Raw genomic sequence first — 111690 nt, forward strand, 5'->3', positions numbered from 1 at the left:
GTCAACCTCGGTTCGCACGCGCGGCTGCCGATGGCCCGGTTGCGGGAGATGATCGGCGAGCTGGGTCACCCGCGCACCACGCGCGGGTGAGCCCAAGACCGGTCGTCCAGCGCGAAAACCGCAGAGCGCGTTCCTGACCCGTGTGCAAGCGGCGCAGCCGCGAGCCGTGAAGACCACCTGAGCAGCTCGCACCGCCGCGGGTCAGGTTCCGCGACCGGCACCGGCACGCACAACGAGTTCGGGGAGGATCTCAGCGACCGAAGGAGATCTGCAGGGTGGGCTGCGTCGAGTTGGCGAAGAAGTCGTTGCCCTTGTCGTCGACGACGATGAAGGCGGGGAAGTCTTCGACCTCGATGCGCCATACGGCTTCCATGCCCAGCTCGGGGTATTCCAGGACCTCGACCTTGCGGATGCAGTCCTGGGCCAGCCGCGCGGCCGGTCCACCGATCGAACCGAGGTAGAACCCGCCGTGGTTCTGGCAGGACTCGGCGACCTTCTTGGAACGGTTGCCCTTGGCCAGCATGACCATCGAGCCACCGGCGGCCTGGAACTGCTCGACGTAGGAGTCCATCCGGCCGGCGGTGGTCGGGCCGAAAGAACCCGAGGCGTAGCCGTCGGGGGTCTTGGCCGGACCGGCGTAGTAGACCGGGTGGTCGCGCATGTAGTCGGGCATCGGCTCGCCCGCGTCGAGCCGCTCGGCGATCTTGGAGTGCGCGATGTCGCGCGCCACCACCAGCGGGCCGGTCAGCGACACGCGGGTCTTGACCGGCAGCTTGGACAGCTCGGAGCGGATCTCGGCCATCGGCCGGTTGAGGTCGATCTTGACGACCTCGTCGGAGAGCTGCTCGTCGGAGACCTCCGGCAGGTACTTGGCCGGGTCGCGCTCCAACTGCTCCAGGAACACGCCCTCAGGGGTGATCTTGGCCTTGGCCTGCCGGTCCGCCGAGCAGGACACCGCCACGCCCACCGGCAGCGACGCGCCGTGCCGAGGCAGCCGGATGACGCGCACGTCGTGGCAGAAGTACTTGCCGCCGAACTGCGCGCCGATGCCGAACTGGCGGGTCATCTCCAGGACCTGCTGCTCCATCTCGACGTCGCGCAGCGCGTGCCCGGAGCCGGAGCCCTCGCGCGGCAGCTCGTCGAGGTAGCGCGCGGAGGCGAGCTTGGCGACCTTGAGGTTGTACTCGGCCGACATGCCGCCGACGACGATCGCCAGGTGGTACGGCGGGCACGCGGCGGTGCCCAGCGAGCGCAGCTTCTCCTCCAGGAAGCGGCCCAGGCGCGTCGGGTTCAGCAGAGCCTTGGTCTCCTGGTAGAGGAAGGTCTTGTTCGCGCTGCCGCCGCCCTTGGCCATGAACAGCAGCTCGTAGAACGGGTCGGTGCCCGGCTTGTTGAACAGCTCGATCTGGGCGGGCAGGTTGCTGCCGGTGTTGCGCTCTTCCCAGAAGTTCAGCGGCGCCATCTGCGAGTAGCGCAGGTTGAGGTCCTGGTAGGCGTTGAAGATGCCGCGAGCCAGCGACTCCTCGTCCTGGCCGCCGGTGAGCACCGACTCGGTCCGCTTGCCGATGACGATCGCGGTACCGGTGTCCTGGCACATCGGCAGCACCCCGCCGGCCGACACGCAGGCGTTGCGCAGCAGGTCCGTGGCCACGAAGCGGTCGTTCGCGCTGGCCTCGGGGTCTTCCACGATCGACTTCAGCTGGGCGAGGTGCGACGGACGCAGCAGGTGCTGGATGTCCTTGATCGCCTCGGCGGCCAGCGAGGTCAGCGTGGCGGGTTCGATCTCCAGGAAGCGGCGCCCCGCGGCTTCGACGACCTTGATGCCTTCATCGGTCACCAAGCGGTACTCGGTGTCGTCGGGGCCGAGGGGGAGCACCTCGGTGAAGTCGAAATTCGTGGTGGTCACGTCGCGGCTCCTTTGCGCGCGTTCGGGTTACGCGTGCACTCATGTAACCGCGCAGCGGATCACGCCGTCCACACGGGTGGGCTATGTGTGACGGAGACCCGGTGGTGCGTGCCGGGTGCGCCCTGGTCGAAACCGGCTCGGATTGACATTCTCGTGGTTGGACGGCTCCCTCACATGGAGGCTTCATGGCGACGTCGGATGCGCTCGATGAACTGGTCAACCTCCGCGATCTCGGCGGTCAACCCACCGGTGACGGTGTGCTGACCAGGTCCGGCGTGGTCTACCGCAGCGACGCCCCGCACCCGGGTGATCGGGACCCGGCCGGGGCCTCCGCGTGGCCACCGCGCGTGGTGGTGGACCTGCGCGAAGCGGTCGAGACGCAGGACGAGCACCCGCTGGCCCCCGTCGCCCAGGTCCACCGGGTGCGGGTGCTGGAAGGGCTGGACAAGCCGGAGACCGACGGTTCCGTGCACGAGTTGACCCTGCTCTACCAGGGAATGCTGGAGGGCGCCCCGAAGAAGCTCGTCGAGGTGTTCCGGCAGGTCCTGGAGGCCGACGGCCCGGCGCTGGTGCACTGCGCGGCGGGCAAGGACCGGACCGGGGTGGTCTCGGCGATGCTGCTGGGCGCGGCAGGCGTGCGGCAGGACGCGATCATCGCCGACTACGTGCGCACCGACAAGAACATGTTTCGCGTTCTGCAGCGGCTCAACGAGGCGCCGGAACTACCGCCCGGCGTGGACGAGGAGATGGTCGCCGAGTTCTTGGCGACCCCGACCCAGGCCATCGAGCGCGTGCTGGAGATCTTCGACGACCACCAGGGGGCAGCGGGCTGGCTGAGCGACCACGGGGTCACCGACGACGAGCTGGGTCGCTGGCAGGAGAAGTTCCTGCAGAAGTAGGTGAGGAGGCCGGACCCGCCTGTTCGACGAGCCCGCCCTCCTCCAGCAAGCGGTGGAGGACCCCACCGCTCAAGCAACGGGAAGAAGATCTTCGCGTCTTCTCCGCGCCGGGTCAACGAGCCGATCGGGTGCAAAGTGATGCCGGTTGGCTCTACCCGCGCACGACCTCGCGCCGATCGCCTCAACCGTCGCAGAGGTCACATGAGAAGGCGGAGCGCCCCCCGGGTGGGGAGGGGCGCTCCGCCTGGTTCAGCTGGCGTAGGCGCGGAGCCGGTCGGCGCGGTCGCCCTGCCGGAGCTTGGACATGACCTCGCGCTCGATCTGGCGGACCCGCTCCCGGGACAGCCCGAACGCCTTGCCGATCTGGTCCAGGGTGCGCGGCTGGCCGTCTTCGAGGCCGTAGCGCATCCGGATGACCGCCTGCTCGCGCTCCTCCAGCGTGGACAGCACCCTGCGCAGGTCGTCCTGCAGGAAGCCCGAGATCACCGCGTTCTCGGCGTCGGCGGACTCGGCGTCCTCGATGAAGTCACCGAGCGGCGCGTCCTCCTCGGCACCCACCGGCATGTCCAGGCTCACCGGGTCACGCGAGTGGTCCATCAGGTCGAGGATCTTCTCGACCGGGATGCCGGCCTCTTCCGAGAGCTCGTCGTCGGTGGCCTCGCGGCCCAGCTTCTGGTGCAGGTCGCGCTTGATCCGGGCCAGCTTGTTGACCTGCTCGACCAGGTGGACGGGCAGCCGGATGGTGCGGCTCTGGTCGGCCATGCCACGGGTGATGGCCTGACGGATCCACCAGGTCGCGTAGGTCGAGAACTTGAAGCCCTTGGTGTAGTCGAACTTCTCCACCGCGCGGATCAAGCCGAGGTTGCCCTCCTGGATGAGGTCCAGCAGGGGCATGCCGCGTCCGGTGTAGCGCTTGGCGAGGCTGACGACCAGACGGAGGTTGGCCTCCATCAGGTGGTTCTTCGCGCGCCGACCATCCCGCACGACGGCATTGAGGTCCGAACGCCGCTCGGGGGAGAGGTTCTTGCCGGTCTCCAGCAAGTGCTTGGCGAAAACTCCGGCCTCGATCCGCTTGGCGAGGTCGACCTCTTCCTGTGCGGTGAGCAGCGCGGTGCGCCCGATGCCGTTGAGGTAGACGCGCACCAGGTCGGCCGATGGTCCCTGGGTGTCCAGTTCTTCGGCGACGGCGACGTCTGGCTTGGTGGTCTGCGGGACGGTCATGAGCTCCCTCCCTGACGGGCTGGCTAGCGGGGCGCAATTCACACCGACGCATCGGTGCGCGGTGCGGAAGACGCGTACGCTCGGTATTACCGGGGCTTCCGCGTCGACGTTCTTCTTCGGATGTCGGGTCGGTGCCGGAGCTGTCGGTTCCGCCGGATGTCCGGGCGAGAACTTCCAGGGTTCGGTCACCGCTGTCGGCATGGCCGTCGAAGCTTCGTTACCTGGAAAACGACGGGCGCGACGAATTCGTTCCCGATGTTCTCGATTCGAAGACGTCGCGGCCGTCACATCCGTTGCGCGCCCAAGCCTGAGGATTTCCTGAGAGCTCTCGTTACATTTAGACCTCAACCAAAAGTGTGAATGGCCCGTCGTTCACGCTTTCGACCGCCATCATCGCTCCGAACACCCCGGTGGACACCCGAGCACCCCGCTCGCGGAGCTCGGCGACGACCTCTTCCACCAGCGGCTCCGCCTGCTCCGGGCGGGCCGCTTCGGTCCAGGAGGGGCGGCGTCCCTTCTTGGTCGATCCGTACAGGGTGAACTGGCTGACGACGAGCAGCGGAGCCCCGGTCGTGGCGCACGACTCCTCGTCCCGCAGGGCTCGAATCTCGTGCAGTTTCCGGGCCATTTTTACGACTTCCTCACGGCCGTCGGAATGCGTCACACCCAATAGGACCAACAGTCCGGGTTCATCGATCTTGCCGACCACTTCACCGTCGACCGTTACCGAGGCGCGAGTGACGCGCGTGGCGATTGCCCTCATTGATCAACACCTCGCCATTCGGCCGGAACGACCATTCCGTGCCGCACGAGTTCGCGCACCACGGGAATCGCCGCGGAGGTCAACTCCTCCACATCTTCGCCGTAACCCAACGCGAGCAACTCCAGCAGTTCGTCCAACGGCAGCGCACCGCGGAATCCCGCCAGCAACCGGACTGCGAGTTCGTCGATCTCGTGCTGCCAACCCGGTCCGTCGGTGCGGTGCAGGCGGTGCACGATCGGCTCCCAGCCCTCGTCGCCCGGCTGCGAGACCTGCTCCAGCACCGTGCTGTCGGCGGTGACCAGGCGGGCGGCCAGCAGGTCGTCGTCCGAGTCGTGCTCCCGCAGCCAGTCGACCCGGCGCAGCCAGGCATCGGACTCCGGGCCCAGCGGGTCGTCGAAGGCGTGCCGCAGGTCCTCGCAGATGACCTCACCGGGACCGTCGGTGCGGCGCAGGGTGACGAAACCGAAGCCGATGCCGATCACGTCGTTGTCCTCGAACCAGTCCAGCCACTCGGCGGCCTTGCGCATGCCCTGCTCGGAACGCAGGTCGTATCCGGCGTCGCGCAGCCAGGTGCCGACGTACAGGTCGGGGTCGGCGACGTCGCGCTGCACGAACCAGGCGTCCACCCCCGCTCCCGGCGGAAGCCAGGACGCGACCCGGTCCTCCCAGTCCTCGCCCTCGCGGTGCACCCAGGACGCCAGGAGCTGCCCGGTGCCGCCCTCGTTGAGGAACGACGGCAGCTGGCGCACCACGAGCGCGCTCGCGTCGTCACCGGCCATGCCGGAGTCGCGGTAGGTGAAGTCGGTGCGCGGCGGTCCGACCACGAACGGCGGGTTGCACACGACCAGGTCGAACCGGCGGCCTCGGACCGGGTCGAACCACTCGCCCTCGCCGAGCTCCGCGTCGACGCCGTTGAGCCGGAAGGTCGCCGCAGCCAGGGCCAGCGCCCGCTGCGAGACGTCGGTGACGGTGATGCTGCTCGCGTGCGTGCTCGCGTGCAGCGCCTGCACGCCGCAGCCGGTGCCCAGGTCGAGCACCGAGCCGACCGGCCGCCGGGTGGTGGCGCGCACCAGGCTCAGCGAGGCGTGCCCGACTCCCAGCACGTGGTCGGGGTCGACCGGACGGCCCCCGCGCAGGTCGGAGTCCAGGTCCGACACGACCCACCAGGAGTGCTCGCCCTCGCCGTGAGGGCGGATGTCCAGTCCGGCGCGCAGCAGCTCGCCGTCGGCGGCGAGGATGCCGGCCGCCAGCGCGTCGTCGATGGTCAGCGACCCCAGCGCGGCCTGCACGTCGGCGCGGGTCTCGGGACGGCCAAGCAGGAACAGGCGGACCAGGGTGCCCAGCGGGCCGGCACCCTCGGTGGCGCGCAGCGCGGGCATCGGTTCGCCGCGGCCGAGCGCGGCGTGCGCGGAGTGGCCGAGCAGGTCGAGGACGCCGTCGGCGTCGTAGGAGGCGGCGCGGAACGCCTCGCGAAGTCGGTCGATGCGGTCAGCGGACAGAACTGGATTCACGTGCTGAATCCTCACACGCCCGCGGACCGATGCCTCCGCTCAGTCGGTCGGGCGGTTCGCGGAGACCGGAAACCGTCGGTGGTGCCGCCTAGCATCGAGGCATCGCTGATGGGGGAGTCGCCATGACCGTTCTGGAGAACAGGCCGAACACCGCGCTGCTGGTCATCGACGTGCAGAAGGGCGTGGTCGCCGACGCGCACGATCGGGACCGGGTCGTGGTCAACATCGGCCACCTGGTCGACCGGGCGCGTTCGGCCGGTGTCGACGTGGTGTGGATCCAGCACCACGACGACGGACTGGTCCGCGACAGCGAGGGCTGGGAGCTGGTGCCCGAGCTGGACCGCGACGATGACGAGCCGCTGGTGCACAAGTCCTACGGCGACGCCTTCGAGGACACCGAACTCGAGAAGGTGCTCGCCCACCGCGGCATCGGCAGGCTGATCGTCACCGGGGCGCAGACCGATCAGTGCGTCCGGTGCACGCTGCACGGCGCGTTCGTCCGCGGCTACGACGCGACGCTGGTCGCCGATGCCCACACCACCAGCGACCTCAGCCGCTACGGGGCGCCATCGCCGGACGAGGTCATCGCGCACACCAACCTGTACTGGCAGCACCAGGCCGCACCCGGCCGCACGGCCGGTGCGGTCAGCGCGGCGGAGGTCGACTTCGCTCGCGCATGAGCGAAACGGCGGTAGTCACCTCGCCGACGCCTCGCTAGATTCGGTCGGTGCCTGACGCGATGTTCGCTCATCCTCGGCTCGCGCCGCTCTACGACGCGTTCGAATCCGGTCGCAGCGACCTGCACGCCTACGTCGAGATCGCCGACGAGCTGGGCGCTGCCCGAGTTCTCGACGTCGGATGCGGAACCGGCTCGCTGGCGATCCTGCTCGAGGGGACAGGGCGAACGGTCGTGGGTACCGACCCGGCCGAGGCATCGCTCGCGGTCGCCAGGTCCAAGGACGGCTCCGCGCGGATCGTCTGGGTGCGCTGCGACGCCACGGTCCTGCCGACCATCGCGGCGGATCTCGTGGTGATGACCGGCAACGTCGCGCAGGTCTTCCGCGCCGACGAGGAGTGGACGCGAGTCCTGCTCAGCGTCCGCGCCGCGCTCCGGCCGGGAACGCACTTCGTGTTCGAGACGAGGAAGCCCGAACGCCGCGACTGGGAGCGGTGGCCGGGCACGACCAGCGTCGACGTGCCGGAACTCGGCCGCGTCGAACGGCACGACGAGCTCACCGACGTGAGCCCGCCGCTGATCTCGTTCCGCAGCACCTACCGGTTCCCCGACGGCGAGGAGCTCACCTCCGAGTCCACCCTGCGCTTCCGAACCCGGGACGAGATCGACGCGAGCCTCGCCGAAGCGGGTTTCGAGCTGCGCGCGGTGCGCGAAGCACCGGACCGCCCGGGCCTGGAGGACGTCTACATCGCCCGCAAGGCGGACTGAGCGCGAACGCGTTCCCGGCGTGGTGTCGTGAGATGATGCGGCCATGTCCGACGCACTGCACCTGACCGGCGACGCCGAGGCGGACCGGCTGCTCTCCGAGGACTCGTTCGCCCTGCTCACCGGGATGCTTCTCGATCAGCAGGTGGCGATGGAGCTGGCGTTCGCCGGTCCGAAGAAGATCGCGGACAGGATGGGCGGGTTCGACGTCGCCAAGATCGCCGAGGCCGACCCGGAGGAGTTCGTCGAGCTCTGCGTGCAGAAGCCCGCGATCCACCGCTACGGCGGTTCGATGGCCAAGCGGGTCCAGGCCCTCGCCCAGCACGTCGTCGAGCACTACGACGGCCGGACCGAGGCGCTGTGGACCGACGGCGACCCCGACGGCAAGGAAGTCCTCAAGCGGCTCAAGGCCCTTCCCGGCTACGGCGAGCAGAAGGCCCGGATCTTCCTCGCCCTGCTCGGCAAGCAGCGCGGGGTCGAACCGCAGGGCTGGCGAGAGGCGGCGGGCGCCTACGGCGAGGAGGGCTCGCGGCGCTCCATCGCCGACGTCGTCGACGAGCAGACCCTCCAGGAGGTCCGCTCCTTCAAGAAGGCGCAGAAGGCCGCCGCGAAGGCCGCGAAGTAGCCGCGTGGGCGGTTCTAGCCCGAGCTGACCGGGCACAACGGACGCGGTTCGGACCAAAACCGCCCCTTGGCGATTGCCCGGGCAGCACGGGCGGTCAGGCGGCGGCTGCTGCTCCCGGCTTCTGGTACTTGTCGACGTACTCCTGGTCCGAGAGCTCGGAGATGGCGTACATGATCTCGTCGGTGATCGAGCGCAGGACCGGGAGCGACGCCTCCATGCCCGAGTAGCGGGTGAAGTCCAGCGGGTCGCCGAAGCGGACCGTGACCTTGGCCAGGCGCGGGATCCTGGTGCCGCGGGGCTGGAGCTTGTCGGTGCCGGTCAGCGCCACGGGGACGACCGGGGCACCGGTGTTCAGGGTGAGCCTGGCGACGCCGGTGCGGCCTCGGTAGAGACGTCCGTCGGGGGAGCGAGTGCCCTCCGGGTGGATTCCGAAGGCTCCTCCGTTGCGCAGGACCTCCTCGGCCGCGCCGATGGCCTCCATCGCGGCCCGGCCGCGTCCCCGCTCGACGGGGATCGCGCCCAGCGAGCTGAACAGCCACTTGCTCAGGCCGCCCTTGAATCCCGTGCCCTGGAAGTACTCGGCCTTGGCCAGGAACGCCACCGGACGTGGCAGCACCAGCGGGACGATGAAGCTGTCCAGCACGGCGAGGTGGTTCGGGGCCAGGATCACCGGGCCCGTCGTGGGCACCTTCTCCGCGCCGATGATCTTGGGTCGGTAGACGGACCGGGCTACCGCACCCACGACCCGTTTGCTCACCGCGTACATCATGTGTGGTCACTCCCGCGCCGAAGTTCTTGCTCCCACGTCGAATCTAACTCGGCGAGGTTTCGCGCGTGCGTCGTGGCGGTCAACCAGTGGGGGTGAATCGCCGGGCCCCGGGGGTATCGGCGGGCACCCGTGGGTGGGAGCATGGAAATCGGAGGTAGCGTCGTGAACACTTCACATCGTGACGACACCCCGGTGCTGATCACCGAGGCTCAGCCGTCGATGGACGATGAGCAGGCGACTCGCCGCCGCAGGTACGCGATCATGATGGCAAGCCGGATTCCGTGCCTGGTCGGCGCGGTGGTCGTGTTCCAGGTGTGGCAGCTGTGGTGGTTGGCCCTGATCATCCTGGCCATTTCGATCCCCCTGCCGTGGATGGCGGTACTGATCGCCAACGATCGGCCCGTTCGCAAGTCCGAGCACGTGAACCGGTTCCGCAGGTCGCACCGCAGCATCGAGGCCTCGGAACATCGCGTCATCGAGAGCACCTGACACCCCTCTGCGGTGGTGAGACCAGAGCCGCTGCGGACAGACGCATGCGTCGTGCGGCATCATTGGTGCCATGAGCACGATGACGCTGCCGGAGACCGACACCCGGAACGAGACAGCTGATCAGACCAGCGATGATCGTCCCGAGGTATTCCACTACGTGCAGAAGGACAAGATCGCCGAGAGCGCGGTCATGGGTACCCACGTCGTGGCGCTGTGCGGCGAGGTCTTCCCGGTCACCAAGTCCGCGAAGCCCGGTTCGCCCGTCTGCCCGGACTGCAAGGAGATCTTCGAGTCGCTGCCCCCCGGGGCCGACAAGTAAGTCGGGTGCCTCCCGAACCGCCGCGGGTCAGCCGCCGTGCGGTTCGGGTTGGCCTGCGCGCTTGAAATCCACCGGCTTGCCGTTGGTGTGCGGCGGATCGGTCTCGGGCTTCGGTTGCACCGCCTCGTGCTCCGGTTCGGGCGTGTTGTCCTCGCGCCAGGCGCGGTAGCCGTCCTCGGTGTGCATCCGCTGAGCCAGTCGCCGCATCTCCAGCCGACGCCAGCGCCGCCGCTCGCGGCGCGTCATCTTCGCCGGCCACATCTCCTGGATCGCGTTGTTGAACTCCGCGCCCATGATGATCGCGAAACCGATGAAGAAGGCGAAGAGCAGGAACGCGATCGGGGTCGCCAGCGCGCCGTAGGTGTAGCCGGTGCTGGTGATCCAGGTGATGTAGACCCGCAGCCCGTAGCTGGCCACCAGGAACAGCACCATCGCCAGCAGCGCGCCCGGCACGCCGCGGTGCCAGGGAAGTTTGCGCGGAAGTGCCACGCTGTAGAGCGTGGCCAGCGCGATCGCCAGACCGGCGGCCGTCGCCGGGTAGTAGATGGCGTGGATGAGCCAGGTGACGTCGTCCTGCAGCGCGTGCGGGAACACCGTGGGCAGCCACTCCGGCCCCAGCGCCACCACCGGCATCCCGATGATCGCCAGCACCAGGCCCACCAGGTAGAGCAGCAGCGCCACGATCCGCTGCCAGATGCTGTTGCGAACCAGGTACTGGTCGTAGGCCTGGGTGATCGAGTCCACCAGCGACGCCAGCGCCGAGGAACCCGCCCACAGCGACAGCAGGAAACCCATCGAAGCGATCTCGCTGCGGCCCTTGGTCAGGATGTCGCCGACCGTCGGCCCGATGATCTGGTCCACGACGCCGCTGGTGAACACCGTCCGGCAGAACGCCAGGATCTTGTCGTGCACCGCGTCGACGATCTCGGGGCCGAACCAGTCGCCGAGGTAGCCCAAGCTGCCCAGCAGACCCAGCAGCAGCGGCGGCAGCGACATCGTCTGCCAGAACGCCGCAGCCGCGGATTCCGAGAAGATGTTGTCCCACCACGCCTTGTCCAGGGTGCGTGCGACCAAGCGCAGGGGACCGCGGCGGACCGGGACCTCATCCCGCGCTGCGGTCGCGCTGCGCCCCCGACTGTCTGGCGAACTCGGCGAACCCATGTCGCCTATAAGGATGCTTCATAGCACCGGCGCGCAGGCGTCGAGGTGTTGAAACCGGAGTGTCGGAACCATCTCGATCGGCCGAACCGGTGTCGACTCGAGCGCGAAGGTAAGCTGCACGACGGCCCGCCACGAGTTGATCGTGCTGGTTGATCCAGTTCTCCGGTCAGGCCTGATGTCCAGGGGAGCGTGGCGGTCGCGGGGCTCAACGGATGTGCCCGCACCATCCGGTTTGGGGAAACGAGGAAGGGAGCGGCGAGCCGGCGTGTCCGAAGCGCAACTCGACTATTCCGTCCGATCTGTTCTTAGCGACCCCTCGCAGGCACCGTCCCGGCCACTTCGAGCCTGGCAGCGGCGAGCCCTCACCAAGTACCTGGCCAACCGGCCGACGGACTTCCTGGCCGTGGCGACGCCCGGCGCGGGGAAGACGACGTTCGGTCTGCGGGTGGCCGCGGAACTGCTCGCCGACCGCACGGTCGAGCAGGTCACGGTGGTCGCGCCGACGGAGCACCTCAAGCACCAGTGGGCGTTGGCGGCCGGAGGGGCCGGGATCCCGCTGGACTCCAACTTCCGCAACGCCGACGGCATCACCTCCAGCGACTACCGCGGCGTGGTCGTCACCTACGCGCAGGTCGCGGCCCACCCCAACCTGCACCGGGTGCGCACCGAGCGGCGCAAGACGCTGGTGATCCTCGACGAGGTGCACCACGCGGGCGACGCCAAGTCCTGGGGTGACGCGATCCGGGAGGCGTTCACTCCCGCGGTTCGCCGGTTGTCGCTGACCGGTACGCCGTTCCGCAGCGACGACTCGCCCATCCCCTTCATCGGGTACGAGCCCGACGCCGACGGGTCGATGCGCAGCCGCGCCGACCACTCCTACGGCTACTCCGACGCGCTGGCGGACGGCGTCGTGCGGCCGGTGCTCTTCCTCGCCTACTCGGGCGAGGCGCGCTGGCGCACCAACGCCGGCGACGAGTTCAGCGCGCGCCTCGGTGAGCCGCTGACCGCCGAGCAGACCGCCCGCGCGTGGCGGACCGCGCTGGACCCGTCCGGCGAGTGGATCCCCACGGTGCTCAAGGCCGCCGACACCCGGCTGGAGCAGCTCCGCCAGGGCGGCATCCCGGACGCCGGTGGCCTGGTGATCGCCTCCGACCACCCCACGGCCAAGGCCTACGCCAAGGCGCTGCACCAGATCACCGGCTCGGATCCGGTGGTCGTGCTCTCCGACGATCCGCAGGCGTCCTCGCGGATCGGTGCCTTCGCCGAGTCCGACGACAAGTGGATGGTCGCGGTCAGGATGGTCTCCGAGGGTGTAGACGTGCCCCGCCTGGCCGTCGGCGTCTACGCCACCAGCGCCTCGACGCCGTTGTTCTTCGCCCAGGCCATCGGCCGCTTCGTGCGGTCGCGGCGACCGGGGGAGACGGCCAGCATCTTCCTGCCGAGCGTTCCGGTGCTGCTGGAGCTGGCCAGCCAGCTGGAGGCGCAGCGCGACCACGTGCTGGGCAAGCCGCACCGGGAGAAGGACGGCTGGGACGACGAGCTGGTCGCCGCCGCCAACGCCCAGCGCGACGAGCCCGGCGAGGAGGAGAAGGCGTTCACCTCGCTGGGCGCCGAGGCCGAGCTGGACCAGGTGATCTACGACGGTTCGTCGTTCGGCACCGCCGCGTTCAGCACCACCGAGGAGGAGCAGGACTACCTGGGGCTGCCGGGTCTGCTGGAACCGGATCAGGTCAGAGCGCTGCTGCGGCAGCGCCAGTCGCAGCAGCTGGACGACGTCGGCAAGCGCGAGGCCGATGCGAAGGCGGCCAAGGTCGCCGAGCAGGCCGCCGAGCAGCAGTCGCGTCCGCAGAGCGTCCAGGAGCGGCTGCAGAAGCTGCGCAAGGAGCTCAACACGCTCGTGTCGCTGCACCACCACCGGACCCGCAAGCCGCACGGCAAGATCTACAACGAGCTGCAGAAGGTCTGCGGCGGCCCGCCCACGGCGATGGCCACGGTCGAGCAGCTCGAAGAGCGAATCGCCACCCTCCGCTCTTGGTGAACGCCTGATGCGGGTCCGGCCGTCCCGCTAACCTGTCACCCGCCAGAGCGACGATCTTGGAGCGGGTGCTGTGACGGGCGATGCGTGGAACGTCGGGCTCAACATCATCGCCAGCGTGATCACCGGGTCGGTGGTCTGGATCTCCGGTCGCCTGCTGCGACTTCGGAGGCTGCGGCGCAAGCAGGCGTTCTTCGGGATGAGCACCGGTGGCGACTGCCTGCTGGTGGTTCCCCGGATGGTGTCGGCGGACAACGAGCGCAGCGTCCACCGAAACGACGCTGCGGCGATGCTCGAACTCTCGTCGGTCCTGGGGGACTGCGGGGCGAAGCCCGAGGTGATCTTCCACGACCAGTCCGAGCAGGGGCTGGCGGACAAGCCCGAGTTCTGCATCGGTGGCCCGTCCGCCAACCGGCGCACCGCGGCTCACCTGCGGTCGGCGTTGCCAGGAGTGAGCGTGGGCGGACTGGACTCGAAGACGGCGATCGAGGTGGGCGGGGAGACGTACCCGACGCGGAGCCGTCAGGTCGAGTACGTGGTCCTGGCCAAGATCATCCGCAGCAAGCAGGACAAGCCTGCCTTCCTGATCTGCGGTCAGACCTCGATCGCCAACCGCGCCGCCGCGCGGTACGTCGACGTCCAGCACCCGCGCCTGATGCGGAAGTACGGCCGCAGGCGGCGCTTCTGCCTGCTCCTGCGCGTGGTGGAGTCCGAGAGCTACGGCCCCAGCGTCGTGGAACTGGTCCGGGACGTCACCGCCGACGCCTTCACACCGCGTCCCGCCGTGGTCGACGAGGCCGTCACCGCGTAGCGGCAGCCCGGGTGAGGGCGATGATCTTGGCGGTGCGTTCCGTCTTCTAGGGTCGCGGCATGGGATTCGACGTTGAGAAGGTCCGGGCGCAGTACCCGGCGCTGGCGGACGGCCGGGCGTGGCTGGACGGCGCAGCGGGCACGCAGGTGCCGGAATCGGTGATCGAGGCGATCAGCGACGCCTACCGATCCGGGTTGTCGAACGTGGGCGGGCAGTACGAGTCGAGCCGACGCTCGTCCGGGATCGTCGCCGAGGCTCGCGCGGCCGTGGCGGACCTGGTGGGCGCGCCCGATCCGGCGTGCGTGGCGTTCGGGCCGAGCATGACCTCGCTGACCTACCGGTTCGCCGGAGTTCTGGCGCTCGGCTGGAACCCGGGCGACGAGATCGTGGTGACCTCCCTCGACCACGACGCCAACGTCCGGCCGTGGGTGCAGCTCGCGCAGCGGGCCGGTGCGACCGTGCGCACCGCCGAGATCGACCCGGCCACGGGTGAGCTCCCCGTCGACAACGTCGTCGGGCTGATCGACGATCGCACCAAGCTGGTCGCCGTCACCGCCGCGTCCAACCTGCTGGGGGTCGTGCCCGACCTCAAGCCGATCACCGACCGGGCCCGCGAGGTCGGCGCGCTGTCCTACGTCGACGGCGTGCAGCACTGCCCGCACGCGCACGTGCGGATCGCCGATCTCGGCGCGGACCTGTACGCCACCAGCGCCTACAAGTGGGCCGGACCGCACCTGGCGGCCGTCGTCGCCGCCGATCCGTGGGTCCTGGAGAACCTCCACCCGGACAAGCTGGCGCCGTCGCCCGAGAGCTCCCCGGAGCGCTTCGAGCTGGGCACCAACCCGTTCGCCCCGATGGCCGGTGTAGTCGCGGCGGTGGAGCACCTGGCGGGGCTGGACGGCGACGCGACGGGCAGCCGCGCCGAACGCCTCGCGATCTCGCGGTCAGCCGTCGTGGCGCACGAGGAGCAGCTCGCCGGTCGGCTGTTCGCGGGACTGGCCGAGCTGGGCGGTGTCCAGCGCCACGGCACTCCGCAGGGGCCGACCACGCCCACCGCCTTCTTCACCGTCCGGGGCAAGGCTCCGGCGGAGGTGTCCGCGGCGTTGTCGGAGCGGGGGCTGAACGTCTCCGCCGGCCACTCCTACGCCTGGGAGCTCGTTCACGCCCTCGGCATCGGCCCCGAGGGCGGCGTGCGGGCGAGCCTGTCGCACTACTCGACGGCCGACGAGGTCGACCGCCTGCTGGCGGCCCTGCGCGAGATCAGCGCGTGAAACGCACCGGGCCCCCGCAGCGCTTGGCTGCGGGGGCCGGTGACCTGGCTGATCAGGTTGTCACTGCTCGTCCTGTTGGAGGTCGGCCCGCACGTCGCGCAGTCCGGCTTCGTAGGCGCGGGCGTGGTGCCCGCAGAACAGAAGCTCGCCACCGGACGGTAGTACGGCGCGAGCCTTGGCAGCGGCCCCGCAGCGGTCGCAGCGGTCGGCGGCGGTCAGCTCGGGGCGGGTGAGCGTTCCCGGCATCGATATCTCCCTCCGTCCCGGCGTCGGATTCCACCCGACGCCCTCGATCCTGCTACGACCACCGGTGTCCTACTGGCTGCAGGGTCGGTGCTCGTTGGCTCTACTCTTCCAGACGTTTTGGCCGGAGTCAGTGTTCCCGCGCGGGCTAGCGACGGTCGTCACCATGAAGTACCCGGTTGCAGCAGTGATCCTCGCGGAGGGTGATCAACATTGGGTTCACCCCTCTGACCTGCGACGATGTGGAGATCGACGAATCTAGCTGGACAAACGCTCTGACTGGTCAAGGCCAATTCTGGTGGGTTGGATCACAAATATGACGATCCGTGATCGGTCCTGTTCCTCTGGAAGCGAACAGCAAATCTCAGCACTCGGACGGAAAATCGCCCTCCCGAAGCTCCGAAATCGCCCTTCGAGGCCGAAGTGGACACGCGAAAAAGGCCGCCGACCCGAGTGGGTCGACGGCCGATTTCGGACAATTCGGTCAGTCGAGGTAGTCCCGGAGGACCTGCGACCGCGACGGGTGGCGCAGCTTCGACATCGTCTTGGACTCGATCTGCCGGATCCGCTCCCGGGTCACCCCGTAGACCTGGCCGATCTCGTCCAGCGTGCGCGGTTGGCCGTCGGTGAGGCCGAAGCGCAGCCGGACCACGCCCGCCTCGCGCTCGGACAGCGTCGCCAGGACCGACTGCAGCTGGTCCTGCAGCAGCGTGAACGACACCGCGTCGACCGCGACGACGGCCTCGGAGTCCTCGATGAAGTCACCGAGCTGGCTGTCGCCCTCGTCGCCGATGGTCTGGTCGAGCGAAATGGGCTCCCGGGCGTACTGCTGGATCTCCAGCACCTTCTCCGGGGTGATGTCCATTTCCTTGGCGAGCTCTTCCGGCGTGGGCTCGCGACCGAGGTCCTGCAGCAGCTCGCGCTGGATGCGGCCGAGCTTGTTGATGACCTCGACCATGTGCACCGGGATGCGGATGGTGCGCGCCTGGTCGGCCATCGCGCGCGTGATGGCCTGACGGATCCACCAGGTCGCGTACGTGGAGAACTTGTAGCCCTTGGTGTAGTCGAACTTCTCGACCGCGCGGATCAGACCGAGGTTGCCCTCCTGGATCAGGTCCAGGAACGCCATGCCGCGGCCGGTGTAGCGCTTGGCGAGGCTGACCACCAGGCGGAGGTTGGCCTCCAGCAGGTGGTTCTTGGCGCGCTCGCCGTCGCGCACGATCCAGCGCAGGTCGCGCCGCATCTGCGTGGTCAGCTGCTCGCCGGACTCCTCGATCTGGCGCAACCGCTCGGCACCGTAGAGGCCGGCCTCGATGCGCTTGGCCAGCTCGACCTCTTCCTCGGCGTTGAGCAGCGCGACCTTGCCGATCTGCTTGAGGTAGGCGCGCACCGAGTCCGCGGAAGCGGTCAGCTCGGCGTCCTTGCGCGCCTGCCGGAGCGCCTCGGACTCCTCTTCGTCCCAGACGAAGTCACCGGACTCCTTGGAGTCCTCGTCCGGAACCGGCTCCTCTGGAATCTCCACCTCGACTTCCGCGAGATCGCCGACCTCGGGAGAGGTCAGGTCGGTCTCGATCGGTTCGTCGATCTCCATGCCCTCGCCAGCGCCCTTGGCGGAAGCCGACTTGGTCGTCTTCTTCGCCGGGGCCTTGGCGGCGCCCTTCTTGGCCGCGGGCTTGCGGGTGGTCGACTTCGCACCCGACGAGCTCTTGGCGGTGCTCTTGCGCGCGGCAGGCTTCGTCTGCTCGACGTCAGACGAAGCAGCCGCCTCCGAAGCTGGGGTGGCCTGGGACTGGCCCGACTCGGCTTGAGCGCCGCCAGCGTCTGCGGCGGTGCTGGAGCGTCGGGTTGCGGTTTCTGCGGCTGCCACGTACGCCCTTTCGCGACGGTCGATCAGGGCGGGCCGGAGGGCGCGAAACCTCGGCCGCCAAAGGTCGGGGAACAACCCACCGGACTCGGCGTCCTGGCTGACGAACAATCACCCGTGAAGTACCGGGCTATCGGCTCGCCGCCGCACCGGCTCCCGCCGTCGGTGAAGGTGTTGCACCAGCGGGCGGGTTCACCAGCGTTCACCAGCCAAAAGGACTTCGAACCAAGTGGGTCGTGTTCCATTGTAACCGCGATGCGGGGGTGCGGTTCCGCTGCAAGGCGGAGTCCGCGCGTCCCTCCGTGTGCTAGGCACGGCTCCGGAAGACCGTTGCGAGCCGTGCCGCACACTCCGACGGGTGTCCCTCGGGACGCCCCTTCGCGGCCGGGCTCAGCACGCGGTCGCAGCTGTGCCCGGCAGCGGTCGGATCAGCTCTTCGCGCTGCTCGCGGAGGCCATCGCGGCACCCACGATGCCCGCGTCGTTGCGCAGCGCAGCCGCCACCACGGGGGTGCGGGTCTCCAGCAGCGGGATCCACTTGTGGCCCTTCCGGCTGACACCGCCGCCGGCGATGATCAGGTCGGGCCAGATGAACTTCTCCAAGGACTGGATGTAGCGGGTGACCCGCGGTGCCCACTCCTCGTAGGAGAGCTCCAGATCGTCCTTCACCGACGCGGCGGCCTGCGACTCGGCGTCGTGGCCGTCGACCTCGATGTGGCCGAACTCGGTGCTGGGGACGAGCTTGCCGTCGATGAACATCGCGCTGCCGATGCCGGTGCCGAAGGTCAGCACGACGACCTGGCCCTCGTGCCCGACGCCCGCACCCGCCTTCATCTCGGCCACCCCGGCGGCGTCGGCGTCGTTGAGCACGACGATCTCGTCCCGGCTGCGACCGAGGCGCTCGGCGAACAGGGCCTGGGCATCGGTACCGATCCAGCCCTTGTCGATGTTGGCGGCGGTCAGCGCCGTGCCGTCCTTGATGACGCAGGGCAGCGTGACACCGACCGGTCCGGTCCAGGCGAACTTCTCGACGATCTCGGCCACGGCATCGGCCACCGCGTCCGGCGTCGAGGGTTGCGGCGTCGCGAGGCGCAAGCGCTCCTCGGCCAGCACTCCGGCCTCGATGTCCACCGGCGATCCCTTGACGCCGGACCCACCGATGTCCACGCCGAACCCGCGGGCTGTCGCCATGGCTGATCCTTCCTATTCGATTCAGACCAAGGTGTGCAGACCTTAACGGGACTGTGTTGCGATGTCTGCGTGGGATTGCCAAAAGATGTGGATGCAAACGCCTTGTCCGAGGTCGCGGTGCGAATCGCGCGCGAAGCCGCCGATTTGGCCCGAACCGTGCGTGATCAGGCGGTGACCGACGGTGTTGACACGAAGAGCACCGAGACCGATGTGGTCACCATGGGAGATCGAGCCGTGGAGCGCTTGGTGCGCGAGCGGCTCGCCGAGCTCCGCCCCGGGGAGTCCGTGCTGGGCGAGGAGGAAGGCGGCGACGGTGCGCTGGACGGACTGCGCTGGGTCGTCGACCCGATCGACGGCACTGTGAATTATCTCTACGGGTTCCCCTTCTACGCGGTCTCGCTGGCCGCGCAGGTCGACGGCCGCTCGGTCGCCGGAGCCGTCGTCGAACCCGTCTCAGGACGGGTCTGGAGCGCCGCGGCCGGTCACGGGGCCTTCCTCGACGGGCAACCGCTGCACGTCTCCGGCTCCGACCGGCTGGACCTGGCGCTGGTGGGCACCGGGTTCGCCTACGCGGTCGAGCGCCGCACCGCCCAGGCGCGCGTGGTGAACGACCTGCTCGGCCAGGTGCGCGACATCCGTCGCGCGGGAGCCGCCTCGCTGGACCTGTGCTCGGTCGCGGCCGGCTGGCTCGACGCGATCTACGAGGTCGGGCTCAACCGCTGGGACTGGGCGGCCGGCGCGCTGATCGCGCAGGAGGCCGGAGCGGCGCTGCGGCTCCCGGAGAAGGGGTCGTCGGACGGGCTGGGCGACGAGATGCTGGTCTGCGCCACCCCCGGGGTCGCCGAGGGGCTCACCGACGCCCTGCGCGCGGCCAACGCCGGCGAGGTCTGACCGCCCGTGGCGGGAACCCGCCAATCCCGATCGGGTTTCCGCCACGGCATCGATAGCGGTCCGTTGCGAGTTGTTGCCGGGAATCGTTATCAGCAGTGCACGTCGCGGGCCTTGGTGAGCAGATCCTCGCTGATCTGAGGTGGCGTCACCTCTTGCTGCGCGCCGTCCTGCTGATCGCGCTGCGGCACCCAGTTCTGCAGCTGCTGCAGGATCTGCTTGGCCTCTTGCGTGGTCTTGATGTCGTCGAAGCGCGCGCCCAGCGCCAGGTCCAGCCCGGCGTCCTCGCGCTCGTCGCGCACCAGCTGCGCGCACGGCGCGATCAGGCTCAACGTGCGGGCTGCGCTCATCCCGGCGGCGCCGAAGCGGATCTGACCGTGGCACTGCAGGTCGTAGTTGACGTAGACGGAGTCGTTGTCGGCGCCGGTCTTGATGAAGCCGAGGCTGGCCAGCTCGTCGCCGACCATGCTCGCCTGCCTGCTCTCGCCGTTGCCGTTGAGCACCCGCACGTGCACGTCCTGCGGCGGCACCGGGGTCGTGGAGTTCAGCGCGTCGCGTTCGAGCATGGTGCCCAGCGGCACCTGCGGCGGCATGCCGCTGGCCTCGGGCGGCGCGGTCGGTGCTCCGGGCGGGTTGCACCTGGTGGCCGTGTCGATGTCCTCCACGGACCCGAAGACGCGAGTCCACAGCAGTCCGGACAGCGCCACCAGCGCCACCAGCACGACCAGCGCGGGCAGCGGTCGGCGTCGGCGATATCCGACTCGCCGTCCCGGCCTTGCACCTACGGCTCCCACGTCCGCCCCTCCCTGGATGCCTCGGATCCGCGCGCTCCCGCCCGCACCGGATCAGCCTAGGGGTTGAACCTGTTGTGCGCGGTGCTGGTCGCCGCTGCCGTGTCTTGATCTTCCCGTGATCGTCTCGAAGCCGATGCCGACCGGGAAACCGCGAGCGCATCGCATCACGCGGGGGTCGGCAGGGCAACCGGGACGGGCCGCCCGGAGGACTCGGCCGACCGGTCGAATTTTGATCTACGATGCCCTCCGAATGCGCGCAATGCCACACCTATGGGTGACCTGCTGCGTGTTCGCAGAAGTTATGAGCTACCCTCTCGGCGCCTCACGGAGTGCCGAGTTGAGGCAAGTCGCTCTTTACGGGGGAACTAGACGCGTTGCAGGGCGAGACCGCGATCACTGTCCCATCGGGCACAAATTCGGGTCCTGGAACGTTTACCAGCGGCACACCATTGCAGTCTCCACAAACGCAGGGGTGAATCACGATGGCGACCGACTACGACGCTCCTCGCCGCGAGTCCGAGGACTTGGCGGAGGACTCGTTGGAGGAGCTGAAGGCGCGACGCAACGATGCGCAATCCGGCGTCGTCGACGAAGACGAAGGGGCGATCGCGGAGAATTTCGAACTGCCGGGCGCTGATCTGTCCGGCGAGGAGATGACCGTCAAGGTGCTCCCGAAGCAGGCTGACGAGTTCACCTGCTCGAGCTGCTTCCTCGTCCATCACCGCAGCCGACTGGCCGAGACCAAGAACGGTCAGTTCATCTGTCGTGATTGCGCCGCCTGAGGCGCACGTCGACGACTCACAACGGGAAGTGGCTGGGCACACGCGGGCGGCGTGTGCCCAGTGTTTTTCCCGTCGAAAGGCTCCACAGCTCAATTCGCTCAGCGGTGCGGGTGGCGGAACCTGACACCGGTGCCGGTTGCCGGCACGGGGTGAGGAGAAACCGGCTCCGCCGGTTGCCGTTCACCGCTCGCGGAGCAGGACGGCCTTGAGCCGCTCCGGCTTGCGGGTGCTGATCACCCAGTACGGAGTGGGATCGTCCGGGTCGTCGAGCCAGACGCGCACGGAGGTGCGCACCCAGGAGCGATGCACCAGGAACGCCGCCGGGTCCAGGTCCGGGCCCAGGGAACGCCGCTGCTCGGCGGGGGAGATGATCTCGACCTCGTCGATGAACCGGAGCGGCAGGTGGGCGTCGCCGACCCACAGCTCGTCGTCGACGACCTCGATCTTGAGCCTGCCCAGCCACAGCGGCACGAGGATCGCCAGCGGGACCAGCACGACGTAGGGCAACCACGCCCGCACGCCCGGGTAGCCCATGTGCACCTGAGCGGCCATCAAGACCGCTGCGACCAGCGGCAACGGCCAGGTCCACCACGACGCGTACAGCCGCTCGCGGAACACCGCCTGCCCCTCCGAATTCGCCTGACCGGGGGTGTCCCCGCTCGTGGTGGCTGCTTCTACGCTTTCCGACACGCGTTCAGGGTAGTCTCGCCGCCCGTGTCGAACGTGAAGGTCCTGCTTACCCGAACCGACCCCGGTGTACCGCTTCCCGAATACGCCAAACCCGGGGATGCCGGTGCTGATCTGGTAACCACCAGGGATGTGGTTCTCGAACCGGGCGAACGCGTGCTGGTGGGCACCGGAGTCGCCGTGGCGCTTCCGGAGGGCTACGCGGGCTTCGTCCACCCGCGCTCGGGGCTCGCCGCCAAGACCGGGCTCAGCGTGGTCAACACGCCCGGGACCATCGATTCGGGGTACCGCGGTGAGATCAAGGTCTGCCTGATCAATCATGATCGTGTGCAGCCGGTGTCGCTGCGACGAGGTGACCGCATCGCTCAGCTCGTCGTGCAGAAGGTCGAGCACGCCGTGTTCACCGAGGTCGACGAGCTGCCCGAGTCGTTGCGCGGTGCCGGTGGACATGGCTCCACAGGTGGTCATGAGGTGCTGACGGCGTCGGGAACCACCGAGGCCGGTCACAGGACGGAGGTCTGAGGGGATGTTCAGAAGGGGCCGGGGGAAGTCCAAGCGCGACGAGGCCATCGAGGAACAGGCCGAGCCGGAGCAGGTTCCCTCGCAGGGGCCGTACGACGAGAGCGAAGCACCCGATTCCGGGGTGGAGCGGCTCGACCTCGGTTCGGTGCGGGTGCCGGTGCCCGAGGGAGGTCAGCTGCAGGTCGAGGTCGATCCCTCCGGGCCGGTGCGCGCGGTGCACCTGGTGACCCCGGTCGGCAGGCTGACCGTGAGCGCCTTCGCGGCGCCGCGCAGCGGGGGGCTGTGGGAGGAGGTCGGCAACGAACTGGCCGACCAGCTCCGCAAGGACGGCGCGCGGGTGCACACCGAGCAGGGCGACTGGGGCGTCGAGCTGGTGGCCGACTCGCCGAAGGCGGCGTTGCGGTTCGTCGGCGTCGACGGTCCGCGCTGGCTGCTGCGCGGTGTGGCCGCGGGTCCGGCCGAGTCCGCCAAGGAGTGCGCTCGGCTGCTCTACGGCGTCCTGGACGACACGGTCGTGGTCCGCGGCTCCGAGCCGATGCCGGTGCGCACGCCGCTGCCCATCGAGCTCCCCGAGGCGATCCTCCGCCACATCCAGCAGGCGCAGACGCAGCAGACCGAGACCCCCAACGGGCAGGTCTGAGGCCGACGCGGGGTGGGGATCTCGACGGCCCCACCCCTGCGCCGAACGGGTGAGACGAACGGCGTGCTCCGGAGTGGGTTCTTTATTCCGCCGGGCGTGGGATTCGGCCCGCGCAGGCGGTTAGGCTGGGAAGTGCACGGGCTGCGGAGTCGAGCCCCGAGGCGCACAGGAGCGCTAGATGAGCAAGACCGAAGGCGGCTACTGGAAGCGCCTCGTGCGGAGCCTGACCAGCGATGTCGCCGAACTTGACGCCGACGACCTGTCAGATCGGTCGCAGGCGGGAGGCGCGCAGCGGGCCAGCGATTGCCAGTGCGGGCAGGAAGCCGTGGTGCTCGGACGGGTTCGCAGCGTCGAGCTCTGCCCCAAGACTTCCGCGCCCACCCTGGAGGCCGAGCTCTACGACGGCACCGAAGGGGTGACTCTCGTGTGGCTCGGGCGCAGGCGCATCGTCGGAATCGAACCGGGCCGTATCGTCAAGGCCCGTGGCCGGATCGCAGTCCGTGACGGTCGCAAGGTGCTGTACAACCCCTACTACGAGTTGCAGAACACCGCATGAGCGAACATGACGCATCGGCTGCGGGGCTCAACGCCCGGCAGACCGACGATGACCGGCAGCCCGCGGGCAAGGCCGGCGTTTCCGAGCAGACCCTGCTGGAGCAGATGGGCGGTGTCAGCGGGCTCGCGTACTCCGCTGTTCCGATCGTCGTGTTCGTGGTGGTCAGCTCGTTCACCTCGATGATGCCCGCGATCTGGGCCTCGATCGGTGTCGCGGTGGGCATCGCGATCTTCCGCCTGGTGCGCAAGGAGCCGCTGCAACCGGCGATCTCCGGCGTGCTGGGCGTGGCGGTGTGCTCGTTCATCGCCTACCGCTCCGGCGAGACCAAGGGCTTCTTCCTGCTCGGCATCTGGACCAGCCTGATCTACGGCGGGGTGTTCCTGGTGTCGGTGGCGGCGCGCTGGCCGCTGGTCGGAGTGGTCTGGTCGACCCTGAACGGCCTGGGCATGGGCTGGCGCAAGCAGCGCCGCGCGATGCGCGCCTACGACATCGCCACGCTGTCCTGGGCGGCGGTGTTCGCCGCCAAGTACGTGGTGCAGCAGTGGCTCTACGACAACGACCAGACCGGCTGGCTGGCCTTCGCCCGCATCGCCATGGGATACCCGCTGACCGGCATCGCGCTGGTCGTGACGGTCTGGGCGATCCGCAGGGCCAAGAAGGTCGCCGAAGAGGCGGCGGTCGCCGGCGCTTAGCGCGCTCGACGTGGTGCGGGGCGGTTCCGCCGGGAACCGCCCCGTTCGTCATTCCCCGTGGTCGTGGATGACCGCGCGGATCTCGCTCTCCACGTTGCTGGTGGCCACGAACAGCATCTCGTCGCCCGCCTCGAGCGGGTCGTCGGCCTGGGGCACGATGACCCGGCCACCGCGCAGGATGCTCACCAGTGCCGAGTCGACGGGCAGCTTGAGGTCGCGGACCCGGCGCCCGGCCAGCGGGGTCGACTCCGGCAGCGTCACCTCGACGAGGTTGGCCTGGCCCTGGCGCAGCGTCATCAGGCGCACCAGGTCGCCGACGTTGACGGCCTCCTCGACCATCGCGGCCAGCATCCGCGGCGTGGAGACCGCGACGTCCACGCCCCAGGCGTCGGTGAACAGCCACTCGTTGCGCGGATCGTTGACCCGGGCCACGACGCGGCGCACCGCGAACTCGGTCTTGGACAGCAGCGAGACCACGAGGTTGACCTTGTCGTCGCCGGTGGCCGCGATGACCACGTCGCAGGACTGCAGCCCCGCCTCCTCCAACGACGCCAGCTCGCAGGCGTCGGCGAGCATCCACTCCGCGCCCGGGATGCGCCTGGGGTGGTAGTTGCCGGTGCTGCGCTCGATGAGCAGCACCTCGTGCTCGCCTTCGAGCAGTTCCCGCGCGATGGACTGGCCGACCGCGCCGGCTCCCGCGATCGCGATTCGCATTACTCGCTCTCCTCGGGTGTGCGGCGAGCGGCCGCGGTGACGTCGGTGACGGTTCCGGACAGCGCTGCCACGTAGACGATGTCGTCGGACTGGATCACGGTCTTGCGGTCGGGCAGCACGCCGTTGCCGAACCGCATGATGAACGCGACCCGCGCCCCGGTCGCCGACTCCACCTCGGAGACCTTGCGCCCGATCCAGCTCTCGTGCAGCGGAAGCTGCAGCACCGCGACGGCACCGGACGGCTCCCGCCACGCGGTGGCCACGCCTTCCGGCAGCAGCATCCGCAGGAAGCGGTCCGTCGTCCACGGCACGGTGGCCACGGTCGGGATGCCGAGCCGCTCGTAGACCTCGGCTCGTTTGGGATCGTAGATGCGGGCCACGACGTGGGCGACGCCGAAGGTCTCCCGCGCCACCCTGGCCGAGACGATGTTGGAGTTGTCCCCGTTGGACACCGCGGCGAAGGCGCTGGCCTGCTCGATTCCCGCTTCTTCCAGGATGTCCCGGTCGAAGCCGTTGCCTGTGACCTGCTGACCGCGGAAGTCCCGGCCCAGGCGGTGGAACGCCTGCGGGTCCTTGTCCACCACGGCCACGGTGTGATCGAGCCGTTGCAGCGCGGCGGCCAGGGAGGCCCCGACCCGGCCGCAGCCCATGATCACGACGTGCACGACCTTGTCTCCTCGCTGCGTGTTGAGCGCACTGGAACAACTGCTGCGGACGACGCCGCTCGTCGCCGCTGACCGTACCCGGACGGGGGCGGTTCGGTGACCGCTGCGGCCCTCCGGAAACGGGCTGGTGCACCGTACCGGGTGAGTCCCTCCGATGGGCACCACGCCACCCCGGATGTGACCTGAGAGCAATTCGAAAGCCCGCATTCACCGGTACCCCGGCCCCACCGCTTACGCTCTGCACCGTGTCCAAGCTCGCAACCGCGGCGAAGCGGCTGATCGTCGGTCGGCCGTTCCGCAGCGATCGCCTTTCGCACACGCTGCTGCCCAAGCGAATCGCGCTTCCGGTCTTCGCCTCAGACCCGATGTCCAGCGTCGCCTACGCGCCGGAGGAGATCCTGCTGGTGCTGTCGGTGGCGGGCGTGTCCGCGTTCGCCATCAGCCCGTGGATCGGTGTCCTGGTCGCGCTGGTGATGATCGCGGTGGTGGCGTCCTACCGGCAGAACGTGCACGCCTACCCCTCCGGCGGCGGTGACTACGAGGTCGCCACGGTCAACCACGGCCGGCGCTGGGGCCTGGTGGTGGCCAGCGCGCTGCTCGTCGACTACATCCTCACCGTCGCGGTGTCGATCTCCTCGGCCGCGGCGAACATCGGCTCGGTCATCCCGTTCGTCGCCGAGCACAAGGTGCTGTTCGCCGTCGGGGCGATCGTGCTGCTGACCGCGTTGAACCTGCGCGGGATCCGCGAGTCGGGCACCTTGTTCGCGATCCCCACCTACGCGTTCGTGATCGGCGTGCTCGGCATGATCTGCTGGGGCTTCTTCCAGTCCGTGGTGCTGGGCTCCGACCTGCGCGCCGAGAGCGCCGGGTTCCAGCTGGCGCAGGAGGAGAGCCAGTACGCCGGTGTGGCGTTCGCGTTCCTGATCCTGCGGGCCTTCTCCTCCGGTAGCGCCGCGCTGACCGGTGTCGAGGCGATCAGCAACGGCGTCCCGGCCTTCCGCAAGCCCAAGTCCCGCAACGCCGCGACCACGCTGGCGCTGATGGGCGGACTGGCGATCCTGATGTTCCTGGGCCTGATCATGCTGGCCCGCGTCACCGGCGCCGTCGTCGCCGAGGACCCAGCGCACCAGCTCATCGGCGCTCCCGAGGGCTACGAGCAGAAGACGCTGATCGCGCAGCTGGCCGGCGCGGTGTTCAGCGGATTCCCGCCCGGGATCTGGTACCTGGTGTTCTTCACCGGTCTGATCCTGGTGCTGGCCGCCAACACCGCGTTCAACGGTTTCCCGGTGCTGGGCTCGATCCTGGCGCAGGACCGCTTCCTGCCGCGCCAGCTGCACACCCGCGGCGACCGGCTCGCCTTCTCCAACGGCATCCTGTTCCTGGCCTTCAGCGCGATCATCCTGGTGTTCGCCTTCGAGGCCGAGGTGACGCGGCTGATCCAGCTCTACATCGTCGGCGTGTTCGTCTCGTTCGTGCTCAGCCAGAGCGGCATGATCCGGCACTGGAACCGGCTGCTGCTGCGCGAGACCGACCCGATGGCGCGGCGCCGGATGCGCCGGGCGCAGGCGACCAACGCCTTCGGTCTGTTCATGACCGCCAGCGTGCTGGTCATCGTGCTGATCACCAAGTTCACCCACGGCGCCTGGATCGCGATCGCGGCGATGGCGGCCATCTACGTGCTGATGACGGCGATCCGCAAGCACTACGACCGGGTCGCCGACGAGCTGCAGGAGTCCGAGACCGACGCGGTCCTGCCCTCGCGCAACCACGCGCTGGTGCTGGTCTCGAAGCTGCACCTGCCGACGATGCGCGCCATCGCCTACGCCCGCGCCACCCGGCCGGACGAGCTGGAAGGCGTCACCGTCAACGTCGACGAGGAGGACACCCGGACGTTGACCGCGGAGTGGGAGGAGCTGAACCTGCCGCTGCCCCTGAAGGTCCTCGAATCGCCGTACCGGGAGATCACCCGACCGGTGCTGGAGTACGTCAAGCGGATCCGCAGGGACAGCCCCCGCGACGTGGTCACCGTGTTCATCCCGGAGTACGTCGTCGGACACTGGTGGGAGCAGCTGCTGCACAACCAGAGCGCGCTGCGCCTGAAGAGCAGGCTGTTGTTCCAGCCGGGAGTGATGGTCACCAGCGTGCCGTGGCAGCTGGCGTCGTCGACGAAGGTGCGAGCACAGCGGATCACCTCGATGCCGGGCGCGACGCGCCGGGGTCTGGGGAGCAATGGAAAGGTGAACGGTGACCGAAAAGCCGGATTGGACCGGTAGGCGGCTGGAGGTCGAAGTCGGCCCGGTGGCTCACGGAGGCCACTGCGTGGCCAGGTACGAGGGCCGCGTGGTGTTCGTCCGCCACGCCCTGCCGGGGGAGACCGTGACCGTCGAGGTCACCGAGGACAACGGTGGCGGCTTCTGCCGCGCGGACGCCGTCGAGGTGAGCGAGGCCGCGCCGGGGCGGGTCGTCCCGCCGTGCCCGCTGGCGGACGCGGCGCTGGGCAAGGACCGCTGCGGTGGCTGCGACTTCCAGCACGCCGACGGCGAGACGCAGCGCGAGCTCAAGGCCGCGGTGATCACCGAACAGCTGCAGCGCATCGCGGGCCTGGACTGGCCGGTGCGGGTCCAGGAGCTGCCCGGCGGGCTGCTGCGCTGGCGCACCCGCGCGCGGTTGGCGGTCGACCGCAGGGGCAACGCCGGTTTCCGGCCGAGCCGCAGCCACCGGGTCATCCCGGTGGCCGACTGCCCGATCACCGTCGAAGGCGCCGTGGAGGAGCTCGCCGAGCGCCGCTGGCGGCCGGGTGCGGAGCTGACGGTGGCCGCTGACGGTGAGGGCGAGCTGCACGTCACCGCCCTGGACCGCAAGCCGCAGCGGCGCGGCCGCCAGCAGGCCGTCGCTCGCCAGGTGGCGGGCAGCGGCGTGGCGCACGAGACGGTGCGGGGACGCCGGTTCGACGTCGGCGCGCAGGGCTTCTGGCAGGTGCACAAGGCCGCGCCGGAGACCTTCACCGAGGTCGTGGCCCGCTTCGCCGCCGCTCCCCCCGGTGGTGTGGCCTGGGACCTCTACGGCGGTGTGGGCTTGTTCGCCGCGGACCTCGCCGAGCAGGTCGGCCCGACCGGTTCGGTGCTGCTGGTGGAGTCCTCGCGCGGCGCGGTGGAGGACGCGGTGTCCAACCTCCGCGACCAGCCGCAGGTGGCCTTCCGCGCGGGAACGGTGGAACGCGTCCTCGAGGACGAGGACCTGCGGGCGCCGGACGTGGTCGTCCTCGACCCGCCTCGCAAGGGCGCGGGTCGGCAGGTGGTGGAGGCGATCGCGGCCCGCGAACCGGCTCGCGTCGTGCACGTCGCCTGCGACCCGGCGGCCCTGGCCCGCGACGTCTCGCTGTACGCGGAGAACGGCTACCGCATGGTCGACCTGGAGGCGTTCGACGCGTTCCCGATGACCCACCACGTGGAGTGCGTCGCCGTCCTCCAACCCACCCCGAAGGGCTCCTGACCAGCGAAGCAACCACGGACTACGGCCGCAACCAACTCACGGAACACCCCGGTAATCGGGACACGATTACCGCAGTATTCAGGTACCCGATTACCGGGGTATTCAGGTCACCGAGTCCGGGGGTAATCCGGGTGTTGGTCACCGGCGTGGTGTCCAGGTGAGGTGGAGGACGTGCTCGCCCTGGACGCCGCCGGCCTCCAACTCGCGGTGGGCGTCGGCGATCTCGTCCAGCGGCCGGAGGGCGTCGACGACCGGGCGGATCGAACCGGCCTCGGCGTGACGCGCGAGCTCGGCGCGCTGGGACCAGACCCATCCGGCCTGAGAGCCGTGGGCGGCCGCGTTGGCCGGGATTCGGCAGGGCGCGAGCGGACTGCGGTTAAGGTTGCGGCGGCTGAGGAGGTGGCCGGGTGTTCGGTGAGGTTCCTGGACGGGTCGACCCGCGGGCGGCGGAGGCCGTCGGACGACGGTGGTCGCGGGCGAAGGTGCTGCTGTCGGTGACCTGGTCGTGGTGCGCGGCCGAGCTCGCGGTGTCGCTGCTGGCGCTGGTGTGGACGCTGGTCGCCGGACCGGACCTGCCGCTGCTCGGCAGCCCGAAGCAGGGCGATGTGACCGGGCTGGTCCTCGCCGCGGTGATCGTCGTGCTGCCGATGCCGCTCGCCTCCTGGGTCGCCGGGCGCGGCGCCGACGGGATCGACTGGCGGCTCAAGCCGGACGGCTGGTTGATGTACGGCGCCGTCGTCGGGCTCGCCCAGGCGCTCGGGCTGTGGCTGGCCATCACCTACACCTCCCTGCCCTTCTGGTTCCGCATCGCCGCGGGCGTCATCGGACTCGCGGTTCCGCTGCTGGCGACCTTCCTGGCCCGGCGGGCGATCATGGCCGAGCCGCTGCGGGAGATCGGCGGCAGCGAGTTCGTGCTGGTGAAGGGGCTGCGATCGCCGCAGGGCGGGGGCGAGGACTCCGTCAAGATCACCGGTGATTCGCTGCGGCTCTCGGTCCGCACGGCTGCCGGACGACCGGCCGCCCAGCCGTCCACGAAGGACATCGCGCTCGTCGACATCACCGAGATCGGCGTGCGGCCCAGCACATCCGAAGACGGTTCCTGGGCGCTGCTGGCAGACGGGCGCGGGGCGTCCCTGCCGGGAGGCGACGTCGTCGTGATCCGCACCCGCACCGACACCCAGCTGCTGCCCGCGGATCCGGAACTCGCCGAGCTGCTGCGCGCCCGAGCCGCTCTGCACGGCAGGGAACCGGCGCGCATCGAGGACTGGACGTGACGGCGCGCGAACACCTTCCGGAAGTCCTCCCGGCGCCTCCTGCGACGGGGACCGAGATCACGCCGGTCGTCGGCCGGGCGAGCGCTGCTCCGGAGTTCGTCCCGGGCCGCCGCGCGCAGGCCTTCGCTCTCGGCGCCGCAGCGGTCGTGCTGATCCCGCTCGGCTTCGTGGTCTGGGGCATGCGCGAACTGGAGGTCGGCGTCGGAATCGCCGGTCTGGTCGGCATCGCCGTGGCGACCGCCGCCTGGCTGGCCGACGCGCGCACGCCCAGGCGCTGGGGCGGATGGGCGCTGCTCGCCGCGCTCTCCGCGGCCTACGTCAACCTCGCGCTGGCCCCGATCGGGCTGGTCGCGCTCGTCGCGGTCGCCGTCTGCCCGCTGCTGGCGAGGGTGGCGCAGAAGCGTTTCACGGCACCGGGTTTCGATCTCGCGGAGCTCGACGTCGAGGTCGGTTTCGAGATCTACCGCCACCAGTCCGCGCGCCTGCGGATCGAACGCGATCGAGCCGTGCTGGCGCTCGGGCGAACGGCGGGCGGCGGGAACGTGGACCAGGCGATCGCGCTCGCCGAGGTGTCGCTGGCCCAGCCCGGCGAGATCATCGGCGCCGACTCGTGGCCGCTGCCGGGCACGACGGCGGTCCGGCTGGTCGAGGGCCCTGCCGTGCGACTCGTCGCGGGCAAGCAGCAGTGGATCGTCAACGTCGAGGATCCGCGACTGGTCGCCGCGATCCTGCGCAGGCGGCAGTCCGCCGCGTGGTCGCAGCGGACGGGGCCGCAGGACCTCGGCTCCTGGCACGCGCTGCGCAAGTGGGCCACGGCCCGAACGACGACGTTCCGCAACGCGAAGCGGTCTCAGCCCTACGGGGTGTTCCGCCCGCTGGTCGGCTTCTCCGCAGGTGTTCTCGGCCTGATGCTGCTCACCACGCTGATCGCCGGTGGTGGCACGGCCCCGAGCACGTGGCTCGCCGCCGCGGCGATGCTGCTCATCGGCGCGTTCTTCGTGGTCAGCTGGCTGCGGCGGCGCACCCGGCTCGGCTACGCCGAACTGCAGTCGCTGCCGCCGAACAGCCCGCCGTGGGGCGACCTGCGACCTGAGGTCGCCCCGATCTCCGGCTGGCGTCCCTGGAGCTGACGCGGGTGGTGGAGCGACCCCGGATCAGCGCGGACCTTCGGGCAGGTCCAGCTTCTCCGGAGCCTGCTGCTCCTGGGCGTCGACATCTCCGTAGGAGTTGTTGTTGACGTTGTTCGGCCCGCCGTCGATGTTGGCGTGCTGCCCGACGGTCGAGGAGTTGACGCCGTTGTTGTAGGGACTGTCCACGTTGGCCCCGGACACCGCGCCCTCGTCGGACTCGAAGCGCCAACCCTGCGTGTTGGAGCCGGAAACCCACTCGCCGCCGCCGTCGCCGGTCGGGCCGCGGCCGTTGCCCTCCCAGGTCGCGTTGAGGCCCTCGTGCCTGCTCTGCATCCCGCCGGTCGCGCCGCTGACACCACCGGAGATGGCGCCCGAGGTGATGTCGTTGATCCCCGGAGCCTGGCCGTGCAAGCCCTGGTTGATGGTGTTGCCGAGCACGCCCGAGATCGAACCCCGCGCTGCGCCGTAGGCGGCGGCTTCGGTGAAGTTCTTCGTGGCGTTGCCCGCCAGGTCCTTGCCGACCTGCTGGCCGATGCCCGGAGCGAGCCCGTCGACGAGACCACCGGCCAGACCCGCCGCGACACCCGACACCGCCGCGTTGCCGGTGTTGGACCAGTCCCAGCTCTGCCGGTCGCCCTTGGCGAACTGGAGGCCCTGGATGGCCCCGTCCACACCGACGTTGATCGCCACGTTCAGCAGGATCTGCTGGCCGATCTTGGTCAGCAGCTGCTGGAAGAACGTCCGCACCGTCAACTGCGTCGCGGCCTGGGCGATCGGGATGCCCGCCGTGCTCGCACCGAAGGTCGCCACCGCCGAGGCGATCATCGCGGCGATCTGGGCGGCGAGGATGATCAGCGCGGCGATGATGCTGTACTTGGTGTACTCGATCTCCAGCGCCGCGTTGTCGGCTCCCTCGCCGAGGGCCTCGCAGAGCTTCTTCAACTCCGGCAGGTGGCCGGCGTCGCCGTTGCAGAAGTCCTTCATGAACTTCTCGAAGGCGTCGTGCGTGTCGCCCTTCATCGTGCCCAGGGCCGACCGCACCGCGCCCTCGGTCTCGCTGATGACGCCCTCGATGTCGACGCCGCACTGCGTCCACGCCTCGGCGACCCTGCGCAGCGCCGTCTCGTCGCCCTCGGGCCAGCTCGCGCCGACCACGATCGGGAACAACCAGCTGACCTCGCCTGGAATCTCGATGCCCACGCCGTCCCCCTCAGCCCTGGCTCTTGATGCCGTCGGCGTTCGCCTGGTCGACGTCGTCCCAGGTCCGGGCGGTGGCGTCGAGCTCGCCGCGGACCTGGTGCAGCGCCTGGGCGAGGCCCTTCATGCCGTCCGTGCCCTGCTGGGAGCCGGGCTCGTAGTTCTTGGCGAACTCCTGGCCCGCCTCGTCACCGCCCCAGCACTGGCCTTCGGCCTGCAGGACGCCGTTGAGCTTGTCCAGCGCGGACTGGAGCTTGTCCGACGACGCGTCGAACTTCGGTGAGGCGCCGCGCAGCGCCTCGGGGTTGACCTCGAATCCCATCACCAACGGTCCTTCCGGAAACGGGACCGGGGTTCGAAGTCGTCCCAGTCCTCTTCAGCCGCGGGTTTGGACGCAGCAGGAGGGGTGTTCGGTTCCGGCAAATCCGGAGCCGATGGGATCAGCTGCGCCAACGAGGGCGCGCCCGGGAACAGATCAGGCAGGTCGGGGACGTTCTCCTGCAGAGGCGCGACGGCCGCGTCGGCCTTGGCGCGGGCATCGCGAGCAGCCGCCTGGGCCGCCTGGGTGAAGCTCCTGGCGAGCTTTTCCGGTGTGCTCGAGCGGAGCGCCGACGGCGACAGGGCGGTGTCGGTGACCACGCCGGCGGCGTTGACCTGGACCGTGACCAAACCGTCGGCCGAGGTCGCCTCACCGGTCGCGGCCAACGCGCTGGCCTGAGCGTCCTGCAACTCGGCGGTCTGCCGCTGCAACCCTTCGAGCATCGAGCTCACCTGTTCGCGCATCGCGGCGTTGCGCGCCTCGAGCTCCGCCTTGCGGCCGTCCGGACCAGTCATGTCGCCTCCCTCGGGATCAGACGAAAGGTAGCAACACCGCTATCCAGGTGGTACTCGCGACGTGAACGTCGCGGCCGTGGTGAAGGGGGCTCACCGCAGGTGGCGAGCCATCGCCGCAGGTGTCCGACCGCACCCGGTGGCCGCATGGCTCCTCCGTAGACTGGGGCGCACTATGCAGACGGAGCCAGGTTGCCGGCCAGGCCCCGGCATTGCGATTGTGACCGACCGGCACGACAAGCGAGGTGGAACACGGTGACGCTGCTGGGGTCCGTGCGCAGTCCGGCCGACGTCAAGCGCCTGACGCACGCCGAACTGGTGGAGCTGGCCGAGGAGATCAGGCACTTCTTGATCCAGAAGGTGTCGCGGACCGGTGGACACCTGGGGCCCAACCTGGGTTCGCTGGAGCTGACCCTCGCGCTGCACCGGGTCTTCGACTCGCCGAACGACGCGCTCGTGTTCGACACCGGGCACCAGGCGTACGTGCACAAGATCGTGACCGGTCGGCAGGACGGCTTCGACCAGCTGCGCAAGCGGGACGGCCTGTCCGGCTACCCGTCGCGCGCTGAGAGCGAGCACGACTTCGTCGAGAACAGCCACGCCTCGACCGCGCTGTCCTACGCCGACGGGCTGGCCCGCTCGTTCCAGGTCACCGGCGCCGAGCGGCACGCGGTGGCGGTCGTCGGCGACGGCGCGCTCACCGGTGGCATGTGCTGGGAGGCGCTGAACAACATCGCGGCCGACCAGGACCGCCCGGTCGTCATCGTTGTCAACGACAACGGCCGCTCCTACGCGCCCACCATCGGCGGTCTCGCCGAGCACCTGGCGGCGCTGCGGCTCAACCCGAGCTACGAGAAGGCCCTGGAGTCCGGCAAGCGCACGCTGCGCAAGATGCCGGTCGTGGGCCGCTCCCTCTACACCGGTCTGCACGCCGCCAAGAGCGGCATCAAGGACGCGATCAGCCCGCAGGTCATGTTCTCCGACCTCGGCCTGAAGTACCTGGGCCCGGTGGACGGCCACGACATGCGCGCGATGGAGTACGCGCTGCAGATGGCCAAGTCCTTCGGCGGGCCGGTGATCGTGCACGCCGTGACCCGCAAGGGCAACGGCTTCGCCCCGGCCGAGAACGACGAGGCCGAGCAGATGCACCAGGTCAAGGTCATCGACCCGGAGACCGGCCTGCCGAAGAAGCCCGCGCCGAAGAGCTGGACCGACGTCTACGCCGACGAACTGGTCGGCATCGGCGCCGAGCGCTCCGACGTCGTCGCGATCACCGCCGCGATGCTGGGGCCGACCGGTCTGAAGAAGTTCGCCGAGGCCTACCCCGAGCGCTGCTTCGACGTGGGCATCGCCGAGCAGCACGGCATGACCTCCGCCGCCGGTCTGGCCATGGGCGGCCTGCACCCGGTGTTCGCGGTCTACTCGACGTTCCTGAACCGGGCGTTCGACCAGCTGCTGATGGACGTCGCCCTGCACAAGCAGCCGGTCACCGTGACGCTCGACCGCTCCGGCATCACCGGCGACGACGGCGCCAGCCACAACGGCATGTGGGACCTGTCGATCCTCGGGCTGATCCCCGGCATCCAGGTGGCCGCGCCGCGCGACGCGGTGACGCTGCGCGAGGAGCTGCGCGAGGCCGTCGCCGTCGACGACGGGCCGACCGTGCTGCGCTTCTCCAAGGGTTCGGTGATCGAAGAGGTCCCGTCCGTGGAGCGCGTCGGCGGGATCGACGTGCTCCGCGCCGATGAGCGCAAGGACGTGCTCCTGGTGGCCGTCGGCGCGTTCGGCAAGCTCGCCGTGGCCGCGGCCGAGCGGCTGGCCGCGACGGGCGTCGGCGTGACCGTGGTCGACCCGCGCTGGGTCGTTCCGGTGCCGTCGAAGGTCGTGGAGATGGCCGCCGACCACCGGCTGGTGGTCTCGCTGGAGGACTGCGGACGGCACGGCGGGTTCGGATCGTCGCTGGCCGCGGCGCTGCGCGACGCCGAGCTGGACGTGCCGCTGCGCGACCTGGCGGTGCCGAACGACTTCCTCCAGCACTCCTCCCGCGAGGAGGTGCTGGCCGATCTCGGCCTGACCGAGACCGACATCGCCGCCCGCATCAACGACTGGTTCTCCGGTCGGCGCGGCGCGCAGCTGCACGTCGCCACCGAGGCGGACGCCGCCCACGGCTGACGTCGTCCCCGATCTCAGTGGAAATCCGGTTCCTGATTTCCACTGAGATCGGGGTTCCGGTTTCCACTGAAATCCGGTCACCCGGCCCTGACCTCGGCGGCTGGCGGCGCGTGCTGTGGCAGGGTGGATTCGTGCGAATCCTGGTCGTGGAGGACGAGAAGCCGCTGGCCGATGCGGTGGCGCGAGGGCTGCGGCGCGACGGCATGGCCGTCGACGTCGCCTACGACGGCGAGAGCGGCCAGGAGAAGGCCGCGATCACCCGTTACGACGTCGTCGTGCTCGACCGCGACCTGCCCGGCATGTCCGGTGACGACCTGTGCCGCGACCTGGTCGGTTCCGGCGAGCTGACCAGGGTGATCATGCTGACCGCCTCGGGCACGGTCGCCGACCGCGTCGCGGGGCTGTCGCTGGGCGCCGACGACTACCTCGCCAAGCCCTTCGCGTTCCCCGAGCTCATAGCCCGGGTGCGCGCGCTGGGCCGCCGCGCCACGCCCGCCCAGCCGCCGCTGCTGACGGCCGAGGACCTGGAGCTCGACCCGGCCCGCCGCACCGTCACCCGCTCCGGAGCCGAGGTCGAGCTGACCCGCAAGGAGCTCGGCGTGCTGGAGGTGCTGCTGTCGGCCGGTGGCGCGGTGGTCAGCTCCGAGGAACTGCTGGAGCGGGTCTGGGACGAGAACGCCGATCCGTTCACCACCACGGTGCGGGTCACGATGATGACCTTGCGCAAGAAGCTGGGGGAACCGGGCGTCATCGAGACCGTGGTCGGCTCCGGCTACCGGGTGCCCTCCGCGGCTCGCGCCGAACACGCCAGGGACTGATCGTGGGCGCCCTCACCCGGCGCGGACCGGGACTGCGGCTCCGGCTGACGCTGCTGGCGACGTCGCTGGTCGCGCTGGTCAGCGCGGTGCTGCTCTGGCTGGGTTGGGTGCTGGTCGGCAACGTCGTCGCCGCGGTGCCGCGGCTGCCCGCGGGCACGCCGGTGCGGGTCGGGGGAGTGGACGTGCCCGCTGAGCTGCTCGGTGCCGCGCTGCGCGATTCGGCCCGCGACCAGGTCCTGCTGATCGGCGGCCCGGCGTTCGTCGCGGTGGTGGTCGCCGCCGCGCTGCTGGCCTGGCTGGTCACCGGCCGGATGCTGCGTCCGCTGCAGGAGGTCACCGAGACCGCGCAGCGGCTGTCGGCGGAGTCGCTGGACGAGCGGATCGCGCTCAGCGGTCCCCGCGACGAGGTGGCCAGGCTCGCCGACACCTTCGACGCCATGCTGGACCGCCTGCAGGCCGCCTTCGACGCCCAGCGCCGCTTCGTCGCCAACGCCAGCCACGAGCTGCGCACCCCGCTGTCGGTGGTGCGCACCGAGCTCGACGTGACCCTGTCGGACCCCCACGCCGACGAGGCCGAGCTGCGCCGGATGGCCGACGTCGTCCGCGAGGCCACGGCCCGCGCCGAACGCCTGGTGGAGGCGCTCCTGCTGCTGGCCCGCACCGAGGGGGTGGAGCTCGCGGTCCGCGAACCGGTAGACCTCACCGACGTCGTCGGCCGGGCCCTGCGCGCGGTCGAACCCGAGGCCCGCAGGTGCGGGTTGCGCGTGAAGCGTTGCACCGAACCGGCGTTCGCGGTCGGAGATCCGGCGCTGCTGGAGCGGGTGGCGGGAAACCTGCTGGAGAACGCGGTCCGGCACAACGTCGAGGGCGGCTGGCTGGAGGTCAGCACCGGCGCCGACCCGCGGTGGACGACGCTGCGGGTGGCGTCCTCGGGTCCGGCGATCGCACCGGAGTCGGTGAACGCCCTCTTCGAACCGTTCCGCCGCGCCGGTGTCCAGCGCACCGCCCGCAACGGCACCGGACTGGGCCTGTCGATCGTCCAAGCGGCCACCACGGCCCACCACGGCAAGATCCACGCCACCGCCCTGCCCGCGGGCGGCCTCGCGATCACCATCCAACTCCCCGCCGCGCCGTGAGTCGTGAACGAGAACCGGGGGCCGGAGCACGCGCTCCGGCCCCCGGTTCGGGTTGCTCGGGTCAGGCGGGCAGGGACGCCACGCCCGGGGCGAGGAACCGCTTGCCGTTGACCTTCTCGGACACGCCGGAGCGGTCCAGGAACGGCGTGATCCCGCCCAGCCAGAACGGCCAGCCCGCGCCGAGGAGCATGCACAGGTCGATGTCCTGAGCCTCGGCGACGACGCCCTCGTCCAGCATGATCCGGATCTCCTCGGCCAGCGCGTTGAGCGCGCGGTCGCGGACCTCCTCGCTGGTGGAGGGCTTGTCACCCGACTTCCACAGCTCGGCGACCTCGGGGTCGACGACGGTCTTGCCGGACTCGTCGAACGTCCACACCGCGGTCTTGCCCTCGTCGACGAACCGCTGCAGGTTCTCGCTGATGCCGAACCGGTCCGGGAACGCCGCGTTCATGGTGCCGTTGACGTGCTGGGCGACGGCCGGGCCGACCAGCTGCAGCAGCACCATCGGGCTCATCGGCAGACCGAGCTCTTCGAGGGCGTTGTCGGCCACCTCGAAGGGCGTGCCCTCGTCGACGGCGGCGATGATCTCGCCCATGAAGCGGGTCAGCAGCCGGTTGACCACGAACGCCGGGGCGTCGGAGACCAGCACCGACGACTTCTTCAGCTTCTTGCCGACCGCGAAGGCCGTGGCCAGCGAAGCGTCGTCGGTCTTCTCGCCGCGCACGATCTCCAGCAGGGGCAGCACCGCGACCGGGTTGAAGAAGTGGAAGCCGACGACCCGCTCCGGGTTCTTCAGCTTCGACGCCATCTCGGTGATCGACAGCGACGAGGTGTTGGTCGCCAGGATCGCCTCGGGGGAGACGTGCTCCTCCAGCTCGGCGAAGACCTTCTGCTTGACCGTCATCTCCTCGAAGACGGCCTCGATGACGAAGTCCGCGTCGGCGAATGTCTTCTTGTCCAGCTCACCGGTCACCAGCGCCTTGAGCCGGTTGGTGGCGTCTGGCGACAGGCGGCCCTTGCCCGCGAGCTTGTCGATCTCGCCGTGGATGTAGGCCACGCCCTTGTCGATGCGCTCCTGGTCGATGTCGGTGATGACCACCGGCACCTGCAGGCGGCGCACGAACAGCAGCGCCAGCTGACCGGCCATCAGCCCGGCACCCACCACGCCGACCTTGTTCACCGGTCGGGCCAGACCCTTGTCCGGCGCACCGGCCGGGCGCTTGGCGCGCTTCTGGGCCAGGTCGAACGAGTACAGCCCGGCGCGCAGCTCGTCGGACATCAGCGCGTCGGTCAGCGCCTCGGTCTCGGCGGCGTAGCCGGCGTCGATGTCGTTGTTGCGGGCCAGCTCGATGAGCTCGACCGTCTTGGTCACCGCGGGCGAAGCGCCCTTGGTGCGGGCCTCGACGATGCCCTTGGCGCGCGCCACGGCGTCGTCCCAGCCCTTGCCGCGGTCGATCTCCGGGCGCTCGACGGTCTTGTCACCGTTGACCACGCGGACCAGCCAGCGCAGCGACTCCTCGAGGAAGTCCGCACCTTCCAGAAGCTCGTCGAAGATGCCCAGCTGCAGGCCCTTCTTCGGGTTGAGCATCTTGTTCTGGCTCAGTGCGTTCTCGATGATCACCGTCACGGCCGCGTCCGGGCCGATGAGGTTCGGCAGCAGCTGCGTGCCGCCCCAGCCGGGGAAGAGACCCAGGTAGCACTCCGGGAAGGCGATCGCGCCCGCGTTGGAGGCAACGGTCCGGTAGTGGCAGGACAGCGCCAGCTCCAGGCCACCGCCGAGGGCGGCGCCGTTGACGAAGGCGAACGTCGGGATCTTCGACTCGGTGAGCCGGCGGAACACGTCGTGGCCGGTCTGCGCGAGGGCGTGCGCGTGCTCGCGCTGCGACACCTGGCCGACGCCCGAGAGGTCCGCGCCGACGGCGAACACGAACGGCTTGCCGGTGACCGCGATCGCGGCCGGCTCGGCGGCGAACGCTTCGTCCAGAGCGGCGTTCAGGCTGCTCAGACCGCCCGGGCCGAAGGTCGACGGCTTCGTGTGGTCGTGGCCGTTGTCGATGGTGATGAGCGCGAGCTTGCCGGTCAGACCGGGAACGTCGACGAGGCGGGTGAACGCCTTGGTCACGACCTCGTCGGGGAACAGCGCCGCGAAGTCAGTCACTGCTCGCCTCCTGCGTTGTAGTTCGGGTTCTCCCAGATGACCGTTCCGCCCATGCCGATGCCGATGCACATGGTGGTGATGCCGTAGCGGACCTCGGGGTGCTCTGCGAAGTGGCGGGACAGCTGGGTCATCAGCCGCACGCCGGATGAGGCCAGCGGGTGGCCGCAGGCGATCGCGCCGCCCCACGGGTTGACCCGCGGGTCGTCGTCGGCGATGCCGAAGTGCTCCAGGAAGGCCAGCACCTGCACGGCGAAGGCCTCGTTGATCTCGAACAGACCGATGTCGTCGATGGTCAGCCCGGCGCGCTTGAGCGCCTTCTCGGTGGCCGGGACCGGACCGACGCCCATGACCTCGGGCTCGACACCGGCGAAGGAGTAGCCCACCAGTCGCATGCCGACCGGCAGACCGAGTTCCTCGGCGGTCTCGGCGTCGGCGAGCAGGGCACCGGTGGCGCCGTCGTTGAGGCCGGCGGCGTTGCCCGGGGTGACCCGGCCGTGCGGGCGGAACGGGGTCTTGAGGCCGGCGAGGGTCTCGACCGTGGTGCCCGGGCGCGGCGGCTCGTCGGTGGTCGCCAGGCCCCAGCCCTCGTCGGAGCGGGTGGAGACCGGGACCAGGTCGGGGCCGATCTTGCCCGCCTTCTGAGCCTCTTCGTAGCGCTGCTGGCTCAGGGCGGCGTACGCGTCGGTGCGCTCCTTGGTCAGCGACGGGTAGCGGTCGTGCAGGTTCTCGGCGGTGGAGCCCATGACCAGCGCGGACGGGTCGACGATCTTGTCGGACACGAAGCGCGGGTTGGGGTCGGCGCCTTCACCCATAGGGTGGTTGCCCATGTGCTCGACGCCGCCTGCGATCACGACGTCGTAGGCGCCGAAGGCGATGCCGCTGGACACGGTTGTCACGGCGGTCATGGCACCGGCGCACATGCGGTCGATGGCGAAGCCCGGCACGGACTTGGGCAGCCCGGCCAGCAGCGCCGCCGTGCGGCCGATGGTCAGGCCCTGGTCACCGATCTGGGTGGTCGCGGCGATGGCGACCTCGTCGATGCGCTCCGCCGGGAGTTCGGGGTGGCGGCGCAGCAGTTCCCGGATGACCTTGACGACCATGTCGTCCGCGCGCGTCTGGGCGTACTGGCCCTTCGAACCGGCCTTGCCGAACGGCGTGCGTACGCCGTCGACGAAGACCACGTCCCGAACCGCTGGGCGGCTGCGGCTGTCGGCGGGTGCCGACGCAGGTGCGGCCACGGCGTGCTCCTCACTGGCTTGGTGGATGGTGCTCGGCCGGAGTCCGCGAGGGCGGCGCCTTACCGACCGGTAACCGCACTCTAGCGCTTATTACCCACCGGTAACCACGTGCCCGCCCCTGTCGGTTGTCTCACATGCTGACCAGCCCGGGACCCGGCAGCCGAATCCTTCCCGAGGAATCAGGCCCGTGCTCGGCGGAGCAGATGGTGGTTCCGGTCCGAACCGACCGGGCAAAACGGATCATGGACGGTTCGGGCCAGAACCGCCCACCACCTCAGGAATCCTCGGGCGGAGTCGCGTGCAGCGCCTTGGAGAGGGCTTCCGCGGTGAGGGTGATCTGCCACTCGCGGGCGCCCTTGGCGCGCAGCAGCTCGGTGACCGCCGGGACGTCGCAGTCCTCCGGAGGGGTCCAGCAGGTGCGCCGGACGAGGTCGGGCAGCAGCAGGTTCTCCACGGGGAGCGAGTGCTCCTCGGCGATCTCGTTCAGCGCCGCGCGGGCTGCGGTGAGCCGTGCGGCAGCGGCGGGGTCGCGGTCCGACCAGCGGTTGGTCGGTGGCGGGCCCTCGTTCGGAGTGGACGCGGCGGGCAGCTCCTCGTTGGTGAGCCCGCGCGCGGCGCGCAGCGCCTGCAACCACATCGAGGCGCGCCTGCGCTGCTGGCGGCCGCCGAAGACCGGCATGGCCACCAGATCGCCCTCGGACTTCGGGTTGGACTGCGCGGCCAGCACGATCGAGGAGTCCGGAAGCACCCGGCCCGGCGCGATGTCGCGCTCGCGGGCGAACTCGTCCCTGGCCTGCCACAGCGCTCGGACCGCGGCCAGCTGCCGGGGGCTGCGCACCTTGTGGATTCCCGAGGTCCGGCGCCACGGCTCGGCGCGCGGGGGAGCGGGTTCGGCGTTGCGGACCGCCTCGAACTCCTCGAAGGCCCAGTCCAGCTTGTCCTGGCGCTGGAGTTCGGCGTGCATCTCGTCGCGCAGCGCGACCAGCAGCTCCACGTCCAGTGCGGCGTAGACCAGCCAGTCCTCGGGCAGCGGCCGTCTCGACCAGTCGGCGGCGCTGTGGCCCTTCTCCAGCCGGTAGCCGAGCATGCGCTCCACCAGCGCGCCCAGCGACACCCGGTCGAACCCGGCGAGCCGGCCGGCCAGTTCGGTGTCGAAGAGCCTGGAGGGGTGCAGATCGAGTTCGGCCAGGCACGGGAGGTCCTGGGACGCGGCGTGCAACACCCATTCGGTGTCGGCCAGAGCCGGAACCAAGGGGTCGAGCGCGCCCTTGAGAGCGATCGGGTCCACCAGCACGGTGCCCGATCCCTCGCGACGCAGCTGCACCAGGTAGGCGCGCTGCGAGTAGCGGTAACCCGAGGCGCGCTCGGTGTCCACCGCGACCGGCCCGGTGCCTGCGGCCAGCGCTTCTGCGGCCGCGTCGAGCGCGGCCGGGGTGTCCACCACCGGCGGCACGCCGTCGACGGGTTCGGTCAACAACACCGGCTCCGGGCGGCCGGATCCGACGGTCTCGGGGCTTGCAGCTTCCACGGCTAACAGACCTTACGTGCTTTGGCCCGTCTCGTGTGGCTGGTCCACCCGACGTCGTCGGTCCGGCCCACCCGGCGCTGGTGCTTTCTCAGCGATCCGTCACCGGATCACGCCGGCGCGCATGGCCAGTGCGACCATCTGCGCTCGGTCGCCAGTGCCCAACTTGCGCCCGATCCGCGACAGGTGAGACTTCACCGTGAGCGCGGAAAGGTTCAGGGCCTCGCCGATCTCCTTGTTGGAGCGGCCATCGGCCACCAACTGGAGAACTTCGACCTCACGCCCGGACAGCTCGCGAGGTGTGTTGTCCGTTCCCGGCACGCGGGTTCCGGCGGCGAGCACCGGAGCCACGCTGGGATCGGCGTACACACCGCCGTCGAGCACGCGGCGCACGCCGTCGGTGACCACCATGGGCGAGGCCGACTTCAACAGGTACGCCTGCGCACCTGCCTGGAAGGCGGCCCGGACCGCATAGGGGTCATCGGACGAAGCGAGCACCACGATCCGCGGCCAGCCCTGGCTCCGGAGTTCGGTAACCAGTTCGATGCCGGTCCCGTCTGGGAGACCGAGATCGAGGATTGCGAGGTCGCACGGACCGGTCGCCAGAGCGCGAGCCCTGGCTTCGGCCATGGATGCGGCCTCGTGCACCGTGCCGGCGCCCATCTGCAGCAGCCGAGCGGCGATCGCCTCTCGGAGCAGCGGATGGTCATCCACCACGAGCACCGTGAACAGCTCTTCCCGCGGGTGCGGGACCATGTTGGCCGGCAAAGCGCCGGCAGGCGTGGTTCGAGCGGCCTGACCTAAGCCGACGGCAGCCACGTCACTACCTCCCTGGAGTCGGTCGTGCCCCCCGACCGGCACCGGGACTCTCGACCAATCAGCCGCGCCACTGATCGACCGAAAGTGGTGTCGTCGGGGTGAGCGTAACCGCCCAAGCGGGTCAGCGGGACGATCAATCGGGTATCTATCCCGATCGAGTTGTGACGAGCGCATAGTTTTGTCGCTCTTTTGGGTGACTCAGAGCGACGACCGTAACGTCGGAGCGTGGCCATGCGACATATTTCGAATGCGTATGGTGAAGTGCTTGCCTCGGCAAGCACTTCAACGACGTTGAACGAACTTCGCGAATGAAAATCGGACACCGGCGTGTCGCGCTTCGGCGTGTCGCATTCGAGGGGTCTGCGGGGGTGAAGTCCCGCCTCAAAGCTACGCGCTGGGCCGACCCCACGCAGCCGATGATCGGGGGACCCCGATCAGTCCTGACGCATTGCGCCGTTCGGTCGCCTGCCGAGTAGCGCAACGCCTTCCGGCGGAAGCCCGGCCGCACTTGCCATGAGTTCGAGGAATGCATCCGCATGCGGTGCGAGATCGACTTCCTCGGAGCCGAACACCGAGGGTTTCGGCGTCCACGACCCGCGCAACTCCAGATCGTGACTGCGCGAGGGCCCGGCGATGTCGCCGAACCGCGCCGAGGACGTCAGCGTCACCGTGCCGCCCAGCGCGGTGAACGAACCGCCCGCGTCCTCCAGGGCGTCGGTCAGCCACGACCAGCCGACCGCGGGCAGCAGCGGGTCATCGGCCACTTCGGGATCGAGCTCGGCACGCAGGTAGACCACCAGTCGCAGCACCCCGTCCCAGGCCTCCTGGCCCTCCGGGTCGTAGAGGAGCACGAAACGCGCGGTCGCCAGCTCACCGGCCGGTCCGTTCGCCTCCGCGGCCAGCGCGTGAGCCCAGGGGGCCAAGCGCTTGGGGGGACCGACTTCGCTGAGCTCGATCTCCGCACGCGGCTGAGGCGACGTCAACGCGGCAACCGCCTGCCGGAAAACTTCGGGCGCCGCCGACATCTCCGTCACGCCGACGACTGTAAGGGCCGACCCCGGCGCGTGGGTGGAGGCACGCCGTGGAGGAGCGGGCGCTTGGACCGGGGGCGCGGGCGTCGTGCGAAGATTGCCGGAGCCAGCCCGGCAGTCCGTCGTGGCAGATCCGTTCCTTCTCGCCCGCAGACCGCACCGGGATCCGACGATTCGACGTACGGACACCCTTCGATGACGAACTCCGCTCCGGTCTCCACTCGCCGTGACCTCGCCGACGCACCTCTGCTCGTGGCCGCACGTGGTGGAAAGCCCCAGCACACGCCGGTCTGGTTCATGCGGCAGGCCGGGCGTTCGTTGCCCGAGTACCGCCAGGTGCGCGAAGGCACCCCGATGCTGCAGGCGTGCCTGACTCCGGAGCTGGTCAGCGAGATCACCATGCAGCCGGTCCGGCGGCACGGGGTGGACGCCGCGATCCTGTTCAGCGACATCGTCCTCCCGCTCTACGCCGCGGGCGTCGGGCTGGACATCGTGGCCGGAACCGGCCCGGTGGTGAGCAATCCGATCAGCGGGCCGTCCGACGTCGCGGCGCTGCCGTCGCTGGACGCCGAGCAGGTCGCGCCGGTCGCCGAGGCCGTGGGCCTGCTGGTGAAGCAGCTCGGGAGCACGCCGCTGATCGGTTTCGCCGGTGCGCCGTTCACGCTCGCCTCCTACCTCGTCGAGGGCGGTCCGAGCCGCAACCACGAGCGCACCAAGGCGCTGATGCACTCCGACCCCAAGACCTGGCACGCGCTGCTGGAGAAGCTCGCCGACACCACGCTGGAGTTCCTGCGGGTGCAGCTGAACGCGGGGGTCGACGCCATCCAGCTGTTCGACTCGTGGGCGGGCGCGCTCTCGCTGCGCGACTACCGCGAGTTCGTGCTGCCGCACAGCCGCCGCATCTTCGAGGGCGTCGCCGAGATCTCCGACGTGCCGCGGATCCACTTCGGGGTCGGAACGGGTGAGCTGCTGGGCGCGATGCGCAACGCCGGACCCGACGTGGTCGGCGTGGACTGGCGCGTTCCGCTCGACACCGCCGTCGCCCGCCTGGGCGCCGCTGAGCCGGGTGCGGCCAAGCCGGTCGTGCAGGGCAACCTCGACCCGGCCGTGCTGTTCGCCGGCTGGGACGCCGTCGAGCGCGAGGTGCACCGCATCCTCGAGGAGGGCCGCGAAGCGGGCGGACACATCTTCAACCTCGGCCACGGCGTGCTGCCGACCACCGATCCGGAGATCCTGACCCGGGTCGTCGAGCTGGTGCACACCGCGACCGCGCAGCGCTGATGACCGGCCGCGTCGCGGTCGTCGGGGGTGGCGTCGCGGGACTGGCCGCCGCCCACCGGCTCCGCCGCGAGCTGGGCGCCGGAACCGAGATCGTGCTGGTGGAGCAGACCTCTCGGCTCGGCGGCAAGCTGCGCACCGTCGAACTCGCCGGCTGCCCGTACGACCTGGGTGCGGAGGCGTTCCTGGCCCGCCGGCCCGAGGTGCTGAACCTGGCCGAGGAGCTGGGCGTTCGCACGGAGGTCGTGCACCCGGCTGGTGCGGCCGCGACGGTTCGGGCCGGAGGGCGGACCCAGCGGTTGCCCGGCGGCACCGTGATGGGTGTTCCCGCGGAAGCCGATTCGGTCGCCGGAGTGCTCTCCGACGCCGGTATCGCCGCCGTGCTAGCCGAAGCCGACATGCCGCCGATCGAACTGGGCGGCGCGGACATCTCGGTGGGCGACCTGCTGCGAGCCCGCGTCGGCGACGAGGTCGTCGACCGGCTGGTGGAGCCGCTGCTCGGCGGCGTCTACGCCGGGGACGCCAACCGGCTGGGCCTGCGCGCGACGGTTCCCGCCCTGGCCAAGGCCCTCGACGAGGGCGCGGGCTGGATCACCGCAGCCGCCCGCGCTGCGCTGCCGACGCCGAAACCCGGTGCGCCGCAACCCGTTTTCGGAGCCTTCCGGAACGGCTACCGGGAGCTGCTCGACCGGCTGCTGATCGCCGCCGACGTCGAGGTGCGGCTCGGTCTTCCCGTCCGCGCGCTGGTCCGCACCGGCGACGGCTGGCGGCTGGAGATCGGCTCGGCACCCGCACCGGAGCACCTCCACGTCGACGCCGTGGTGCTCGCGGTCCCCGCGCCCGCCGCTCGGAAGCTCTTGCAGGGCCCCGTTCCCGCTGCCGCCGCGAAGCTCGCCGAGATCGAACTGGCGTCGATGGTCGTGGTCGGTCTGGCGCTGCCGCCCGGCACTCAGTTGCCCGAGCACGACGGCACCCCGGCCTCCGGTGCGCTGATCGCGCGCGGTGAACGGCACTCCGGTGGAACCCCGTTCACCGCCAAGGCGTTCACCTTCTCCAGCAACAAGTGGGCGCACCTGCGCGGTTCCGGGGGAGAGGTGCTGCTGCGCGGTTCGGTCGGCCGCTTCGGCGAGACCGAGGACCTCCGCCTGGACGACGAGGAACTGCTGCGGCGCGTCCGCGCGGACCTGGCCGAGCTGACCGGGATCACCGCCGAACCGGTGGATTCGGCGGTGCTGCGCTGGGGCGGCGGACTGCCGCAGTACGGCGTCGGACACCTGGACCTGGTCGCCGACGTGGAACGCGAGGTGGCCGAGGTTCCGGGTCTGGCGATCGCGGGAGCCGCGCTGCACGGGGTCGGTGTGCCCGCGTGCGTGGCGACCGGTGAGGCGGCAGCGACCAGCATCACGCGGGACCTGGTGCAGCCCGGACGCTGAGCAGTGGGACGATGAAGGCATGGCGCGGCTGAATTACGACGAGCTCAACGACACCATCCGCTACACCATGTGGTCGGTCTTCCGGATCGAGCAGGGAACCCTGCCCGAGGACCGGGCCAAGGCCGCGCAGGTGACCCAGGAGTACCTGGATTCGCTGGCGGAATCCGGTGTCGTGGTGCGCGGTGTCTACGACGTGTCCGGCCTGCGTGCCGACGCGGACTTCATGATCTGGTGGCACGCGGAGGAGATCGAGGCCGTGCAGGCCGCCTACACCGGGTTCCGCCGCGAAACCCCGCTCGGCCAGTCCTCCGAACCGGTGTGGAGCAACGTGGCGCTGCACCGTCCCGCGGAGTTCAACAAGAGCCACATCCCGGCGTTCATGGCCGGTGAGGACCCGAAGAAGTACATCTGCGTGTACCCCTTCGTGCGGTCCTACGAGTGGTACCTGCTTCCTGACGACGAGCGCCGCAAGATGCTCGCCGACCACGGCAAGGAAGCTCGCGATTACCCGGACGTGCGCGCCAACACCGTCGCGTCCTTCGCGCTGGGCGACTACGAGTGGATGCTCGCCTTCGAGGCCGACGAGCTGCACCGCATCGTCGACCTGATGCGCCACCTGCGCGGCACGGAGGCCCGCCTGCACGTCCGCGAGGAGATCCCGTTCTACACCGGGCACCGCGTCGAGGTCACCGACCTGGTCACCAGGCTTCCCTGACGCATCGAGCGCCAAGGCCCAGCACTCCGGGGAGTGCTGGGCCTTCTGCTGTCGCGGGTCAGCTCTCGACCAGGCGGACGGCGATCGAGTTGATGCAGTAGCGCTGGTCGGTCGGCGTCGCGTAGCCCTCGCCGGTGAAGACGTGGCCGAGGTGACCGTGGCAGGAGGCGCAGAGGACCTCCGTGCGGACCATGCCCATGCTGCGGTCCTCGCGGATGATCACTGCGTCGGAGTCGCTCGGGTCGTAGAACGACGGCCAGCCGCAGTGCGACTCGAACTTGGTCTCGCTGCGGAACAGCTCCGCTCCGCAGCCCCGGCACTCGTAGACGCCGGTGGTCTTGGTGTCGACGTACTCGCCCACCCACGCGGGCTCGGTGGCGGACTGGCGCAGCACCGCGAACTCGTTCGGGGTGAGCTGCTCCCGCCACTCCTGCTCGCTCTTGGTGACCTTGGGAGTGCCTGCAACCGGATCCATGCTTCCACGCTAATGCGATCGAAGATCGATTGCTAAGTCGCCCTGGCTGATCGAGGTCCAGGCCACGATCAGCCGAAGAACGCCCCGAGCATGTAGGCCACCGCGTTCCAGACCGTGAACAGCACGCCGAACAGGATCAGCACGACGACGGCCACCGCCACCAGCCTGCGGTGGCCCCCGGTGCGGTTGGCGCTCTGGGCGAACTCGTCCACCCCGCGCAGCATGCCTTCGACCGTGGCCTCGGAGTTCGGCCGGTCCATCCGCGCGCGGTGCTCGGCGAACGCGCGGACCTCGGGATCGTCCTGATCGAGGTCGTCCAGGTCGCCGAAGCGGGCCGGCTCCTCGGATTCACGGCGCTGCATCGGCACACCGTATCCCCTCATCAGCGGGGAGCGGAATCGCCGAGTTCACCGGATGGAGTGGCGGACCGACCAGGGCAATCGCGCTCGTCGCCGCCGTGGAACACCTAGGCTGTGAGGAATTCATTCCGGATCACGGGAGGGTGGCGTTGAGCGAGTCAGCCGCAGTCGAAGAGGGTCGATTCCTGCCGGAGCTGCTGATCACTCCACCTGAGCGGCACCGCCGCTGGACCGTGCTGCTGCGGATGTTGCTTCTCATCCCGCACTTCATCGTGCTGTGGGCGCTGAGCGTCGCCGCGGCGGTGGTGGTGTTCATCGGCTGGTTCGCCGCGCTGGTCCTGGGCAGGCTCCCCGACTGGATCTCCGGGTTCCTCACCCTCTACATCTCCTACTCCACGCGGGTCGGAGCCTCCGCGTGGCTGCTGGTCGACCGCTACCCGCCGTTCGTCGTGGGCGATCCGCAGTTCCCGGTCGACGTCGAGATCCGGCCGGGAACGCTCAACCGCTGGGCGGTGCTGTTCCGGTTCGTCCTGCTGATCCCGGCGGCGATCGTGGCCGCGGTGACCTCGTGGGGTTTCGGGGTCCTGGCGTTCTTCCTGTGGCTGATCATCCTGGTCATGGGCCGCAACCCGCGCCCGGTCTTCGACGCCTCCGTGGCCGCCCTGCGCTACTCGATGCGCACCAACGCCTACGTCCACCTGCTCACCGGCGCCTACCCGAAGCGGCTGTTCGGCGACGCCCGCGAGGAGGGAGAGGCGGCCAAGGTCCCGGCCGGCACGCGGCCGCTGGTGATGTCGCGCGGCGGGCGGATCCTGCTGATCGTGTTCATCGTGCTCGGCGTGCTCGCGATGGTGGGCAACGGCGCGGTGTCGTCCACCCAGCCGTCACCGCACGAGTACCAGTACGCCTACCTCGGATGATCGACCCGACACCCCGGTTCGGTCACTGATCGCAGCCGCAGGTTCCACTCCTCGGGCGACGTCGGTTCGCTCGTGCAGCGGTGTCCCGGCGGTTGGCTAGGCGAGGAACATCGGACGGTGCTGGTATCCAACACCGATCGGAGGTCGGAGATGGTCGGCACCGACGCACCGCACCAGGGCGGTTGCAGCTGTTGCAGCAGTTGCAGCGGTCCTTCCTGTGGCTGCTGCTCCAGCTGCGGCTGAAGCGGCGGTGGCTTGCCCGGGGTGTTGCGGGATCACTCCGGGCAGGCCATGCCCTCGGTGGGCACGACCCCCTGCACCAGGAATCGGCTGATCGCGTCGGTGACGCACGTCGAGCGGGTGATCGCTCCGTGCCCGGCGCCCTGCCAGCGCATCGGCACACCGGTCGGCAGCTCGTCGGCCAGGTGATCGGTGCCCAGCGCCAGCGTCCGCGGATCGTGGGCCGTGGTGATCACCGGGATCGGCGGTAGATCCGCGCGGCGAGGAGTCGGCAGCGGCTGCTGCGGAACCGGCCACGAACCGCACCACACCACGCGCTGCGCCGCGACCCCGCCGAACAGCGGGAAGCGGTTCACCCAGTCCTGCGCGATCTCGCTGCTGCGCTGCGGCGGAACGCGCAACGTCGTGTCGTTGCAGCTGGTGATCAGGTCGCCGTCGAACCACGGCGGGTTCACCCCCTGCGCGGCGACCAGCGGGGCGGTGAGCTCGGCGAGGCGCGCACCGTCACCGCGGTTGCCCGCCGCCAGCGCCTCGGCCAGCGCGGGCCAGCCGTTGCGGTCGGAGAGCCCCTGCAGCACCGCCTGCGTGACCCGGCCCGCCGGCACCGACGTGCCCGGCGCGGGCAGCGGGGTGTTCCGGGTGCGCTCGACCAGGTCGCTGACGGTCTGCCGGGGATTCGGCCCGAGCGGGCAGTTGCGGCTGACGCAGTCGGCGGCGAAGACGTCGAAGGTCTGCTCGGCGGTCTGCGCCTGGTACTCGGCCTGCCCCATCGAGTCGCGCGTCGGGTCCGGGGCGCCGTCGATCACGAAACGCCCGACCCCGCCCGGGTACCGCTCGGCGTAGGTCGTCAGCAGCCGCCCGGCCTCGCCGCGGCCGATCGCGTGCAACCTCGGCACACCCAGCTCCAGGCGGAGTTCTTCCAGGTCGGAGGCAGTGCGCCAGGTGTCGTAGGCCTGCAGTCGCTCGTCGAGCTTGAGCAGGCACTCCTGGCTGGCCGTCAGCACCGACTCCAGCAGCCGGTCCAGGTCCGGGCGCTGGGTCGCGCGCGGGTCGAAGCCCAGGACCTCCTCGCGCTGCTGCGGCTGAACGCAGTCGGCGGGTTCCGACTCGCCGGTGCCTCGCCGGTCCATGCCGATGATGTCGAAGGTGTTGCGGATCTCCGGCGGCAGCTGCGTGGCCATCCGCGCGGCGAAGGTCGTGCCCGGCTCGCCGCCGACATCGCCCACGACCACCAGCGGCACGCGACCGGAACCCGTGCGGATCAGGGCGTTGCGCGCGGTGCCCCGCTCCGGTGCCTCCGGCGCGTCGAGCGTGGAGAGCAGGCGGGAGCAGGAGAAGGTCAGACCGGGCGGCAAGCCCCCCAGCTCGGCGCGGGTCTGGTCGGTGCAGTCCTGCCAGTTCAGCGCGTCGTTCGGAGCGGCGCCCAGCGGCGGCACCGGCCGCGGCTTCGGCGGCTGCGGCGCGGGCGCCACCTGCTGCTCGCTGTCGTGGTAGGCGACCGCGGGGCGCTGGGACGGCCCGACCGAACAACCGGCGGCCACCAGCAGCAGCAACGGCAGCAGCGCGGCTCCGGCCCGGTTGATGGTGCGCGGCACGAGAACTCCTAGTCGACCGGCGAACTTGCTACGCAGCATCCCATGATCGACGTGTGACCTCGGTTAGGGGAGGTCCGCCGCGACTCCTCGTGGCTCAGCGGGGCCGGAAGCCGAACCCGGCTCCGGATGCGAGAGTCCAGTGCACGGCGTCCTCCCGGCGGTGACGGGGTGCGGAGAAGCACCTTCGGCGCTCGTTCTTCTCGGGTGTTCGCTGGGATAGCGTGCTGGTCGTTGTCGTTCAGCCGTGAAGGAGCGTTGTGCAGGTCGCCTGGGGGCCGGGAGACGAACGTCGGTGGAGTGCGAGCCGGGTGTCGGCCGCTGCGCTGGGAGCTGTGCCGCCGCCGATGATGGTGCTGGTCGGCGTGATCAGCGTGCAGGTGGGTGCCGCGTTCGCCAAGCAGCTGTTCAGCGTCGCCGGGGCCTCGGGCGTGGTGCTGATGCGCCTGGTGTTCGCCGCGCTGATCCTGCTGGCGGTGTTCCGCCCGTCGCTGCGGCTGGACTGGCCGACGCTGCGCGTGGTCGCCGGGTACGGGCTGGTGCTCGCCGGCATGAACATGTGCATCTACCAGGCCTTCGAGCGGATTCCGCTGGGCGCGGCGGTGACCATCGAGTTCCTCGGGCCGCTGACGGTGGCGCTGTTCGGATCGCACCGCAAGCTCGACGTGGTGTGGGCGCTGCTGGCCGGGACCGGTGTGTTCCTGCTCGCCCGCGTCGAAGGCGGCCTCGACTGGGTCGGCGTCGCGTTCGCGCTGGCCGCGGGCGCCTGCTGGGCCGGGTACATCCTGCTCGGAGCCAAGGTCGGCAGCCGCACCACCGGAACCTCCGGGCTGGCGCTGGCGATGGCCTTCGGCGCCTTGGTCGCGCTTCCCATCGGCGCCTTCGACTCCGGGCCCGCGCTGCTGAGCCCGACGGTGCTGATCATCGGACTGGTGGTCGCGCTGATGTCCTCGGTGGTGCCCTACACGCTCGAACTCGAAGCGCTGCGCCGGATGCCGGCTCGCGTCTTCGGGATCCTGATGAGCACCGAACCCGCCGTCGCCGCCCTCGCCGGTCTGGTGGTCCTCGGCGAACTCCTGACCGGCTGGCAGTGGCTGGCCATCTGCTGCGTCGTCATCGCCTCCGTCGGCTCGGTCGCCACCACCCGCAAGACCCCCGAGTCGAGCGACCCACCGGCGAACTGACCCGATCGGGCCACGAAATTCGAATTTCGCGCGAAATTCGACTCCGGAAGTTCGGGTTCAAATTTCGCGCGAAATTCGAACTCCCGAACCCGGGCAGGGCCTTGAGCTGCGATGACATGCCCGGTTGGAGGGATGTGAGTTTTGCGGGGATCTTGGGGTTAGGGGTGCGGCTTGATCGCGCGGAGGAGGGTCAGGAGCGTGCGGTTGAGGGGGACCGGGATGCCGTGCCGGTCGGCCGCCCGGACGAGGGTTCCGGTGATGTGCTCGTGCTCCAGCGGGAGACCGGCGATGCGGTCGTAGAGCATCGAGGTGCCGTTGGTGGGAGGCATCCGGGCCGTGTAGTCGGCGAGCACCTTGTCCGCGTCCTGCTGCGTGAGCGATGCCCCCTCGGCCCGGGCGACCGCGATCGCCTCGGTGAGGATGCCCGCGCAGAGCTCCTGGACCTCGGCGTCGGCGAGCACGTCCAGGCGGCGCAGGGTCAGCGCGGTGATCGGGTTCGGCGCCACGTTGGTGAGCATCTTGCGCCAGGCCGCGGTGTGGAAGTCGTGGGTCTCGCGCAGCTTCAGCGCCGAGCCCGCCAGCATCGACACGAACCGGGAACCGAGATCCCCCGCGGGGACCTGCAGGGTGGCCGGGGACCGGCGCACCACGCGGCCGGGACTGGTCCGCTCGGCACCGACGTAGATCAGCGCCGGCAGCACGGGCGCCTGCAGCCGCAGCTCGGCGACCGACTCGCGGTGCGCGACACCGTTCTGCACGACCACCAGGGGCGTGCGCCCGTCGTCGAGCTCGTGCAGCCAGGCAGCCGTGCTCGGCACGTCGTGGACCTTGGTCGTGAGCACGATCCAGTCGAACCCGCCGACGGCACCGGGATCGGTGGCCACCGACACCGGGACCTCCACGGGTCCCTCGGGCGCGTCCACCACCAGCCGCTCGAACGGGGTGCGCACGCACATCGTCACCTCGTGGCCCGCGGCGTGCGCCGCTTCGGCGATCACCCCGCCGATGCCACCCGAACCGATCACCGCAATTCGCTCTGCCACGGGAGCGGACGTTACCCGCTCGAACGATCCGTCCGGTGCACTGCGCCGAACAGAACCGAGTCGAGGTCGTAGCGCATCGGCTCGTCCAGCTGGGCGTAGTCGCAGGACTCCGGATCCCGGTCGGGACGCCAGCGCACGAACTGCGTGGTGTGCCGGAACCGGGCCGGATGCCCGCCTTCGGTGTGGTCGTAGGAGACCTCCACGACCCGCTCCGGGCGCAGCGGCACCCACGGCTGCTCGTTGCTGTTCCAGCGGTTCACCGACCCGGGCAGCCGCCGCCCGGTCGCGTTCTCGCCGACCCACGGGTGCTCGCCCTCGGTGATCAGCTCGGCGAGCTCCCCGGCCAGCTCGCGCCTGCGCGCGGCGGAGAACGAACCGACGACGCCGACGTGGTGCAGCACCCCGTGCTCGTCGTGCAACCCCAGCTGCAACGACCCGACCGCGGTGCCGGGTTCGGTGTTGGCGTGCCAGCGGAGCCCGGCGACCACGCAGTCCACGGTGCGCGAGTGCTTGATCTTGAACATCGTCCGCTTGCCCGGCACGTACGGGCCGTCGAGGGGCTTGGCGATGATGCCGTCCAACCCGGCGCCCTCGAACAGCCGGAACCACTCCTCGGCCAGCTCCGGGTCCTCGGTCGCCGGGGTGGTGCGCAGACCCGGGCGGTCCAGTCCCAGGTCGGCGAGCAGCGAGCGGCGTTCGGACTGCGCCGATCCGGTGAGGTCCTGGTCGTCCAGCGCCAGCAGGTCGAACGCGATGAAGGTGGCCGGGGTGCGCTCGGCGAGCGCCTTGACCCGGCTGGCGGCGGGGTGGATCCGCTCGCTGAGCAGGTTCCAGTCGAGCTTGTCCCCGACGGAGTCGTGGTCGATCACCACCAGCTCCCCGTCGAGCACCGCCGGGCGCTCCAGCTGCTGGGAGAGCGTCGCCTGCACCTCGGGGAAGTAGCGCTCCAGCCCTCGCCCGGTGCGCGACTGCAGCAGCACGGGACTGCCGGGATCGATGAACGCCAGGCAGCGGAAGCCGTCCCACTTCGGTTCGAACAGCAGGCCCTCGCGGTGCGGCACGCCGTCGATCGGACTGGCGAGCATCGGTTTCACCGGAGGGTGCAGCGGCAGCACGACGGCCTCCTACTGAACGCGTTGCTTGGGGGCGCGGTCCAGTCGCAGCCGGATGGCCGTGGGCAGCGTTTCCAGTCCCAGCGCCTGGCGGGCGCGGGCGAGGACCTTCTCGTCCAGCTCCTCCCACACGTGCCGGACGTTGGTGCCCTCCTGCAGCGACAGCGTCAGGCGCAGCGACGGCGAGCGCTCGGTGCCGGCCATCCGCACCCGGGCCCGCTTGACGCCGTGAACCCGCTCGGCATCGGCGCGCACGGCGTCGGAGAGGGCACCGGCCGTCACGCTGAGGTCGCCCGAGTCGGAGTGCTCCAGGCGGAAGTCCGGCCGCTGTTCGGGTCGCAGCGCGCGCACCAGCCACCACAGGCCCAGCACGAGCAGCACGAGTCCGGCCACGATGCCGATCAACGCCGCCAGCCGGGAGTTGTCCCGCACCCACTGCACCACCAGCGGATCGGCAACCGGCCGCTGCGCGCGGAACACGCCCAGCGCTCCGGAACCCACGACGATCGCGGCTGCGCCCACCAGCAGCGACAGCAGGCCCAGCAGGACCACGGCGCCGCGTTCGAACCCGGCCCCGCGACCGATCGGGGTGCTGCTCGGCTTGGTCTCGCTCATCGGCGCTCCTTGGGCGTGGCCAGCGACACCAGCACCTTCGGCGTGCTGGGCAGCGGGAGGTCCCCGACGGCGTGCTCGGCGGTCTCCGTCAGCCGGCCCCGCAGGTCACCGGTTTCCCGGAAGCGCGAGGTGGCTTTGACGCGGATCCGCTTCGCACCGGCGGTGACGGTCGCCCCCGCGACACCGTCCTGGTCGCGGACCTGATGCCCGACCAGCCGCGCGAGCGAACGGCGGTCGGTCGTGACGGTGACCTCCGGTGCCGGGTCGTGCAGCCGGATCTCCCGGTGCCCCGCGCTCATCGCGGCGATCAGCAGCACCAGGCCGAGCACGATCAACCCGCAGGCCACGAGCCGCACCGGCAGGTCGTTCCACGAGAACCCGGCCAGCGCGTCGCGCACCGCGGCCGGGCCGAGGATCAGACCGCGGCCGCCCGGCCGGATCAGCGACCACACCGACTCGATGGTCACGAGCACTCCGGCGGCGGCGAGGACGACGCCGGCCACGGCGGTGATGAGTCGTACGAACAGGCGCATCGCTCACTCCACCCGAGGTGCCGCGGCCGGTGGAACCAGCCCGGACACGGTCACGTCGACGCTGCGCACCTCGCAGCCCGCGATGCGGGAGAGCTCGGCGCCGACCCGCTCGCGCATCGAGGCGACGATGTCGCGCACCGGGTTCGGGTAGCGCAGCGCCACGGTCAGCCGGACCCGCAACGCGTCGTCCGGTCCGCTGATCTCGGCACCGGCGGCGTGCTTGCGGCCGCTGCGCGCGCTGCCCGGGTCGACGTCGGCGGCGTGCTCGGCGATCTTGCGCAGCACCGTGCGGTTGATGTGCAGGTCGCCGCGCTCCTCCAGCGCTTCGTCGGAGGTGGTCCCCTCCGGCTTGGTCGCGGCTGCGGTCATCGACGGTCCTTGGAGCGGCCGAGCAGATCGCCGATCTCCAGCTCGCCGTCGAGGACCCGGCCGATGACCAGCCCCACCACGCCGATCACCAGGGCGATCAAGAACCCGGTGAACCCGCCGACCGCCGCGGCGGTGCCGAGGATCAGTCCGGAGATCAGTCCGGTCTGCGTCGCATTCATCTCCGATGCCTCCTGTGAAGAAACGGGCTGCTGCACGAACGGGTCATCGAACGCGGGGAGGTGCGTGGCGGCGCCGCCACCGGCATCGGACGCGGTGCAGCAGGCCCCGTACTCCGCTCGGCCTGGTCTCCACCACGATCGGCGCGTCGAACCGGGGATCGGCGGTCCTGCCGCGCAGCCGCGCGAGCCCGTCGGCGAACGCCTCCGGGTCCCCTCCCACGTCCGGGTGATTCGCCCGGACGAACGCGCGGATCTCGGCGCGCGTCGCCGGATCGTGCTCCACGTCCACCATTCTGCGCCTCCAGGCGGGACCGGCCAGTCATGCCGATTCCGGCGTATCCTCGGCGGTTTCCACGTCGGACACGTAGACGTCCACCCGGGTTTCGCCCAGCAGCCCGGCCAGTGATTCGCGCAGCTCGGCGACGGTCTTGTCGACCGGCTGGTCGAGGCGCACCACCACGCCGATCTCCACGCTCCCGTCCTCGGGCATCCGCACGCCGGTGATGCGGTGACCCGGGAAGTAGGACGTGATCTCCCCGAAGGCGCCGCCGGCCAGCCGCGCCACCGACGGGTGCGCCAGCACCTTCTCGGCGAGCTCACTGACGGATGGCTGCTCCGGCAACTGGGCCTCCTAGGCGGTTTCGGACGGACGACGTCACTCGACGCGCGACTGCGCGGGTTGCGGCGCCTCCTCCTCGTCGTCGCTGGGGAGGTGGATGTCGTTGACGACGATGTTGACCTCGATGACCTCGAGGCCGGTCATCCGCTCCACGGCGGTGATCACGTTGCGCCGCACCGCGCGCGAGAGTTCCACAATGGACTCGCCGTACTCCACGACCAGGTCGAGGTCCACCGCGGTCTGCTTCTCGCCGACCTCCACCTGCACGCCCGAGGTGGAGGAAGTGCCGCTGCCGCCGGGGATCCGGTCGCGCAGCGCGCCGAAGGCGCGGGAGACGCCGCCGCCCATGGCGTGGATGCCGGAGATCTCGCGAGCAGCCATGCCCGCGATCTTCTGCACGACCGATGCGGCGATGGTCGTCTTGCCCTGCGAGCTCTCGTCGGTGCGCGCGGGCGAACCGCCGCTGCGCGTCTCCGGGATGCGCCGCTCGCCGCTCTGAGCACCCGTCTGCTGGGTGGATTGGCCGGACGATGTGTCGCTGTTCTGGGCCATGGAAATCCAGCTCCTTCCCGGTACGCCGAAGATCGTCGGCGAGGTGTGGCGCGAGTGATGCCCGCCCCTGGTCCGAAGGGTGTCCCAGATGCGGTCGCGGCACCATTCGGGTGCCTCGGGTGACAGCGTCGGCGTTTCGCCACATCCGTCACTCGCGCATTCTTCCGTAACGCAGGAACAGCAGCGAATCCGAGTGCAGCACCGACTCCAGCCGCATCCGGTGCGGCGGCTCCGCGCCGCGGCCTGCCGCGATCCGACCGGCGTCTCCACTGGTCAGCATGGGCGAGAGGGTCAGGCAGAGCTCGTCGACGAGGTCGGCGTCGACGAGACCGCCGAACAGCTGCGGCCCGCCTTCGCAGCCGATCCGGCGAAGCCCCCGCTGATCCAGAGCGTCGAGCGCGACGGCGAGGTCCACCCGGTCGGTACCCGTGATCACCACGTCGGCGCCGGCCTCGGCCAGCGCGGCCCGCTGTTGCGCGGGGGCCGACTCGCAGGTGAGCACGATCGGAGGCACCAGCGTGTCGGTCAGCAGCGGGGAGTCCGAGGGCAGCGCGGCGCGCGCGGTGACCACGGCGATCGGTGGTACCTCGGACAGCCCCAGGCGGGTGCGGCGCTCGGCGCGGACCGCGTTGCGCTTCACGCCCCGGTACCCCTCGGCGACGGCGGTGCCCGCGCCGACCAGGATCACGTCGGAGAGATCGCGGATCAGGCTCAGCACCTTGCGGTCCACCGGATCCGACAGCGGCCGGGAGCTGCCCCCGGAGGTGACCGCGCCGTCCAGGCTCGACACGAAGTTCACCCGCACCCACGGGCGGTGCGGGTTCTCGGGGTAGGCGTAGTGCGCCTCCAGGCGCTCGTCCGCTTCTCGCGCGCCGTCCACCGGCCAGAGCTCATCGACCACGGATCCATCCCACCACGGGTGACGAGTGGCACGTGGCGCCAGGACCTGGCTCGGCGGTGTCCGGTTATAGAGTCGGTCGCATGAATTTCGCCCGTCTGGTCGACCGCCGTCCAGAGATCACCCCGGACGAGCTGGTCCAGGCGATGACGCCGCCGCCCCGCTTCGAGGCGGCGCGCTTCGAGACCTACATCCCCAACCCGGACGAGCCCAGCCAGGCGCAGGCCGTGCGGGACTGCGCGGCGTTCGCCGAGCGGATCAACGCCTCCGCCGGTGGTGGCGGCGGTTGGTTGCGCGGGATGTTCGGGGGCAAGAAGAAGACCGACGGCGACAAGCGCGGGCTCTACCTCGACGGCGGTTTCGGCGTCGGCAAGACCCACCTGCTGGCCTCGTTGTGGCACGCCACCGAGGGCACCAAGTCCTACGGCACCTTCGTCGAGATCACCAACCTCGTCGGCGCTCTCGGGTTCGCCGCGACCGTCGAGCGGCTCTCGCAGCACCGGCTGCTGGCCATCGACGAGTTCGAGCTGGACGACCCGGGCGACACGATGCTGGTCACGCAGCTGATCGCGAAGCTCACCGACGCCGGTGTGCACGTGGCGGCCACGTCCAACACGCTTCCGGACAAGCTGGGAGAGGGCCGGTTCGCCGCGGCGGACTTCCTGCGCGAGATCCACGCGATGTCGGCCCGGTTCGGAGTGGTGCGGGTCGACGGGCCGGACTACCGGCACCGCGGTCTGCCGGACGCGCCGCCGCCGATGGCCGATGACGAGCTGTCCCGGCTCGCCGAGGCCACCGACGGTTCGACGCTGGACGACTTCGACGAGCTCTGCGGTTTCCTCGCCGGTCTGCACGCCTCGAAGTACGGCACGCTCGTCGACGGCATCACCGCCGTGCACCTCTCGGGCGTGCACGCGGCCCCGGACCAGGACGTGGCGCTGCGGCTGGTGGCCCTGGCGGACCGCCTCTACGACCGGGCCATCCCGGTCCGCGTCTCGGGTGCACCGCTGTCGGGCCTGTTCACCGAGGAGATGCTGCAGGGCGGCTACCGCAAGAAGTACCTGCGGGCGATCAGCCGCCTCACCGCTCTGTCCCGGGATCTCACCAAGTCCTGAACCGCGCGCCGGCGACGGCAGCGGGCGGTTCTGGTCCGAACCGTCCGGGCATGGCGGACACCGATCGTGGAGGGTTCGGACCAAAACCGCCGAGGGCTACTTCGCGAGGACCTCGGCGATGGCGTCGATGCCGGTGTCCAGCTCGTCGCGCGTGATCGTCAGCGGCGGAGCGATGCGCAGCGTCGTGTCCTGCGTTTCCTTGCACAGCACGCCCTTGGCCATCAGCGCCTCGCTGGCCTCACGACCAGCGGGGCCGCCGGGCGCGATCTCCACGCCCGCCCACAGGCCCCGGCCGCGCACCTGCGCCACCCCGTTGCCGATCATGTCGCCGAGGCGCGCGTGCAGATGAGCGCCCAGGTCGCGGGAGCGCTCCTGGAACTCGCCGGTGCTCAGCAGGCGGATCACCGCGCGGCCCACGGCCGCCGCCAGCGGGTTCCCGCCGAAGGTCGAGCCGTGCTGACCGGGCTGCAGCACGCCGATGACGTCGTCGCGACCGACCACCGCCGAGACCGGCAGGATGCCGCCGCCGAGCGCCTTGCCCAGCGTGTAGAGATCGGCGCGGACGCCGTCGTGGGCGCTGGCCAGCAGCTCACCGGTGCGGGCGAGGCCGGACTGGATCTCGTCGCAGATGAGGAGGGCGCCGTGCTCGTCGCACAGCCGCCGCAGCCGGGGCAGGTAGTCGGCGGGCGGCACGACCACGCCTGCCTCGCCCTGGATGGGCTCGACCAGCACCGCCGCGGTCCGCTCGCTGATCGCGGCCTCGACGGAGGCGGCGTCGCCGTAGTCGGTGACCGCGAATCCCGGGGTGTAGGGGCCGAACTCGGCGCGCGCGTCCGGGTCGGTGGAGAAGGAGACGATGGTCGTGGTGCGGCCGTGGAAGTTGGAGCCGGCCACGATGATCTCGGCCTGGTTCTCCGGCACGCCCTTGACCTGGTAGGCCCACTTGCGGGCGATCTTGATCGCCGACTCGACCGCTTCGGCGCCGGAGTTCATCGGCAGCACCCGGTCGGTGCCGGTGAGCTCGGCGAGCTCGCGGCAGAACGGTCCCAGCTGGTCGTGGTGGAACGCGCGGCTGGTCAGCGTCAGCTTGCCGAGCTGCTCGGTGGCGGCGGCGACCAGCTCGGGGTGCCGGTGCCCGAAGTTCAGGGCCGAGTAGCCGGCGAGGAAGTCCAGGTAGCGCCGTCCGTCCACATCGGTCATCCAGGCGCCGTCGGCCTCGGCGATCACGACCGGGAGCGGGTGGTAGTTGTGCGCGCTGTAGCGCTCGTCGAGCGCCAGGAACTCTCCGGCGCGGGACTCGGTGTCGAGGTGGTGGGCGGTAGCCATGAGCACAAGGCTATGTCGACGGTCCAGTGGATTTCAGTCGTCAAGCCTTGCTTGTTGCGTCGCTTCGTTGCGCATATTCGAGTGAATGCGAACCTTCGTTGTGCTATCGCACGCTCAGAGCATGCGTGAGTCGTAGCGCCCGCGCGCGTACTGCTCCAGGGCGCCGCGCAGCCGCCGGGCCTCCTGCCGCCGGGAGAGGAAGCCGCCGGTCGCGCCGACCGGGTAGATCCTCGCGCCGCCGTGGTAGCGCCGCACCCGGTGCCACATCGAGGAGCGCGGGGCGGACCCGTCGGTCAGCCAGACCGCCAGGGACGTCGTCTTGCCCCTGCCGACCACGCCCACCCGGGAGACCTGCTGCCACGGGATCTCACGGGTGAGGCCCATCCGGTGGACCACGACTCCGTCGGAGTTGACCTTCAACCGCAGGCTCGGCGCCAGCATCCGGCAGCACGACCAGATCGCGCCGACCAGCAGCAGCAGGGACCCGAGCCGGAAGATCGCCAGCCGGTCCGGGTTGATGGACACGGTCCCGTTGTAGAACGGGATGTCCATGCGGTCGGAGAGGTAGAACACCGCGACCAGCAGCAGGGCGAAGATCGCGGTCCACATCGCCGCGGCCACCCGGCCCCGGGTGCGGAACTCCGGCCCCGGCCCGTCCCGTCGCACGCGGGGTGCGCGCTGCTGCTGCGACTGCGTCGGGCGCTTCTGCGGCGGGGAGGGCACGATCTTGTCCCGCATCCGCGGTGCGGGCGCGGCGGCCGGTTGCTCGGGCGCGGCGACCGGAGGCGCCTGGGTGTAGGCCTGGGTGACCGGCTTGGGCGCTGCGTGCGGTGCCGCGGGAACCGGCTGCGGCGGGGGAGCGTCCGGGGCGTGCACCGTGCGCTGCAGCTCGGTCGAGTGCTGGGCGATCACCGCGGTGATCGTCGGCGGCAGCCAGCTGCTGCCCTGCGGGCTGGTCTCACCGATCCGGTCCAGCATCTGCGCCGGGGTCGGGCGGGCGGCGGGGTCCTTGTTCAGGCATTCGGCCAGCAGCGGCCGCAGTCCTTCCGGCACCTTCTCCAGTTCGGGTTCGGCGTGCGCGACCTTGTACAGCAGGGAGGCGGTGCTCTCCTCGCCGAACGGTCCGCAGCCGGCGGCGGCGAACACCAGCACCGCGCCGAGGGAGAACACGTCGCTGGGTGGACCCACTTCGCTGCCGAGCGTCTGCTCGGGCGAGAAGAACCCGGGGGTGCCCAGGAAGATGCCGGTCGCGGTCAGCGAGTGGCCGGTCATCGCCCGGGAGATCCCGAAGTCGATGACGCGCGGGCCGTCGGGGCCCAGCAGGACGTTGGCCGGTTTGAGGTCGCGGTGCACCAGCTCGACCTTGTGGATGGCCACCAGCGCCTCGGCCAGTCCGGCGCCCAGGCTGCGCACGGTGGGCTCGGGCAGCGGGCCGTGGTCGGCGACGGCCTGGTGCAGCGTCGGGCCGGGCACGTACTCGGTGGCCAGCCAGGGCTGTTCGGCGTCCGGGTCGGCGTTGACGACGGCGGCGGTCCAGAACCCGCCGACCGCGTGGGCCGCGTCGGCCTCGCGCCGGAAACGCTCCCTGAACTCCGGGTCCTCGGCGAGGTCGGCGCGGATGACCTTGACGGCGACCACGCGGCCACCGCGCGAGCGGCCGAGGTAGACCCCGCCCATCGCGCCTCGGCCCAGACGTGCCAGCAGCCGGTAGTCGCCGACCCTGGTCGGATCGCTGGCCAGCAACGGCTGCACGGCGTCCTCGCCCCCTAGATCATCGGTGGTCGCGTGTGCGCTGTCCCGACTGAGAGCTTACGTAACCTCCGCTTCCACGTCCGGTCGTCGCTCCAATTCGCGTCGGCGAGTCCGATCGGTAATCGGTTACTTGGCTTCGTTCCAGACCTTTCAACAAGACCAGCGCTGTGGGTATGATCCGGCGCACCGTGACCTGGAGCACGCTCGCAGCGGATCGAGGGAGGCACGCCGTGACAGTCAGCGGACTACGCCCGGCGGTGGCGCTGCGCGGCGTCGGCAAGCGGTTCCCCGGGGTGGTGGCCGTCGACGGGGTCACCCTGGAGGTCGCACCGGGCGAAGTGCACGTCTTCGCAGGTGAGAACGGTGCGGGCAAGTCGACGCTGATGAAGATGATCGCTGAGATCGAGCAGCCCAGCAGCGGTCACATCGAACTGGACGGAGCGCGGGTCACTTACCAGGGGCCCGGTTCGGCGCGGCGGCTCGGCGTCTCCATGGTGCACCAGGAGTTCGCCCTCGCCCCGGACCTGTCGGTCGCCGAGAACCTCTTCATCGGGCACGAACCCGGCCGGGGCGGCTGGATCTCCCGCAACGCCGAGCGCCGGGCCGCGCGCGAACTGCTCGCCCGCGTCGGCCTGGACGTCGACCCCGGTCGTCGGGTGTCGCTGCTGTCCACAGCGGAGCAGCAGCGCGTCGAGCTCGCCAAAGCCCTGGCGGTGCAGGCGAAAGTGCTCATCCTCGACGAGCCGACCGCGAGCCTGACCGAGCGCGAGGCCGAGGAGCTGTTCGGCATCGTCCGCGAACTCACCGCCCAGGGCATCGCGGTGCTCTACATCTCGCACCGGCTGGACGAGATCTTCGAGATCGGCGACCGGGTCACCGTGATGCGCGACGGTGCCGTCGTGGACACCAGCCCGGTCGACGGCTTGGACGAGGCGCGGCTGGTGCAGCTGATGGTGGGCCGCGACGTCTCCAACCTCTACCCGCGCACCCACCAGCCGCCCGGCGAGGTGCGGTTGAAGGTCGACGGGCTCACCCGGGGCGAGCAGGTCCGCGACGTGTCGTTCGAGGTCCGGGCGGGGGAGATCGTCGGGCTGGCCGGTCTGGTCGGCGCCGGGCGAACGGAACTCGCCCGCGCGGTCTTCGGCGCCGAACCGCCCGAGCGCGGAACGATCACAATGGACGGTCGCAGGCTGCGCATCCGCGGCCCGGCCGACGCCATCGCCGCCGGGATCGGCTACCTCACCGAGAGCCGCAAGACCGACGGCCTGGCGATGCAGCTGGGCGTGGACAAGAACATCACGATGGCCAAGCTCCCGATGCTGCGCTACGGGCTCATCGACCTGCAGGGTGAACGGCGCATCGCCGAGCGCCAGCGCGATTCGCTGCGCATCCGCGTCCCGCGCGTGGGGCGGCAGGCGCAAACCCTCTCCGGCGGCAACCAGCAGAAGGTGGTGCTGGCGCGCTGGCTGGAGACCGGGGCCGACGTGCTGTTCTTCGACGAGCCGGGCCGGGGCATGGACGTCGGGGCCAAGTCGGAGATGTTCCAACAGCTGGATTCCCTTGCGGGGCAGGGGAAAGCGGTCGTGCTGATCTCCAGTTACCTGCCGGAGCTGCTGAACATGTGCGACCGGATCCTGGTGATGCGCGGTGGCCGGATCACCGGCGAGGTCCAGCGGGCCGAGTTCTCCGAAGAACGCGTCGTCGCACTCGCGACCGGAGCGAAGGGCAACCATGACTGAGCGGACCAAGGCACCGTCCAATGGGGACCGCGGCCTGCTGGGCGGGCTGAGCGAGCGGCTTTCCGGCGCGGTCTCCCAGGTCGCGGCGGCCGGTGCGCTGATCGTCGTGTTCATCCTGCTGTCGATCGTCGCGCCGTCGTTCCTCACCGCCGACAACCTGTTCAACCTCGGGTCGCAGACCTCGGTGAACGCGGTGATGGCGGTGGGCGTGACGCTGGTGATCATCACCGGCGGGATCGACCTGTCGGTGGGCTCGGTGGCCGCGCTCTCCGGTGTGATCGGCGTGCTGCTGATGGCCGACTACGGGTTCAACCCGCTGCTGGGCGTCGTCGGCGGGCTCGTCGTCGGTGCGCTGGCGGGTCTGGTCAACGGCCTGCTGGTGTCGGTGGTGGGACTGCCGCCGTTCATCGCCACGCTGGGCATGCTCAGCGTGGGGCGGGGTTTGGTGCTGATCGCCACCGGTGCGGTCGCGGTGTTCGGCGCGCCGGACTCGTTCCGGCTGCTCGGGCAGGGCGTCATCGGGATCCTGCCGATCCCGGTGCTGCTGATCATCGTGGTGGCCTTGCTCGGGTACGTGGTGCTCACCCGCACCCGGCTCGGCCGCTACGCGTACGTGATGGGTTCCAACATGGAGGCCGCGCGGCTGTCCGGTGTCCCGGTCAAGCGCTACATCACCTCGGTGTACGTGCTCTCCGGTGCGTTGGCGGGGCTCGGCGGCATGATCGCGGCGTCGCGGATCAACTCCGGCCAGCCGAACTTCGGCGAGGGCCTGGAGCTGGACGTGATCGCGGCGGTCGTCATCGGCGGCGCCAGCCTCTTCGGCGGGCGCGGCACCGTGCTCGGTTCGCTGATCGGGGCCTTCCTGGTCGCGGTCATCCGCAACGGCGCGGTGCAGCTCAACATCGGCACCTTCTACCAGAACGTGCTGATCGGCGTGATCATCTGGCTGGCCGTCTGGTGGGACTACTACCAGCGCCGCAAGCTCGGCGGCGACGTCGGATAGCCACTTCCGCTAGGAGCAAGGGAGCTCTTCGATGAAGAAGGTTCTGACGGCAACGTGCGTGATGCTGACGCTGGCGGCCACCGGTTGCAGCGTCGGCGTGCGCGAGCAGACCGGCGGCGGCCAGCAGGCCGGTGGCCCGATCAAGATCGCGGTGGTGCCCAAGGCGATCGGCTTCGACTTCTGGGAGAAGGTCCGCGTCGGCGCCGAGTGCGCCGGGTCCAAGCAGCAGGACGTCGAGCTGCAGTGGGACGGCGTGAGCGCCGAGAGCGACGTCAGCGGCCAGCAGAGCCTGCTGCAGGACATGCTCGCCCAGGGCAACGTCAAGGGCCTGGTCTACGCGGCCACCGATGCCAAGGCGCTGTCGGACGTCACCAAGACCGCGCAGGGCCAGGGCACCACGGTGGTCAACATGGACTCCGGCACCACCCCGCAGCCGCCGGACGTGCCGGTGTTCGCCACCAACAACGTCGCCGCGGCCGAGCAGGGCACCGACGAGCTGGCGCGCCAGCTGGGCGGGAAGGGCAAGGTCGCCTTCATCGAGTTCCAGGCCGGCACCAGCACCAACGAGACCCGCGGGCAGGGCTTCAAGAACGGACTGGCCAAGAACCCCGGGTTGCAGCTGGTGGCGCAGCAGTCCAGCGACAGCGACTACAACAAGGCGTTGCAGGTCACCCAGGACATCCTGACGGCCAACCCGGACCTCAACGGCATCTACGCGGCCAACGAGCCGAGCGTGCTGGGCGCGGCCGAGGCGGTTCGGCAGTCCGGCAAGACCGGGCAGGTCAAGATCATCGGCTGGGACACCTCGGAGGGGCAGATCCAGTCGCTGCGGGACGGGGTGATCACCGGTCTGATCGCCCAGAACCCGTTCAAGATGGGCTACGCGGCGGTCAACACCGCGGTCGCCAAGATCCGGGGCACGGGCGAGCAGGCCCCGAGCACCGACACCGGCGCCACCCTCATCACCAAGGAGAACCTGGACTCGCCCGAGATCCAGAAGATCCTCAACCCCTCCTGCGAGAACCCGCCCCAGTGACGTGATCGAAGCGGTGGACCGCTCCTGAGAACCCCGGTGCTCGCGGTGCGATCGCCGGTGTTCTCGCAGTTCAGGTCGCAGTTGCCGAGGTGCTACGAGCAGCAGGTGACGTCTGCGGCCGGGGAGTCGGACTTGACGGTGCAGACCTCCCAGGGCTCCCGGCCCGGTCCGTGGACCCAGACCTCGTCCTGCACGGCGTAGCAGCAGTCGGTGTCGTTCTCGACCTCGGTGAACAGGCCGAGCTCCGCCAGGCGGGCGGTGGCCTGCTCGACGGTGGCGGTGTCGTCGACCTCGACGCCGAGGTGGTCCGATGCGGTCGAGGCGTCCGACGTGGTCATCACGATGGGATGCGGTGACGCCTGCCCGGTGTTCTCGGGCAAGCGCTACCTGGATTGGGAACTCGCGGATCCGGCCGGCCGGGGAGTGGACGCGGTGCGCGAGATTCGCGACGACATCGACCGCCGTGTGGGTGTGCTGCTCACCGAACTGATTGCGAGCGAGTGACGTCCGGTAGCCGGTGCGGTACCCATCGGGCGGTTTAGCGCCGCACCGGCACCCGGAAGTGGGACGAAAGGCTTCCACCTGCGGATTCGCCCCTCCTGTGCTGTCGTGGCCGGACGGTGTTGTGTGAATCGGGTTCACAACGCCGGGCGTCACGACCGGGGGGTTGCGTGTTCGGCAGGAAACCGGCTTCTCACCCATCGCGCCCGGGCGCGATGGGGGTGGCCGCTGCCGCGCTGTCTGTCCTGCTCCTCGCGTGCGGGCCTTCGGCCGTGGCCACGCTGCAAGACCAGCAACGCGTCTTAGAGATCCGCGCGAAGCCCACCGGAGCTCCTGCCGCCGCCACCGCTTCGGTCGACCAGCAGGCGGCCGCGCAGCGGAACCCCTTGGGCGTCGCGATCCTGGACCGCGCGACCGGCGAAGTCGCCTACGGCAGCGCGGCGAAGCAACCGATGTACTCCGCGTCGCTGTCGAAGGTCATCGTGGCCGTCGAACTGCTCGAACGCCACCGGGTCACCCCGCAGGACCGGTTAGTCATGCGACGGGCCCTCGGTCCCAGCGACGACCAGGCCATGAACGCCCTGTGGGACCGCTACGGCGGGTCCTCGCTGATCACCGCCGCCGCGAACCGGTTGATGCTCCAGCAGACCCGCCCACCGGACGACCCCGGCCGCTGGGGCGACACCGTCACGTCGGCCCGCGACATCGCCGCCGTCTACCACCACCTGCTCGCCCACATGCCGGCCGCGGACCGCGACTTCGTCCTCGACGCGCTGCACGCGGCCCCGAGTCGCGCGGCGGACGGCGTCAACCAGAAGTTCGGGCTGATGGCGATGGACGCGCAGGCGGTGAAGTCCGGCTGGATGTGCTGCCAGGAGGGCAAGGTCTGGGTGCACAGCGCGGGCGTCGTCGACCCCGACCGCCGCTACGTCGTCGCTCTGCTCAGCGCCCAGCCCAGCTCGGTCGGCTACGGCAAGGCCGTCAACGACATCACCGAAGCCTCCCGAACTGCGGTCACCCGGCTTCCCTGACCGGTGCCCGATGCGTGATCAGCCCGACGGCCAGCAGCAGCGCCATCAGCACGCCGAGCAGCAGCACCGTCGAGGAGACGCCGAGGGTGTGCGCCAGCAGCGCGGTGCCCAGCAGCAGCACCGAACCGATCACCGAGATCAGCGTCGAATGCCCGCCCGCGTCGGTGAACCTGGTGTGCAGCAGCCCGGTCAGCAGCAGGTACACCGCCAGCGGCACGGCCACGGTCAGCGCGGCGGAGACCTCGCCGATGTGCGCCTTGTGCGCGTCGGCGTCGATGGCCACCTCCAGGCCGGCGCCGACCGCCGCGACCGCGGCGAACACGAAGATGTGGCTGTACCCCCAGGTCAGGGAGCTGCGGAGGTTCTCGCGGAGGTGCTGGACGGGGGAGTGCTTGAAGTAGAACCACCACATCACGAAGATCATCAGCAGGCCGCCGACACCGATCTCCAGCAATCCGGCCGACCACCCGCCGTCGGCGACGTCCTCCTGCATCGCGGCGGTCACCGCCAGCACGACCTCGCCGAGCACGATGATCGTGAACAGGCCGTAGCGCTCGGCGATGTGGTGGGGGTGCCACGTGGTCGGCGCGTGGCGCTCGGCGAAGGCGGGCACCGCCAGCTCCGCCGCGACCAGCAGCAGGAAACCGATCTCGCTGTAGGGGTGCGGCAGCAGCAGGCGCAGCAGCCAACCGACCTGAACCACCGCGATGCCACCGGCGTAGCGCAGCGAGCAGGACCGCCCCTCGGGGTGCTCGGCGGCGGCGCGCAACCACTGCGCGATCATCGCCACCCGCATCACCACGTAGCCGAGGGTGACGATCAGGAAGTCGTAGTCGTGGAACGCTGCGGGCACCCCGGCGGCCAGCACCAGCACACCGCCCATCTGCAGCAGCGTCAGCAGCCGGTAGGGCGCGTCGTCGGTGTCGTAGGCCGAGGCGAACCAGGTGAAGTTCATCCACGCCCACCAGATGGCGAAGAAGACCATCATGTAGCCGGTCGACACGGGTGCGAAGTGCCCTTCGCTGAGCCCGTGGTGCAGCTGAACGGCGGCCTGGCCGACGGCGGCCACGAAGCACAGGTCGAACAGCAGCTCGAGCGGTGTCGCCGCGCGGTGCTCCTCTTCCGGATCGCGCGAGACCATCCGACGTCGCAGCGGCGGCATCTGCTTGCTCATGGTGGCGGATTATTGCAGTCGGCCGCGCAGGCCCCCGTTAGCGCTGCTCGTGGCGTTGCACGACCGAAATGATCGTCCACTGTGCATGACCGGAGCGCATGCGCCCGGACACGCTCAGTGGGGTAGCCTCGACGTCGCACAGGGGGTCAGGGTCGGACAGTCGGGGGACGACCGGGAGCCGGGTTCGCACGCGGACCCGGCTCTCTGCGCGCTCAGGTGTGCCCTCGCGCACTGTTGATCGGTGCCGTTCGGCGGTTTTTGGCATGATCCGAGCCGGATAGCGTCGCGTAGCGGCAGTGCGGCCGGGAGCGGAAGGGAACTGTGTGGTGACCAAGATCGAACGCCTGGGAGTCGTCGGTGGCGGGCAGATGGGCGGGGGCATCGCCGAGGTCGGCGCCCGCGCGGGTCTGGACGTGATCGTTCGCGAGATCGACGACGACGCGGCTCGGGCGGCTCGCTCTCGGCTGTGGAAGTCGCTCAACCGCGCGGTCCAGAAGGGCAAGCTGACCGAGGCCGAGCGCGACGCGACCCAGGAGCGCCTGCACTTCACCACCACCCTCACCGACCTCGACGACCGCGACATGGTGATCGAGGCGATCGCCGAGGACGAGGGCCTCAAGCTCAAGCTGTTCGAGGAGCTCGACGAGCTGCTCACCGACCCGGAGGCGATCCTGGCCTCCAACACCTCGTCCATCCCGATCGCCAAGCTCGCCGGCGCCACCAAGCGTCCCGACAAGGTCATCGGCGTGCACTTCTTCAACCCGGTTCCGGTGCTCAACCTGGTCGAGCTGGTTCCGTCGCTGCTCACCAGCGAGGACACCGTCGAGCGCGCCCGCGGTTTCGCCACCGAGCAGCTGGGCAAGGAGACCATCCGCGCCGAGGACCGCTCCGGGTTCATCGTCAACGCGCTGCTGGTGCCCTACCTGCTCTCGGCGATCCGCATGTTCGAGGCCGGGCACGCCAGCGCCGAGGACATCGACAACGGCATGGTCCAGGGCTGCGCCCACCCGATGGGTCCGCTGCTGCTGGCGGACATGGTCGGCCTGGACACCGTCAAGGCCATCGCCGACTCGATGTACCAGGAGTACGCCGAGCCCACCTACGCCGCTCCACCGCTGCTCAAGCGGATGGTCGACGCGGGCATCAAGGGCAAGAAGACCGGCAAGGGCTTCTACACGTACGAATGACCGCTGTGGTCACGGCGGTGCAGGTTGACTTCCACACTCGGAACAGCGGCTACCGCCGGAACTTCTCCTCGCCGATGGTGCCGCGCAGGGCGTCGACCGCGTGGTCGCGGTGCTCGGCGAGCAGGTGGACGAGGTCATCGGCGCGGCGGTTCTCCGCCGCGCCGATGATGGCCTCGTGCTCGCGACGGACGCGGGCCCGGTTGGTTCCGGAGTTGTAGTAGACGGCGCGGTAGGCGTCGGTGGCGTCCCAGAGCGTGCGCACCACGCGCAGCAGCCGCGGCATCCCGGAAGGTTCCAGCAGCGCGAAGTGGAAGCGGCGGTTGGCCGCGATCATCGCCACCAGATCGCCGTCCTCGGCCGCCTTCTCCACGTCCCGGCCCGCGTCGGTGATGCGCGTCAGATCGGCGTCGGTGAGCCGTTCGGTTGCCACCCTCGCCGCCTCGGATTCCAGCAGCTCCCGCATCCGGTAGACCTCCAGCAGGTCCGCCAGCGACAGCTCGGCCACCGAGTAGCCCCGGTGCGGCTGGTAGACGACCTGCCCTTCGGCCTCGAGCGTTTTCAACGCCTCGCGCAGCGGCACGCGGCTGACGCCCAGGCCTGCCGCGATCGTGTCCTGGCGGATCGGCTGGCCTGGCGAGAGCTCTCCCGACACGATGGATCTGCGCAGCTCATCGAGGACGAATGCCTGAGTGGTCGGCGGTCTGCGCATCGGAGTCTCCTGCGTCGGGTGCGGACACGCGGGCGCTCGGAACGGCTTGACCGCGCATCGATCAACTGTATATTGGATCCAAATTTCCGGACGCGCAAGAACGTCGTTGCGCGCGCCGTCGGAAGGGTGGGGTCATGGAAGCGCTGCCGTTGGACGGCGTCGTCGTCGCGGACTTCAGCCGGGTGCTGGCCGGCCCGTACGCCACGATGCTGCTGGCCGACCTCGGAGCCACCGTGATCAAGGTGGAGCGCCCCGGCACGGGGGACGACACGCGGTCCTGGGGGCCGCCCTGGACCGAGAACAGCTCCTCCTACTTCGAATCCGTCAACCGCGGCAAGCGCAGCGTGCGCCTCGACCTCTCCCAGGACGAGGGCCGGGCCGCCGCGCGCGAGCTGGTCCGGCGGGCCGACGTGCTGGTCGAGAACTTCAAGGTGGGTTCGCTGGCGCAGTACGGCTTGGACTTCGAGTCCGCGCACGAGCTCAACCCAGGGCTGATCTACACCTCGATCTCCGGCTTCGGCTCCCAGGAGGGCGCCGAGCTGCCCGGCTACGACTTCGTGGTGCAGGCGCTGGGCGGCCTGATGAGCATCACCGGTGAGTCCGACCGGCCCCCGGTGAAGGTCGGCGTCGCCGTGGTCGACGTGCTCACCGGCAAGGACGCCGCGCTGGGCATCATGGCCGCGCTGCGCCACCGGGAGATGACCGGCCGGGGCCAGCACGTCGAGGTCAACCTGATGTCCAGCCTGCTGGGTTCGCTGGCCAACCAGATGTCGAGCCTGCTGACCACCGGCATCGCGCCGCAGCGGATGGGCAACCAGCACCCGAGCATCGCCCCCTACGAGACGCTGCGCTGCGAGGACGCCTTCCTCGCCGTGGCGGTCGGCAACGACGCGCAGTTCCGCAAGCTCAGCGAGGCGCTGGGCATGGTGTCCTTGGCCGACGACCCGAAGTTCGCCACCAACGCCCAGCGGGTCGCCCATCGCGAGGAGATGGTGAGCAGGCTGGAGAACGTGCTGGGCGCGCGCCCGGCCGCCGACTGGCAGCAGCGGCTGCAGGGCGTGGGCATCGCGTGCGGGCAGGTCAACGACCTGTCCGGGGCGGTGCACTACGCCGAGTCGCTGGGATTGCGGCCGATGGTCGATCCAGGCGGGGGCGCCGCGATGCAGGTGCGGATGCCCATCGACTTCTCCGGGCACGGCAGCGCCGAGGCGACCGCGCCACCGCTGCTCGGTGAGCACGACAAGGAGGTCCTCGCGTGGTTGGAGGGCCCCGAACAACAGCTTCCCCCGATCTCGTCCAGGAGGGACCCGCAATGAGCGCCGGTGGAAACCGCCCGAAGTTCGACCCGCACGACCCGTTGGGCATCGACGCTGAATTCACCCCGGAACAGCTGGCGATCCGCGACAGCGTGCGCGCCCTGTGCCGCGACCACGTGCAGCCGCACGTCGCCGAGTGGTACGAGAACGGCGAGTTCCCGCAGGCCCGTGAACTGGCCAGGGAGCTGGGCAAGCTCGGCGTGCTGGGCATGCACCTGGAGGGCTACGGCTGCGCCGGTCTGTCCGCTGTGGACTACGGGATCGCCTGCGAGGAGCTGGAGGCCTGCGACTCCGGACTGCGCTCGCTGGTGTCGGTGCAGGGATCGCTGGCGATGTACGCGATCTGGCGCTGGGGCTCGGAGGAGCACAAGCAGCGATGGCTTCCGCTGATGGCGGCCGGCGAGGCGATCGGGTGCTTCGGCCTGACCGAGCCCGACCACGGCTCGGACCCGTCGTCGATGCGCACCGCCGCTCGCCGCGACGGGTCCGACTGGGTGCTCAACGGCCGCAAGATGTGGATCACCAACGGCAGCATCGCTTCGGTGGCGGTCGTGTGGGCGCAGACCGACGAGGGCGTGCGCGGCTTCGTGGTGCCCACCGACACGCCGGGATTCTCGGCTCCGGAGATCAAGCGCAAGCTCTCGCTGCGCGCGTCGGTGACCGCCGAGCTGGTGCTCGACGACGTCCGGCTGCCGGCCGATGCCGTGCTGCCCGAGGTCACCGGCCTGCGCGGACCGCTGTCCTGCCTCAACGAGGCCCGCTTCGGCATCGTGTGGGGTTCGGTGGGAGCCGGGCGCAGCTGCCTGGAAGCGGCGCTGGACTACGCCACGAGCAGGGAGCAGTTCGGACGCCCGATCGGCGGTTTCCAGCTCACCCAGTCCAAGCTGGCGGACATGGCCGTGCGGGTGCAGAACGGCAGGCTGCTGGCGCTGCACCTGGGCAAGCGCAAGGATGCCGGGCAGTTGAGCCCGCAGCAGGTCAGCTTCGGCAAGCTGGACAACGTCCGGGGCGCGCTGGAGGTCGCCCGCACCGCGCGGACGATCCTGGGTGCCAACGGGATCTCGCTGGAGTACCCGGTGATCCGGCACATGACGAATCTGGAGTCGGTGCTGACCTACGAGGGCACCAGCGAGATGCACGCGCTGACCATCGGCCAGGCGCTGACCGGGATCCCGGCCTTCCGGGGATGACGGGTTCGTCACCTTAGCCTTGCTAAGGATCGTTCGGCGTCGGAGGCTGGCAGGACCTGGGACGAAAGGGTCTTGATGTCAGCCGTGGCGGTCGAACAGCGCAGCGTCGGAATACCGCGAGTGCTCTCGTCGGTGGCCGCGGTGGTGACCGTCGGGGTGTTCCCGGTGTTCCTGGTCGGCGGGCTGGGCGTGCAGTTGCAGCAGGACCTGCGCTTCGGCGCGGCGCTGCTGGGCGTGGGCGCGGCCGGGTTCTTCGGCGTGGCGTCGGTGTCCTCGCGCGGCATGGGCTGGGTGGTCGAGCGCATCGGCGCCCGGCTCGGCATGCGCATCGGCGTCCTCGGCAGCTCGCTGTGCCTGTTCGGCCTGTCGGCCGCACCGAACGCGGTCTGGCTGATGGGACTGCTGTGGCTGGCCGGGCTGCCCAACTCGCTGGCGCAACCGGCCTCGAACCTGCTGATCGCACAAGGCATTCCGGCGAACCACCGGGGCATGGGATTCGGCGTGAAGCAGTCGTCGATCCCGGCCGCCACGCTCCTGGCGGGCGTGGCGGTGCCCGCCATCGCGCTCACGGTCGGCTGGCGCTGGGTGTTCCTGATCGGCGGCGTGATCGGACTGGTCGCGGCCGTGTCGGTGCCGAAGCTGCCGCAGGCCGAGCGGTCCCAGGTCACCCGCCCGGGTTCGGCCGGCACCGACGGGAAGTTCACGGCGCTGCTGCTGATCGCGATCGCCGGCGGCTTGGCTTCGGCGGCGGCCAACGCGCTGGGAGCCTTCGTCACCACCACCGCCGTCGAGGTGGGCTTCAGCCCGTGGGCCGCCGGGCTGGTGCTGTCGCTGGGCTCGGCCGTGGGGCTGACGATCCGGCTGGCCGCCGGTGTGACCGCCGACCGGAAGAACCCCAACCTGATCCGCGTCATCACGGTGATGCTGCTGATCGGTTCGCTGGGTTTCGGCCTGATGGCGGTGGATTCGCCACCGGTGTTCCTCATCGGCGTGGCCATCGGTTTCGGCGCGGGCTGGGCGTGGCCGGGTCTGCTGAACTTCGCCGTCGCCAAGATCGCCCCGGACCGGGTGGCCAGTGCGACCTCCTTCACCCAGACCGGCATCTACTTCGGCGGCAGCCTCGGCCCGCTCCTGTTCGGACTCATCGCCGAGCACGCAGGCCTCACCGGCGCTTGGATCGCCGCGGGGGCCTGCGCCATCACCGCCGCGATCCTGCTGATGTTCGTCCGGCGCTGACCGGCCCGTCACTTGCGCGCGAGGCCGCCGAACATCAGGCGGTACGGGGTCGGGGTCCGCGTGCCCGGGTCCGGACGCCAGTCGCTCAGGTAGCTCGCGCCGGGAGGGACCGGCGTGAAGTCACCGAAGAAGGACTCGATGCGGTCGGCGTCGCGCGGGAAGAGCGGGTCCGAGGTCTCCGCGTAGTGCTCGGTGAGCGTGCGGGCCGCAGTCGGGTCATGGCTGCCGGTGACGTGCGAGACCAGCAGGTGGCTTCCGGGGGCGAGCCGGGCCCGGTACTCGGCCACCAGGTCGTCCGGGTCATCGGAGTCCGGGAGGAAGTGCAGCACCGAGGACATCAGCAGGCCGACCGGCTCGTCCACGTTCAGCAGCGCTCGGACCTCGGCGGACTCCAGCACCGACCGAGGATCGCGCATGTCGGCGTGGGTGATGGCGGCGTTGATCTCGGCCGCGAGCAGCGGCTTGCTGTGCGCGACCGTCAGCGGCTCGTTGTCCACGTAGACGACCCGGAAGTGGCGGGTGCGCCGACGCGCCACCTCGTGCACGTGACCGATGGTGGGGATGCCCGAGCCCAGGTCGAGGAACTGCCGGACACCGTGCGCGAGCAGGTACTCCACCGCTCGGCGCAGGAACGCGCGGGTCTCCTGGTAGGTGCCGGTGATGCCGGGCAGGGCAGTGCCGATGCGCTCCACCATGGCGCGTTCGACTCCGAAGTTGTGGCAGCCTCCGAGGAACGCGTCGTACATCCTGGCGGCGGCGGGACGCCCGATGTCCATCTCCCGGACAGCCGCTTTGCGCGTGTCGACCATGCTCGTCCTCTCCCTCTCCACCGAAATCGTACAGTAGTCGTCACGTAACCCTTCGTGTTCAACATCGATCGGGCATGCGGATCGGCGTGCCCTTGTGATGGTCGGTCGTGCATATGACGATGTGGCTGCTGCGCCATTCACAGCGAATCCCGACAACGCGGTCCCAGGAGGTAGTCGTGTCCGACGTGCAGGCGGTGGTCTCGGCCGGCAAGGGCAGGCCGGTCGAGGTGGTGACGATCAAGGTGCCGGACCCGGGGCCTGGCGAGGCGGTTGTTCGCGTCCAGGCGTGCGGGGTCTGTCACACCGACCTGCACTACCGCGAGGGCGGCATCAGCGACGACTACCCGTTCCTGCTCGGCCACGAAGCCGCCGGTGTCGTGGAGCAGGTCGGCGAGGGCGTCACCGACGTCGAGCCCGGTGACTTCGTGGTGCTCAACTGGCGCGCGGTGTGCGGGGTCTGCCGGGCCTGCAAGCGCGGTCGTCCGCAGTACTGCTTCGACACCCACAACGCCTCCCAGCCGATGACGCTGACCGACGGCACGCCGCTGTCCCCGGCGCTGGGGATCGGCGCTTTCGCGGAGAAGACGCTGGTGCACGCCGGTCAGTGCACGAAGGTCGATCCCGCGGCGCGGGCCGCGGTGGCCGGACTGCTGGGATGCGGTGTGATGGCGGGCATCGGCGCGGCGGTCAACACCGGCCAGGCCGGACCGGGCGACAGCGTGGCCGTCATCGGTTGCGGCGGTGTCGGCGACGGTGCCGTGGCCGGAGCCGCGATGGCCGGTGCGCGGCGCATCATCGCAGTGGACACCGACCCCGAGAAGCTGAGCTGGGCCGAGGGCTTCGGCGCCACGCACACGATCAACGCCGCCGAGCAGGACAGCGTCGAGGCGATCCGGGAGCTCACCGGCGGTTTCGGCGCCGACGTGGTGATCGACGCGGTCGGCAGGGTCGAGACCTTCAAGCAGGCCTTCTACGCGCGCGACCTGGCCGGAACCGTGGTCCTGGTGGGCGTTCCGACGCCTGACATGACGCTGGACCTGCCGCTGCTGGACGTCTTCGGCCGGGGCGGCGCGATCAAGTCCTCCTGGTACGGCGACTGCCTGCCGGAACGCGACTTCCCGATGCTCATCGAGCTGTACCAGCAGGGCAGGTTGCCGTTGGAGAAGTTCGTGACCGAGGAGATCGCCCTCGGCGACGTCGAGCAGGCATTCGACAAGATGCACCGCGGAGAAGTCCTCCGCTCCGTGGTGACCTTCTAAGAGCCCGTTGCTGGACTCGTTTCGCGTGCCGGTGCGGGTGTGCCTCGCGGTCACGCCGCTCGCACCCGGTCCAGAAACACCTTCTGAAACCCCGAATCCTGGTGGTGAAAATGACCTTGCGAATGGACCACGCGGTCACGTCCGGAACCTTCTCGCTGGACGGCCAGACGTTCGAAGTGGACAACAACGCCTGGGTCGTCGGCGACGACTCCGAGTGCGTGGTGCTGGACGCGCCGCACGACGTGGGCGCGATCCAGAAGCTGATCGGTGATCGGAAGGTGCGCGCCGTGCTGTGCACGCACGCTCACGACGACCACGTGCGCCGGGCGCCGGAACTGGCCGACGCGGTCGGCGCCCCGATCCACTTGCACCCGGACGACCTGGTGCTGTGGAACATGACCCACCCCGACCGCGAGCCCGACCGGCAGCTGGCCGACGGCGAGGTGATCGAGGTCGGCGGCGGTGAGCTGCACGTGCTGCACACGCCGGGCCACGCGCCAGGAGCGGTGTGCTTCTACGCGCCGGCCGAAGGCGCGGTGTTCACCGGGGACACGTTGTTCGCCGGTGGGCCGGGTGCGACCGGGCGCTCCTACTCGGACTTCGGCGTGATCACCGCTTCGATCCGGGACCGGTTGCTGCCGCTGCCGCCGGAGACCCAGGTCCATCCTGGACACGGAGAGTCGACGACCATCGGCGATGTTCGTCCGCAATTCGACGAATGGGTGGCGCGCGGCCACTGATCAGTCCTCGGTTCGACACGGAGCGTTCTACACTCCCACTTTCGACGGATGAGGTGGGGTCGAACGGCGGGCAAGATCTTGGGCCCGTCGTTCGGCGTGCCGGTGCGACGGGAGCGGCGTGCCGCGGATGCCGGAACCCCCGACTCCGGTGTTCGCGGCGCGTGGTGCCGCCGGGGCCGGACTCGGCTCCGTGAGCCCCGTTGCAGACAGGCAGGTGCGATGGATCAGGTCGTCGGCAGGCTGGTGTTGTCCCGTTCGAAGTCGGGGTTCTGGCAGTGGGCGCTGACCCATCGCGTGACGCTCGGCGACGTCGCGTTCGTGCTCGCCGCGTCGGTGCTCTACGCCTTCGACGCCGCGCTGGCCGACCACCCGCCGTGGATGCCGTGGTGGGTGCCGATGGCCATCGGCGGCCCGGCCGGTCTGCTGCTGCCGCTGCGCCGCCGGGCTCCGTGGGCGGTGCTGTTCGTGCTGGTCGCGACGGCGTCCGGGCTGAGCGCCTTCCAGCTGAGCATCGGTGCGCTGAACCTGGTCATCCAGGTCGCGCTGTACTCGGTCTGCGTGCGCAGCACGCCGTCGATGATGGTGGCCGCCGCAGGGCTGGCGATGTTCTACCCGGTCGTCGATGCGATCGCCTACGAGATGAGCCCGCTGATGGGCGCGTTGCGGGTCATCGGGGCCGTGGTGAACCTGGTGATCGTCGTCGGCCTGGCCTACGCGGTGCAGATCGGTCGCAGGCGCGCTGATCAGCTCGAACGCACGCTGGCGCTGCTGGACGAGGCTCGTGATCAGCTGGCCGCCGACGCCGCCTCGATCGAACGCGCGCGAATAGCGCGGGAGTTCCACGACATCGTCTCGCACAACCTGTCGGTGGTGGCGCTGCGCGCGGGTGTCGCGCGGGCGGTGATCGACCGCGATCCCGACCACGCCAGGCAGACGCTCCAGGAGTTGGAGAGCAGTTCGCGGGGTGCGCTGGGGGAGATGCGGGACATGCTCAGCGCGCTCCGCGAGCGCGACGTGACCGGCAAGGAAACCGTCGACTGGCAGCCCACGCCCACCTTGGACGGCCTCGACGCCCTGGTGGACTCGGTCCGCGGCGGGCAGGTGACCTGGAAGCTCGACCGGCGCGGTCCGGTCCGCGAGCTCGGGCAGGCCGTGGAGATGACGGCGTACCGCATCGCCCAGGAGGCGATGACCAACGTGCTCAAGCACGCCGGAGCCGGCCGAGCGCGGGTTCTGGTGGAGTACGCCCCCACCACGGTGCGCATCGAAGTCACCAACGAGCTCAGCGCGCTGGACGACCAGAAGCAGCGGGCTGCGCACCAACAGTCGGGTCACGGATTGATCGGCCTGCGGGAACGCGTTGCGCTGCTGGGTGGAACTTTGACAGCACATCCCGTCATGAACGGTTTTCGTCTTGAGGCCGTGTTACCGTGCCCGGAAAATTCGGACCTGGCCTGAGCCGAAATGTCAGGCCGCCAGGACCTAGGAGGCTCGGTGGGAACTGCGGAGACGACCGTCCTGGTTGCCGATGACCAAGCGATGATCCGCGCGGGGCTGGTCGCGCTGCTGTCCAACGAGCCGGGACTGCGCGTTCTGGCCGAGGCTTCCGACGGTGACTCGGCGGTGGCCGCGGTGCGCCGGAGACGTCCGGACGTGGTGCTGCTGGACGTGCGGATGCCCGGCAAGGACGGCATCGCCGCAGCTCAGGAGATCCTCGCGGAGACCGATGGCGCGACATCGGTGATCATGCTGACCGTGCACGACCTCGACGAGTACGTCTACGGCGCGCTGCGCGCCGGGGCCAGCGGATTCCTGCTCAAGGACGCCAGTCCGGAGGAGCTCGTCAAGGCCGTGCACACGGTCGCGGCGGGAGAGGCGCTGCTGGCGCCCCGGGTGACCAAGCGGCTGCTCCAGCGCTTCGCCGCGCTGGGCGTGCGCGACGCCCGCAGCGAGCTGTCCGTGCTCACCGAGCGCGAGGTGGACGTGCTGCTGGAGGTCGCGCGCGGCGGCTCCAACGCCGAGATCGCCCGCAACCTCGGCCTGGCCGAGCTGACCGTGAAATCGCACCTGTACCACGTGATGCAGAAGCTGCAGATCTCCTCGCGGACGCAGCTGGTGATCCTCGCCTACGAGACGGGCCTGGTCTGCCCGGGGCAGGACAACGCCCGCCCGCCGCGCCAGGTCACGGCCTGACGCCCTGCCGAACCCGTGCGGCGAGACGTGTCTAATGGGGTCATGCACGGCTCGGAACAGCACGAACTCAAGGTCGGACTCGTCGGCTACGGCTCAGGTGGAGCGATCTTCCACGCGCCGTTGATCGCCGCCAACCCGCGGCTGCGGCTCGACGCGGTCGTCACCTCCAACTCGGATCGGCAGGCGCAGGTGCGCGCCGACCACCCGGGCACCGAGCCGGTGGCCGGCATGGACGCGCTGTTCGCCCGCGAGCCCGACCTGGTGGTCATCACGACGCCGAACCGCACGCACGTCGAGCTCGCCAAGGCCGCGCTGGACGCCGGAGTCCCGGTGGTGGTGGACAAGCCCTTCACGCCGACCGCGCAGGAGGGACGCGAGCTCATCGAGCACGCCCGCGACCGGGGATTGCTGCTGACGGTGTTCCAGAACCGCCGCTGGGACAGCGACATCCTCACCGTGCGCAAGGTGCTGGCCGGCGGCGAGCTGGGGCGGGTGCACCGCTTCGAGTCCCGCTTCGACCGCTGGGCGCCGCAGCCGAAGCCCACCTGGCGCGACTCCGGCGGCGCCGAGGACGTCGCGGGTCTGCTCTACGACCTGGGCAGTCATCTCATCGACCAGTCGTTGCAGCTGTTCGGCCCGGTCACCTCGGTCTACGCCGAGATCGACCGCCGCAGGCCGGGCGTGCGCGCCGACGACGATTCGTTCGTCTCGTTGACCCACGCCAACGGCGTCCGCTCGCACCTGTGGATGAGCAAGCTCGCGGCGGTCTCCGGCCCGCGCCTGCGCGTGCTCGGCGACCAGGGCACGTTCACCAAGCACGGCACCGACCCGCAGGAAGCCGACCTCCGCGCGGGCAAGCGGCCCGTGGACGAGACCTGGGGCCGCGAGCCCGAGGACATCTGGGGCGAGCTCGGCAACGGCGAGACCGCGCGGAAGGTCCCGAGCGAGCCCGGCGCCTACCAGGCGTTCTACGACGAGGTCGTCGAAGCCCTCACGGTCCACGGCCCGGCCCCGGTGGACCCCGCCGACGCGGTCACGGCCCTGGACATCATCGCCGCGGCCCAGCGCTCCGCGGAGAACCAGACGGTCGAACGCCTCCTCTGACGTGCACCACCCCGGCGTTGCGCGGCCTCCGCGTGACGCCGGCGGCCGTGCCCCAGGACGGTTTTGGTCCGAACCGACCCGTGATCGAGTCCGTTTTGCCCGGTCGGTTCGGACCACAACCGCCAGTGCCCAACGTTCCCCGCCGCTCCCCTGCGCAGGTCTGACGACCTGGCGCCGTTACGCCGAGTTGCGCCTGCGCTGTGGGGCACCAGGCTGGGTGAGTGGTCGACGTTCGGGGGTCGGGGATGAGCAGTGATGCGCAGGTGTCCGAGGCGGGGTGGACGATGACCCCAGCGGTGAGCGAGCACCTGGAGCCGCAGGAGCTGGACGGGCTGCAGCTGTGGTGGCGCGCGGCCAACTTCCTGTCGGCGGGCCAGATCTACCTGATGGACAACCCGCTGCTGCGCGAACCGCTGCGCCCCGAGCACATCAAGCCGCGGCTGCTCGGGCACTGGGGGACCACGCCCGGTCTGAACTTCATCTACGCGCACCTCAACCGGGTCATCCGGATGCGCGACCTCGCCATGATGTACGTGATCGGGCCAGGTCACGGCGGTCCGGGCCTGGTGTCGGCGGCCTGGCTGGAAGGCACCTACAGCGAGATCTACCCGGACGTCGCCCAGGACAACGACGGCCTGAAGCGGCTGGTCACCCAGTTCTCGTTCCCCGGTGGGATCCCCAGCCACGTGGCGCCCGAGACGCCGGGGTCGATCCACGAGGGCGGCGAGCTCGGCTACGCGCTCTCGCACGCGTTCGGAGCGGTGTTCGACAACCCCGACCTGATCGTTCCCTGCGTCATCGGCGACGGTGAGGCCGAGACGGGTCCGCTGGCGACCAGCTGGCACTCCAACAAGTTCCTCAACCCGGCCACCGACGGCGCGGTGCTGCCGATCCTGCACCTCAACGGCTACAAGATCGCCAGCCCGGCGGTCCTGGCCCGCATCCCCGACGACGAACTGCTCGGCATGCTGCGCGGTTTCGGCTACGAGCCCTACCTCGTCGCCGGGGACGAACCGGCACCGATGCACCACCTGTTCGCCGCGACGCTGGACCGCTGCCTCGACGAGATCTCCGCGATCCAGCGCCGATCGCGGCGGGAAGGCGTCCAGCAGAGACCTCGGTGGCCGATGATCGTGCTGCGCACCCCGAAGGGCTGGACCGGGCCCGACACCGTCGACGGCAAGTACGTGGCAGGTACCTGGCGCGCGCACCAGGTGCCGATCTCCGATCCGCGGCGCAACCCCGAGCACCTGTGGCAGCTGGAGTCCTGGTTGCGCAGCTACGAGCCCGGGGAGCTGTTCGAGTCCTCGGGAGCTCCGGTGCGCAAGATCCGCGAGCACAACCCGACCGGCGATCGCCGGATGAGCGCCAGCCCGCACGCCAACGGCGGGCACCTGCTGCGCGCTCTGCGGCTGCCGGAGTTCCGCGACTACGGGGTCGAGGTGGAGCAGCCGGGCGCGAGCTCCGGTGAGGCGACCCGCGTCCTGGGCCGGTTCCTCCGGGACGTGATGCGGCTGAATGAGAACGAGCGGAACTTCCGGGTCTTCTCGCCGGACGAGAACAACTCCAACCGGCTGGCCGCGATCCTGGCGGCGACCGCGCGCACCTGGGTCGCCGAGACCCTGTCCGGCGACGACTCGCTGGCGCGCGACGGCAGGTTGATGGAGGTGCTCTCCGAGCACACCTGCCAGGGCTGGCTGGAGGGCTACCTGCTCACCGGCAGGCACGGGTTCTTCTCCTGCTACGAGGCTTTCGCGCACATCGTGGACTCGATGGTCAACCAGCACGCCAAGTGGCTGAAGGTCACCGGGCGGCTGGCCTGGCGGCAGCCGATCGCCTCGCTGAACTACCTGCTGACCTCCCACGTGTGGCGGCAGGACCACAACGGCTTCTCCCACCAGGACCCGGGGTTCATCGACCACGTGGTGAACAAGAAGGCCGAGGTGGTGCGGGTCTACCTGCCGCCGGACACCAACACGTTGTTGTCGGTGGTCGACCACTGCCTGCGCAGCCGCGACTACATCAACGTCGTGGTGGCCGGGAAGCAGCCCGCGCCGCAGTACCTGGACATGGAGGCGGCGGTGGTGCACTGCACCAAGGGGATCGGCATCTGGGACTGGGCCTCCAGCGACGTCGACGGCGATCCCGACGTGGTGATGGGCTGCGCGGGCGACGTGCCCACGATGGAGACTCTGGCCGCGGTGGACCTGTTGCTGCGCGAGTTCCCGGACCTGCGGATCCGGGTGGTCAACGTGGTGGACCTGATGCGGCTGCAGGGCGAGCGGGAGCACCCGCACGGGCTGTCCGACGCCGAGTTCGACAGCCTGTTCACCCGGGACCGCCCGGTGATCTTCAACTTCCACGGCTACCCGTGGCTGATCCACCGGCTGACCTACCGCCGGAGCAACCACGAGAACCTGCACGTGCGCGGGTACAAGGAGGAGGGCACCACGACCACGCCGTTCGACATGTGCGTGCTCAACCAGATCGACCGGTTCAACCTGGCCATCGACGTCATCGACCGGGTTCCCCGGCTCGGGCCGCGCGCCGCCTACGCGCGGGAGGCGTTGAAGACCAAGCTGATCGAGCACCGGCACTACGTGTCCACGCACGGCGAGGACATGCCGGAGATCCGGGAGTGGTCTTGGCCGGGCCGGTGAGGGTGCTGACGGTCAACGCCGGCTCCAGCAGCCTCAAGCTCGCCCTGCTCGACGGCGACGAGCTGGTCGACGACCGGCACGTGGAGCGTTGGGGCGGTGAACCGGAGCCGATCGAGGAATTCCTCGACGAGCACGGCGCCGAGGTCATCGGACACCGGGTGGTGCACGGCGGCGATCGCATCACCGAAGCCACGCTCGTCGACGACGAGGTGCAGACCTACCTGGAATCGCTCACCGACCTCGCACCGCTGCACCAGCCGCGCGCGATCGACGGGGTCCGGGTGGCGCGGCGGATCGCGCCGCGGGTGCCCTCGGTGGTGTGCGTGGACACCGCCTTCCACGCGAGACTCCCCGCCGCCGCCGCGACCTACGCGCTGCCGCGCGAGTGGAACGAGCGGTATTCCCTGCGCCGCTACGGTTTTCACGGGCTGTCGCACGCCTACGCGGTGCGGCGCGGGGCGGAGCTGACCGGTCTGGATCCCGGGCGCGGGAAGGTGCTGAGCTGCCACCTCGGGGCCGGGGCGTCGATGGCTGCGGTGCTCAACGGCCGTTGCGTGGACACCACGATGGGCTTCACCCCGGAGGAGGGGCTGGTGATGAACACCAGGAGCGGCAGCGTCGATCCCGGTCTCATCGGCTGGCTCATCGAATCCCGGGGTCTCGCGCCGAAAGAGGTCTTCGAGACCCTGGCGCGGAGGTCCGGAGTCGCGGGGCTGGCGGGCGGGAGCGGCGACCTCCGCGACGTGCTGGACGCCCGGGAGAACGGGGACCACGACGCCGCAACGGCTTTCGACGTCTACCGGCACAGCCTGGTGCGGCACGCCGGAGCGATGCTGGCGGTGCTCGGCGGGCTGGACCTCCTGGTGTTCACCGGCGGGATCGGCGAGCACCAGCCGCCGGTGCGCGCGGCGGTGGGCTCGGCGCTGGTCTTCGCCGGGGCGGCCATCGATCCGGCGCACAACATCCACGCGACGGAGGGCGAGATCAGCGCGGCCGGTGCCGCGGCCCGCAGCGTCGTGGTGCGCGCGCGGGAGGACTTGGAGATCGCGCGGCAATCGCGCGTCGCCGTGGCGGTGCACGAGTGAAAACGATCTTCACCCGTCCGTGTCTAATTAATCCGAAAGAACATCCTCCGGTTATCGGCACGCTGTGCTGGGTCCGGTGTTTGCGCTGGAAATGCTTCTCGATTCGGCACTCTCGCGTGATTGGTGGAAACAGGCCGTTACACGTCACGGTGTGTTTTCGCGTTGACAGGGCCAAAGGGGCGACTTACGGTCTGCCCAACCGCATCACTCGAATGGGCGATGTATCAGGGAGGTCTGGGGCCGATGAGCAGGACCGAAATTTCTCGACGGCACATGCTCCGCGCCGGTGGAGCGGCGGCACTCGCGGTGCCGATCGCCGGTTTCCTCGGCGGGTGCAGCTTCACCCAGCCAGGCACAGGGCAACCGACCGGATCCACCTTGGACCGACTCAAGCAGCAGGGGTATGCGCGAATCGCGATCGCCAACGAGCCGCCCTACACCCAGATCAACCCCGACGGCAGCGTCACCGGAGCCGAGCCCGACGTGGTCGCCGCGGTCCTCAAGAGAATGGGCGTGCCTCGGATCGAAGGCATCGTCACCCCCTACGAATCGATGATCCCGGGGCTCAACGCGAGCCGGTGGGACATCATCGCCGCCGGACTGTTCATGAAGCAGTCGCGGTGCGGCCAGATCCGCTACTCCGAACCGGAAATCGTGTCCACCGAATCGTTCGCGGTGCCCGCGGGAAATCCGAAGAAGCTCACCGGAATCGCGGCCGTGAAAGCCGATCCCGCGCTGAAGATCGCGGTCCTGCCGGGCGGCTTCGAAGACGGTGCGCTCAAGACCGCCGGGGTCCCGGCCTCGCAGGTCGTCAACATTCCCGACGGCCGCAGCGGAATCGAAGCCGTGCAGGCGGGCCGAGCCGACGCGTTCTTCCTGCCGACCCTGTCGCTCAACGCGCTCAAGACCGAGGGCATCGAGATCACCGGTGCCATCACCGACGTGCAGCAGACCGGCTCGGGCGCCGGTTTCCGCCAGGCCGACGCCGACCTGGTCGCCGCCTACGACGAGCAGCTCAAGGCGCTCAAGGCCACGCCCGAGTTCGACCAGATCCTCGGCAAATGGGGCTTCTCCGGGGAGGCCGCGAGATCCGTGACCCGCGAACAGCTCTGCGCCGTCCCGGGCTGAGCCGCGAATGTCGCAGATCCTGCCCTACTTCCCGCTGCTCGGCGAAGGTCTGCTGATCACCATCGCGCTCACCATCGCCGGCATGGTGCTCGCGGTGGTGGTCGCCTTCGCCGCCGGGATCGCCCGGATGTCGCCCCGCCGCTGGCTGAGCTGGCCGGCGTCGGTGTTCATCGAGGTCTTCCGCGGGACGTCGATGCTGGTGCAGCTGTTCTGGCTGTTCTTCGCACTGCCGTTCTTCGGGATCCAGCTGCTCCCGTTCGCCGCGGCGATCCTCGCGCTCGGCCTCAACGAAGGCGCCTACGGCGCGGAGATCGTGCGCGGCGCGATCACCGCCCTGCCGCGCGGTCAGCGGGAAGGCGCCGTCGCGCTGAGCCTGAGCCCCTACCAGCGGATGCGGTTCGTCATCCTGCCGCAGGCGGTTCCGGCGATGATCCCGCCCTTCGGCAACGTGATGGTCGACCTGCTCAAGAACACCTCCCTGGTGTCGCTGGTGACCGTGGCCGACCTGACCTTCACCGCCCAGATGGTCCGCAACACCACCGGCGCCACGGCGGCGGTCTTCGGAACGATCCTGGTGCTCTACTTCGTCGTCGCCTACGTCCTCTCGCTCGGCTCCTCGTGGCTGGAGCGGCGCGTCGACCCGACCCGGCCGGCGCAGGCGCAGAGCTTCTGGCAGCGCGTCCTGCCTGATCGGCGGGTGACGTCGTGATCTGGGACTGGTCGTTCGCCGCGCAGATCGTGCCCTTCCTGCTGCAAGGGCTGTGGGTCACCGTGCAGATCACGCTCGTCGGCATGGCGATCGCGCTGATCGTCGGGCTGTTCGTGGCCGTGGTGCGCTACTCCGAGGTGCCGGTGATCAGCAAGCTGTTCACCTTCTACGTGCTGTTCGTCCGGGGCACGCCGCTGCTGGTGCAGGCGTACTTCGCGTTCTTCGTGCTTCCCGGCATCGGGGTGCAGTTCTCGCCGATGATCACCGGCATCGTCGTCATCGGCCTCAACTACAGCGCCTACACCGCTGAGGTGTACCGCGCGGGGATCCAGAGCGTCGCCGTCGGGCAGTGGGAGGCGTGCACCGCGCTGAGCCTGTCGAACTGGCAGCGCTGGCGGTTCGTGGTGCTGCCGCAGGCGATCCGCGACGTCATCCCGGCGCTGGGCAACTACCTGGTGCAGATGTTCAAGGATTCCGCGATCCTGCACGCCATCACGGTGTTCGAACTGCTCGGCCACGCGACGGCCATCGGCTCCAGCAGCTACCGCTACCTGGAACCGATGACCATCGCCGCCCTGCTGTTCCTGGCGGTCAGCCTGCCCGCGGCGAGGCTGATCAAACGATTGGAGCTGCGTCTTGCCCACCCCAGATGAGGCGATGATCTCCTTCTCCGGCGTGGGGAAGTCCTTCGGGGACAACCACGTGCTGCGCGAACTCGACCTGACGGTGGCGCCGGGTGAGAAGGTGTCCATCATCGGACCGAGCGGCTCCGGCAAGACCACCATCCTGCGGCTGCTGATGACCTTGGAGAACCCCGACACCGGGTTGATCGAGGTCGACGGGCAGCCGCTGTGGGACTGCCGCGAGGGCGCCCGGCTCGACGCGAAGAAGCAGGCCGAGGTGCGGCGCACGATCGGTATGGTGTTCCAGCACTTCAACCTGTTCCCGCACATGACCGTGCTGGACAACGTGACGCTCTCGCCGGTTCAGGTGCTGGGCATGAGCCGCGACGAGGCCGGGCAGCGCGCCGTCGAACTGCTGCAGCTGGTGGGGCTCGAGAAGCACATGTCGCACAAGCCGGGGCAGCTCTCCGGCGGTCAGCAGCAGCGCGTCGCGATCGCCCGAGCCCTGGCGATGCGTCCCAAGGTGATGCTGTTCGACGAGGTCACCTCGGCGCTGGACCCGGAGCTCATCGGCGAGGTGCTGGCCGTCATCCGCGACCTCGCGCACACCACGGCCATGACGATGCTGCTGGTCACCCACGAGATGCGCTTCGCGGAGGAGATCTCCGACCGCGTCCTGATGTTCGACTCGGGCGCGGTGGTCGAATCCGGGCCCCCGTCCCAGATCCTCCAGAACCCCCAGCACGAACGAACCCAGCGCTTCCTCAAGGCCGTCCTCGAACGCAAATAACCCCTCCACACCCCGCCCCAAGACAACCGGCTTTCAGTGGAACTCGGGACCCGATTTCAGTGGAACTCGGGACCCCGGTTTCAGTGGAACTCGGGACCTCGGTTTCAGTGGAAGTGCGGACCTCGGTTTCAGTGGAACTTGGGACCTCGGTTTCAGTGGAAGTCCGGACCTCGGTTTCAGTGGAACTTGGGACCTCGATTTCAGTGGAAATCGGGGACCTGACTTCCACTGAAATCCGGAAGATCACTCGCACGGAGTAGTTCGTCGGTGGGGCTGCGGAGGCGAACCTAGCCTGGGGCGATGGCCTCGTTTCGGCAGGTGGCGAAGCGCCTCGTGCTCGGACCTCCGGTGCGCAGCGACCGGATGGGCCAGACCCTGCTGCCCAAGCGGCTCGCCCTGCCGGTCTTCGCGAGCGACCCGCTGTCCTCGGTCACCTACGCCACCCAGGAGATCCTGCTGATCCTGTCCCTGGGCGGGTTGGCGGTGCTGCACCTGGCGCCGTGGGTGGGGCTGGGCGTCGTGCTGCTGCTGGCGGTCGTGGTCGCCTCCTACCGGCAGGTGGTGCACGCCTATCCCAGCGGCGGCGGGTCCTACGAGGTCGCGGCCCGCAACCTCAGCCGGAACTCGAGCCTCGTGGTGGCCGCCGCGCTCATGGTGGACTACGTGATGACGGTGGCCGTCTCGGTCGCCGCGGGCGTGGACAACCTGGTGTCGGCGGTCCCCGCGCTCTACCCGTCGCGGGTGTGGGTGGCGGTGGGCGGCGTCGTGCTGCTGGTCGCGGTGAACCTGCGCGGCGCGCGCGAGTCGGGACGCGCGTTCTCCGTCCCCACCTACCTGTTCGTCGTGTCGATGGGGCTGACGGTGGTGGTCGGGCTCGTGCAGGCGGCGGTCGGACATCCGCCGGTGGCCGAGAGCGCGGGTTGGGGCATCCGGCCCGAGCAGACCGACCTGACCGGGATCGCGCTGGTGTTCCTGCTGCTGCGCGCGTTCGCCTCGGGGTGCACCGCGCTGGCCGGCGTCGAGGCGATCTCCAACGGTGTGCCCGCATTCCGCCGACCCAAGGAGCGCAACGCCGGGCGCACCATGCTGATCATGGGCGGGCTGGCGATCGGGCTGTTCAGCGGTGTCACCGCGCTCGCCGCGGTGGCGGGGGTGAGGGTGGCGGAGAACCCGTGCGACCTGATCGGGTTCCCCGGTGACTGCCGCAGCAGCGGTCAGCGAACCGTGATCGCGCAGCTGGCCGCCGCGGTGTTCGGCGACGGCAGCGTGATGTTCTACGTGGTGCAGGCCGGGGCCGCGCTGATCCTGGTGCTGGCGGCCAACACCGCGTTCAACGGCTTCCCGATGCTCGGCTCGCTGCTCGCGCAGCGCCGCTACCTGCCGCGACAGCTGCACACTCGCGGCGATCGGCTGGCGCACTCCAACGGCGTCATCGTGCTGGGCGTCGTCTCGGCGGTGTTGATCGCCGCCTTCGGCGGTTCGGTGACGGCGCTGATCCAGCTCTACATCGTCGGTGTGTTCGCCTCCTTCACGCTGTGCCAGCTGGGCATGGTGCGGCACTGGAACCACGAGCTGCGGCGAGGGGAGGGGGACCGGGGGAGGATTCACCGGGCGCGGCTGATCAACGCGGTCGGCGCGGTGCTCACGGCCACCGTGCTGTGCGTCGTGCTGGCCACCAAGTTCACCCACGGCGCCTACCTCGTGGTGCTGGCGATCCCGCTGCTGTTCCTGCTGATGCGCGGAATCCACCGGCACTACCGGCAGGTTCGTCGCGAGCTGGAACCGGAGTCCGGTGAGCTGCCCTCGCCGAGCCGGGTGCACGCCGTCGTCCTGGTGTCGGCGGTTCACAAACCGACGTTGCGGGCGCTGGCCTTCGCCCGCGCCACCCGGCCGGACACGCTCACCGCGCTGACCGTCGAGGTCGACGAGGCCGACACGCACCTGCTGCGCAGCGAGTGGGAACGCCTCGGCGTCGACTTCCCGCTGGAGGTCGTGGAGTCGCCGTACCGGGAGATCACCCGACCGATCGTGCACCGCATCAAGGAGCTCCGCCGTTCCGGACCGCGCGACCTGGTGTGCGTCTACATCCCCGATTACGTCGTCGGCCACTGGTGGGAGGGCCTGCTGCACAACCAGAGCGCACTGCGGCTGACCTGGCGGCTGCGCTTCGAGCCCGGCGTGGCCGTCGTCAGCGTCCCCTGGCAACTCGACTCCAGCCACCTCCGCGACGTCGACCGCGAACACCACCCCCCGGGCCACGTCCGACGAGGCCTCAGCTGATGCGGTGCTCGATGGTCCGGCAGCGGTTGACCAGTCTGCCGACGCGCTCGACGTCGACCTCGACCACGTCGCCGTCGCGCAGCAGCAGCGGTGGCTGACGGAAGATGCCCACACCGCTGGGGGTTCCGGTGGCGATGACGTCGCCGGGATGCAGCGTCATCGCTCGCGAGCAGTAGGCGATGACCTCGGCGACGGAGTGGTGCATCACGGCGGTGTTGGCCTGCTGGACGACCTGCCCGTTGAGCAGGCAGCGGATCTCCAGCCGCTGCGGATCGCCCACTTCATCGGGCGTGACCAGCGCGGGCCCCATCGGGCAGAAGGTGTCCAGCGACTTGCCGCGAGACCACTGGAGGTCGGCGAACTGCAGGTCGCGGGCGCTGATGTCGTTGAGGCACGTGTACCCCAGCACGTGGTCCAGCGCGCGGTCGGCGCTGACGTGGCGAGCCGTGCTGCCGATGACCACGGCCAGCTCGGCCTCGTAGTCCACCTGGGTCGTGTAGGTCGGGTCCCAGACGATGTCGTCGTGGTGCCCGACGATCGAGGTGGTGGTCTTCAGGAACAGCGCGGGAGCCTCCGGCGCGGACTGGCCCTCCTCCTCGGCGTGCTCCCGGTAGTTGCGACCGACGCACAGCACGTTGGTGGGGCGGGGGAGCGGTGCCAGCAGGTCGATCTCGTCGATCGGCTTGCCACCGGCCGGTTCCGCCGCCCGCAGGACGGCGAGGCCGCGTTCCGGAGCGTCGAGCAGCTCACGCATGGTCGCCGGTGCCTGGGCATCGCAGTCGCGGGCCGCGACCACGTGCCCGTCGACGAGCAGGCCCAGCGCTTCGGTTCCGCTGTCCAGGTAGCTGACCAGGTGCACGGTGAACTTCCTTCTCTCGTGGTCGTGAAGCGGGTTTTCAGACCGCGGTCATGCCGCCGTCCATGACGAACGCGCTGCCGTTGGCGAAGCGAGCACCGGCGAGGAAGGCGATCCCGTTCGCGATCTCCTCAGGCGTGCCCATCCGCCCGTCGAGCTGGCGCTCCTCCATCTGCCGACGCGCGGCCTCCGAGTCGGGGGCGTCGGAGAGGATCTTGTCGATCCACTCGCTGGCAACCGTGCCGGGACATATGGCGTTGGCGCGGATGCCCAGGTGCGCGTAGTCCGCCGCGATCGACCGGGTCAGCCCGATCACGCCCGCTTTGGATGCGCAGTAGGCGGCGCGGTTGCGGACGCCGACCAGCCCGGAGACCGATGCCACGTTGACGATCACGCCCGCTCCGGCCTCGACCATCGACGGCAGCACCGCCCGGCAGGTGTGGAACAGAGCCGTCAGGTTGACGCCGAGCACGCGGTCCCAGTCGTCCGGATCCGTTTCGGTGACCGAGGCGGCCACGCCGATGCCCGCCACGTTCGCGAGCAGCGCCGGCGGAGCGGACCAGCGCTGCCGCGATTCCTCCAGCGCTGCTGCGAACGTCTCCGCGTCACGCACGTCGCAGGCCGCGGCGATCGACTCGCCACCCCGATCGCGCACCGCCCGCGCCGCTCGCTGCGCGCCTTCCGCGTCGATGTCGATGGCCAGCACGCGGAACCCGTCCGCGGCCAGGGCCCGCGCCGTTGCGTACCCGATGCCGGAACCGGCTCCGGTGACGACGGCGATCTCAGACGACATGGTCTTCCCCTCCTGTGTGTCGGTCATGCGGTGGTGGGCTGCGGGCGGCGGACCACCGCCAGTGCGAGCGCACCCACCAGGGCCAGGCCGCCGGCGAGGCCGAAGGCCGCGGGCCAGGAGTCGAGCCGGTCGACGAGGAATCCGGTGGCGGCCGGGGCGACGATCGCCGCGAGGTTCGCGCAGAAGTGCACGAATCCGGTTACCGCGCCGAGACGGGCCGGGTGGACGCAGTCCTCGACCAGGGCGAAGAACTGGGCGTTGCTCAGGTAGAGCAGCAGCAGGGCCGCGGCCAGCAGCGCAACGGCCGAGAAGGTGCCGCCTACCGCGGCGACCGGCAGGCACAGCAGGGCACCGGCGCCGAGGCACACCACCGCCGACCACCGCCGCACCGCGAACGGCGCCTGCGTGCGGCGCGCGATGCGGTCGGACATGATGCCGCCGAGCGCGGTCCCGATCGCACCCGCGATCCAGGGCAGCGCACCGGCCCACGCCAGGTTCTCCAGGTCGATGCCGTGCTCCTCGGTGAGGAAGACCGGGTACCAGGACAGGAACATGAACAGCACCCAGCTGAACCCGAAGAAGGCGAAGGCGTTGGCGAGCACGGCGGGTTGGCGCAGGTAGTGGCGCACCGGCGGCGCCTCGTCGGTCTCCGGGGGACGGGCGAGCACACCGGAAGTGATGTGCCGGATCTCGGTGTCGGTGATCAGCGGGTGCTGTTCCGGCCGGTCGCGCAGCACCGCGTACCAGGCGGCCGCGACGAGCACGCCGACGCCGCCGAGCACCAGGAAGGGCATCTGCCAGGTGTGGCCCGACCACACCAGCAGCGCCGTCACGACCGGAGTCCCGATGGCCGCGCCGAGCGGGTTGGCGGCGAAGGACAGGCCCACCGCCGTCGCGTATTCCCGCTTGGGGAACCAGTTGGCCATGGTTCGCGCGGTCACCGCACCTTGGGGACCTTCGCCGAGGCCGAACATGAGGCGCTGCACGACGAACGTGAGGACGTTGAAGCAGACGGCGGTCGCAGCCGTCCACAGCGACCACCAGATGACCGCGCCCGCCATCACCCGCCGCGGCCCGTACCGATCGGACAGCGCACCTCCCAGGAAGCACGCCGGCGCGTAGGTGAGCGCGAAGGCACTCATGATCAGGCCCATCGTGGTCTGGCTGAACCCGAATTCGACCATGATCAGCGGCGCGGCCACGCCTAGGGCGGCGCGGTCGCCGTAGTTGAGCACCAGCACGCCGATGTTCGTGCTGAGCACGGCCCAGCGCATTCCCGGCAGGCCGCGCCGCGCGGTCGTCTCCGCGCGCTCGGTCGGTCTTGGTCTGGTCATGGCGGTCTCCTGGGCGTCAGGCGCGGAGGGATTCGAGGCGGTCGAAGTCGAGCGCGACGCCGTGGCCTGGTAGTTCGGGGGCCACGGCGTGGCCGTCCTCGACGAGCAGCGGTCGGGCCAGGTAGGCGTCCAGGCCGAAGCCGTGGGCTTCCATGTAGGTGCGGTTGGCGGCGGCGGCGAGCGCGTGCACCGTGAGGTCGTGCACGCCGTGCGAGGTGACCGGCAGGTGGTGGGCCTCGGCAAGGGCGCAGATCTTGCGGAACACCGTGTAGCCGCCGCAGTTGCTGACGTCGGGTTCCGGGAACGAGACCGCGGACTCCGACATCGCCCGGTGGAACTCGTCCAGGGTGTGCAGGTTCTCGCCGGTGGCGACCGGAACCCCGCCCTCGTGGAGCACTCTCGCGTGTCCGGCGAAGTCTTCCGGAACCGTGGGTTCCTCGAGCCAGAACAGGTCCGAGCCGGACAGCGCGCGGGCGGCGCGCACGGCCTGGTCGGCGGTCCACTTCATGTTGGCGTCGGCCATGAGCGGGAACGTCGAGCCCAGGTGGTCGCGCATCGCGGCGACCCGCTCCACGTCCTCGGCCAGGTCCGCTCGTCCGACCTTCATCTTGATGGCGCGAAAGCCGTTGTCCTGGAACCGGTCCGCCTGCGCGAGCAGGTCCGGCAGCGGCAACTCCAGGTCGATTCCGCCCGCGTAGACCGGAACTCGCGGGTCGTAACCGCCGAACAGCCGCCACAGCGGAAGTCCGGACCGCCGTCCCTTGAGGTCCCACAGCGCGATGTCCACCGCGGAGATCGCCGAGGTGACGTGACCACCGCGGCCGCCGTAGTGCAGCAGCCACCACATGTCCTGCCAGCGGCGTTCGATCTCGTCGGCCTCGCGCCCGACGAGCAGGTCGGCGAAGTAGTGCTGCACCATCGCGTGCACAGCTGCGCCGCCCGCGTGCACCGTGTAGGTGTAGCCGAGCCCTTCCGCGCCGTCGGCGTCGCGCACCCGCACCGTGATGAGCTCGAAGTCCACCATCTCGCCGTGGGTGCTGTCGGTGAGCGCCGAGGCGAGCGGAACCCGGTACAGGTCCGCTCGCACGGAATCGATCGTGGCCATTGCGACCCCTTCCCGCCAGATCGCGGAAACACCTTGAGAAAACCGGTTTTCTCGATTTCGAGACAGGTAACAGCGTTCAGCCGGGCGGCGTCAACCGCCGCGGAGCGCTGCATCGCTTCAGAAAACCGGTTTTCTTCGTGCGACAATGGCGTCCCGAGGTGAGCGGAGGTGTGGGTGGACCAGCGAACTCCCGAGGCCGCGCGCGGGCGCGTGCGCCTCAGCGACGTCGCGGAACTGGCCGGGGTGACCAAGTCGGTGGCCTCGCGCGTGCTCAACGACGATCCGACCTTGTCGGCGCGGGCCGAGACCCGCCGCCGGGTGGTGGCGGCCGCCGAGCGGCTGGGCTACCGCCCGCACGCGGGAGCCGTGGCTCTCTCGCAGGCGAGGGCGAAGGCGGTCGCGCTGCTGATCCCCGACCTCACGAACCCGGTGTACTCCCGGGTCATCCGCGGCGCCTACCGGCGAGCCCGGCAGCTCGGCTACGTGGTGCTGCTGGCCGAGGACACGCCGGAGACCGAGGCCGACGAGGCCTTCACCGACCTCGTCGGATCGGGCCGGGTGGACGGGCTGCTCATCGCCTCGGCGCGTCCGGGGCATCGGCTGCTGGGAACCGCCGAACTCGCGCGCGTGCCGCACGTGTTCGTCAACCGCGCGGTCGACGGCTCCGGGCGCAACGTCACCGTCGACGTCGGCTCGGCGAGCACGGCCGCCGCGCGCCACCTCGCAGGGCTGGGGCATCGCCGGATCGGCCACGTGGCGGGGCCCGTCGAGACCTCGTCGGGTCGTGACCGCGAGACGGCGTTCCTCGCCGCGGCGCGCGAGCTCGGCGTACCAGAGCCGGCGGTGGCGCGCGCCGAGTTCAGCGAGGCGGGCGGTGCCGAGGCGACGCGTCTGCTGCTGCGCGAACCGGGGCCGCTCACCGCGCTCTACGCCAGCACGTTGCCCCAGGCCGTGGGCGTGCTGCACGCGATCCGCGAGCAGGGGCGTCGGGTTCCCGACGACGTATCCGTGATCACCTATGACGACCTGCCTTTCGCCGAGTACCAGGACCCGCCGCTGACCACGATCGCCATGCCGCTGCAGGAGCTCGGCGCCGGCGCGGTGGACGCGCTGCTGGCGCAGCTCGCGGGCGAGGCGCCGCACGACGTGGTGGTGCCGGGCGAGCCGGAGGTCGTGGAGCGGGGGTCGACCGGCCCGCCGCGCTAGGCGTTGTTGAAGAACGCGGCCACCGGCACCGCCAAGCAGCCCGATTCCCCAACGACTCCTAGGTGCTCTCCCGCACGACCAGGCGGTGGGTGGTCGAGAACAGCTGGGGCGAGTCGTCCAGATCGCCGCGGAGCCTGCCCATCAGGCGGGTGACGGCGAGTTCGGCGATCTGCTCCTTGTCCGGGGCGATCGTGGTCAGCCGCGGGGTGCTGAACCGTCCCTCCTCGACGTCGTCGAACCCCACCACCGCCACGTCATCGGGCACGGCGAGCCCGTGGTCGTGCAGGCAGCGGATCGCGCCCAGCGCCAGCGTGTCGTTGAAGGCGAAGATCGCGTCGAACGGCGTGCCCGAGTCCAGCAGTCGTTGGGTGGCTCGCATGCCGTCGATGCGCTGGAACAGGCCGGCGGGCAGGACGAGGTCGTCGTCGACTTCCAGGCCTGCTTCGGCCAGGGCCTCGACGTAGCCGCGCTGCCGAAGTCCGGCCGGGCCCGCGTAGAACTCGTCCTCGCCGATCATGGCGATCCGCTCGCGTCCCCGGGACAGCAGGTGGCGGACGGCATCGCGACCGGCGGCGATGTTGTCCACCGCGATGTGGTCGACCTGCACGTCGTAGAAGCGCTCACCGAGCAGCACCGTCGGGCGCCTCGCGGCGCAGTCGAGCAGCTCCTCCGGTTGCAGCGACAGCGGGCTCAGGATCAGGCCGTCGATCAGGTGCGCCCGGAACCCCGTGGCCACCAACCTCTCCTTGTCCTCGTCGCCGCCGGTCTGGTCGAGCAGGACGGTGTAGTCGAACCTCTCGGCGACCCGGTGCACCGCGGCCGCGAGCTCGGCGAAGTAGGGCAGTTCGATGTCGGGTATCGCCAGTGCGATGACACCGGTACGTCCCTGTTTGAGCAGGCGTGCGGCCGGGTTCGGCCGGTAGCCGAGCTCGGCGATGGCCTCCTCGACCCGTCGGCGGGTGCGGGCGGAGATGTGCGGACGGTCGTTGAGCACGTTGGAGACGGTCTTGGTCGACACGCCGGCCAGGCCCGCGACGTCCTTGAGGCTCAGGCCCGCCGTGCGCCGGGGGCCGGCGGCGTCGGGTGGCGGCGTGGCGGGGTCGGGCACGGGTGGGGCTCCTGTCTGCGCGTGGGTTTCGGTGCCAGCGTACGACGCATTTCGGTAATCGATGGAAAATTCTTGGCCCGCGAGTCTTGCGCGAGCCCCTTTTTCCATCGTTTACTGCCATGCCAACGGGACCCGTCACGGGCCCGGCGCAACCACCCGGTCGCTCGGAGCGACCGCACGGCACGACCTTTCAGGCGGCACGCCCGCCGGGTCACGCACGTCTCCTACGTCTGTTCGACTCCGCTCGCGGTCATCGAAGGAGAAATCCATGCAGCTGCAGGACAAGGTCGTCATCATCACGGGAGCCGCATCCGGGATGGGCCGGGCCATGGCGCTCGGCTACGGCGCGGAAGGTGCCCACGTCATCGTCGCCGACCTCAACGCGGAGGGAGCGGCGGCCGTCGTCGAGGAGATCGAGTCGGCCGGCGGCTCGGCGCAGAGCACGCACCTCGACGTCGCCGACCCCGCATCGAGCAAGGCGGTCGTGGACCAGGCGGTCGCCCAGCACGGCCGACTGGACGTCCTGGTCAACAACGCGGGTGTTGGCCTGATCAAACCGGTGTGGGACACCACCCCGCAGGAGTGGGACCGGATCTTCTCGGTCAACGTCAACGGCCTGTTCTTCGCCAGCCAAGCCGCGCTCGAACCGATGCGCGAGCAGCGCAGCGGCAAGATCGTCAACCTGGCCAGCATCGCCGGGCGCCGCGGTGAAGCCCTCGTCGCCGCCTACTGCGCCTCCAAGGCGGCGGTCATCTCGATCACGCAGTCGGTGGCGCTGGCCGCGGCTCCCCACGGCGTCAACGTCAACGCGATGTCGCCCGGCGTGGTGGACACGCCGTACTGGAAGGAGGTGGACCGCCAGTTCGGCGCGCTGCTGGGCAAGGAACCCGGCCGCCACTTCCAGGACGTCGCGGAGACGATCCCGCTGGGACGTGCGGAGACGCCGGAGGACGTCGTACCGCTCGCGGTCTTCCTCGCAGGCCCGGGATCGGACTACATCACCGGCCAGACCTTCAACGTCGACGGCGGCATCGTCACGTCCTGAACCCGAGCAGCGAGAGGTGCGCCATGAACTTCCCACTCCTGCCCGGAAAGCCCGCGATCTTCGTCGCAGGGCAGTGGATTTCCGCTTCCGGGACCCGACCCGTGCTCAACCCCGCGACCGCCGAAGTCGTCACCGAGGTCGCCGAAGCCGGCCCGGAGGAGGGCGAGGACGCCCTGCTGGCCGCGCACCGCGCCCAGCGGAGCTGGGCACGCCGCAGCAGCGTCGAGCGCGGTGAGGTGCTGCGCGCGGTGGCCGACGCGATCCGCGAGAACCAGGAGGAGCTCGCGCGCATCGTGGTCACCGAGCAGGGCAAGACCATCGGTGAAGCGCGCGGCGAGATCGGTGGCGCCGCAACCTGGTTCGACTACTACGCCAGCTACGACCGCCGATCTTCCGGCACCGTGCTGCCCTCCGAACGGCCGAACGAACAGCTGCTGATCCGCGATGAGCCCTGCGGTGTGGTCACCGCGATCATCCCGTGGAACTTCCCCGCCGCGCTGTTCGCGCGCAAGGTCGCTCCAGCGATCATGGCCGGGAACGCGGTGGTCCTCAAACCGCACGAGGACACCCCGCTCTCGGCGCTGGCGTTGGCCGGGATCTGCGCCGGAGCGGGTGTTCCGGACGGCGTGGTCAACGTGATCACCGGTTCCGGACCCACGCTCGGCGACGCGCTGGTGCGCAGCCCGCGCAGCGATCTCGTCACCGTGACCGGCTCGACGCGGGCCGGCAAGGAGATCCTCGCCGCCGCAGCGGCGACCGTCACTCCCGTCTCGCTCGAACTGGGCGGCAAAGCGCCGTTCATCGTCCTCGACGACGCCGACCTCGACCGAGCGGTGGCCGATGCGGCGGCCGCCCGGCTGTGGAACTGCGGTCAGGTCTGCACCTGCAACGAGCGCACCTACGTGCACCGCGAGATCTACGACGAGTTCGTCTCCCGGCTCGTCGAGGAGATGAGCAGCGTGGTTCCGGCCGATCCGATGGCCGAAACCAGCCGCCTGGGGCCGAAGGTCAGCGAAGCCGAGTGGCACAAGGTGCGCGACTACCTGGACCGAGCGGTGGCCGCGGGAGGCGAGGTCGCCTGCGGCGGAGGACGTCCCGGCGGCGCGGAGTTCGAGCCGGGCTACTGGTTCGAACCCACCGTGGTGACCGGGCTCGGCAACGACTCCGAGATCGTGCGCGACGAGGTCTTCGGCCCGGTGCTGCCGGTGATCCCCGTCGACGACTACGAGCAGGCCGTCGACCTGGCCAACGACACCGACTACGGGTTGACCGCCTACGTCTACACCGGCGCCCTGAGCACCGCGATGCGCGCCGTCGACGACCTCTCCTTCGGCGAGGTCTACGTCAACAGGGTCGGTCCCGAGCAGCTCCACGCCTTCCACGGCGGCTGGAACCTCTCCGGCATGGGAGGCGACGACGGCGAGCACGGGTACCGGCGCTACCTCCGGCACAAGACCGTCTACCTCGGCCACGACTGAGAACCGCCGCCGCTCGACGGCACCAGCCCCGCGCCGCAGGCGCGCTGGCTCCAACGCCGCAGCCAGAAGGGACTTCACCTCGTCATGCCACCGACCGAGTCAAGACCCGTCCCCACCTGGAACCCGATCATCTACGTCATCGCCGCCATCTCCGCTCTGGGCGGCCTGCTGTTCGGCTACGACACCGGCATCATCTCCAGCGCGCTGCTGCTGATCAGCGATGAGTTCGCGCTCAGCGCCCAGATGAAGGAACTCGTCACCAGCATGATCCTCGTCGGCGCCATCGTCGGCGCGCTGCTGACCGGTGGCCTGGCCGACCGGATCGGCCGCCGGCGGGTGCTGTTCGCCGTGGCGGCCGTGTTCGCCCTCGGCGCGGTCGCGGCCGCCTTCGCACCGGACGTCCCGTCGCTGATCCTGGCGCGCTTCGTGCTCGGCCTGTCGGTCGGCGGCGCGTCAGGGATGGTGCCCGTCTACATCGCCGAGCTGGCACCGGCCCGGATCCGCGGCGGGCTCATGGTCTTCTTCCAGCTGATGGTCGCCGTCGGCCAGCTCATCTCCTACGTGGTCGGCTACGGGCTGGCCGACCACGGCGGCTGGCGCTGGATGTTCGCCCTGGCCGCCCTGCCGGCCGTCGTGCTCTACCTCGGGATGCTCTTCCTGCCGGAAAGCCCGCGCTGGTTGATCAAGCGCGGTCGGCTCGACGACGCGCGCGCGGTGCTCCGGCGCGTGCGCGGCGAGCAGGCGGACATCGAGGCTGAGCTCGCCGAGATCCAGGAGGTCGAAGGCCGGGAGGGCGGTGGAGGCTGGCGGGAACTGCGGCGCCCGTGGGTGCGCCCGGCGCTGCTCGTGGGTCTGGGCATCGCGATGTTCTCGCAGCTCACCGGGATCAACGCGATGGTGTACTACGCGCCGACGATGCTGTCCGAAGCCGGCTTCGGCGATTCCTCGGCCATGCTGACCGGCATCGGTGTGGGCATCGCCCTGGTCGTCTCGGCCGGGCTGGGAACCCTGCTGGTCGACCGGATCGGCCGCCGGAAGATCTTGCTGTGGCTGCTGCCCGGCTCGGCGGCGAGCATGGCGTTGCTGGCCCTCGCGTTCGTGCCGGCGCAGCTGTCCCCCTCGGCGCAGTGGTTGGTCGTGGTGGGACTCATCGCCTACATCGCCTTCAACGGCGGCAGCATCCAGGTCGTCGTGTGGCTCATCGGTCCCGAGGTGTTCCCGCTGAGCGTGCGCGGGCTGGCGATGAGCCTGGCCTCGGTCGCGGTGTGGGCGTTCGACCTGCTCATCGCGCTGACCGCGCTGAGCATGATCGAGGCGATCGGCCGAACCGGCCTGTTCGCCACCTACGCGGTGATGAACGTCCTGTGCTGGGTGTTCGTCTACCGCCTGGTGCCGGAGACCAAGGGCCGCGGTTTGGAGGAGATCGAACGAGCCCTGCAGAGCCCGGGACGCTTCCGCGACAACCTGGAATCCCTCGGAACGCCGTCGGTCACCCGGTGAGCGACGCGAGGAGGCGGTAGGAGTCGAGGCGGTCGTCGGGGGAGTGGGCGGTGGTGGTCACCAGCAGCTCGTCGGCGGCCGTCTCGGCGACGAGCTCCTTCACGGCGACCGCGACCTCGTCCGGCGTGCCGTAGGTGTGGCCCTGCATGGCCCGGGTGAAGTGGGTGCGTTCCCGGTCGGTCATGTCGCGGGCGAGGACGCGGTCCGGGTCGTCCAGCGGCGGGAACTCGCCCCTGGTGCGCGACCAGGCGTTGGCCCAGGCTTCGGGGACGAGCAGGCGGCGGGCGGCCTCGGTGGTGTCGGCGACCGCGATGGAGCGGGCGACGACCACGTAGGGCTCGGCGGCGCGGCGGAGGGGCGGAAGTTCTGCCGGTACTCGTCGATCGTGCGCAGCATCCTCTGCTCGCCCAGCGGGGAGGCGATGACCAGCGGCAGGCCCAGCTCGGCGGCGCTGGTGGCGTTGCGGGTGGCCAGCACGAACACCGGCAGGTCGAGCCCTTGGGCGGGCACCGCGTGCACACCGGCCACTTCGCCGTCGAGGTAGGCCAGCAGCTCGGTGAGCTGCTCGGTGAAGCGGTTCGCGTCCTCGGCGCCGAGCGCCTTGCGGATACCGCCGGTGAACCCCAGCGACCGCCCCAGCCCGACGTCGATGCGGTCGCCGAACAGCGATCCCAGCACGCCGAACTGCTCGGCGACCACCAGCGGCTGGTGGTTGGGCAGCATGACGCCGCCGGTTCCGACCCTGATGCGGCTGGTGGCGGCGGCGACCGCCGAGGCCAGCACGGTCGGGGCGGCTCCGGCGACGCCGGGCACGCCGTGGTGCTCGGCGACCCAGAACCGGTGGTAGCCGAGCCGCTCGACCTCCTGCGCGAAGCGCACCGTCTCCCGCAGGGCCTCCTGGGCGCTGCCGTCGACCGGGATGTGCGAGCGGTCCAGCACTGACAGACGAGGACTCACCCCGGGTACAACGCCTTCCGGGCGCAGAGATTCCGGAAGGCGCGTGTGACCCTCAGCGGGCCTTCGGCAGCAGGATCCACAGCACGATGTAGAGGATGAACTGCGGGCCTGGCAGAACGCAGGAGATCACGAAGGCCAGCCGCACCAGGAACACGGGCAGGCCGAACCGGTGGGCGAGGCCCGCGCACACGCCGGCGATCATCTTTCCGTTGCGAGGACGCTCCAATGCCGTCATGGCTCCAGCCTGCCCGCGCGCGGACGATCTCGCCAACGCGAATCTCGCGCGCGAACTCCACCGGTGGCACGTTGAGGTTGTGGACCTGCGACGAGTGGCTCGCGAACTGCGCACCGGCGACCCGGTGGAATTCATCACCGCCCGAGACGCCGCGGCCGCGCGCGCCCGCGAGTCCGGCGACGCCGAGCTGGCCGACCGGATCAAGAAGCTGCGCAAACCCACCACGGCGGCCTGGGCGGTGAACCTGCTGGCCGACCGCGAACCGGGCGAGCTGCGCGCACTGCACGACCTCGGCGAGCGGCTGCGCAACGCCCAGCGCGAGCTGCGCGGCGACGAGCTCCGCGAACTGGCGGCCGAACGCACCCGGCTGCTCGACCGCCTCACCGGCCGAGCGGTCGAGCTGGCCGCGGAACGCGGGCACGAGCTCGCCCAAGCCGGACGCGAGCAGATCTCACAAACGCTCACGGCCGCGCTCTCCGACCCCGAGGCCGCCGCCGAGGTCCAGGAGGCGACGCTGACCAAGCCCCTGGAGTACAGCGGGTTCGGCCTCGACGACCTCGCCGCAGCAGCCATCCGCCGGCAGTCCACCGGCCAGAAACCCCGCGCGAAGCGATCCGCGAAGGACAGCGAGGACCCCGGCGAGGCGCAGCCGCTGGAACTGCGGCACCGGTTGCGGGACACCGAGGAGCACCTCGACGCCGCGAACGAAACCCTCCAGCGCGCCGAAGCCGCGTGCCAGGAGGCGCAGGAGCGCTGCGAACGCCTCCGCGAGGAGCTGGCCGACGCCGATACCGAGCTGCGCGATCGGCGCCGCGAACTCAAAGCCGCGCGCCAGGAGCACGAGCGAGCGGTGAAGGCGAAGGATTCCGCCTCCAAGGCCCTCGGCGATCGGTGACCGGATCGAAACGTCCGCCCCCGTTCGATCAGCGCGGGAAACCCCGACCACCTCCTGAAAAGCACTCTCCGGAGCGGTGTTCGGGCCGGGTGACGGGTGGTTCCGGCACGGTCCGTGATCGGTCGGAAACCGTCCCTGCGAGGGCCGCAGGCGACAGAAGTATTACTTTTCGGCGTGGCTGTTGTTCGGGCGCTTACCTTGGCTCTTCCTCAGGACAAGCACAACCACGAGCAAGGGTGCCGACGATGGCAGATCGCAACGAGGCGAGCCCGGTAAGCCCGGCGAAGGCGTTCCCCGACAAGTACATACCCCAGCCGCAGGTGCGCGACCTGCCGGCGCCGCCGCGCAACCAGTGGCGGCTGATCGGCCCGGGCATCGTCGCGGCGGGTGTCGGCCTGGCCACCGGTGAGTTCATCCTCTTCCCCTACATCACCTCCCAGGTCGGGTTGACCTTCGTGTGGGCAGCGCTGCTGGGCCTGGTCACGCAGTACTTCCTGAACATGGAGATCGAGCGATACACCCTGGCCACCGGTGAGACCGCGGTGACCGGCTTCAGCCGGCTGTGGAAGCACTGGGGCCTGGTCTTCGCGATCATGGCCCTCTTCGCCAACCTGTGGCCCGCGTGGGCGACGAGTTCGGCGACGCTGATCACCTACGCGATCGGCGGGGACAAATCCCTGGTGGCGGTGGGAATCCTGCTGCTGGTGGCGCTGATCCTCACCCTGGCCCCCGCGGTCTACACCGCGCTGGAGCGCGCGGAGATGCTCAAGGTCGCGGCGATCGTGCTGCTCATCGCGATCGGCGCGCTGTTCGTGATCGGCGCCGAGACCTGGCAGGCACTGCCCACCGTGGTCACGCAGCCCGGATTCCCCGCCGCCGAGCTGGGTTTCGCAGTGCTGATGGGCGCCCTGGCGTTCGCCGGTGCCGGTGGTGGCCAGAACCTCGTGCAGAGCAACTGGATCCGGGACAAGGGCTTCGGAATGGGCCACTACGTGCCGAAGATCGTCTCCCCGCTGACCGGAGAGACCGAGGCTCGCGGGCAGGCCGGGTTCATCTTCCCGGCCACGGACGAGAACATGGACCGCTGGAAGTCGTGGTGGCGCTTCGCCAACAAGGAACAGCTGATGACCTTCGTGCTCATCACGTTCCTGTCCATCATGTTCATGTCGCTGCTGGCCTACGGCACCGTGTTCGGCCACCCCGGGCTGGAGAACGACGTGTCGTTCCTGCGCATCCAGGGCGAGAAGATGTCGGCCATGGCCGGCGGCTGGTTCGGCTACTTCTTCTGGATCGTGGGCGCGTTCTCGCTGTTCGCGGCGGCCTTGGGCATCGTCGACTACACCTGTCGGCTCGCCGCGGACGTGCTCAAGACGAGTTACTTCCCGGACGTCTCCGAGAGCAAGGTCTACGCGATCCTGGTCTGGTCGCTGTGCGCCACCGGCATGGTCGTCATCGCCGTCGGCATGGGGCAGCCGCTGCTGCTGGCCATCATCTCGGCCTGCACCAACGGCGTCATGATGTTCATCTACTCCGGCCTGCTGATCGCCATCAACCGCAAGATGCTGCCCGCCCCGATCCGCGTCACCGGTGTCCGCCTCGGTGCGCTCGTCTGGTCGATCATCCTCTTCGGCGTGATGGCGGTCCTGACCGTCCACCAGCAGATCGACAAGCTGCTCGGCGGCTGAGCCCTCCGGCGGGAAGCCTCCGGTCACTCGGACCGGAGGCTCCGCCGCGCGGGGCCCGAATGCTCCACGTGCCAGCGCGGAGCGCCCGCCGGCACCTCCAGGATAACGCGCTCACCTGCGGGTTCGTCTATCTGCGAGCCGGGGTGAGTTGTCCTCGGCGGTCGAGCTTCTGCCACGGCAGACGGGCGCCCGCCAGCGCCGTGATCACCGACTGCACCACCACCAGGTACATCAGCTGCCGGTAGACGACCTGCTGCAGCGGCAGCGCCCACAGCGGGCGCAGCCGTTCGCCGTCCATCCGGAACGCGATGATCCCCGGCAGCAGCTGCATCGCGAGGAACCCCAGCCAGGTCAGGCCGAAGGTCCACGCCTCGGCGGTGAACAGCGCGAAGAACGCGGCCACGTCCACCACCGGGGCGATGACCTGCAGCACCACCTGGAACACCAGCAGGTAGGGCAGGCCGAGGCGGCCGAGCCTGCCGCCCGGACCGCGCTCCAGCACCGCGTGGCGGTGCTTCCAGGCGGCCTGCAGCGTCCCGTAGCACCAGCGGTAGCGCTGCTTCCAGAGCTGACCGGTGGTGGCGGGAGCCTCGGTCCACGAGATCGCGTGCTCCTCGTAGGCCATGTGCCAGCCGTCCCGCTCCAGTGCCATGGTCAGGTCGGTGTCCTCGGCCAGCGTGTCGTCGCTGACGCCGCCGACGGCCAGCACCGCGGAGCGCCGGAACGCCCCGAGCGCGCCCGGGATGGTGGGCGTGCAGCCCAGCATCTCGTAGACCCGGCGGTCCAGGTTGAAGCCGATCACGTACTCGATGTGCTGCCAGCGTCCCATCATGCTGCGGCGGTTGCCGACCTTGACGTTGCCGGAGACCGCACCCACCGACGGGTTGGTGAAGTGCGCGATCATCCGGGACACGGCGTCGGGTTCGAGGATGGTGTCGCCGTCGACGACCACCACCAGCTCGGAGCGGGCGGCGGCCAGTCCGGCGTTGAGCGCGGCGGCCTTGCCGGCGTTGCGCTGCCGGATCAACCTGACGTGCGGGTGCCGCCCGCGCAGCCGGTCGACGATCTCGGCGGTGCGGTCGGTGGAACCGTCGTCGACGACGATGACCTCCACCGGGTGGTCGGAGGCCAGGATCGTGCGCACGGTGGCGGCGATACCGGCCTGCTCGTTGTAGGCGGGAACGATGACGCCGACCCGCTGGCTGATCTGCCACGGAGGTGTCCAACGGCGCGAACGCCACCGTTGAACCGGGGCGAGGACCAGCACGAACACCGTGCGCAGGATGCCCAGCGCCGCCGCTGCCCACAGCAACGCGCGCAGCGCGTCGGCCAGCCAGGCCGACAGCACCACCACGCCGACGAACAGCGAACCCGCGACCCGGTCGAGCAGACCGGCCGGGACCGCGGTGCGGGGCAGGCCGAAGGTCGCGCCGACCGTGCCCACCTGCCGTCCGGTGTTGTTCAGCTCGGGCAGCAGCCGGTCGAGCGCTGCGACCATGTCGGCTCCTGCGGTGTCGTGCATCAGCAGCACCGTGCCGCGGTCGTCGCGCGGTGTGGCGGCGGCCAGCACCGCCTCGGTGCCCTGGCCGCGCCAGTCCTGCGAGTCCCGGTCGGGGACCACCACCTGGTGACCGTGGTTTCCGATGCGCAGCAACGAGTTCCACGCCGCCTCGTCGAGCGAACCGGAGGTCAGGTAGGGCGGTTGGGCGAGCGTCGTGGTGATCCCGGCGGCGCCGGCGAGGGCCAAGTCGGTGGACTTCAGCTCCAGCTGGATCCGCTGGGAACCGGCCTGCCGCAGGTCGGTTCGGGTGAGGGTGTGGTTGCCGACCTCGTGTCCGGCCTCGACGATCTCCCGGACCAGTCCGGGGTTGCGCGCCGCCTGCGCGCCGGTGACGAAGAACGTGGCGTGGACCTGGTGCCGAGCGAGGACGTCCAGGACCTGCGGCGTCCACTGCGGATCGGGTCCTTCGGCGAAGGTGAGCGCCACCGCGCGCGGCGGCACCGACCGCACGGTGGGTTCGCGCGGGTCGATCACCGACCCGTTGTCGGAGGCCGTTGGGGGGACGAACTGCCTGCTGCCGCTCGGCGTGCTCGTGGTTCCGGCGCGGCTGAGGAGCACGTCGAGGCCGAGCAGGCCGCAGATCGCGAGCAGCACCAGGCCGAGCAGCAGCCAGTGGGATCGAGGGGTTCGGGGTTTCGGGGTTCGGGGCAAGGGGTTTCCGAATCAGCGGATGGCTTCGGGGGCGGCGGGCAGTGGGGGAGCGGGGGTGGGCGAGTCGAGCATCGCGGCGGCCAGCAGCAGGGCGAGGCCGGCCAGCACGAGGCTGGTCAGCACGACGAAGCGCCGCACCGCGCGGCGCCGTCGGCCGCTGCGGTCGACGAACACCGGGTCCGCCGGGTGGTAGTGCCGTTGGAGCTGTCGGTCGGGGGACAGGCCGACGGTCTCCGCGCCTCGGTAGCTCGCGGGATCGGCGCGCTCGGTGCGCACCAGGACCGAGCCCGGGCGGCGCCGGTGCCGGTGCCGGGTTTGCGAGCCTTGCCGGGACGTCCGGGGGCCTCGGTAGGGCATCGGTACTCCGAATGTCGGGGTTGTCGTTCACTCGTTCTGGTGATCCAAGCTCGGTACGATAACGTTAAGGTCACTTTGATCCAAGGCGCGCTGGTTGTCGGGGTGGTGCGCGAGGTCACCCGACAACAGGAGTGAACACACGCGGTGAGGAAGTTCTTGCGGCGGGCGATCAGGTCGCTCGCGCTCGTCCTGGTCGTGCTCGCGACGATCGCGCTGGGCGTGACGAGCTACGTCGACCACGTGCTGACCCGGGTACCGGCGACCACCGACTACGCCGGACGCGTCGCGCCAGCAGGCGGCACCAACTGGCTGCTCGTCGGTTCAGACAGCCGCGCGGGCCTGTCGCAGGAACAGGAGCAGGACCTGGTCACCGGTGGTACCGCCGACGCCGCCGGTGCGCGCACCGACACGGTGATGCTGCTGCACATCCCGGCCGGCTCAGGGGCCCCGACGCTGGTCAGCCTGCCGCGAGACTCGGAGGTCGACATCCACGGCCACGGGCCCGACAAGCTCAACGCGGCCTACTCCAGCGGCGGTCCCGCGCTGCTCTCGCGGACCGTGGAGGAACGCACCGGGTTGCGCATCGACCACTACCTGGAGATCGGGCTCGGAGGTTTCGCCGGGGTCGTCGACGCGATCGGCGGCGTGCGGATCTGCCTGCCGCAGCCGATCGAGGACCCCAAGATCTCGCTGAGGCTGCCCGCCGGTTGCCGCGAGCTGACCGGGCCGCAGGCGCTGGGATTCGTGCGCACCCGAAACCTCGCAGGTGGCGACCTGCAACGCGCCGAGCACCAGCGTCAGTTCCTCACCGCACTGGTGGACAAGGCGACCAGCCGGGATGTTCTGCTCAACCCGCTGAAGTCGGTGCCGATGACCTGGCGGCTGGCCGACACGGTGACCATCGGCGATCCCGACCACCTCGACGACCTCGGGCAACTCGGTTACCAGGCGAGCCTGGTGGGCACCGGGCTGACCACCGCCTCGGTGCCGATCGGCGGCTCTGCCGAGGTGCCCGGCGTCGGGTCGGTGCTGCGATGGGACGAACCGCGAGCCGCCGCGCTGTTCGACGCCCTCCGCCACGACCGGCCGCTGCCGCCGTGACGCGCGGGCGGTCACATCTTCGCGGCGCCCTCCTTGATGGCCTCGCGGATGCGGAAGTACGTGCCGCAGCGGCAGATGTTGCGGATCGAGTCGAGGTCCGCCTCGGTGATCTGGCGTCCCCCGGCGGCAGCGCGCCGCACCAGGGCCACCGCCGCCATGATCTGGCCCGGCTGGCAGTAGCCGCACTGCGCGACGTCCTGATCCAGCCACGCCTGCTGCATCGGGTGCAGCTCGGCGTCGGCGGTGTCGGGCAGGCCCTCGATCGTGGTGATCTCGTCCTCGGCGGAGATGTCGCCGACCGAGACCGAGCACGGGTTGAACGCCTTGCCGTTGATGTGGCTGGTGCACGCCTTGCAGACGTTGATGCCGCAGCCGTACTTCGGCCCGGTCACGCCCAGCAGGTCGCGCAGCACCCACAGCACCCGCACGTCGTCGGCGACGTCGACGGTGACCTGTTCACCGTTGAGTCGAAAGGTGTGCTCAGGCACGAGAATTCCTCCAGGTCCTCACTGCGCGTAGCGCAGGCCGTCGGTGGGCGACTCCGGGATCGGCGGCACGTTCGGCTTCGGCTCGAACGCCAACGTGCCGTGGTTGATCGGGAAGCTCGTCGGGACCGAACCGGTCGCGCGGGCGTAGGCGCAGGCCACGGCCGCCATGGCCGAGGCGACCCCGAGCTCACCGGCGCCACCGGGCTTGCCGGTCGTCGGCGGCATGACGATGATCTCCAGCTCCGGCGGCGAGTTCCACTGCCGGGTGTAGAAGTAGTTGTCCCAGCTGGCTTCCAGGAAGTACCCGTCGGTCAGGTGCAGGCTGGAGGTCAGCGCGTTGGCGATGCCGTCGTTGATGCCACCCATGATCTGGGCCTCCAGGCCGCGCGGGTTGACCGCGAGCCCGACGTCCACCGCGCAGACCGCCTTGGTGACGCGCGGGCCGGCGACGGCGTCGCGGATCGGCCGGTTCACCGTCTCGGGGGTGCAGTCGATCTCCACCAGAGTCGCGATCGTCGCCCGGTACTCGGTGTGCACCGCGATGCCCTGCGCCGTGTTCTCCGGCATCGACCGGCCCCACCGGCCCGCCTCGGCGACCTGGTCCAGCACGGCCTTGAGCCGCTCCTCCTGCAGGTACCGCTGCCGGAACCGGTAGGGGTCCTCGCCCATCTTCGCGGCCAGCTGGTCGACGATCAGCTCCCGCGCGGTGGTGACGTCGGGGGAGTAGATGTTGCGCATGCTGCCGGTGTTGAAACCGCGATCGGTCTCGTTGAGCAGCTGCGTGGTCGCCCCGAAGCCGTAGGGCATGGTCTGGGTGTAGGTGAAGATGGTCTGCGAGAACGACGCGTCCGCGACCGGCAGCTTCGCCGCGCTGGCGGTGATGATCTCGCCGAAGCCGTGGCTGAAGTCGGTGAAGACGCTGGTGTGCCGCTGCTCGTAGCTGAGCACGCCGTCCCCGGCGACGCCCACCCGCACCCGCGAGGTCGCCATCGGGTGGGTGCGGCCCTGGCGGGAGTCGTCGGCGCGGTGCCACATCAGCTTGACCGGCTTGCCGATCTTGCGGGAGATCTCGGCGGCCTCCATGGCACCGTCGTTGAACAGCTTCCGCCCGAACGATCCGCCGCCTTCGGTGACGTGCACCTTGACCGCGTCGAGCGGAATCCCGTGCTGCGCGGCGATGGTCTCCTTGGTGACGATCGGGTTCTTCTGGGCCGACCAGATCTCGGCCCGGTCCCGCCGCACGTCGGCGATCGCGCAGTTGGTCTCCAACGCGCTGTTGCTGCGGAAGAAGAAGGTGAAGTCGCCCTCGACGCTGGACTCGCCCTTCGGCGCCGCCAGCGGGATCTCGGCCGCCCGCAACTCGTCGAGCACCGATGCGTCCGATTTGCCCTCGGCCGTACCGGGTTCCCAGTCGACCTCCAGCGCGCGCACGGCGTCGATGCACTGCCCGAAGGTCTCCGCCCGAACGGCGACGCCGGTCGAGATCGCGACGACGTCGGTGACGCCCGGCATGGTGGCCACCGCGTCGGTGTTGCGCACCGAACCCACCTCGCCGTTGAGCGTCGGCGGCCTGCACACCATCGTCGGCAGCGCGCCCGGGATCTTGAGGTCCATCGCGAACTTCTTCCGGCCCGTCACCGCGGCGAGCGCGTCCACGCGGTTGTGCGGGATCCCGATGACCGAGAAGTCCTCGTTCGCCTTGAGCCGCACCGGAACTTCCTCGGTGCGCACGCTCGCGGCCTTCGTGGCGAGCTCACCGATGCCGATGCTGTTGCCCAGCAGGTCGGTGATGATGCCCTGCTTGAGGCGCAGCGTCGCCACCGCCTGCTCCAGCTCGACGGCGGCGGCCTGCAGCAGGCGCCCGCGCGCCACGGCTGCGGCGACGCGGATCGGCGTGTAGGTCGACAGCGTGGTGCCGGAACCGCCGGTGATTTGGTTGAACACCAGCTCCGGCCGGGCGTCGGCGAGGGTGACGTGGACGTTCTCGACCGGCACGTCCATCTCCTCGGCGATCATCATCGCGGTGGAGGTGGTGATGCCCTGGCCGACCTCGGCGCGCGGCAGCTCGAAGGACACGGTGCCGTCGGTGTTCACCGTGACGGTGATGAGGTTCGCGGTGGGCGCGGCCGAGTACTCCAGCATGTCGCTGAGGTCGGCGATCTCGGCGATGGCGGGGGAGGGAACCGGTGGCAGCCCTTGGGCTTCCGCCGCCGGGGCGCGCAGGTTGAGATCGGCGGCGGCGACCAGCGTCGGCGCGGCCAGCACGTATCCGAGGAAACCGCGCCGTCCGACGGCGTGGGATTCGGCGGGCCGCGAAGGGGGCGGTGAGGATCGGTCTGCGGTCGTCATCTCGCTCCCCTTCCACCGGACGCATCCGCGGGTCCGGTAGCCGGAATGGTGGGCGTGACCTGGGAAAATCGATGTCCCAAGCCGTTCGAACAGCGGAACTGTAACGTTGAACGTTGAACAGGTCAACGGCTCGACCCTGGATCAAGATCACGATCACGTCAAGCGAGCAAAGTGCCTAATTCGCCGTCCGTTTCACGGCTCTCCGGGGGAGTCGAAACGCCGCCGAACGTCCTCGGCCACCTGAGGGTGCCCGGCCGCCTCGATGTACTTGGCGAAGCGGTGCGCGGTCAGCCTCCGCACGTTGTTTCGCTCACCGTGCAACCCGAGTTGATCGAGCAGCATACCCACGTGGTCCGACGGCGTAGGCAACCCACCGGCCAACTTCTTGAACACGCCGAAACCCACCGCCGCCAACAGCGGAACCACCACCCACCCAGGCCATTCCAGCAGTCAACCGAAGAACATCGGGATCGCCGCCGCGATCGCGAGTCCGATGTAGAGGGTCCGGTTCTCCTTGGTCATCGCACGAACTCCTCGGGTCGTGGGTAGGCGAAGTCCTGGTTCTGCAACCCCTGCGCCAGATCGATCAACTGCGACGGCGGGACAGCAGATCCCTCCTGATGACCTGGTCGCCACTGGCGGTAGGTGTGGCGCAGGGTCGGGTAGTTGTTCCAGGAGTGCTCCCGCAGCACCCGGTCGAAGTCCCGCTTGCCGAGGTCGACCCCCGTCGACTACTGCCGACTACTGCAGGGGGCGTTCGGCGACGAGTTCCACGAGGCGGTCGGCGGCCTCGGCGTCGGTGATGAGGGTGTTGACGATGCCGGAGCGCAGCACCGCGTCTATGGCGCGGGCCTTCGGGGTGGTGTAGCCGACGGCGATCACCTCCGGCACGGCCC

108 protein-coding genes and 3 pseudogenes (1 of these 111 only partly in view) are annotated in these 111690 nt (G+C 70.1%); 56 read left to right on the forward strand and 55 right to left on the reverse strand.

Annotated features, from left to right (window positions below):
• Nucleotides 1-250: 250 nt before the first annotated feature.
• Nucleotides 251-1906: a fumarate hydratase gene (locus AB0J91_RS13405; RefSeq protein ID WP_363867789.1), complete on the reverse strand. Its 1656-nt coding sequence runs from the start codon at nt 1904-1906 to the stop codon at nt 251-253.
• A gap of 185 nt (nt 1907-2091) precedes the next feature.
• On the opposite strand from AB0J91_RS13405, the gene AB0J91_RS13410 reads away from it, so the two are divergent.
• Nucleotides 2092-2805 (forward strand): tyrosine-protein phosphatase, encoded by a 714-nt coding sequence (locus AB0J91_RS13410; protein WP_363790733.1) that lies wholly within the window; start codon nt 2092-2094, stop codon nt 2803-2805.
• Nucleotides 2806-3054: 249 nt separating this feature from the next.
• Here the strand turns inward: AB0J91_RS13410 and AB0J91_RS13415 are convergent, their stop codons facing one another.
• The 3 genes from AB0J91_RS13415 to AB0J91_RS13425 form a co-directional block, all read right to left on the reverse strand.
• Complete coding sequence (locus tag AB0J91_RS13415; protein WP_132672615.1) at nt 3055-4026, reverse strand: sigma-70 family RNA polymerase sigma factor; 972 nt, start codon at nt 4024-4026, stop codon at nt 3055-3057.
• Between the two features lie 337 nt (nt 4027-4363).
• Nucleotides 4364-4789, reverse strand: a complete 426-nt coding sequence (gene dtd, locus AB0J91_RS13420; RefSeq protein ID WP_132681456.1) for a D-aminoacyl-tRNA deacylase — start codon at nt 4787-4789, stop codon at nt 4364-4366.
• Nucleotides 4786-6300: a class I SAM-dependent methyltransferase gene (locus AB0J91_RS13425; RefSeq protein WP_363867793.1), complete on the reverse strand. Its 1515-nt coding sequence runs from the start codon at nt 6298-6300 to the stop codon at nt 4786-4788. The genes dtd and AB0J91_RS13425 overlap by 4 nt, the downstream gene beginning before the upstream one ends.
• A 122-nt stretch (nt 6301-6422) precedes the next feature.
• Here AB0J91_RS13425 and AB0J91_RS13430 point away from each other — a divergent pair, with 122 nt between their 5' ends.
• The 3 genes from AB0J91_RS13430 to AB0J91_RS13440 are packed head-to-tail and all read left to right on the forward strand — an operon-like array spanning nt 6423 to nt 8366.
• Nucleotides 6423-6980, forward strand: a complete 558-nt coding sequence (locus AB0J91_RS13430; RefSeq protein ID WP_363867796.1) for an isochorismatase family protein — start codon at nt 6423-6425, stop codon at nt 6978-6980.
• Between the two features lie 47 nt (nt 6981-7027).
• The gene (locus tag AB0J91_RS13435; protein ID WP_363867799.1) at nt 7028-7744 is read left to right on the forward strand and encodes a class I SAM-dependent methyltransferase; all 717 of its coding nucleotides are present in this window, start codon (nt 7028-7030) and stop codon (nt 7742-7744) included.
• 43 nt (nt 7745-7787) lie between these two features.
• Nucleotides 7788-8366, forward strand: a complete 579-nt coding sequence (locus tag AB0J91_RS13440; RefSeq protein WP_363867802.1) for an HhH-GPD-type base excision DNA repair protein — start codon at nt 7788-7790, stop codon at nt 8364-8366.
• A gap of 94 nt (nt 8367-8460) precedes the next feature.
• Here the strand turns inward: AB0J91_RS13440 and AB0J91_RS13445 are convergent, their stop codons facing one another.
• Nucleotides 8461-9135 (reverse strand): lysophospholipid acyltransferase family protein, encoded by a 675-nt coding sequence (locus AB0J91_RS13445; protein WP_363790745.1) that lies wholly within the window; start codon nt 9133-9135, stop codon nt 8461-8463.
• 141 nt (nt 9136-9276) lie between these two features.
• Between AB0J91_RS13445 and AB0J91_RS13450 the strand changes: the two genes are divergently transcribed.
• Complete coding sequence (locus AB0J91_RS13450; RefSeq protein ID WP_363867805.1) at nt 9277-9624, forward strand: DUF3099 domain-containing protein; 348 nt, start codon at nt 9277-9279, stop codon at nt 9622-9624.
• A gap of 70 nt (nt 9625-9694) precedes the next feature.
• On the forward strand, nt 9695-9943 hold the full coding sequence (locus AB0J91_RS13455; protein ID WP_132672622.1) for a DUF3039 domain-containing protein: 249 nt from the start codon (nt 9695-9697) through the stop codon (nt 9941-9943).
• 27 nt (nt 9944-9970) lie between these two features.
• On the opposite strand, the gene AB0J91_RS13460 is transcribed toward AB0J91_RS13455, so the two are convergent.
• Nucleotides 9971-11104 carry a YihY/virulence factor BrkB family protein gene (locus AB0J91_RS13460; RefSeq protein ID WP_363867808.1) on the reverse strand — a complete coding sequence of 378 codons (1134 nt, stop codon included), beginning with the start codon at nt 11102-11104 and terminating at the stop codon, nt 9971-9973.
• Between the two features lie 265 nt (nt 11105-11369).
• On the opposite strand from AB0J91_RS13460, the gene AB0J91_RS13465 reads away from it, so the two are divergent.
• The 3 genes from AB0J91_RS13465 to AB0J91_RS13475 all read left to right on the forward strand — a co-directional run bounded on the left by AB0J91_RS13465 (nt 11370) and on the right by AB0J91_RS13475 (nt 15221).
• Nucleotides 11370-13142: a DEAD/DEAH box helicase gene (locus AB0J91_RS13465; protein WP_363867811.1), complete on the forward strand. Its 1773-nt coding sequence runs from the start codon at nt 11370-11372 to the stop codon at nt 13140-13142.
• A gap of 70 nt (nt 13143-13212) precedes the next feature.
• Nucleotides 13213-13950, forward strand: a complete 738-nt coding sequence (locus AB0J91_RS13470) for a hypothetical protein (protein ID WP_363867814.1) — start codon at nt 13213-13215, stop codon at nt 13948-13950.
• A 59-nt stretch (nt 13951-14009) separates the two neighbouring features.
• On the forward strand, nt 14010-15221 hold the full coding sequence (locus AB0J91_RS13475; protein WP_363867817.1) for a cysteine desulfurase-like protein: 1212 nt from the start codon (nt 14010-14012) through the stop codon (nt 15219-15221).
• A 60-nt stretch (nt 15222-15281) separates the two neighbouring features.
• Here AB0J91_RS13475 and AB0J91_RS13480 read toward each other — a convergent pair whose 3' ends face one another.
• The 3 genes from AB0J91_RS13480 to ppgK all read right to left on the reverse strand — a co-directional run bounded on the left by AB0J91_RS13480 (nt 15282) and on the right by ppgK (nt 18518).
• Entirely contained in the window at nt 15282-15467 is a 186-nt protein-coding gene (locus tag AB0J91_RS13480; protein ID WP_210968756.1) for a hypothetical protein, read from the reverse strand.
• A 481-nt stretch (nt 15468-15948) separates the two neighbouring features.
• The gene (locus AB0J91_RS13485) at nt 15949-17358 is read right to left on the reverse strand and encodes an RNA polymerase sigma factor (RefSeq protein WP_363791113.1); all 1410 of its coding nucleotides are present in this window, start codon (nt 17356-17358) and stop codon (nt 15949-15951) included.
• Between the two features lie 398 nt (nt 17359-17756).
• A complete protein-coding gene (gene ppgK, locus AB0J91_RS13490) occupies nt 17757-18518 on the reverse strand; it encodes a polyphosphate--glucose phosphotransferase (RefSeq protein WP_363790757.1) in 762 nt (253 codons plus the stop codon).
• Nucleotides 18519-18620: 102 nt separating this feature from the next.
• On the opposite strand from ppgK, the gene AB0J91_RS13495 reads away from it, so the two are divergent.
• Complete coding sequence (locus AB0J91_RS13495) at nt 18621-19409, forward strand: inositol monophosphatase family protein (RefSeq protein WP_363867820.1); 789 nt, start codon at nt 18621-18623, stop codon at nt 19407-19409.
• Nucleotides 19410-19498: 89 nt separating this feature from the next.
• Here AB0J91_RS13495 and cei read toward each other — a convergent pair whose 3' ends face one another.
• Complete coding sequence (cei, locus tag AB0J91_RS13500) at nt 19499-20200, reverse strand: envelope integrity protein Cei (RefSeq protein ID WP_363790760.1); 702 nt, start codon at nt 20198-20200, stop codon at nt 19499-19501.
• 482 nt (nt 20201-20682) lie between these two features.
• Here cei and AB0J91_RS13505 point away from each other — a divergent pair, with 482 nt between their 5' ends.
• Entirely contained in the window at nt 20683-20982 is a 300-nt protein-coding gene (locus tag AB0J91_RS13505) for a DUF4193 domain-containing protein (RefSeq protein WP_093416518.1), read from the forward strand.
• 180 nt (nt 20983-21162) lie between these two features.
• Here AB0J91_RS13505 and AB0J91_RS13510 read toward each other — a convergent pair whose 3' ends face one another.
• Complete coding sequence (locus AB0J91_RS13510) at nt 21163-21672, reverse strand: DUF3093 domain-containing protein (protein WP_363867823.1); 510 nt, start codon at nt 21670-21672, stop codon at nt 21163-21165.
• Between the two features lie 24 nt (nt 21673-21696).
• Between AB0J91_RS13510 and dut the strand changes: the two genes are divergently transcribed.
• From dut to AB0J91_RS13530, 4 genes are all read left to right on the forward strand, one after another.
• A complete protein-coding gene (gene dut, locus AB0J91_RS13515; RefSeq protein WP_363790765.1) occupies nt 21697-22191 on the forward strand; it encodes a dUTP diphosphatase in 495 nt (164 codons plus the stop codon).
• A 4-nt stretch (nt 22192-22195) separates the two neighbouring features.
• On the forward strand, nt 22196-22831 hold the full coding sequence (locus tag AB0J91_RS13520) for a DUF3710 domain-containing protein (protein ID WP_363790767.1): 636 nt from the start codon (nt 22196-22198) through the stop codon (nt 22829-22831).
• A 178-nt stretch (nt 22832-23009) separates the two neighbouring features.
• A complete protein-coding gene (locus tag AB0J91_RS13525; RefSeq protein ID WP_132672633.1) occupies nt 23010-23387 on the forward strand; it encodes an OB-fold nucleic acid binding domain-containing protein in 378 nt (125 codons plus the stop codon).
• Nucleotides 23384-24079 (forward strand): DUF3159 domain-containing protein, encoded by a 696-nt coding sequence (locus AB0J91_RS13530; RefSeq protein WP_363867826.1) that lies wholly within the window; start codon nt 23384-23386, stop codon nt 24077-24079. Before AB0J91_RS13525 ends, AB0J91_RS13530 begins: the two co-directional genes overlap by 4 nt.
• A gap of 48 nt (nt 24080-24127) precedes the next feature.
• Here the strand turns inward: AB0J91_RS13530 and AB0J91_RS13535 are convergent, their stop codons facing one another.
• Nucleotides 24128-24793, reverse strand: a complete 666-nt coding sequence (locus tag AB0J91_RS13535; protein WP_363867829.1) for a TrkA family potassium uptake protein — start codon at nt 24791-24793, stop codon at nt 24128-24130.
• Nucleotides 24793-25458: a TrkA family potassium uptake protein gene (locus AB0J91_RS13540; protein WP_363790773.1), complete on the reverse strand. Its 666-nt coding sequence runs from the start codon at nt 25456-25458 to the stop codon at nt 24793-24795. Before AB0J91_RS13540 ends, AB0J91_RS13535 begins: the two co-directional genes overlap by 1 nt.
• A gap of 245 nt (nt 25459-25703) precedes the next feature.
• Here AB0J91_RS13540 and AB0J91_RS13545 point away from each other — a divergent pair, with 245 nt between their 5' ends.
• On the forward strand, nt 25704-27731 hold the full coding sequence (locus AB0J91_RS13545) for an APC family permease (RefSeq protein WP_363867832.1): 2028 nt from the start codon (nt 25704-25706) through the stop codon (nt 27729-27731).
• Nucleotides 27703-28950 (forward strand): TRAM domain-containing protein, encoded by a 1248-nt coding sequence (locus AB0J91_RS13550; RefSeq protein ID WP_363867835.1) that lies wholly within the window; start codon nt 27703-27705, stop codon nt 28948-28950. Before AB0J91_RS13545 ends, AB0J91_RS13550 begins: the two co-directional genes overlap by 29 nt.
• 138 nt (nt 28951-29088) lie before the next feature.
• On the opposite strand, the gene AB0J91_RS13555 is transcribed toward AB0J91_RS13550, so the two are convergent.
• On the reverse strand, nt 29089-29301 hold the full coding sequence (locus tag AB0J91_RS13555) for a zinc-binding dehydrogenase (protein WP_363868124.1): 213 nt from the start codon (nt 29299-29301) through the stop codon (nt 29089-29091).
• A 56-nt stretch (nt 29302-29357) separates the two neighbouring features.
• Between AB0J91_RS13555 and AB0J91_RS13560 the strand changes: the two genes are divergently transcribed.
• Nucleotides 29358-30224, forward strand: a complete 867-nt coding sequence (locus tag AB0J91_RS13560) for a hypothetical protein (RefSeq protein ID WP_363867838.1) — start codon at nt 29358-29360, stop codon at nt 30222-30224.
• Nucleotides 30221-31354, forward strand: coding sequence for a hypothetical protein (locus tag AB0J91_RS13565; protein ID WP_363867841.1), 1134 nt, complete (start codon nt 30221-30223; stop codon nt 31352-31354). Before AB0J91_RS13560 ends, AB0J91_RS13565 begins: the two co-directional genes overlap by 4 nt.
• 24 nt (nt 31355-31378) lie before the next feature.
• Here the strand turns inward: AB0J91_RS13565 and AB0J91_RS13570 are convergent, their stop codons facing one another.
• From AB0J91_RS13570 to AB0J91_RS13580, 3 genes are read right to left on the reverse strand one after another with little or no spacing between them, the layout of a single operon-like run.
• A complete protein-coding gene (locus tag AB0J91_RS13570) occupies nt 31379-32554 on the reverse strand; it encodes a hypothetical protein (RefSeq protein ID WP_363867844.1) in 1176 nt (391 codons plus the stop codon).
• Nucleotides 32555-32564: 10 nt separating this feature from the next.
• Entirely contained in the window at nt 32565-32873 is a 309-nt protein-coding gene (locus tag AB0J91_RS13575) for a WXG100 family type VII secretion target (RefSeq protein WP_363790785.1), read from the reverse strand.
• Nucleotides 32873-33385, reverse strand: coding sequence for a YbaB/EbfC family nucleoid-associated protein (locus AB0J91_RS13580; protein WP_363867847.1), 513 nt, complete (start codon nt 33383-33385; stop codon nt 32873-32875). The genes AB0J91_RS13575 and AB0J91_RS13580 overlap by 1 nt, the downstream gene beginning before the upstream one ends.
• A 252-nt stretch (nt 33386-33637) precedes the next feature.
• On the opposite strand from AB0J91_RS13580, the gene dxs reads away from it, so the two are divergent.
• The 3 genes from dxs to AB0J91_RS13595 all read left to right on the forward strand — a co-directional run bounded on the left by dxs (nt 33638) and on the right by AB0J91_RS13595 (nt 37508).
• Nucleotides 33638-35554: a 1-deoxy-D-xylulose-5-phosphate synthase gene (gene dxs / locus AB0J91_RS13585; RefSeq protein ID WP_363790789.1), complete on the forward strand. Its 1917-nt coding sequence runs from the start codon at nt 33638-33640 to the stop codon at nt 35552-35554.
• 131 nt (nt 35555-35685) lie between these two features.
• Nucleotides 35686-36372, forward strand: coding sequence for a response regulator transcription factor (locus AB0J91_RS13590; RefSeq protein ID WP_363867850.1), 687 nt, complete (start codon nt 35686-35688; stop codon nt 36370-36372).
• A 2-nt stretch (nt 36373-36374) separates the two neighbouring features.
• Nucleotides 36375-37508, forward strand: coding sequence for a HAMP domain-containing sensor histidine kinase (locus AB0J91_RS13595; protein WP_363867853.1), 1134 nt, complete (start codon nt 36375-36377; stop codon nt 37506-37508).
• Between the two features lie 61 nt (nt 37509-37569).
• Here AB0J91_RS13595 and AB0J91_RS13600 read toward each other — a convergent pair whose 3' ends face one another.
• The 5 genes from AB0J91_RS13600 to AB0J91_RS13620 form a co-directional block, all read right to left on the reverse strand.
• Nucleotides 37570-39666 carry a 3-hydroxyacyl-CoA dehydrogenase NAD-binding domain-containing protein gene (locus tag AB0J91_RS13600; protein WP_363867856.1) on the reverse strand — a complete coding sequence of 699 codons (2097 nt, stop codon included), beginning with the start codon at nt 39664-39666 and terminating at the stop codon, nt 37570-37572.
• On the reverse strand, nt 39663-40904 hold the full coding sequence (locus tag AB0J91_RS13605; RefSeq protein ID WP_363867859.1) for a thiolase family protein: 1242 nt from the start codon (nt 40902-40904) through the stop codon (nt 39663-39665). The genes AB0J91_RS13600 and AB0J91_RS13605 overlap by 4 nt, the downstream gene beginning before the upstream one ends.
• A gap of 274 nt (nt 40905-41178) precedes the next feature.
• A complete protein-coding gene (locus AB0J91_RS13610; RefSeq protein ID WP_363867862.1) occupies nt 41179-42432 on the reverse strand; it encodes a ribonuclease D in 1254 nt (417 codons plus the stop codon).
• A gap of 99 nt (nt 42433-42531) precedes the next feature.
• Complete coding sequence (locus AB0J91_RS13615) at nt 42532-43248, reverse strand: response regulator transcription factor (RefSeq protein ID WP_093264979.1); 717 nt, start codon at nt 43246-43248, stop codon at nt 42532-42534.
• 434 nt (nt 43249-43682) lie between these two features.
• Nucleotides 43683-44282, reverse strand: a complete 600-nt coding sequence (locus tag AB0J91_RS13620; protein ID WP_363790802.1) for a DUF3000 domain-containing protein — start codon at nt 44280-44282, stop codon at nt 43683-43685.
• Nucleotides 44283-44474: 192 nt separating this feature from the next.
• On the opposite strand from AB0J91_RS13620, the gene hemE reads away from it, so the two are divergent.
• From hemE to hemQ, 3 genes are read left to right on the forward strand one after another with little or no spacing between them, the layout of a single operon-like run.
• Nucleotides 44475-45560 (forward strand): uroporphyrinogen decarboxylase, encoded by a 1086-nt coding sequence (hemE, locus tag AB0J91_RS13625; protein ID WP_363867865.1) that lies wholly within the window; start codon nt 44475-44477, stop codon nt 45558-45560.
• The gene (hemG, locus tag AB0J91_RS13630; protein WP_363867868.1) at nt 45560-46990 is read left to right on the forward strand and encodes a protoporphyrinogen oxidase; all 1431 of its coding nucleotides are present in this window, start codon (nt 45560-45562) and stop codon (nt 46988-46990) included. The genes hemE and hemG overlap by 1 nt, the downstream gene beginning before the upstream one ends.
• Nucleotides 46991-47009: 19 nt before the next feature.
• On the forward strand, nt 47010-47705 hold the full coding sequence (gene hemQ, locus AB0J91_RS13635; RefSeq protein ID WP_132620211.1) for a hydrogen peroxide-dependent heme synthase: 696 nt from the start codon (nt 47010-47012) through the stop codon (nt 47703-47705).
• 58 nt (nt 47706-47763) lie between these two features.
• Here hemQ and msrB read toward each other — a convergent pair whose 3' ends face one another.
• Both msrB and AB0J91_RS13645 read right to left on the reverse strand, forming a co-directional pair.
• On the reverse strand, nt 47764-48180 hold the full coding sequence (gene msrB / locus AB0J91_RS13640) for a peptide-methionine (R)-S-oxide reductase MsrB (RefSeq protein WP_363790808.1): 417 nt from the start codon (nt 48178-48180) through the stop codon (nt 47764-47766).
• A 68-nt stretch (nt 48181-48248) separates the two neighbouring features.
• Complete coding sequence (locus AB0J91_RS13645) at nt 48249-48542, reverse strand: hypothetical protein (protein ID WP_363867871.1); 294 nt, start codon at nt 48540-48542, stop codon at nt 48249-48251.
• Nucleotides 48543-48688: 146 nt separating this feature from the next.
• Between AB0J91_RS13645 and AB0J91_RS13650 the strand changes: the two genes are divergently transcribed.
• The gene (locus AB0J91_RS13650) at nt 48689-49459 is read left to right on the forward strand and encodes a DUF4389 domain-containing protein (RefSeq protein WP_363867874.1); all 771 of its coding nucleotides are present in this window, start codon (nt 48689-48691) and stop codon (nt 49457-49459) included.
• Nucleotides 49460-49734: 275 nt separating this feature from the next.
• Here the strand turns inward: AB0J91_RS13650 and AB0J91_RS13655 are convergent, their stop codons facing one another.
• Entirely contained in the window at nt 49735-51294 is a 1560-nt protein-coding gene (locus AB0J91_RS13655) for an alpha/beta fold hydrolase (protein WP_363867876.1), read from the reverse strand.
• Nucleotides 51295-51638: 344 nt separating this feature from the next.
• Here AB0J91_RS13655 and AB0J91_RS13660 point away from each other — a divergent pair, with 344 nt between their 5' ends.
• Complete coding sequence (locus tag AB0J91_RS13660) at nt 51639-52475, forward strand: DMT family transporter (RefSeq protein WP_363868127.1); 837 nt, start codon at nt 51639-51641, stop codon at nt 52473-52475.
• 158 nt (nt 52476-52633) lie between these two features.
• Here AB0J91_RS13660 and AB0J91_RS13665 read toward each other — a convergent pair whose 3' ends face one another.
• From AB0J91_RS13665 to AB0J91_RS13710, 10 genes are all read right to left on the reverse strand, one after another.
• On the reverse strand, nt 52634-53518 hold the full coding sequence (locus tag AB0J91_RS13665) for a 2-dehydropantoate 2-reductase (protein ID WP_363867879.1): 885 nt from the start codon (nt 53516-53518) through the stop codon (nt 52634-52636).
• Nucleotides 53519-53529: 11 nt separating this feature from the next.
• The gene (locus tag AB0J91_RS13670; RefSeq protein WP_363867882.1) at nt 53530-54633 is read right to left on the reverse strand and encodes an ATP-dependent DNA ligase; all 1104 of its coding nucleotides are present in this window, start codon (nt 54631-54633) and stop codon (nt 53530-53532) included.
• Nucleotides 54634-54642: 9 nt separating this feature from the next.
• Nucleotides 54643-55245 (reverse strand): alkaline shock response membrane anchor protein AmaP, encoded by a 603-nt coding sequence (amaP, locus tag AB0J91_RS13675; RefSeq protein ID WP_363867885.1) that lies wholly within the window; start codon nt 55243-55245, stop codon nt 54643-54645.
• The gene (locus AB0J91_RS13680) at nt 55242-55778 is read right to left on the reverse strand and encodes a DUF6286 domain-containing protein (protein WP_363867888.1); all 537 of its coding nucleotides are present in this window, start codon (nt 55776-55778) and stop codon (nt 55242-55244) included. The genes amaP and AB0J91_RS13680 overlap by 4 nt, the downstream gene beginning before the upstream one ends.
• A 3-nt stretch (nt 55779-55781) precedes the next feature.
• Nucleotides 55782-56147: an Asp23/Gls24 family envelope stress response protein gene (locus AB0J91_RS13685; protein ID WP_363790826.1), complete on the reverse strand. Its 366-nt coding sequence runs from the start codon at nt 56145-56147 to the stop codon at nt 55782-55784.
• Nucleotides 56144-56326, reverse strand: a complete 183-nt coding sequence (locus AB0J91_RS13690) for a hypothetical protein (protein WP_363867890.1) — start codon at nt 56324-56326, stop codon at nt 56144-56146. Before AB0J91_RS13690 ends, AB0J91_RS13685 begins: the two co-directional genes overlap by 4 nt.
• A gap of 43 nt (nt 56327-56369) precedes the next feature.
• On the reverse strand, nt 56370-56618 hold the full coding sequence (locus AB0J91_RS13695; protein WP_363867893.1) for a hypothetical protein: 249 nt from the start codon (nt 56616-56618) through the stop codon (nt 56370-56372).
• A gap of 27 nt (nt 56619-56645) precedes the next feature.
• Nucleotides 56646-56948: a hypothetical protein gene (locus AB0J91_RS13700; RefSeq protein ID WP_363867896.1), complete on the reverse strand. Its 303-nt coding sequence runs from the start codon at nt 56946-56948 to the stop codon at nt 56646-56648.
• Nucleotides 56949-56981: 33 nt separating this feature from the next.
• Nucleotides 56982-57497, reverse strand: coding sequence for an Asp23/Gls24 family envelope stress response protein (locus tag AB0J91_RS13705; protein WP_363867899.1), 516 nt, complete (start codon nt 57495-57497; stop codon nt 56982-56984).
• 148 nt (nt 57498-57645) lie between these two features.
• Nucleotides 57646-58398 (reverse strand): pyrimidine reductase family protein, encoded by a 753-nt coding sequence (locus AB0J91_RS13710; protein WP_363867902.1) that lies wholly within the window; start codon nt 58396-58398, stop codon nt 57646-57648.
• Nucleotides 58399-58478: 80 nt separating this feature from the next.
• Between AB0J91_RS13710 and zapE the strand changes: the two genes are divergently transcribed.
• On the forward strand, nt 58479-59510 hold the full coding sequence (gene zapE, locus AB0J91_RS13715; RefSeq protein ID WP_363790837.1) for a cell division protein ZapE: 1032 nt from the start codon (nt 58479-58481) through the stop codon (nt 59508-59510).
• Between the two features lie 96 nt (nt 59511-59606).
• Here zapE and rocD read toward each other — a convergent pair whose 3' ends face one another.
• Both rocD and AB0J91_RS13725 read right to left on the reverse strand, forming a co-directional pair.
• Nucleotides 59607-60836, reverse strand: a complete 1230-nt coding sequence (rocD, locus tag AB0J91_RS13720) for an ornithine--oxo-acid transaminase (protein WP_363867905.1) — start codon at nt 60834-60836, stop codon at nt 59607-59609.
• Between the two features lie 114 nt (nt 60837-60950).
• On the reverse strand, nt 60951-62588 hold the full coding sequence (locus AB0J91_RS13725) for a serine/threonine-protein kinase (RefSeq protein WP_363867907.1): 1638 nt from the start codon (nt 62586-62588) through the stop codon (nt 60951-60953).
• A gap of 230 nt (nt 62589-62818) precedes the next feature.
• Between AB0J91_RS13725 and AB0J91_RS13730 the strand changes: the two genes are divergently transcribed.
• From AB0J91_RS13730 to AB0J91_RS13740, 3 genes are read left to right on the forward strand one after another with little or no spacing between them, the layout of a single operon-like run.
• On the forward strand, nt 62819-64327 hold the full coding sequence (locus tag AB0J91_RS13730; RefSeq protein WP_363867910.1) for a sugar ABC transporter ATP-binding protein: 1509 nt from the start codon (nt 62819-62821) through the stop codon (nt 64325-64327).
• Nucleotides 64320-65330, forward strand: coding sequence for an ABC transporter permease (locus AB0J91_RS13735; protein WP_363867914.1), 1011 nt, complete (start codon nt 64320-64322; stop codon nt 65328-65330). The genes AB0J91_RS13730 and AB0J91_RS13735 overlap by 8 nt, the downstream gene beginning before the upstream one ends.
• A 31-nt stretch (nt 65331-65361) precedes the next feature.
• Nucleotides 65362-66366 carry a substrate-binding domain-containing protein gene (locus AB0J91_RS13740; protein WP_363790847.1) on the forward strand — a complete coding sequence of 335 codons (1005 nt, stop codon included), beginning with the start codon at nt 65362-65364 and terminating at the stop codon, nt 66364-66366.
• A gap of 92 nt (nt 66367-66458) precedes the next feature.
• Here the strand turns inward: AB0J91_RS13740 and AB0J91_RS13745 are convergent.
• Nucleotides 66459-66683, reverse strand: a pseudogene (locus tag AB0J91_RS13745) (glyoxalase/bleomycin resistance/dioxygenase family protein); the annotation flags it as partial.
• On the opposite strand from AB0J91_RS13745, the pseudogene AB0J91_RS13750 reads away from it, so the two are divergent.
• A pseudogene (locus tag AB0J91_RS13750) lies at nt 66673-66870 on the forward strand (arsenate reductase ArsC); the annotation flags it as partial. The pseudogenes AB0J91_RS13745 and AB0J91_RS13750 overlap by 11 nt on opposite strands.
• Nucleotides 66871-67139: 269 nt before the next feature.
• Nucleotides 67140-67898, forward strand: a complete 759-nt coding sequence (locus AB0J91_RS13755) for a serine hydrolase (RefSeq protein WP_363867917.1) — start codon at nt 67140-67142, stop codon at nt 67896-67898.
• On the opposite strand, the gene AB0J91_RS13760 is transcribed toward AB0J91_RS13755, so the two are convergent.
• Nucleotides 67882-69072 carry a low temperature requirement protein A gene (locus tag AB0J91_RS13760; protein ID WP_363790857.1) on the reverse strand — a complete coding sequence of 397 codons (1191 nt, stop codon included), beginning with the start codon at nt 69070-69072 and terminating at the stop codon, nt 67882-67884. The two genes, AB0J91_RS13755 and AB0J91_RS13760, sit on opposite strands and share 17 nt — an antisense overlap.
• Nucleotides 69073-69398: 326 nt before the next feature.
• Here AB0J91_RS13760 and AB0J91_RS13765 point away from each other — a divergent pair, with 326 nt between their 5' ends.
• The gene (locus tag AB0J91_RS13765; RefSeq protein WP_363790859.1) at nt 69399-70259 is read left to right on the forward strand and encodes a 3-hydroxybutyryl-CoA dehydrogenase; all 861 of its coding nucleotides are present in this window, start codon (nt 69399-69401) and stop codon (nt 70257-70259) included.
• Between the two features lie 49 nt (nt 70260-70308).
• Here the strand turns inward: AB0J91_RS13765 and AB0J91_RS13770 are convergent, their stop codons facing one another.
• Nucleotides 70309-70968 (reverse strand): GntR family transcriptional regulator, encoded by a 660-nt coding sequence (locus AB0J91_RS13770; RefSeq protein WP_363867920.1) that lies wholly within the window; start codon nt 70966-70968, stop codon nt 70309-70311.
• Between the two features lie 134 nt (nt 70969-71102).
• Here AB0J91_RS13770 and AB0J91_RS13775 point away from each other — a divergent pair, with 134 nt between their 5' ends.
• The 3 genes from AB0J91_RS13775 to AB0J91_RS13785 all read left to right on the forward strand — a co-directional run bounded on the left by AB0J91_RS13775 (nt 71103) and on the right by AB0J91_RS13785 (nt 74710).
• On the forward strand, nt 71103-72284 hold the full coding sequence (locus AB0J91_RS13775) for a CoA transferase (RefSeq protein ID WP_363867923.1): 1182 nt from the start codon (nt 71103-71105) through the stop codon (nt 72282-72284).
• Nucleotides 72281-73474: an acyl-CoA dehydrogenase family protein gene (locus AB0J91_RS13780; RefSeq protein WP_132685475.1), complete on the forward strand. Its 1194-nt coding sequence runs from the start codon at nt 72281-72283 to the stop codon at nt 73472-73474. Before AB0J91_RS13775 ends, AB0J91_RS13780 begins: the two co-directional genes overlap by 4 nt.
• 75 nt (nt 73475-73549) lie before the next feature.
• Nucleotides 73550-74710, forward strand: a complete 1161-nt coding sequence (locus tag AB0J91_RS13785; protein ID WP_363867926.1) for an MFS transporter — start codon at nt 73550-73552, stop codon at nt 74708-74710.
• 8 nt (nt 74711-74718) lie between these two features.
• Here AB0J91_RS13785 and AB0J91_RS13790 read toward each other — a convergent pair whose 3' ends face one another.
• Nucleotides 74719-75519, reverse strand: a complete 801-nt coding sequence (locus tag AB0J91_RS13790) for an SAM-dependent methyltransferase (RefSeq protein WP_363867929.1) — start codon at nt 75517-75519, stop codon at nt 74719-74721.
• A 119-nt stretch (nt 75520-75638) separates the two neighbouring features.
• Here AB0J91_RS13790 and AB0J91_RS13795 point away from each other — a divergent pair, with 119 nt between their 5' ends.
• The 12 genes from AB0J91_RS13795 to AB0J91_RS13850 all read left to right on the forward strand — a co-directional run bounded on the left by AB0J91_RS13795 (nt 75639) and on the right by AB0J91_RS13850 (nt 90090).
• On the forward strand, nt 75639-76778 hold the full coding sequence (locus AB0J91_RS13795; RefSeq protein ID WP_363868130.1) for an S-(hydroxymethyl)mycothiol dehydrogenase: 1140 nt from the start codon (nt 75639-75641) through the stop codon (nt 76776-76778).
• Nucleotides 76779-76888: 110 nt separating this feature from the next.
• Nucleotides 76889-77518, forward strand: a complete 630-nt coding sequence (locus AB0J91_RS13800) for an MBL fold metallo-hydrolase (protein ID WP_363867932.1) — start codon at nt 76889-76891, stop codon at nt 77516-77518.
• Between the two features lie 219 nt (nt 77519-77737).
• Complete coding sequence (locus AB0J91_RS13805; protein WP_363867934.1) at nt 77738-78976, forward strand: histidine kinase; 1239 nt, start codon at nt 77738-77740, stop codon at nt 78974-78976.
• Between the two features lie 36 nt (nt 78977-79012).
• Nucleotides 79013-79711 carry a response regulator transcription factor gene (locus AB0J91_RS13810; protein ID WP_363867937.1) on the forward strand — a complete coding sequence of 233 codons (699 nt, stop codon included), beginning with the start codon at nt 79013-79015 and terminating at the stop codon, nt 79709-79711.
• A 42-nt stretch (nt 79712-79753) separates the two neighbouring features.
• The gene (locus AB0J91_RS13815; RefSeq protein ID WP_363867940.1) at nt 79754-80815 is read left to right on the forward strand and encodes a Gfo/Idh/MocA family oxidoreductase; all 1062 of its coding nucleotides are present in this window, start codon (nt 79754-79756) and stop codon (nt 80813-80815) included.
• A 284-nt stretch (nt 80816-81099) separates the two neighbouring features.
• Nucleotides 81100-83475: a phosphoketolase family protein gene (locus AB0J91_RS13820; protein ID WP_363868132.1), complete on the forward strand. Its 2376-nt coding sequence runs from the start codon at nt 81100-81102 to the stop codon at nt 83473-83475.
• Nucleotides 83460-84560, forward strand: coding sequence for an acetate/propionate family kinase (locus AB0J91_RS13825; RefSeq protein WP_363867943.1), 1101 nt, complete (start codon nt 83460-83462; stop codon nt 84558-84560). Before AB0J91_RS13820 ends, AB0J91_RS13825 begins: the two co-directional genes overlap by 16 nt.
• Nucleotides 84561-84803: 243 nt before the next feature.
• On the forward strand, nt 84804-85688 hold the full coding sequence (gene ehuB, locus AB0J91_RS13830; protein ID WP_363867946.1) for an ectoine/hydroxyectoine ABC transporter substrate-binding protein EhuB: 885 nt from the start codon (nt 84804-84806) through the stop codon (nt 85686-85688).
• Nucleotides 85689-85695: 7 nt separating this feature from the next.
• Nucleotides 85696-86397 (forward strand): ectoine/hydroxyectoine ABC transporter permease subunit EhuC, encoded by a 702-nt coding sequence (gene ehuC, locus AB0J91_RS13835; RefSeq protein WP_363867949.1) that lies wholly within the window; start codon nt 85696-85698, stop codon nt 86395-86397.
• Nucleotides 86394-87050, forward strand: a complete 657-nt coding sequence (gene ehuD / locus AB0J91_RS13840; protein WP_363790881.1) for an ectoine/hydroxyectoine ABC transporter permease subunit EhuD — start codon at nt 86394-86396, stop codon at nt 87048-87050. Before ehuC ends, ehuD begins: the two co-directional genes overlap by 4 nt.
• 4 nt (nt 87051-87054) lie before the next feature.
• Complete coding sequence (ehuA, locus tag AB0J91_RS13845) at nt 87055-87810, forward strand: ectoine/hydroxyectoine ABC transporter ATP-binding protein EhuA (RefSeq protein ID WP_363791121.1); 756 nt, start codon at nt 87055-87057, stop codon at nt 87808-87810.
• A 300-nt stretch (nt 87811-88110) separates the two neighbouring features.
• Nucleotides 88111-90090, forward strand: a complete 1980-nt coding sequence (locus AB0J91_RS13850; RefSeq protein ID WP_363867952.1) for an APC family permease — start codon at nt 88111-88113, stop codon at nt 90088-90090.
• Here the strand turns inward: AB0J91_RS13850 and AB0J91_RS13855 are convergent.
• The 4 genes from AB0J91_RS13855 to AB0J91_RS13870 are packed head-to-tail and all read right to left on the reverse strand — an operon-like array spanning nt 90083 to nt 94178.
• Nucleotides 90083-90949: a fumarylacetoacetate hydrolase family protein gene (locus AB0J91_RS13855; RefSeq protein WP_363867955.1), complete on the reverse strand. Its 867-nt coding sequence runs from the start codon at nt 90947-90949 to the stop codon at nt 90083-90085. The genes AB0J91_RS13850 and AB0J91_RS13855 overlap by 8 nt on opposite strands.
• 37 nt (nt 90950-90986) lie before the next feature.
• The gene (locus tag AB0J91_RS13860) at nt 90987-91739 is read right to left on the reverse strand and encodes an SDR family NAD(P)-dependent oxidoreductase (RefSeq protein ID WP_363867958.1); all 753 of its coding nucleotides are present in this window, start codon (nt 91737-91739) and stop codon (nt 90987-90989) included.
• A 23-nt stretch (nt 91740-91762) separates the two neighbouring features.
• A complete protein-coding gene (locus AB0J91_RS13865) occupies nt 91763-93073 on the reverse strand; it encodes an MFS transporter (RefSeq protein ID WP_363867961.1) in 1311 nt (436 codons plus the stop codon).
• 16 nt (nt 93074-93089) lie between these two features.
• Complete coding sequence (locus tag AB0J91_RS13870; RefSeq protein ID WP_363867964.1) at nt 93090-94178, reverse strand: mandelate racemase/muconate lactonizing enzyme family protein; 1089 nt, start codon at nt 94176-94178, stop codon at nt 93090-93092.
• A gap of 174 nt (nt 94179-94352) precedes the next feature.
• On the opposite strand from AB0J91_RS13870, the gene AB0J91_RS13875 reads away from it, so the two are divergent.
• Nucleotides 94353-95384 carry a LacI family DNA-binding transcriptional regulator gene (locus AB0J91_RS13875; RefSeq protein WP_363867967.1) on the forward strand — a complete coding sequence of 344 codons (1032 nt, stop codon included), beginning with the start codon at nt 94353-94355 and terminating at the stop codon, nt 95382-95384.
• 58 nt (nt 95385-95442) lie between these two features.
• On the opposite strand, the gene AB0J91_RS13880 is transcribed toward AB0J91_RS13875, so the two are convergent.
• On the reverse strand, nt 95443-96492 hold the full coding sequence (locus AB0J91_RS13880) for a LacI family DNA-binding transcriptional regulator (RefSeq protein ID WP_363867970.1): 1050 nt from the start codon (nt 96490-96492) through the stop codon (nt 95443-95445).
• Between the two features lie 268 nt (nt 96493-96760).
• On the opposite strand from AB0J91_RS13880, the gene AB0J91_RS13885 reads away from it, so the two are divergent.
• From AB0J91_RS13885 to AB0J91_RS13895, 3 genes are all read left to right on the forward strand, one after another.
• Nucleotides 96761-97537: a glucose 1-dehydrogenase gene (locus AB0J91_RS13885; RefSeq protein WP_363867973.1), complete on the forward strand. Its 777-nt coding sequence runs from the start codon at nt 96761-96763 to the stop codon at nt 97535-97537.
• 23 nt (nt 97538-97560) lie between these two features.
• Nucleotides 97561-99015: an aldehyde dehydrogenase gene (gene aldA / locus AB0J91_RS13890; protein ID WP_363867976.1), complete on the forward strand. Its 1455-nt coding sequence runs from the start codon at nt 97561-97563 to the stop codon at nt 99013-99015.
• 84 nt (nt 99016-99099) lie between these two features.
• Complete coding sequence (locus AB0J91_RS13895; RefSeq protein ID WP_363867979.1) at nt 99100-100515, forward strand: sugar porter family MFS transporter; 1416 nt, start codon at nt 99100-99102, stop codon at nt 100513-100515.
• Here the strand turns inward: AB0J91_RS13895 and AB0J91_RS13900 are convergent.
• Nucleotides 100505-101460 (reverse strand): annotated as a pseudogene (locus AB0J91_RS13900) (LLM class flavin-dependent oxidoreductase). The gene AB0J91_RS13895 and the pseudogene AB0J91_RS13900 overlap by 11 nt on opposite strands.
• Before the next feature lie 64 nt (nt 101461-101524).
• Nucleotides 101525-101707: a PspC domain-containing protein gene (locus AB0J91_RS13905; protein WP_363790887.1), complete on the reverse strand. Its 183-nt coding sequence runs from the start codon at nt 101705-101707 to the stop codon at nt 101525-101527.
• Nucleotides 101708-101786: 79 nt separating this feature from the next.
• Here AB0J91_RS13905 and AB0J91_RS13910 point away from each other — a divergent pair, with 79 nt between their 5' ends.
• A complete protein-coding gene (locus AB0J91_RS13910) occupies nt 101787-102602 on the forward strand; it encodes a hypothetical protein (protein ID WP_363867982.1) in 816 nt (271 codons plus the stop codon).
• 245 nt (nt 102603-102847) lie between these two features.
• Nucleotides 102848-104287 (forward strand): Nramp family divalent metal transporter, encoded by a 1440-nt coding sequence (locus tag AB0J91_RS13915; RefSeq protein WP_363867985.1) that lies wholly within the window; start codon nt 102848-102850, stop codon nt 104285-104287.
• A 127-nt stretch (nt 104288-104414) separates the two neighbouring features.
• Here AB0J91_RS13915 and AB0J91_RS13920 read toward each other — a convergent pair whose 3' ends face one another.
• Both AB0J91_RS13920 and AB0J91_RS13925 read right to left on the reverse strand, forming a co-directional pair.
• Nucleotides 104415-106499 carry a glycosyltransferase gene (locus AB0J91_RS13920; RefSeq protein ID WP_363867988.1) on the reverse strand — a complete coding sequence of 695 codons (2085 nt, stop codon included), beginning with the start codon at nt 106497-106499 and terminating at the stop codon, nt 104415-104417.
• Nucleotides 106500-106511: 12 nt separating this feature from the next.
• Nucleotides 106512-106856 (reverse strand): hypothetical protein, encoded by a 345-nt coding sequence (locus AB0J91_RS13925; RefSeq protein ID WP_363867991.1) that lies wholly within the window; start codon nt 106854-106856, stop codon nt 106512-106514.
• Between the two features lie 144 nt (nt 106857-107000).
• Between AB0J91_RS13925 and AB0J91_RS13930 the strand changes: the two genes are divergently transcribed.
• Nucleotides 107001-107957, forward strand: coding sequence for an LCP family protein (locus tag AB0J91_RS13930; RefSeq protein WP_363867994.1), 957 nt, complete (start codon nt 107001-107003; stop codon nt 107955-107957).
• Nucleotides 107958-107968: 11 nt separating this feature from the next.
• Here the strand turns inward: AB0J91_RS13930 and AB0J91_RS13935 are convergent, their stop codons facing one another.
• The 5 genes from AB0J91_RS13935 to AB0J91_RS13955 form a co-directional block, all read right to left on the reverse strand.
• On the reverse strand, nt 107969-108445 hold the full coding sequence (locus AB0J91_RS13935) for a 2Fe-2S iron-sulfur cluster-binding protein (RefSeq protein WP_363790899.1): 477 nt from the start codon (nt 108443-108445) through the stop codon (nt 107969-107971).
• Between the two features lie 18 nt (nt 108446-108463).
• Nucleotides 108464-110794, reverse strand: coding sequence for a molybdopterin cofactor-binding domain-containing protein (locus tag AB0J91_RS13940; protein WP_363867997.1), 2331 nt, complete (start codon nt 110792-110794; stop codon nt 108464-108466).
• A 192-nt stretch (nt 110795-110986) separates the two neighbouring features.
• The gene (locus tag AB0J91_RS13945) at nt 110987-111223 is read right to left on the reverse strand and encodes a hypothetical protein (RefSeq protein ID WP_363868000.1); all 237 of its coding nucleotides are present in this window, start codon (nt 111221-111223) and stop codon (nt 110987-110989) included.
• An 89-nt stretch (nt 111224-111312) separates the two neighbouring features.
• Nucleotides 111313-111486 (reverse strand): hypothetical protein, encoded by a 174-nt coding sequence (locus AB0J91_RS13950; RefSeq protein ID WP_363868003.1) that lies wholly within the window; start codon nt 111484-111486, stop codon nt 111313-111315.
• Between the two features lie 49 nt (nt 111487-111535).
• Nucleotides 111536-111690 carry the end of a sugar-binding domain-containing protein gene (locus AB0J91_RS13955; protein ID WP_363868005.1) on the reverse strand. 826 nt of this gene lie beyond the right edge of the window, so the window shows 155 of its 981 coding nt (coding positions 827-981); the start codon falls outside the window, past its right edge; the stop codon is at nt 111536-111538.

It is taken from the genome of Saccharopolyspora sp. NPDC049357 (assembly GCF_040677225.1).
GTDB lineage: Bacteria > Actinomycetota > Actinomycetes > Mycobacteriales > Pseudonocardiaceae > Saccharopolyspora.

Excerpts from the sequence above, each read along its gene's own strand:
- AB0J91_RS13410 (WP_363790733.1), top strand. The coding sequence starts at position 2,092 with ATGGCGACGTCGGATGCGCTCGATGAACTGGTCAACCTCCGCGATCTC.
- AB0J91_RS13415 (WP_132672615.1), bottom strand. The coding sequence starts at position 4,026 with ATGACCGTCCCGCAGACCACCAAGCCAGACGTCGCCGTCGCCGAAGAA.
- dtd (WP_132681456.1), bottom strand. The coding sequence starts at position 4,789 with ATGAGGGCAATCGCCACGCGCGTCACTCGCGCCTCGGTAACGGTCGAC.
- AB0J91_RS13430 (WP_363867796.1), top strand. The coding sequence starts at position 6,423 with ATGACCGTTCTGGAGAACAGGCCGAACACCGCGCTGCTGGTCATCGAC.
- AB0J91_RS13440 (WP_363867802.1), top strand. The coding sequence starts at position 7,788 with ATGTCCGACGCACTGCACCTGACCGGCGACGCCGAGGCGGACCGGCTG.
- AB0J91_RS13445 (WP_363790745.1), bottom strand. The coding sequence starts at position 9,135 with ATGATGTACGCGGTGAGCAAACGGGTCGTGGGTGCGGTAGCCCGGTCC.
- AB0J91_RS13450 (WP_363867805.1), top strand. The coding sequence starts at position 9,277 with ATGGAAATCGGAGGTAGCGTCGTGAACACTTCACATCGTGACGACACC.
- AB0J91_RS13455 (WP_132672622.1), top strand. The coding sequence starts at position 9,695 with ATGAGCACGATGACGCTGCCGGAGACCGACACCCGGAACGAGACAGCT.
- AB0J91_RS13460 (WP_363867808.1), bottom strand. The coding sequence starts at position 11,104 with ATGGGTTCGCCGAGTTCGCCAGACAGTCGGGGGCGCAGCGCGACCGCA.
- AB0J91_RS13475 (WP_363867817.1), top strand. The coding sequence starts at position 14,010 with ATGGGATTCGACGTTGAGAAGGTCCGGGCGCAGTACCCGGCGCTGGCG.
- AB0J91_RS13480 (WP_210968756.1), bottom strand. The coding sequence starts at position 15,467 with ATGCCGGGAACGCTCACCCGCCCCGAGCTGACCGCCGCCGACCGCTGC.
- ppgK (WP_363790757.1), bottom strand. The coding sequence starts at position 18,518 with ATGGCGACAGCCCGCGGGTTCGGCGTGGACATCGGTGGGTCCGGCGTC.
- AB0J91_RS13505 (WP_093416518.1), top strand. The coding sequence starts at position 20,683 with ATGGCGACCGACTACGACGCTCCTCGCCGCGAGTCCGAGGACTTGGCG.
- AB0J91_RS13520 (WP_363790767.1), top strand. The coding sequence starts at position 22,196 with ATGTTCAGAAGGGGCCGGGGGAAGTCCAAGCGCGACGAGGCCATCGAG.
- AB0J91_RS13525 (WP_132672633.1), top strand. The coding sequence starts at position 23,010 with ATGAGCAAGACCGAAGGCGGCTACTGGAAGCGCCTCGTGCGGAGCCTG.
- AB0J91_RS13530 (WP_363867826.1), top strand. The coding sequence starts at position 23,384 with ATGAGCGAACATGACGCATCGGCTGCGGGGCTCAACGCCCGGCAGACC.
- AB0J91_RS13535 (WP_363867829.1), bottom strand. The coding sequence starts at position 24,793 with ATGCGAATCGCGATCGCGGGAGCCGGCGCGGTCGGCCAGTCCATCGCG.
- AB0J91_RS13575 (WP_363790785.1), bottom strand. The coding sequence starts at position 32,873 with ATGGGATTCGAGGTCAACCCCGAGGCGCTGCGCGGCGCCTCACCGAAG.
- AB0J91_RS13580 (WP_363867847.1), bottom strand. The coding sequence starts at position 33,385 with ATGACTGGTCCGGACGGCCGCAAGGCGGAGCTCGAGGCGCGCAACGCC.
- hemE (WP_363867865.1), top strand. The coding sequence starts at position 44,475 with ATGACGAACTCCGCTCCGGTCTCCACTCGCCGTGACCTCGCCGACGCA.
- hemG (WP_363867868.1), top strand. The coding sequence starts at position 45,560 with ATGACCGGCCGCGTCGCGGTCGTCGGGGGTGGCGTCGCGGGACTGGCC.
- hemQ (WP_132620211.1), top strand. The coding sequence starts at position 47,010 with ATGGCGCGGCTGAATTACGACGAGCTCAACGACACCATCCGCTACACC.
- msrB (WP_363790808.1), bottom strand. The coding sequence starts at position 48,180 with ATGGATCCGGTTGCAGGCACTCCCAAGGTCACCAAGAGCGAGCAGGAG.
- AB0J91_RS13645 (WP_363867871.1), bottom strand. The coding sequence starts at position 48,542 with ATGCAGCGCCGTGAATCCGAGGAGCCGGCCCGCTTCGGCGACCTGGAC.
- AB0J91_RS13660 (WP_363868127.1), top strand. The coding sequence starts at position 51,639 with ATGATGGTGCTGGTCGGCGTGATCAGCGTGCAGGTGGGTGCCGCGTTC.
- amaP (WP_363867885.1), bottom strand. The coding sequence starts at position 55,245 with ATGAGCGAGACCAAGCCGAGCAGCACCCCGATCGGTCGCGGGGCCGGG.
- AB0J91_RS13680 (WP_363867888.1), bottom strand. The coding sequence starts at position 55,778 with ATGCGCCTGTTCGTACGACTCATCACCGCCGTGGCCGGCGTCGTCCTC.
- AB0J91_RS13685 (WP_363790826.1), bottom strand. The coding sequence starts at position 56,147 with ATGACCGCAGCCGCGACCAAGCCGGAGGGGACCACCTCCGACGAAGCG.
- AB0J91_RS13690 (WP_363867890.1), bottom strand. The coding sequence starts at position 56,326 with ATGAATGCGACGCAGACCGGACTGATCTCCGGACTGATCCTCGGCACC.
- AB0J91_RS13695 (WP_363867893.1), bottom strand. The coding sequence starts at position 56,618 with ATGGTGGACGTGGAGCACGATCCGGCGACGCGCGCCGAGATCCGCGCG.
- AB0J91_RS13705 (WP_363867899.1), bottom strand. The coding sequence starts at position 57,497 with ATGGCCCAGAACAGCGACACATCGTCCGGCCAATCCACCCAGCAGACG.
- zapE (WP_363790837.1), top strand. The coding sequence starts at position 58,479 with ATGAATTTCGCCCGTCTGGTCGACCGCCGTCCAGAGATCACCCCGGAC.
- rocD (WP_363867905.1), bottom strand. The coding sequence starts at position 60,836 with ATGGCTACCGCCCACCACCTCGACACCGAGTCCCGCGCCGGAGAGTTC.
- AB0J91_RS13735 (WP_363867914.1), top strand. The coding sequence starts at position 64,320 with ATGACTGAGCGGACCAAGGCACCGTCCAATGGGGACCGCGGCCTGCTG.
- AB0J91_RS13740 (WP_363790847.1), top strand. The coding sequence starts at position 65,362 with ATGAAGAAGGTTCTGACGGCAACGTGCGTGATGCTGACGCTGGCGGCC.
- AB0J91_RS13760 (WP_363790857.1), bottom strand. The coding sequence starts at position 69,072 with ATGAGCAAGCAGATGCCGCCGCTGCGACGTCGGATGGTCTCGCGCGAT.
- AB0J91_RS13770 (WP_363867920.1), bottom strand. The coding sequence starts at position 70,968 with ATGCGCAGACCGCCGACCACTCAGGCATTCGTCCTCGATGAGCTGCGC.
- AB0J91_RS13775 (WP_363867923.1), top strand. The coding sequence starts at position 71,103 with ATGGAAGCGCTGCCGTTGGACGGCGTCGTCGTCGCGGACTTCAGCCGG.
- AB0J91_RS13780 (WP_132685475.1), top strand. The coding sequence starts at position 72,281 with ATGAGCGCCGGTGGAAACCGCCCGAAGTTCGACCCGCACGACCCGTTG.
- AB0J91_RS13785 (WP_363867926.1), top strand. The coding sequence starts at position 73,550 with ATGTCAGCCGTGGCGGTCGAACAGCGCAGCGTCGGAATACCGCGAGTG.
- AB0J91_RS13790 (WP_363867929.1), bottom strand. The coding sequence starts at position 75,519 with ATGGTCGACACGCGCAAAGCGGCTGTCCGGGAGATGGACATCGGGCGT.
- AB0J91_RS13795 (WP_363868130.1), top strand. The coding sequence starts at position 75,639 with ATGTGGCTGCTGCGCCATTCACAGCGAATCCCGACAACGCGGTCCCAG.
- AB0J91_RS13800 (WP_363867932.1), top strand. The coding sequence starts at position 76,889 with ATGACCTTGCGAATGGACCACGCGGTCACGTCCGGAACCTTCTCGCTG.
- AB0J91_RS13805 (WP_363867934.1), top strand. The coding sequence starts at position 77,738 with ATGGATCAGGTCGTCGGCAGGCTGGTGTTGTCCCGTTCGAAGTCGGGG.
- AB0J91_RS13815 (WP_363867940.1), top strand. The coding sequence starts at position 79,754 with ATGCACGGCTCGGAACAGCACGAACTCAAGGTCGGACTCGTCGGCTAC.
- AB0J91_RS13820 (WP_363868132.1), top strand. The coding sequence starts at position 81,100 with ATGACCCCAGCGGTGAGCGAGCACCTGGAGCCGCAGGAGCTGGACGGG.
- ehuB (WP_363867946.1), top strand. The coding sequence starts at position 84,804 with ATGAGCAGGACCGAAATTTCTCGACGGCACATGCTCCGCGCCGGTGGA.
- ehuC (WP_363867949.1), top strand. The coding sequence starts at position 85,696 with ATGTCGCAGATCCTGCCCTACTTCCCGCTGCTCGGCGAAGGTCTGCTG.
- ehuA (WP_363791121.1), top strand. The coding sequence starts at position 87,055 with ATGATCTCCTTCTCCGGCGTGGGGAAGTCCTTCGGGGACAACCACGTG.
- AB0J91_RS13850 (WP_363867952.1), top strand. The coding sequence starts at position 88,111 with ATGGCCTCGTTTCGGCAGGTGGCGAAGCGCCTCGTGCTCGGACCTCCG.
- AB0J91_RS13860 (WP_363867958.1), bottom strand. The coding sequence starts at position 91,739 with ATGTCGTCTGAGATCGCCGTCGTCACCGGAGCCGGTTCCGGCATCGGG.
- AB0J91_RS13865 (WP_363867961.1), bottom strand. The coding sequence starts at position 93,073 with ATGACCAGACCAAGACCGACCGAGCGCGCGGAGACGACCGCGCGGCGC.
- AB0J91_RS13870 (WP_363867964.1), bottom strand. The coding sequence starts at position 94,178 with ATGGCCACGATCGATTCCGTGCGAGCGGACCTGTACCGGGTTCCGCTC.
- AB0J91_RS13885 (WP_363867973.1), top strand. The coding sequence starts at position 96,761 with ATGCAGCTGCAGGACAAGGTCGTCATCATCACGGGAGCCGCATCCGGG.
- aldA (WP_363867976.1), top strand. The coding sequence starts at position 97,561 with ATGAACTTCCCACTCCTGCCCGGAAAGCCCGCGATCTTCGTCGCAGGG.
- AB0J91_RS13895 (WP_363867979.1), top strand. The coding sequence starts at position 99,100 with ATGCCACCGACCGAGTCAAGACCCGTCCCCACCTGGAACCCGATCATC.
- AB0J91_RS13905 (WP_363790887.1), bottom strand. The coding sequence starts at position 101,707 with ATGACGGCATTGGAGCGTCCTCGCAACGGAAAGATGATCGCCGGCGTG.
- AB0J91_RS13915 (WP_363867985.1), top strand. The coding sequence starts at position 102,848 with ATGGCAGATCGCAACGAGGCGAGCCCGGTAAGCCCGGCGAAGGCGTTC.
- AB0J91_RS13925 (WP_363867991.1), bottom strand. The coding sequence starts at position 106,856 with ATGCCCTACCGAGGCCCCCGGACGTCCCGGCAAGGCTCGCAAACCCGG.
- AB0J91_RS13940 (WP_363867997.1), bottom strand. The coding sequence starts at position 110,794 with ATGACGACCGCAGACCGATCCTCACCGCCCCCTTCGCGGCCCGCCGAA.